The sequence below is a fragment of the Bacillus sp. YKCMOAS1 genome, assembly GCF_030268125.1.
Classification (GTDB): Bacteria; Bacillota; Bacilli; order Bacillales; family Bacillaceae; genus Bacillus; species Bacillus safensis.
Genome location: NZ_BSEI01000001.1, coordinates 54,486 through 169,828 on the forward strand (window position 1 = coordinate 54,486; position 115,343 = coordinate 169,828).

Sequence of the window (115,343 nt, forward strand, 5' to 3'; positions counted from 1 at the left end):
TTCTCCAACAACAACATGTAAGAACGTAATGATCACAAATGCGATGATAAACGAAAGGATGTCAGTTAATGCGGAATGAAGCCCGATTCTTTCAAAAAGCGGATGCAGAAAATGCTCCACCGTCGGCTCACCCAGCCACCCTAAGCCTAAAGCTGTGATGGTAATTCCAAGTTGACAGGCGGACAAATATTCGTCCAGATTTGATATCAGCTTTTGAACATGGATGGCCCTCTTATCACCGCTTTCAATCAGCTGGTTGATTTTAGAGCCTCTAATTTTCACAATCGCAAATTCAGTGACAACAAAAAATGCTGTCGCAGCAATGAGTAATATGACTAAAAATACGTTTAAAATGTACAAAAAAACCCTTACCTAACACTGGTAAGGGCTCACCTCCTCTGGCATCAATTAATCATTACGGCCATTTAGGAAGATCATTACAAAACGGAGCAATTCAAACAGGGAGACAAGGGCCGCTGCTACATACGTAAGAGCTGCAGCATTTAACACCTTGTTCACGCCTCTTTCTTCACTGCTTCTAATGATTCCTTCTGAAACAATGATATCTTTTGCACGAGAACTTGCATTAAACTCGACAGGCAATGTCACAAGCTGAAAGAATACAGCTGCTGAGAACAAAATGATCCCAAGCCCGATTAAGTTAAGGCTGCTGAGCAAAATTCCACCAAGGAAAAGAAGCGGAGCAACACCAGATGCAAAGTTCACGACAGGAAAGATCTTATGTCTCAAAACAAGCGCACCATAGGATTCCTGATGCTGCAAGGCATGTCCAACCTCGTGTGATGCGACTGAAATGGCCGAAATGGAGTGGCCATAGTACACAGGTTCAGATAAACGAACCACACGCTGCGTCGGGTCGTAATGATCAGTCAAAGTTCCTCTTACCGGTTCAACGGGCACATCGTATAACCCGTTTCGATCTAAAATATATCGAGCGGTTTCAGCACCTGTTTTCATACTAGATGCTTCCACCTTTGAATACTTTTCAAAATTATTCTTCACTTTAAATTGTGCCCAAAATGATAATCCCAATGCGGCAAATGTTAAAAAATAAAAAAACAGCATGCTCATCAGCTTCCTTTTTATTTTATATATTTATTTACAATTTTAATGACTTTTATGTACCATGTACAGCAAAAAGCACTAGGTCTTTTTCAGGGGAATGACCGCACCAATGAAAAAGAAGAACACACCTAAGCAAGCTGTATAAAAGGTCACTGTACCATAGAGCTCTTGAAAAAAGTGCAACCATGAAAAATCACTCATAAAATGATTCACAGCATTTAAATCAAACACGAGTAAGATGACAGCTGATGATAAAAAGTGCGCGCCAATAAAAAGAAGTGCGGTTTTTTGAACGAACGACATTCGAATTCCCTCCTTCTTCTCCCTTATTTTAAGATATGGGTTCTATTTCAATACATGACGAAGATGAAAAAATGTTTCCTCAATCGGGCATACTGACATTAGCATTCTCCTGAAAGGAAGAGTCCGATGAAATCAAACCGTATCTTTATCGCTTGGCTAAGGTGGCCGCTTTATCTTCGAATTGCCATCATCATCTGTTTCTTGCTTCTTTTTTTTGGACAATTAATCGTTTTACTTGAACCGAAGCAGTATCATACGATCTTTGATGGGATCTGGTGGGCGCTCATTACAGTCTCTACGGTTGGCTACGGTGATTTTGTGCCGCAAACCATGCCAGGGCAGGTGGCGGGTATGGCACTCATTTTTATCGGAGCCAGCTTTGTCACCGCTTATTTCGCCACACTTGCCGCAGCTGTGTTCAGCAAGCAGCACCATTATGTTGAGGGCAAGGTAGCCTTTAAGGGGAAAGGACACTTGATTATCGTCGGCTGGAACGAGAAGACGAACAAACTTCTTCAGTCGTTTCAAACGATTGATCCAGCCATGCCGATTGTGCTGATTGATGACTCCTTGAAAGAGGGGCCTCTTTTAGAGAATGTTCATTTTATTAAAGGACATGGGACCGAAGACAGCACACTCCGTAAAGCCAATATTACCGGTGCAGATGCACTGATGATTACCGCAGATCAGCATGAAAATGAAGTGACAGCCGATATGCAGAGTGTTTTAACCTTACTTGCAGCAAAAGGATTAAACCCTTCGCTATATTGTTTAATCGAAATCTTAACAGATCGTTACGTGAAAAATGCCGAACGTGCTGGTGCCAACCAAGTTATTCATACCTCTGATGCTGTCAATCATTTAATGGTTGAACATTTTCTGATAAAGGAACAGCTTACGGCGTTAACAAAAAAACGACAAATGACCTTGCATAAAAACGTCACCATCATACCTGTACCGGCTTCATTGGCTGGAGAAACCTTCTTAACAGCGCTCCATCACTTTTTAGAGCATCATGTGATCATCGTTGGCGTACAAAAAAAAGAAGGACCCATGATGAATCCTCCCTTTGGCTATGAGCTTCATCCAGAGGATGAACTGATCAGCCTTTAAAGCAGTGCGTCTTCTAATTCCTTGACGAGCGAAAAGCCAATCTCAGCATAAGCCTTTGATACATCTCCATCTTTCTCTTTTGGTTCTTGGAATTGGTTAAAGGATGCGCCCACATTTCCAACCATCGCATGATCATCTAACTTGTCTTGATATACATGTTTTAAGAGAAATGGATGTCCCATTTTCACCACAACACCTGGCTGATCCAGCTGGCCTTTCTCGGCTGTAAATGGAACTCTGAGAAAGGTATAGCCATCACGGTTATCAATTTTATAATCAAAATATCCGTGATCATAATCCCAGTTGCCATTAATGACATAACCGAGCGGCTTCATCGTTTCTTCTAAATGGTAAAGTGAAAAGCTTTCACCAGGCAGCCTGGATGGTACATGAATCATACGAAACCCTCCTTTTTGTATAGGGTTCGTTAAAGAGAGGAATTCATACATTTGCCCTTTGTGATTTGTACATTGTTTGTAAACGCGGCATCAAATAGGCTTTGATTAGATGATTGATTCGTCTCGTTATCGCTGCCGGAACCTGCTGTTTCCTTCGTAGCACTCATAGAACAAATGCGTCCGACATTGCCAAAGTTCACGATCGCCTGGCCAGAAATATCATGAATGTAAATATGATTGGTCCTCATTTTTCACCCTCCTCCATTTATTATTCTATGTACAGAACATAGGAAAGCTTGCACAGGAACCTGAAGAAAACAAAAAAGGCACACCTTTATGTAAAGGTGTGCTTTTTCGTCTTATGATTGTTTTAAACGGCTTTCAAGCTCTGCTTTTTTCTCTTCGAAGCCCGGTTTGCCTAGTAAAGCAAACATATTCACTTTATAAGCTTCTACTCCAGGCTGATCGAATGGATTGACGCCTAGTAAATATCCAGACATCGCACATGCTTTCTCAAAGAAGTACACAAGGTATCCGAATGTATAAGCATCCATCTCAGGAATTGTCACGATAAGGTTCGGTACTTTTCCATCTGTATGGGCAAGCATTGTTCCTTCAAATGCTTTTTTATTGACGAAATCAACCGTTTTTCCTGCCAGATAGTTCAAGCCATCAAGGTCTTGTTCTTCTGCTTCAATCACAAGCTCATGTCGAGGCTTGTCTACATTGACGATTGTTTCGAACAAGTCTCTTCTTCCTTCTTGAACATATTGGCCAAGTGAATGAAGATCTGTTGAGAAGTTAGCAGATGAAGGATAGATTCCTTTTTCATCTTTACCTTCACTTTCACCGAATAATTGCTTCCACCATTCTGCGAAATATTGCAAGCCTGGCTCATAGTTAATCAGCATTTCAATCGTTCTGCCTTTATTGTAAAGGACATTGCGGACGACAGCATATTGGTAAGCTGCATTTTCAGAAAGCTCAGATGAAGCGAAGTCTTCACTTGCTTTTGCCGCACCTTCCATCATCTGATCAATGTCCGCTCCGCTCACAGCGATTGGCAAAAGACCGACTGCTGTTAATACTGAATAGCGTCCACCTACATCATCAGGGATGATAAATGATTCATAGCCTTCTTCAGTTGCTAATGTTTTCAGTGCACCGCGTGCCTTGTCAGTTGTCGCATAAATACGTTTTTTCGCCTCTTCAGCACCGTATTTTTCAATAAGGAGCTTTTTAAAGATGCGGAACGCAATGGCTGGCTCTGTTGTTGTACCAGATTTTGAAATCACGTTAATGGAGAAATCTGCATCTTCCAATAGATCCATCACATCTGTTAAATAAGAAGAACTGATGTTGTTTCCAATAAAAATGATTTGTGGTGTCTTGCGCTTGCCTTTTGGCAATGTGTTATAGAAAGAATGGTTCAAAAACTCAATTGCCGCACGTGCACCTAGATATGACCCGCCGATTCCAACAACAAGCAGGACATCAGAGTCAGACTTAATTTTATCTGCACTTTTTTTAATGCGGGCAAATTCTTCGCGGTCATATTGCTTCGGCAAGTCCACCCAGCCTAAATAGTCACTGCCTGCACCCGTTTGTTCATGAATATTATGATGGGCCACCTTCACAAAATCTTTTAAATATGTAAGCTCATGTTCTTGAAAGAAAGGTAACGCTTTCGAGTAGTCAAATTGAATATGTGTCATCGCTTGTAAGCCCTCCATTACGTTAGTTCTGTCCCTTTCACTTTAGCGGAACTAGCTTTTGAAATCAAGTGATCGTCACTGGCAGAACAAAAAGCCGCTTCTTCGAATAAGAAGCGGCAATCTGGATTATAAAGAAGCTTTCAAAATCGATAGAATGTCATCACGGTTAAGTTTCATAAAGTTTCCAAAACCACCATATTCCATTTCTTTTGCTGCAATGTCGGCAATTTTGTCCAGTTGATCCTCACCAATGTCATAATCAGCTAAACGGCTTGGTGCACCAAGGCTTGTCCAGAACGCTGACAGTTTGTCGATTCCTTCTAATGCGATGTCACGATCTGACTTTCCTTCTGTTTCGATGTCAAACATGTTCAGCATAAGGTTTTTAAAGCGTTCGACATTATGATCGAGTGTGTGGCGCATCCAATTTGGGAAGAGGATAGCAAGCCCGCCTGCATGCGGAATGTCATAGACAGCCGATACAGCATGCTCAATCGTATGGGACGCCCAGTCGCCAAAGTAACCCATTTGCAGCGTGCCATTTAAAGCAATCGTTCCTGCATAAAGGATGGTTTCACGGTGTTCATAGTTTTGCAAGTCTTCAAGAAGCTTTGGTGCTGTCTCGATGACTGTTTGAAGAACAGCAAAACACATCCGATCTTGTAGAGGCGTGTTTTTGACATTATGGAAGTATTGTTCAAATACATGGCTCATCATATCGACCATACCATACACTGTCTGGTTTTCTGGCACAGAATACGTATGCTCAGGGTCTAGAATCGAAAAAGCAGGGTGAGTGACAGAGCTGCCCCACACATATTTTTCATTCGTTTCCCAGTTTGTGATGACAGAGTCCGGGTTCATTTCTGAACCAGTTGCTGCAAGTGTCAGTACTGTGCCAAACGGCAGTGCTTTTTGAGCGGTTGTTTTCTTTGAAATAATATCCCACACATCACCGTCATACTCTGCTCCGGCTGCAATCGCTTTTGTACAGTCGATCACACTCCCGCCGCCAACGGCTAATAAGAAATCAATGTTCTCCTTTTGGCAGATATCGATTCCCTTTTTCACTGTTGTGAGGCGCGGGTTTGGTTCAACACCAGACAGCTCAAACACTTCAGCATCTGCTTCATTTAACGCACGGATGACATTGTCATAAAGACCATTTTTCTTAATGCTGCCGCCGCCATATACAAGTAACACTCGTTTTCCATAACGAGCGAGTTCGCTTTTGAGTCCTTCTAGCTGTCCTTTTCCAAACATCAATTTTGTTGGATTGTAGTAAATAAAATTCTCCATCTGTTGAAACATCTCCTTACAACGAATATATCCAAAAACATGAAAGACTACTGTAACATATGTACACGATGAACTCAAAAAAAGATAACTGCCCGCAAGCAGCTATCTTTTGTTGTTCAATTATAAAGAAGCGTTCAGAATAGCTAAAACATCTTCTTTGTTGAGCTTTTTAAATTGACCAAATTCACCACGTGCCATTGCACGGTCTGCAATTAAATCAATTTTCTCATCGTTGATGTCATAATCCGCTAAACGGCTTGGTGCACCAAGACTTGTCCAGAAAGCAGACAGCTTGTCGATTCCTTCTAAGCCGACTTCTTCGTCTGTTTTGCCCGCAGGGTCTACATCGAATACACGCACCGCTAATTGTTTAAAACGGCCTGGGTTTTCTTGAATCACATGTTTCATCCAGTTCGGGAATAAGATCGCAAGTCCGCCTGCATGAGGAATATCATAGACAGCAGATACTGCATGCTCAATGTTATGAGATGCCCAGTCACCACGTGCCCCCATTGAAAGCATTCCATTGAGCGCAATTGTACCAGTGAATAAAATCGTTTCACGCAACTCATAGTTCTCTAGATCGTTGATCAACTTCGGTGCCGTTTCAATGACAGTGCGAAGAAGTCCTTCACACATACGATCTTGATAAGGCGTATTTTCCGTGTGATGGAAATATTGTTCGAACACATGTGACATCATGTCAACCATGCCATAAATCGTATGGTTTTTAGGCACAGTGAATGTGTTGACTGGATCCAGAATAGAGAATTTCGGGAAAACTGCTGGACTTCCCCAGCCATACTTCTCATTTGTTTCCCAGTTTGTGATAACTGATCCAGAGTTCATTTCAGAGCCTGTTGCGGCAAGTGTCAACACAGTACCGAACGGAATAGCTTCCATTGGGACGTGCTTACGTGTCACGATATCCCAAGCATCTCCATCGTACTTCGCACCAGCAGCGATTGCTTTTGTCGCATCAATGACACTGCCGCCGCCAACTGCCAAAATAAAATCAATATCGTTCTCTTTGCAAAGCTCGACCCCTTTTCTTACTGTTGTTAAGCGCGGGTTTGGCTCTACGCCAGAAAGTTCAGTGATGGCAGCTCCTGATTCTTTTAGGATGCTGACAACTTGGTCATAAAGGCCGTTTCGTTTAATACTGCCTCCACCATATACAAGTAATACGTTTTTTCCGTAGTGTTTGAGTTCATCTGAAAGGGCTGATACTTCTCCCTTTCCAAAAATTAATTTTGTTGGGTTCCAATAAGTAAATCGATCCATGTGATCTCCTCCTCGCGCTACATTATGCGCCTCATTCATTCCAAAAGTAAAGTAATTTGCTTTCATCCATTTTCTTACGCATAGTTTGGCTAAAAATCTGCAAAATATAAATGTATTGATGCTGTAGCGAAAGGAGGAATCACGATGAGTGCTATTCAGCGTATTGCCCTCGTGCTCACGATTATCGGTGCTATTAACTGGGGACTAATCGGCTTTTTTCAATTTGACTTAGTAGCAGCGATCTTTGGCGGACAAGGTTCTGCATTATCACGTATTATTTATGGTCTTGTTGGAATTGCAGGTCTTGTCAACCTTGGTCTGTTGTTCAAGCCAAGCGAAGAAGCTGTTCGCCGTGACGAGCCAAATCCAGAGGTTCGTTAAATAAAAGGACATAAAAAAGGCTGCCTACGTGAGGCAGCCTCAGCGTGTAGACAAACCCTCGCATTCGGTGTCAGGTCTGCACGCTGGTGCTCACGAATTCTAAATTCGCTCCGCTCCAGCAGTGCTCGCCCTTCCTAGACTTCAAAGGTTTTCTATCACGCTGAAAAAAAAGACAAAGGGCTAAAATAAAGATCATTTTAGCCCTTTGTCAACAATCTAAGGCACCGTTTGAAGCGGTGCTTTTTTATTATTTCTTGATAAGGTCTTTACGGTTTGATTGCTCAATCCACTCTTCAAGTTTATCTTTAAGTGTATTGAAACCTTGTGGTGCAGCAGCTTCTTCTTTCACTTGCTGTGGTCTTTGTTTCTTTGGTTTGCTTTCTTTTCTTTCAGGTGCTTCTTGTGTCGCACGGATAGAAAGGCTGATTTTACCTGCATTTTCATCAACAGAAAGAACTTTTACTTGTACTTCGTCACCAATTGAAAGGTGCTCGTTGATGTCTTTTACAAAGCCATGTGTTACTTCAGAAATATGCACAAGTCCTTGAGTTTCTTCATCTAATGCAACAAACGCACCATACGCTTGTAATCCTGTTACTTTACCAGTGTAAACACTGCCTACTTCAAACTTTGTCGCCATGATAACAACTCCTAAATAAATGTTTTAATATTCGTTTATACGCAATTAAAAACTATATCACAGAACGGGCAGTTACGCAAAATATTTTTTAAATGGGTTTAGATTAGATCAAAAGGGGGAATACCTGAAAACAAGAATGCTTTCTAGTATTCCCCCCTAATTTGTGAGGCATGAGTCCATTTGGATTGATGCCTTTTTTTATTTTAAGATGGCTGATGCTTCTTCCTTCACTTGTCGAGCCTGCAAAAAGCGCTGAATTCTTGAAAGTGATTCCTGAAGATGATCAAGTGACGAAGCATATGAACAGCGTATATGACCCTCACCGCTCGGTCCGAATACATTCCCAGGAACAACAGCGACTTTTTCACTTAGGAGCAGCTCCTCAGCAAATTGTTCTGATGTCATGCCTGTGCTTTTAATCGATGGGAACGCGTAAAATGCTCCGTTTGGCTGGTGGCATGTGAGTCCTAGTTCATTCAGGGAGCCGACAAACAAATTACGGCGTCTTCTATAGCTTTTCTTCATTTTCTCTACATCTTCAAGCCCATTTTTTAATGCTTCTTCTGCCGCATATTGTGCCATCGCCGGCGCGCACATCATAGAATATTGATGTATTTTCAGCATGGCATCGCGCAGTACAGGTGGTGCTGCCACATATCCTAAGCGCCAGCCCGTCATGGCAAATCCTTTAGAAAAGCCTGAAATCAAGATCGTTCTTTCTTTCATATCCTGAATAGCCGCCACGCTTGTAAAAGCTTCATCGTATGTCAGCTCAGCATAAATCTCATCCGTAATAATGAGCAGGTCATGCTCTTTCGCAAATTGAGCAATATCTTCAAGCTCTTCCTTTGAATAAACAGATCCCGTTGGATTTGATGGCGAGCAAAGCAAAATGGCTTTTGTCTTCGGCGTCAGCTTTGTGCGAAGATCAGCAGAATCCGCTTTGAAATCTTTTTCAGCGGATGTACTTAAATAGACAGGCACTCCGCCTGCAAGTGTCGTAAGCGCCCCGTATGCTACGAAACAAGGCTCTGGAATGATCACTTCATCTCCGCTGTTTAAAATCGCACGAAAGGCCAAATCAAGTGCCTGGCTTCCGCCAACTGTGATAATGAGTTCTTCTTCTGGACTGTAGTCAATGTGAAACCGCTTATATAAATAGTGGCTCAGTTCTTTTCGCAAAGAGATTAAACCTGCATTCGCCGTATAGGAGGTCAGTCCTTGTTCTAATGACATAATACTTGCTTCTCTGACATTCCAAGCTGTCACGAAATCCGGCTCACCGACACCAAGGGAGATAACCCCTTCCATTGTGGCAGCCAAATCAAAGAATTTCCGAATACCTGACGGCTGAATGCTTTGTACCGTTTCAGATAAATAAGACTTTTTCATTTAAGGAGACACCACGATTCTTTTGTCATCGTCTCCTGTTTCAAACACTTTCCCATCATGTTTATATCTTTTCAAAATAAAGTGGGTAGTTGTTGAAACAACGGAATCAAGTGTCGATAATTTTTCAGATACGAAGCGGGCAATATCAGACATAGATCTTCCGCGGATCACAACGGAAAGATCATAAACACCTGACATGAGATAGACAGACTCCACTTCCTGAAACCGATAAATCCGTTCAGCAATTTCATCAAATCCAACGCCTCTTTTTGGTGTCACTTTTACATCAATCATTGCTGTAACGCCTTCATGGCCATCCACTTTTCGCCAGTCAATCATAGTTGAATAATCAATAATGACTTTTTGATCTTCAAGTTTTTGAATGATGGCTTCGGCTTCTTCTGTTGTCACGCCTGCCATTTTTGCAATTGTATTTAAATCGGCACGGCTGTTTTCATCTAAAATCTCTAATATTTCAGTTTCTTTTTCTGTTAGTTTCATTTGATTTCACACCTCAGATTATAAAAGCTAGTTTTAAAAAATCTTCTGAACATTATAGCACGTTTTTCCCATTATGCTAAGCAGGGAAAAGATTCTAATGATAGCTTAAAATCCACTTTTTAGGGTACAATACAGTCACCTAACAGAGAGAGTATCAAGTATCGGAGTGAAGATTGTGGACATTGTTCAGCCAGCTTATATGAAAAGTACATTCGGTTTAGATATCTATTACGAGCACTATCCAAATGAGGGCAAGAAGACATTGATTTTAATTCACGGTCTCTTCTCTTCTACCTTCAGCTATCGAAAACTCATCCCGCTTCTGAAACAGGACTTCAATTTAATTGCAATAGATCTGCCGCCATTTGGACAGTCCGAGAAGTCGAATACGTTTATTTACAGCTATCGCAACATGGGAAAAATTATTATTGAGCTAGCTGGTTATTTACAGATTCAGCATGCGATTCTAGTAGGCCATTCAATGGGCGGACAGATTGCCTTATACGCTGCCACTGAGCGGCCGGACCTATTTGAAAAGGCGGTTCTTTTGTGCAGCTCTGGATATTTGAATAAGTCAAAAAGATCACTTGTTTACAGCACATATATTCCTTATTTTTATCTGTATCTAAAAAGAAAGCTTTTAAAACAGGGCATTATGAAAAATTTAACTGCCGTTGTGCATGATCACTCCATCATTGATCAAGAGATGGTCGACGGATATTTAAAACCGTTTTCAGATGATCAAATCTTTCGGGGGATCTTTCGTTTGATTCGGCACCGGGAAGGAGATTTAACCTCGGACGTTTTAAAGAAAATGGAAACACCCGTGCTGCTCATTTGGGGCGAGGAAGATCGAATCGTTCCCATTCAAATAGGCGAAAGACTGCACAAAGATCTGCCGAATTCGACCTTACATGCATTAAAAAAAACCGGGCACCTCATTCCTGAGGAAAATCCGGTCTTTGTGTCTGATCAAATCGGACATTTCAGCCTGTCTTAGCGTGAACAGGAGCTGCTGTCTCGCAAGACAAAAAGCTGATTTGCTATATGCTGACAGCTCTCTATCGGAAGAAGCTGTTCAAATGAGTGATGGTAGATGGCTTGAATCTCTTTTGCTAAAGATAACGGGTCTTCTGCGTCGTATAATGCACTGATGACGTCAGCAGGCTCCGTTTCATAAAAATCCTCTCCATAATGAAAAGGGTCCCATGCCTTAATGAATTGAATCATCTCTTCTACAGCTTGACTATCTTTCATCGGTATCACCGCTTATAATAAATTTTGTGATGTTTATTTTAGCACAACCAAGAATGGTTGAAAAACAGCTAGAGGTGGGTTTCATGAATTTCGACGAACAGATCATACGTAAAGGTTCAAAATCAGTGAAATGGGATCAAGCAGAGTCTTTGTTCCTGACAACAGATGCCCTCCCGATGTGGGTGGCCGATATGGATTTTAAAGCGCCGCAGGTCGTCCTTGATGCATTGAAAGAGCGATTAGACCATGGTGTATTTGGCTATGCATTTCAAGATCAGGATACGCAGCAGGCAGTAGCTGGATGGCTCAAAAGAAGACACGGATGGACCATTCAGACAGAAGCGGTCACTTTTACACCAGGCATCGTAACGGCACTTAGTTTTGCTGTTCAAGCCTTTACAGCACCGCATGACGAAGTAGTTATACAGTCACCAGTGTATACACCTTTTTATCAAATGATTGAGCGAAATGGACGTACAGTCTCAACCAATCCTTTAAAAATAGAAAACAACCGTTATATGATGGATTTTGATGATTTAGAGAAAAAACTGAGCAGGCCACAAGCAAAGCTGATGTTCCTATGTCATCCGCATAATCCGTCTGGAAGAGCGTGGTCAAAAGAGGAATTAAAGCAAGTCGGAGACCTCTGTGTGAAGCATGGTGTCACGGTCATATCAGATGAGATTCATTCAGATTTAATGCTTTACGGGAAGCAGCATGTGCCCTTCGCCAGCCTTTCTGACGACATTGCACATATCACGGTAACGTGTATTGCGCCGAGTAAAACCTTTAATCTAGCGGGTCTGCAGGCATCTGCTATTATCATTTCAGATGAAGAAAAAAGAACCCTTTTCACCAATGAATTGCAAAGAAACGGACTGTCCAAACTGAATGCATTTGCGATTCCAGCGATGGAAGCAGCATACCGTCACGGGGATGAGTGGCTTGATGCCCTTGTTCTTTATCTCGAAGGCAACATGAAGATGGCGATGGACTATATTGACGAATATCTTCCAAATATGCGTTATATGAAACCAGATGCTTCTTATTTATTGTGGCTGGACATTCAGGATTATCAATTCAGTCGAGCGGAATTAAAGCGGAATCTGCTAAAAAAAGGGAAAGTGATCCTAGAGCTTGGCCACGTGTACGGACACGAAGGAGACGGCTTTATTCGGATGAATCTCGGCTGTCCTGCTTCAACAGTCAAAGAAGGACTGAAACGTCTTCATCAAGCGTTCACGCCATCAGCTGAATAAGATCTATACGGTAGAAAGAACATCCTAACGGGTGTTCTTTTTAAAGAAAAAAACCCTCCTTTTATCATATCTACTTTGTACATGAAATGATATAATGAGAGGAATTACTATTATTTACGAGGAGAGCATTTAAATGGAAATGTTCAAGGATTTTCTGCTCCATGTATCTTTTATTCTATTACCAATCTTTTTATATCATGCGCTATGGTTAAGCCGGACCCCTGCTCATTTCCCAAAAACGAATAAACTGCTCATCACAGTATTCGCATCCATCTCTTCAGCACTATGTATTATGTATCCAGTTGGTTCGATTTTAGATTTGCAGACTGGGCTTCAATCTATTCCCCTTGTACTTGCTATTTTATACGGAGGATACATGGCGGGGAGCGTTGCCATCTTGATAAGCATCATTGTCAAATTCGTGATGTATGGCTCTTTCTTATGGATTGGACTCATTGTTGTCCCAATTTACTTTTTCATCCCATTCCTGTTCTACCGAAAATGGCATCAATATTCAAAGCCAAATAAGCTTTTTTACGGAGTGCTTATAGGTTTATCCAAAGGATTCTTTATTTACATTGGACTGCTTGCGGTCAGCTTACTTGAATACAGCCCAGCTTTTATTATGCAGCAAAAGCTCCTTGAGTTATTTTTCTCAACTCTTTACTACATATTCTTTCTTGTGCTCAGTATCTATTCCATTGAATTTGTTAAAGAAAATGCGGAAATGAGAACACAGCTTGTCCAGTCAGAAAAACTGACCATTGTAAGTGAACTTGCTGCAAGTGTCGCCCATGAAGTACGCAATCCGCTGACAGTTGTGAGAGGGTTTATTCAATTGCTCTTTTCGAGTGATCATACAAAAGAGCCGCCTGCCAATAAAGATTATAAAAATCTCGTTCTGTCCGAATTAGACCGGGCTCAGGACATTATTACGAGTTATCTTGACATTGCAAAACAAAACTATTATCAAATTGAATCACTCAATCTATCTAAATTACTTGAGGAATGTGCATCACTGATGACATCCTATGCAAATTTTAAATCGGTCACGATTCATCAATCCATTGAACCTGACTTATACATTCAAGGTGACGTAACGAAGATCAAGCAAGTCATGATTAATTTAATCAAAAATGCGATAGAAGCAGCTCCCGAACATGAAGGAAAGGTTGAACTTTTTGCTTCGAAAGAAAATCATAAAATCTGCCTTTATTTCGTTGATAACGGTGTAGGTATGACCGAAAGCCAAATGAAAAAGCTTGGCGAACCGTATTACACCTTGAAAAACAAAGGAACTGGACTTGGGCTGACAGTGACTTTTTCAATTATTGAAAATCACCATGGAACCATACGTTTCAAAAGCTCGCTGCAGTCTGGAACAACCGTCACCGTAAAATTTCCTGAAGATACAAGAAGAAAATGATTAATCCATTTTTTTTGTTCTTTTTTCATCTATCCGCTCCTGCTTCTTAGACGCACGCACGATGAGACGAAAACAAATAAACGCAGCAATAAAGAAAATCACCGTGGTGATCGCCGCCGGGATGTACTCCCTTTTATCTTCAGGAAAATATAGTAGAAAAAGTACGATGAATGACATCTCGCCATTCCCCCTTTTGCTCGTTTACTTCACTATATTGGCTAAAAGAAATGAAATACCTTCCTACGAGAAGGAAATGGAGGAATTTCACATGACAGACATTCAAATTGGACAAGTTGTGAAAGGTTTTTATAAAACAGGTGTATACGTTGGGGAAGTGACAGCAGTAAAACCATCGACCTATCTCGTTCAAGTAAAAGCCGTTCTGACACACCCCACTCAAGGCGACCTGCATCATCCGAAAGAAGCAGACGTGCCTTTTTTCCAGGAGAGGCGGGCTTTGGCCTATAGAGAACAGACAAATATCCCTCATCATATGGTGAAGCCTTATGATGGCGATATACCTGATTATGAAGAGTCACTGAAAGAAGCTGTAGATAAATTGAAACAAGCACTCCGTGCGGATGATTCCAAATGGGCTGAAAAATCAAGAGCGTGCCTATCCTCTCTTGAGAAAGATTATTTTCCAGAAGACGTCCGCTAATCAGCCGAATCAAAAAAATGTGAGAAATCGATCAGCTCACCAATTTTGGTTGTTTGCGGATTTTCCACATAGGCTCTGTCTTTTTCAAAAAGGGTTAACAGCTGATAAGTCGTCATGGCATCATCGAGTGCTTTATGATGCTTACCAGCTCCTTCACTGCCATATTCCTTTGCCGCTTTTCGAAGCCCTGTCAGTGTGCGGTCACCAAAAAAGGTTTTATATTCAAAGGCAAGATCCCTCAGCTTCCCCTTAAAAGGAAAGCTAATATGATTAAGCATACAATTTTGCTTCAATACCTTCATGTCCATGTTGCCCCACGTAATAATCTCACAATTCTCTCCCCCATCAAGTGACACGAGCTTCTCGATAAACAACTCAAATGAAATCCCGCTCTCTACATCCTCCTGCGTAATTCCGAGGAATGATTTACAGCGCTTCGTCAGCTTTGGGAACTTTTTCGGTTTGACGTAGCTGGAGAATGTGTCTATGATCGTTTCATCTGCTGCTTTCACTACTCCAGCTTCAATAATTTCAGGAAAAAAATTTTGTGGATGATATTTTCCATCAGGCATCGTAAATTCAAAATCGACCACAAGCACCGTCTTCTGTTCCACCAGTTTCACCTCACTTTTTCGTCAGTTTTCATTCTCATACCATTATATTAAGACGGACCTTGAAATCACTTCATTTTCGTGAAAATAATGCAGATTCACTACGCCCAACCTATTCATCTGATGAAAGATCGTTTATTTTCCTTTATAATTATTAAGGAACACGAAATAAATAAAGAAGGTGGTCTCTATCACAAACAGGAAGAAAAACTTGTACATCATGTGGTTTGTGAACTTTTTTGTATCTGCGAGCATTACAATGATCGTCCCTTTTTTATCACTTTACATAGAATCTCTTGATAGTAGCTATTCAAATGAATTTGTTCAAAGATGGAGCGGCTATGTCTTTGGGGTCACTTTTTTAACGGCCTTCCTGATCTCTCCGATTTGGGGGCGGATTGGCGACCGGCATGGCTATAAAAAGATATTATTAATTAACGGTATTGGCATCGCCACAAGTATTCTATTAATGGGGCTTGTTCACACCGTGTATCAGCTATTCGCATTAAGGCTCTTCATGGGGCTTGTCACAGGCTTTATCTCGACTTCAATGGCACTGATTTCTGCACAGACCGAAAAGGCAACTGCCGGTAAAACCCTTGGAACGATGCAGATGAGTAATGTCGCCGGAGGATTGTTTGGTCCATTAATGGGCGGATTCATGGCAGACAGCGTCGGATTTATTTATACGTTTTTCCTCACAGCGGCTGTCATTTATGTGTCAGCTATTGTGATTATCTTCGGAGTGAAGGAACAGCCGATCCGGTCAAAAGAAGCAAAGCGTGTTTCTTATTCACGGAAGGATGTACTCTTTCACATTTTCAAACAGCCTTTACTTATAGTCACGATGCTTTTAACGTTTATTACACAAGTAGGGAACTTTAGCATTCAGCCGCTTTTGGCTTTATACATTCATGATTTACATGGTCCTGTCAATCTCGCTTTTTATGCGGGGCTTGCATTTTCTGCAACTGGACTTGGCAATTTGCTGTTTACGCGAAAATGGGGAGATCTCGGAGATCGAATTGGTCATGATAAGGTGCTGCTTGCCCTTCTCATCCTCTCCTCTATTTTATTCATCCCGCAAGCGATGGCGGATTCATACGTGATGTTAGTCATTTTCCGTTTCCTATACGGCATGGCACTTGGCGGCATTATTCCGTGTACGACGGCGTATATTCGGATCAAAGCACCTGCTTCTATGCAAGGGGAAGTGCTCGGATACAATGTCAGCTTCCGCTTTCTTGGGAATGTCGTCGGTCCGGTAATCGGCGGCATTGTGGCGAGTCATTACGGGATTCCAGCTGTCTTTTATGTCACTGCCGGCATTTTTCTGTTTGGCGCTTTATTTTTATGGGCGGTCCGCTCGCATGCGAAGACAAAGGAAAGGAGTGTCTGATCATCTTCAGACACTCTTTTTTTCTTGCAGAAAAGCCTTATTCACTAGACTTCACGCCCATTCTTTTCTAAAAATAACCTTCTCGTATTCGCAAAAGAATGGTACGATATGGCTAGAAAATTGAAGAAAGTGAGTGACCTCATGTTTCGTGCAATCATTGGTTGGTTATTACTTGCTGCCCTCATCCCATTATTTGCTCTGACTTTTTATCTATCAAAGGAAGAAGCTGCAAGTGTAAAGCCTGTTAACGAAGTGCTTGATCAAAAAATCAAGCTGGAAAAGATAGATTTTTCCCAAAACAGTTATATGTATGACCGGGATGGTTCTCTTATCTCCGAGATCGTCTCAAACGATGAGAACCGAGTGTTTGTGAAATACGATAAAATTCCTGAACCTGTGAAGGAGCTGTTCCTTCGTTCAGAGGACCGCAACTTTTATGACCATAAAGGAATTGACTTTATGGGGGTGGTTCGTGCACTTGCTGCAAACGTCAAAAACCATGGCATCAGCCAAGGAGCGAGTACGATCACACAGCAGCTGTCCCGCAACTTATATTTAAGCCATGAACGTTCGTTCAGCCGAAAGTTTACAGAGCTGCTCTATTCCTATGAACTTGAGCGGAAATTCTCTAAAGATGAAATTCTCGAAAGCTATTTAAATACGATTTATTTCAGTAATGGTGTTTACGGTGTCGGTTCTGCGGCTAATTACTATTTTGATAAGCCGCTTAGTTCTTTAACACTTGCACAAATGGCATTTATCTCTGCTATTCCAAACAACCCAACACTGTATGACCCATTAAAACAGTTCAAGCACACAAAGAAACGCCAAGAACGGCTGCTTGGTATTTTGAAGAAAGATGGCGTCATCACCAAAAAGCAATACAAAAAAGCCGTCAAAGAAAAAATCAGCCTATCCTTAAGTGAAAAGAAAAACCTTTATCCTGATTATGTGACATATGCCAATGAAGAGTTTACCGATCTTGTGTCTGATCAGGAGGGCTTTACAAAACGATTGAAGAAGGCCAAAACGGCTGAAGCAAAAAAGGCCATTCAAAAAGAATTATCTGAAAAGGTCAGTGCTCTGCTCCAGGATGGCGTGAAGATTTATACGGCGCTTGACCCTTCCTTACAGCAAAGAGCTGTCTATCAGCTCAATGCTCAATTGCCTTACCAAGGGGTCGAAGGCGGATCAGCCGTCATTAATCATGAAACGCATCAAATTGTTGCACTTGCTGGCGGGAAAAACTATAAGAAATTTGATTTCAACTACGCTTATCAAGCGCAAAGACAGCCTGGTTCTGCGATTAAGCCGCTTTTAGACTATGCGCCTTATATTGATCAAACCGGCGCAACAGCTTCAAGCACCATCAGTGCCGGCAAGTTTTGCAGCAGCGGATACTGCCCGCAGAACTATAATCATAAAACGTATGGAACAGTCACACTTGAAACAGCCTTTAAAAATTCTTACAATACCCCTGCGATCCGAATGCTGGATACAGTAGGTGTCAAAAAAGGCTTCAGCTATTTAGAGAAGTTCTCATTCGAGCATATCGTAGCAGATGATTACCGCCTTCCTTCTGCACTTGGCGGATTTACAAAAGGCTTCTCACCGCTAGAAATAACAGATGCGTACACCGTTTTTGGCAACCAAGGAGCCTACACACAAAGCCATTCGATCACAAAAGTGACAGACTTAAACGGCAAGACCCTTTACAAGTGGAAAGAGTCGCCAAAGCAAGTATATTCTCAGCGGACAAATGAAACGATGCGTAAGCTTCTTTCCTCCGTTGTGAAAAGTGGAACAGGGAAAAAAGCGAATTTCAATGCCCCTTACATCGGTGGTAAAACAGGAACATCCAATGACTACAAAGATATTTGGTTTGTGGGACTGACAGATCAGTACACAATGGGTGTCTGGGTCGGAAGAGATAGAGGAACGGTTGAATCGATTTATCGTTCAAGCCCGCACTTACGTATTTGGAAAAATACGATGCAATACGCCAGATAAACAGGAGGTTTGATTGCGATGCATTCAACACATCCATCCCATTTAATTTTATTTGACGGTGTCTGCAACGTGTGCAGCGGAGCTGTTCAATTTGTGATTAAGCGCGATCCGAAAGAACAGATGATGTTCGCTTCATTACAATCAGATACAGGACAGCGTATTTTAAAGGAAAACGGTTTGCCTTTAGAAGAGTTCAATTCATTCATTTATATTGAAAAAGGAACACTTTATACGAAGTCAACAGGCATCTTAAAAGCCGCGCGGCATTTAAAAGGGATCTACAGATGGAGCTTTTTACTCCTTGCCATACCTCGCCCAATCCGTGATTGGTTTTATGAGCTGATTGCAAAAAATCGCTACAAATGGTTTGGTCAAAAAACATCTTGTATGATGCCTACACCCGATATTCAAAAGCGGTTTCTTTCATAAAAAAAGCATCCTCCAATGATAGGAGGATGCTTTCTTTGTCTGCTTACGAAGGCAGACTTGCCATCACACTGTTATAAAGCTTAATAAATAAGTACAAAATACCGATCAAAAACGTCGCCCAAAACAGCAGAATAAACATCATAAATCCAATCAAATTCAGCATATTAAGCGATTGATAAATGCGAACCACAACCCAGATAAAATAGACAAGACTTGCTAATGCAAAAAGTCCGACTAGCAGAATGAGCTGCTGCGTCAACAGAAATGCAAGCAAGCTGGCAAATAAATAAACAACGGATGCAATCCGAATTTTCTTTAAGTTCTCCCCTTCAGGGTCCTTAGCGAAAAAAAGTAACGCCAGCTCTAATACCGTATCTGCAATCAGTTTTAAGGCAGATAAGATCATAAAATAAACAAGTGCAAAAGCGGCAAAGAGAGCAAGACGGATGCCCTGTTCTGAGAAAAATTCCAGCATTCCTTTTAAAATACCTGCTTGAGTCAAGAAATCAGTTGTGATACCTACTGTAAAAATCGAAAAAGCAGAGCTGAATAGTAAGATTGAAATCAGCGGAAAATATCCAGTCAAATATGTATTTTTCATAAATAGTTCCTTTCTCATAAGCTCACATTTATTATGGCTCACTTAAAACGGATTGACAAGATGCTTTCAAAGTAAACTGACAGCAAAATCAAATTTATGATTTTGCACGTACATTCCTTCACAAACTTACATTTTCCCGTTAAAGTATTACTGTTACGAAAAAATCGTGCGTTAGGGGTATACTCGTGAAAAAAACTTTAAGACTGCAAACACGGCTGACGATCTTTGTGTGTATCGTTGTCCTGATCTCCCTTTGTATCACATTCTTTACGATATGGTCGGAAACAGCCAAGAACATTCATCAGCAGGAGCGTGACATTGCTCTCTCTACTGCCAAAATGGTCGCAGAGGCTCCGATCACAGCACAATCATTAGAAGATCATTCATATTCAGCATTACGAAAATATACAACAAATGTTCAGCAAATCACCAAAACCGAATTCGTTGTCGTCATGGATATGAAAGGTATTCGCAAAACACACCCGAATCCGCAGAAGATTGGGAAACGGTTTGCCGGCGGTGATGAAAAAGCAGCTTTACAGGGGAAAGAACATATTAGTACGGCTTCTGGAACACTCGGCAGATCCATGCGTGCTTTTGTTCCTGTTTATGATCAAAATGGTAAGCAGCTCGGGGCTGTGGCCGTAGGGATTACGTTAAAGGAAATTGACTTGATTATTCATCAAAGCTTACTTCCACTCTACTTCGTCACATCACTCAGCCTCCTATCTGGCATCATCGGGGCACTCATTGTGGCAAGAAAAGTGAAGAAGATTATGTTTGGACTTGAGCCGGATGAGATTGCCACATTGCTAAAAGAACGAAGTGCCATGCTAGAATCAACAAAAGAAGGGATTCTTGCCGTCGATCAGCACGGTCAAATCAAGCTGGCCAATGCAGAGGCAAAACGACTCTTTCATAATATGGGCATTATGGTTGATCCTAGAGAACAAGATGTTCAAACTCTCCTCCCTTCAAGCGGCTTAAAACAGGTCATTGAAACACGCAAGCCACTGCTTGATCGTGACGTGAGAATGAATGGACTGGAGCTCGTTTTTAATGAAGTACCAATTACAGTAAATGATGAGATTGTCGGGGCCATCGCCACCTTCCGTGACAAAACAGAAGTCAAACACCTGGCTGAGCAGCTTAGCGGGGTCAAAATGTATGCGAATGCCCTCCGTGCCCAGTCACATGAATTTATGAACAAGCTTCATGTCATTTTAGGTTTGGTCCAGCTCAAAAACTACGATGACCTTGGTACCTACATCAAAGATATTGCCATTTATCAGCAAACGGAAACAAATGAAATCATCAACCATGTGAAAAACTCTGTTTTAGCAGGATTTTTACTAGGAAAACAAAGCTATATCAGGGAACAAGGCGCTTCCTTGGAGGTTATTTGCAGCACACAAGTGCCAAATACGGAGGACCCGGCAGTGACGCATGACCTCATTACCGTGATCGGCAACCTGTTAAATAATGCACTCGATGCGGTTTCACATACTGAGACGAAAAACATCTCGATCTCCTTCAGATACGTTCAAGAGCAGCTACACATTGAAATCACGGACACAGGTGTTGGTCTCACAAAAGAAGAACAAGACATCATGTTTGATCAAGGCTTTTCAACTAAAGGAGAAGACCGAGGTTTCGGACTCTACTTCGTTGACCAAAGCATCAAGAAATTGAATGGACATATGATTGTCACGAGTGAAAAAGGAGAAGGAACGACCTTTAGTCTCCGCATTCCGTATAAACAAAAGGAGGATTCACATGATTAATGTGTTAATAGTAGAAGATGATCCAATGGTTGGGGAGCTGAACAAACGCTACCTTACCCAAATCGATGGCTTTGAGTTAAAGGGAATTGCCACCTCTTTTCAGCAGGCGCTTGAAGTGTTAAAAACAGAAGTCATTCACCTCGTACTGCTCGATATTTATATGCCAGGTCAAAATGGGCTGGCATTACTAACAGAAATTCGCCAGCAAAATCATGCCGTTGATGTCATTGTCATTTCGGCTGCAAATGAAGTGGACGTTGTTCAGCAAACGATGCGAAACGGAGCGGTTGATTATTTAATCAAACCTTTTGAGTTCGAACGATTCCAATCGGCACTGGCAGAGTATAAACGGAAACACGCCCTGTATCAATCCATGAACAGCATTTCGCAAAATGATTTAGATGCGAAGCTTTTTCATAAAAAAGCAGAGGCGGAAAAAGTCCTCCTGCCAAAAGGCCTGACCAAAAGCACACTCAAACTCATCTGGACAAGCATTCAATCATTTGGACAGCAGGCTTTCACGACCGAAGACCTAGCCAATCATACAGAAATCTCTCAAGTCTCCATTAGAAAATACTTGAAATTCCTTGAGGACATCGAAGTGGTGGATGTTGAAATGGCTTATGGGACAATTGGACGTCCTGTTTTCCAATATAAACTGAACACGAGCAATATGAATTTGATTCAGCAATATCTTTAAACTGTTACATCTGACCTTCACGAAAGGCCAGATGTTTTTTTATGGCATACGATGTAACAAACCCCTTGATATCAGTGGTTCTACTGTAGTAGAGCACATCACAAAAGCGGCATTATATCATATTTCAACAGATAAAAAGACATCAAATAAAGCCAATTAACATTTTTTTAAAAATAAAACAAATTTCTATTTATTTATTCGATCGGAAATGATAAATTATGATTGATTAGTTCAACGAGATATAAGTCTGATGTCTTACATCTTCTCTCCTGCCCTCCATAAGTTTCATGAGAAAGCAGGATAAAATACCCTCTTTAGGGTGAGAAGAGATAGATCGGTCTTTTTTCGCGAGACTTTTCTGAAACTTTTAAATTTTATAGGGGGTTATGTTTTGAAGAAGCGCAAAATTGGACTAGCATTGTCCTTAGTCGTAGCAGCAGGAACCATCCTTGGAGCATGCGGCAACTCTGGCTCAAACAGCGGTGAAAGCAAAAAAGATAAAGATCAATTCACTGTTGCAATGGTAACTGATGTCGGTGGTGTCGATGACAAATCGTTTAACCAATCAGCTTGGGAAGGTTTACAAGCATTTGGGAAAGACAACAATCTAAAAAAAGGTAAAAACGGCTTTGATTACTTACAATCTAAATCAGATGCTGACTATACAACAAACTTAAACACACTTGCTCGTGAGAAATTCGACCTGATTTACGGAATTGGTTTCTTAATGGAAGATGCTATATCTGAAATTGCGGATCAACGTAAGAAAAACCACTTTGCTATCGTTGATGCAGTCGTGAAAAAAGACAACGTGGCTAGCATTGTGTTTAACGAAAACGAAGGATCATTCCTTGTGGGTGTTGCGGCTGCTCTTACAACAAAATCAAACAAGATTGGTTTTGTCGGCGGCGTTGATTCTGAATTAGTCAGAAAATTCGAAGTCGGTTTCCGCGCTGGTGTTGAAGCAGCGAACCCAAAAGCAAAAGTTGAAGTGAAATATGCTGGTGCATTCGATAAGGCTGACATCGGTAAAGCAACAGCTGAAAGCATGTACAAATCTGGCGTCGACATCATCTATCATGCTGCTGGCGGCACTGGAACTGGTGTCTTCACAGAAGCGAAAAACCTGAAAAAAGCGGATCCTAATCGTAAAGTTTGGGTCATCGGTGTAGATAAAGACCAGTATGACGAAGGAAAAGTACCTGGAACAAAACAAAGTGTCACTCTTACTTCTATGGTTAAGAAAGTAGACACAGCGGTACAAGACTTAACAACGAAAGCAAAAGAAGGTAAGTTCCCTGGCGGCGAAGTGATCACATACGGTCTGAAAGAAGGCGCTCTTGACATCTCTCCATCTAAGGAAAACCTTGATAAGGATGTATTAAAGAAAGTGGAAGAATGGAAACAAAAAATCATCAAGGGCGAAATCAAAATCCCTGCAACACGTGATGAATTAAAAGATTTTAAAGCTTAATTTGAGCATCGGGATAAGCGCGCCTTATCCCCTTGCCTCTCCTTTACCTCCTCTTTATTCGTAAAAGGTGGTAAAAGAAAAGCTGCAGCCTTGTTTTGCAGCTTTTCTTTTGCTAGTTTTTATCTTCATCAGCACCCTAAAAAAGGAGCGGTTAAACCTGTGGATTATGTCATTGAAATGTTGAATATACGCAAAGAATTCCCTGGCATTGTAGCAAACGACAACATTACGCTGCAGCTAAAAAAGGGCGAAATTCATGCGCTGCTTGGTGAAAACGGCGCTGGAAAATCAACGCTCATGAACGTGCTTTTCGGACTGTACCAGCCTGAAAAAGGTGAAATTAAGGTGCACGGAAAACCCGTGACCATCTCTAGTCCAAATGATGCTAGTGATTTAGGCATCGGAATGGTGCATCAGCACTTTATGCTTGTCGATACCTTTACTGTCGCTGAAAACATCATTTTAGGTAAAGAGCCAAAGAAGTTTGGAAAGATTGACAAAGAACAAGCCATACAGCAAGTACAAGAGCTTTCTGACCGCTATGGTTTGAAAATAGATCCTGCCGCAAAAGTATCTGACATCTCTGTCGGTATGCAGCAGCGTGCAGAAATCTTAAAAACACTTTACCGCGGCGCTGATATTTTGATCTTCGACGAACCAACGGCCGTTTTAACACCTCAAGAAATCAAAGAACTCATACAAATTATGAAAAACTTAATTAATGAAGGCAAATCCATTATTTTAATCACCCATAAGCTGAAAGAAATTATGGATGCCTGTCATCGCGTGACCATTATCCGAAAAGGTCAAGGCATTCGTACACTTGATGTGGAAAGCACAAATAAAGACGAACTTGCAAGCCTCATGGTTGGTCGTGAAGTGTCATTTAAAACAGACAAAAAAGCTGCTTCTCCTGCTGAGGAAGTTCTTGAAATTCAAGACCTCACAGTAAAAGACGCCAGAGGAATTGAAGCGGTCAAACAGTTGAACCTGTCAGTGAAGGCTGGCGAAATTGTTGGAATTGCTGGGGTAGACGGCAATGGCCAGTCTGAATTAATTGAAGCCATTACCGGTCTAAAAAAATCAGAATCTGGCACGATCATGCTAAACGGGAAAGCCATTCAAAATCTCCCGCCTCGTAAAGTGACCGAATCTGGGATTGGACATATTCCTCAGGACCGTCATAAACACGGACTTGTACTCGATTTTTCAATTGGAGAAAACATTTCCTTACAAACGTATTATCAGCGTCCTTATTCAAAATTCGGCTTATTGAATATGAAGAATATTTATCAAAAGGCAAAACGAATCATTGCGGAATATGACGTCAGAACACCGAGTGAATATACAGAAGCGCGCGCCCTGTCAGGCGGTAACCAGCAAAAAGCCATTATCGGCCGTGAAGTGGACCGCAATCCTGATTTATTAATTGCCGCTCAGCCGACACGAGGACTTGATGTTGGTGCGATTGAATTTGTTCATAAACGTCTCATTGAGCAAAGAGACTCTGGCAAAGCCGTTTTGCTCATCTCCTTTGAGCTTGATGAAATTATCAATGTTAGTGATAAGATCGCTGTCATTTTCGAAGGCAGCATTGTGGCCATTGTTGATCCAAAAGAAACAACAGAGCAAGAGCTTGGCCTATTAATGGCTGGAAGTACGCAACAGGAAGTGGGGAAAGAAGCAAATGTCTAATCGCTTAACAAATCTGCTGATTCCGCTTATAGCCATTGTACTTGGTCTTTTGGTTGGGGCCATTATTATGCTGGCAAGCGGTTATAGTGTCATCGAAGGCTATGGCGCCCTTTGGAATGGCGTTTTCGGTGAAACCTATTATATGGGAGAAACCATCAGGCAAGTGACACCTTATATTTTATCAGGTCTTGCTGTTGCCTTTGCATTTCGGACAGGCCTGTTTAATATCGGTGTCGAAGGTCAAATGCTTGTTGGCTGGGTAGCTGCTGTATGGATTGGAACAACTGTCCATGCACCTATGTATATTCATCTGCCGCTTGCACTCATCACCGCAGCTGCTGCAGGTGCATTATGGGGCTTTATTCCCGGGTTTTTAAAAGCTCGTTTTTATGTGCATGAGGTCATCGTCACCATCATGATGAACTACATTGCCCTTCATGTCACAAACTATTTAATCTCAAATGTCTTAACAGATAATAAAGATAAAACAGATAAAATCGATGCCACTGCCTCTCTTCGCTCTGGATTTTTTGAGCAGATCACTGATTTCTCCCGGATGCATAACGGTATTTTTGTTGCCATTATTGCGGCGGTCGTGATGTGGGTCATTATTCAAAAAACTTCTAAAGGGTTTGAGTTACGAGCTGTTGGAATGAATCAGCAGGCATCACAGTATGCTGGCATGAACGTTCGCCGCAATATCATTTATGCGATGCTCATTTCAGGTGCTTTTGCAGGTCTTGCAGGAGCTATGGAAGGCCTTGGTACATTTGAATATGCCTCTATTAAAGGCTCGTTTACAGGCGTAGGTTTTGATGGAATTGCCGTCGCTTTATTAGGTGGAAATACGGCTGTTGGTGTTGTCCTTGCTGCATTATTGCTTGGTGGATTGAAGGTCGGTGCATTAAATATGCCGCTTGAATCAGGCGTACCGACTGAGGTTGTTGATATTGTCATTGCGATCATCATTCTTTTCGTCGCCTCAAGCTATGTCATCCGTCTTGTGATTCAACAAATGAAGAAAAAGGGGGGAAAATAAGTGGGATTTCTGCAAATTCTTGAAATCATCATCCCAGCTACACTTGTTTATGCTGCACCACTTATTTTAACCGCTCTTGGAGGCGTCTTTTCAGAAAGATCAGGTGTTGTCAATATCGGTCTTGAAGGTTTGATGGTCGTCGGAGCATTTTCCAGTATTATCTTTAACTTATTTTTTGCTGATACGTTTGGAGCCTTGACCCCGTGGCTTGGGCTTCTCGTCGGAATGGCCGTTGGCGGATTGTTCTCACTGATTCATGCAGTTGCGACCATTACCTTCCGAGCTGATCAAACGGTCAGTGGTGTGGCCATTAACATGCTGGCACTTGGCGCTACACTGTTTGTCGTAAAACTAATTTACGGAAAAGCACAAACTGATAAAATTACAGAGCCTTTCTATAAAGGAGATATTCCCCTTTTAAGTAACATTCCGATCATTGGTGATATTTTCTTTAAAGATGTTTATTATACGTCCATACTTGCTTTAGCCCTTGCGGTGGTTGCATGGTTTGTTTTATTTAAAATGCCGTTTGGTCTTCGTCTTCGTGCAGTTGGAGAGCATCCAATGGCAGCTGATACAATGGGAATCAAAGTGTACCGGATGCGTTATATCGCTGTCTTCATTAGTGGACTGTTTGGCGGTCTGGGCGGGGCTGTTTATGCGTCAACCATTTCGCTTGATTTCTCCCATGCCACCATTACTGGACAAGGCTTTATCGCACTAGCTGCGCTTGTATTCGGTAAATGGCATCCATTTGGCGCAATGGGAGCTGCTTTATTCTTTGGATTTGCTCAAAGTTTAAGCATCATTGGTTCTCTCCTGCCGCTGTTCCAAGATATACCGAATGTGTATATGCTCATAGCACCATATGTGCTCACCATCTTAGCACTTACTGGCTTCATCGGACGTGCCGATGCACCAAAAGCACTTGGTACACCTTATTTAAAAGGAAAACGATAAATACGATGTATGATCAATCCCCTGAAGGACAAACTATCTTCAGGGGATTTTTGTATGATAAAAAACTCAAAAACTCCTGTTTATTTTACTTTTATTACACTTATTTTAGTTTAATAAATAGATGAGTGTCACAGAATCTTCTACAATTGAGACAAATAGCATTTGGGGGTGTTTATGTGGCTAATGCACAACAATTGAAATCGATTACAGACGATTCTGACAATAATAAAAGCGTTTTCCGTAAGATCATGTCTTGGAAAATTGGTGTTATTGATCTACCTGTGTATTTAGTACTTGCAGCGATTATTTTAACTGCCGCTTATTTTAATAAAATTCCAGCAAATATGCTTGGTGGTTTCGCTGTTATTATGATTTTGGGGATTTTCCTTGGAGATGTAGGACAACGTATTCCAATCTTAAAAGATATTGGTGGACCGGCGATTCTTTCTTTATTCGTACCATCGTTCCTGGTCTTTTTTAATGTTCTAAATCCGAACTCATTGGAAGCGGTTACGTCTCTTATGAAAACGTCGAACTTCCTTTACTTCTATATTTCTGCTCTTGTAGTAGGTAGTATTCTTGGGATGCAGCGAACTGTTTTAGTACAAGGCCTTATTCGTATGTTTGTCCCTCTGGTTGCAGGTACAATTGCAGCTGTGAGTGCTGGTATCCTTGTTGGCCTTTTAGTTGGTTACACACCGCATCATTCATTCTTCTTTATTATTGTACCGATTATTGCCGGTGGTGTTGGAGAAGGAATTTTGCCATTATCTATCGCTTATTCACAAATTCTAGGTGTATCAGCAGAGTCATTAATTTCTCAATTAATTCCTGCGGCTGTCATTGGGAACGTCATTGCCATTATCTGCGCTGGCGCAATGAAGAAGCTTGGTGAGAAACGTCCTGAACTGAACGGGAATGGCCGTCTTGTGAAATCTAAAGAAGCAAACGAAATTTTCGAGCAGCCAGATATGGATGCAAAAGTTGATTTCGGTTTAATGGGTGCTGGTGTACTCGTTGCTTGTACAACCTTCATCTTTGGTGGTTTGTTAGAAAGCTTTGTTCATATTCCAGGTCCAATCTTAATGATTGTTCTTGCTGCTTTAATCAAATACTTAAACGTGATGCCTCAGCATCTTCAAAATGGCTCACAGCAGTTCTACAAGTTTGTATCAAGAAGTTTTACATGGCCGCTAATGGTTGGTCTTGGTATTCTATACATTCCACTTGATGATGTAGCAACTGTCATCTCAATTCCATTCGTATGCGTATGTATCGCTGTTGTACTCGCAATGGTTGGTTCTGGTTACTTCGTTGGAAAACTAATGAACATGTATCCAGTAGAATCTGCTATTGTCACTGGCTGTCACAGCGGACTTGGCGGTACTGGTGATGTTGCCATTCTTTCAGCTTCTGGAAGAATGGGCCTTATGCCTTTCGCACAAGTATCTACAAGACTTGGCGGAGCAGCAACTGTTATCTGTGCAACGATCTTACTCAGAATGTTTAGTTAAACTACCACACATAAAAAGCATGAGCTCTCACATGAGCCCATGCTTTTTTTATATTTCTTTTCTCCTATAAGTTCTTATTCATCAGCTAATACAATTCGTAAATACTCCCTGGGCTGAAAAGGATACAGCTTGGTTTCTTGATAGCTCATGTGAAGAAGATGCTCAGAAAACAGCGGCCATTCACTCCCGGCCTGCCACCTTTTTTGATCATTTCGATCAATCAAGAATGCTCCTCCTAAAATCGTGCAGAATAGGCTTAAGCTGATGGCGATCTTTCGTTTCATTTGATCAGCTCCTTTAAGAAAAGCATGTACGAAAAACAAAACAATATACAATGAGTGTCATTTTTGATAAAATTATTTTTGTGGTCAAAAGAACCTAAAACAAGTACAGTTTGCTTGAAATCGTTTCAAACCAATGCACTATGGCTGTATTTACGCTATAATTTTAATTACCAGTTCTTTAGAACGTGAATTTATATTGATCAAAGGAGGTTCATTTTCTTGCAACTTATTCACTTCGCCATCCTATCACCTTTTTTACTCGCTTTTGTTGTACCTTTCCTTTACAAATATGTGAAGCGTATACATACAGGATGGTTTGTTCTCATCTTGCCGATTCTTTTATTTACCTATTTCATCCAAATGTTACATATCACTTCGAATGGACGAAAGCTTTTCTCACAGGCTGAATGGATTCCATCTTTAGGGATGAATTTCACTGTGTATGTCGATGGTCTCAGCCTGTTATTTGCTTTATTAATTACAGGTATCGGCGCACTTGTGGTGCTGTACAGTATTTTCTACTTATCAAAGGAAAAAGAACAGCTTGGCTCTTTCTATACGTATTTACTCATGTTTATGACCGCGATGCTGGGTGTCGTTCTTTCTGACAACATGGTGGTTCTATACTTGTTTTGGGAGTTAACGAGTATCTCTTCCTTCCTCTTAATTGGGTATTGGTATAAGCGGGAGCGCTCTAGGTATGGAGCAACGAAATCACTGCTTATTACTGTTTTTGGCGGATTAGCTATGCTTGGTGGCTTCATCCTCATTTACCTGATTACTGATTCATTCAGTATTCGTGAAGCAGTCAATCAGCTTCAGCTCATTATGGCATCACCTTACTTTATCCCTGCTATGATCCTAATCTTACTAGGTGCCTTTACGAAATCAGCGCAGTTCCCATTCTATATCTGGCTGCCTGATGCAATGGAAGCACCGACCCCTGTGAGCAGTTATCTGCATTCTGCTACGATGGTGAAAGCCGGTATTTATCTTGTTGCCCGCTTCAGTCCAATCTTTGCTATATCAGAGGTATGGTTCTGGACCATTTCCATCGTTGGACTTGTCACATTATTCTGGGGATCATTCCACGCCGTCCGGCAAAACGATTTGAAAGCCATTCTGGCCTATTCGACAGTGAGTCAGCTCGGCATGATTATGCTCATGCTTGGCGTCGGCGCAGCTGCGATTCATGAAAACAATCCTGCCTTTTTTGGCGCAGCCATTCTTGCAGCTATTTTTCACCTCATTAACCATGCTACGTTTAAAGGAAGTCTCTTTATGGCAGCAGGTATTATCGATCATGAAACAGGGACTCGTGACATTCGGAAATTAGGCGGATTAATGACGATCATGCCGATTACCTTCACTATTACGTTAATCGGTACATTTTCAATGGCCGGATTACCGCCATTTAACGGTTTCTTAAGTAAAGAGCTATTTTTCACAAGTATGATACGAATTTCTGACATCAGTTTTACGGACGTTTCAACATGGGGTGCTATCTTCCCAGCACTTGCTTGGCTCGCTAGTGTATTTACGTTCATTTATAGTATGATGCTCCTCTTTAAAACTTTTAGAGGCCGTCTGAATATAGACCAATTGGAGAAAAAACCGCATGAAGCACCGATCGGCATGCTCATTCCGCCAATCATTCTAGCTGCACTTGTGGTCACCTTCTTCTTTTTCCCTAATATTCTTGCCTATTCTGTCATCGAACCCGCAATGGCGGCGATCATTCCTGAAGCGATTGAAACAGGAAGCCGTTTTTCTGTGAAAATTGAAGCATGGCATGGCTTCCAGCCAGAGCTCTATATGACAATAGGTGTTGTTGTACTCGGCACAATCGGCTACTTGACGCTTTCAAAATGGCGTCCAATGTACAACATCTTTAAGGAAAAATGGTCATTTAACGCTTTATACGACCGCTCTCTTATCGGTTTGGAAAAAGGGTCATACCGCCTGACAAACAGTTATATGACTGGTTTTCTTCGTGACTATCTTGTCTATGTGTTTGGGTTCATGATTATCGTCATTGGCGGCGTCATGTTTTATCAGCAGGCCTTTTCATTTCAAACAGATCAGGCTGCCTCAATTGGCACGTATGAGGTGATTCTTTCACTTGTGATGGTGGCGGCGACGATTGCAACAGTATTCGCAAGCTCACGATTAACAGCTATTATTGCTCTAGGTGTCATGGGATACACGCTGTCATTATTCTTCGTGATTTTCAGAGCACCTGACCTTGCGCTGACGCAGCTGATTATTGAAACGATTTCTGTCGCACTGTTTTTGCTTTGCTTCTATCATTTACCGAAGCTGAGCTTAAAGCAAAAAACGAGAAGATTCAAAATGACCAATTTCATCATTTCATTAGGTGTTGGGGTTGTTGTCACTTGTCTAGCTTTCGCTTCCACAAGTCAGCAGTCACTTGATACCATTTCAACTTACTTTATTGAAAACAGCTACAAACTTGCTGGCGGTGACAATATTGTCAATGTCATTCTTGTCGATTTCAGGGGCTTTGATACCCTTTTTGAAATTACTGTGCTCGCCATTGCGGCACTTGGTATTTATGGGTTATTAAAAACACAAGCAAAACGGAAGAGAGGTGTGCGGCGATGAGAAAGATTGATACGAATGATATGCTTTTGCAAGTCACAACAAAAATCACAGCATTCATCATCTTGCTCTTCTCCCTTCACCTATTTCTTGCGGGGCATAACAATCCTGGCGGCGGATTCATCGGCGGCCTGATGAGTTCTGCGGCTGTCGTTCTTCTGCTTTTAGCCTATGATCTGAAAACAGTAAGACGCATTTTGCCTTTTGACTTTATTTATGTAGCTGGAGCCGGTTTGCTCGTTGCGATCCTGACAGGTATGGGATCCTTTCTATTCGGTGCACCTTTTCTATCACATGCATTTGATTATTTCCAATTACCGTTTTTAGGAAAAACAGAACTAGCGACAGCCGTCCTGTTTGATATCGGTGTGTATTTGGTCGTTGTCGGTGTCACCATGACCATTATTCAAATGATTGGAGAGAAGGAATAATGGAATTTCTAATGTCTATTATCGTCGGAATTATTTTTATGGCAGCGACCTATTTGATGCTGTCAAAAAGCCTTCTGCGGGTCATCGTCGGTACTGCTGTTTTGAGTCACGGCGTCCACTTGCTTCTTTTAACAATGGGCGGCTTAAAAAAGGGAGCGCCTCCGGTTCTAAAAGAGGGGCTCACATCCTATGTAGATCCATTGCCACAAGCACTAATTTTAACAGCCATTGTCATTGCTTTTGGTGTGACATCCTTATTACTTGTCATGGCCTTCCGAGCCTTCCAAGAGCTGCGAACAGATGACATGGATCAAATGAGAGGAAATGATCAGCATGAATAATCTCGTGATCCTGCCTATATTAATTCCATTACTAGCTGCTACACTATTGATTTTTATGAATAAAAATATCATGCTGTCAAGAGTTTTTAGTGTCTTGGCATCTCTTTCAGCCATTATATGTAATGCATATTTGGTTCAAACGATTTTCACAAATGGGATACAAACCCTTTATTTAGGCGGCTGGAAAGCACCATTTGGGATTGCCCTTGTCGCCGATCAATTTGCTGCACTCCTTGTGCTGACTGCTTCCGTTGTCGGGCTTGTGACAGTCCTCTTCTCCTTTCAAACGATTGGGAAAGAAAGAGAGCGGCTCTTCTATTATTCTGGCGTGCAGTTTTTGTTAGCTGGCGTGAGCGGAGCCTTTTTAACGGGAGATATATTCAACCTGTTTGTCTTCTTTGAATTACTGCTGATGGCATCTTATATGCTCATTGTATTAGGCGGATCAAAGCCTCAGCTTCGTGAATCACTCAAATATATTGTGTTTAATATCATCTCGTCGGCATTATTTATTGTCGGAGTTGCCTGCTTATATGCAGTGACGGGTACGCTCAATATGGCTGATTTAAGTGTGAAAATAGCTGAATCAGGGCAAACAGGGTTAATCACTGTTATTTCCATCCTGTTCCTCATTGTATTCGGCTTAAAAGCTGGGATCTTCCCGCTTTATTTCTGGCTGCCAGGATCGTATCATGCACCGCCAGCAGCGATTTCAGCTCTTTTTGGGGCTTTGCTCACAAAGGTTGGCTTATATGCGATTGCCAGAGTCTTTACATTAATTTTTATACACGATACAGGCTTCACCCATACACTCATGGCGTGGCTTGCCGCACTGACGGTGATATTCGGTGTGATAGGTTCGATCGCCTATTCTGATGTGCAGAAGATTGTGATTTATAATATTGTCACAGCTGTTGGTGTCATTTTGTTTGGATTTGCAGCCAACACACCTGCATCACTCCAAGGAGCTATTTATTATCTCATTCACGACATGGTGATCAAAGGGGCTTTATTTATGCTGGCAGGTGCCCTCTTTGTGTACGCTGGTACAAACCAACTGAAAAAAATGGGCGGACTGATTCAATCTCAGCCTCTATTAGGATGGATGTTTTTCATTTCGGCTTTATCGCTGGCAGGAATTCCGCCGCTGAGTGGCTTTGTTGGAAAACTAAAAATTGTGGAAGGTGGATTTTCTGCTGGATACATGACGTTTTCTATCTTGGTCTTACTGTCCAGCCTCCTTGTCCTCTACTCTATTATGAAGATTTTCATGTCCGCATTTTGGGGCGAGGAACAGGATAAACGCAGAAGAAAGCCGTCAATTAAAGGAATGGTGTATCCTGGCGTACTGCTTGTCGTCTTATCGCTTGCTATTGGGTTAGGGACAGAGTTCATTGCCCCTTATATCAATCAAGCAGCGGAAATGCTCTCTACACCAGAAAAATATATTCAAGCTGTGCTGAAGGAGTAGATGAACATGGCCTTTCAAATATTACTAAACGCTCTCCTCGCCTTTACATGGATGTTTATGAATGATACATACAGAGCCGCAGACTTTGTATCAGGTTTTGCATTAGGGATGATCGCCATTTTTATGCTGCGGCGATTTTTCCCGCAGCGTTTTTACGGCTATGCCCTTTATGCGATTTTCAAGCTTATCATCATTTTTATTCGCGAGCTGCTTCTTGCCAATTTAAGTGTATTAAAGACCGTATTATCTCCAAAGCTCACGATTAAACCCGGAATTTTCGCCTTTCGTACGGATTTGAAAACAGATTGGGAAATCACCATACTGGCTAATATGATTACATTGACACCAGGAACACTAGTGATTGATATTTCCGACGATCGTTCCATTTTATACATTCATGCGATGGATATTGAGGATGCTGAAAAAGCCATTCACGATATCCGGGTTTCATTTGAGAAAGCGATTCAGGAGGTGAGCGGTAAGTAATGGAACTCATTTTGCAAATTTCACTTGGCATTCTTGCGCTGTCTACCTTGCTTTTTGTGATACGAGTGATCAAAGGGCCCTCTATTCCTGATCGTGTGAGTGCGCTTGATGCGATAGGAATCAATTTAATTGGGATGACAGCCATCGTTTCAATTTTACTGAAAACCACTGCATTCTTTGAGATTATTTTACTGCTCGGTATCCTTGCCTTTATCGGTACTGTTGCTTTTTCCAAATTTCTTGAGAAAGGGGAAGTGATTGAAAATGATCGTCATCGCTAAAGCCATCGTCATTTTCTTTATCCTGCTAGGCGCTATCCTCTGTTTGATTTCAGCTATTGGTGTCCTTCGACTGCCGGATGTTTACACACGTATGCATGCTGCATCAAAAGCATCGACACTTGGCGTTGTTCTGATTTTAGTAGGTGTGTTTTTTCATGAATGGTTTCTTGCAGGCGTTATTTCTGCAAAAATCCTTCTCGGCATCGTATTCATCTTCCTGACAGCACCAGTCGGCGCACACTTAATCGGAAGAGCCGCCTACAATACTGGTGTTAAGCTCGACAAACGCAGTGTACAAGATGATTATGGCGGTTTCCGTAACTTTGTAATTAAACGAAAAGAAGATTCTTATTTATAAAAAGCGAAAAAAGAATGGCCTGATATGTTGGGCCATTCTTTTTTTATCGCTCAACGTGCATATAAAAAAAGCTTCCGCTGCACCGGGAGCTTTTTTATATGCGATCAATGACAGCAAGTGTGCATCTGGACGTACAGATGTGCCGGTCTCGATCATCTTTTATATCGATTTGAAATACCATTGTACGCCGTCCTATATGCACAGGAACAGCTGTCGCTGTCACAACTCCATCGCGTACAGATTTTAAATGATTGGCATTGATTTCAATACCTGAGCAAACTTGCTGTGTTAAGTCTAAATGAGCCGCAGCCCCCATGCTCGCCACTGTTTCTGCTAGAGCAGCAGATGCTCCTCCATGCAGTAGTCCAAATGGCTGTTTTGTTCTGTGATCGACTGGCATTGTTGCAACGCATCGTGATTCATTGCACTCTACAATCTCAATGCCTAGTGCCTCAAGCAGTGTATTTGATCCGCTCACATTCATTAAGGCCCTCTCCCTTCACACGTTTACAGCACACTTTCAGACTTGGCAATTAACACCGCTTCTGTACGAGATCCAACATTCAGCTTATTAAAGATGGATGTCAAACTGTACTCAATTGACCGTTTGCTCAAATGAAGCACATCGGCAATCTCCTGGTTCGTGTATCCTTTTTCCACTTCTCTAAGGATCAAACACTCCCGTTCCGTTAAGAGATCGTGGTCAGTCTGCTGCGCTTGTTCTGGCTTTTCTTGCTGCTGTGAAATCAATTTCTTTAAATAGGACAGCTGAATGACAACTTCTCCTTGCAATGTCCGGTGTATGTATTCAATAATTTTGTCTTTCGTCTCTGTTTTACTAATTGCACCGTGTAATCCAGCCCGAATAGCCTCTTCAAAATAATCATCTACTTCATACCCTGTATAAATGATAATTTTCACTTGATGGTTGGTTTCTAAAATTTGTTTCGCTATGTCCATTCCATTGATATCCCCGAGATTTAAATCCATTAAAATCACATCATAGATGGAAAAGTCATGCGTCTTTAAAAAGGCGGCTTCTGCATCAGGACTTAAACAATCGACTGATAGCTGCTGGTCTGATTCTAATATGCTTTTTGTCCCTTCCATGACAGCCGGATGATCATCAATGACCAATATCTTCTTCATGTCTTCCTCCCTTTAAATCACTCACTTCCATTTTATATAAAAGACTTGGCTGATGCCAAGTCTTAATCCTTAATAAATGGTTACAATTCCATTTCAATTTTCACCTTAAGCCCTTTCCCCGGGGCTGTGTGAATTTGAAGCTTTCCATTTAATGCTTTGACTCGTTCTCTAATTCCCGAAAGCCCCATGCTCATTGTGTGCTGATCAAGATGACTTGCATCAAAACCGACTCCATCATCCTCATAGTGAAGAACAACCTGATCTTTAATACAAATCAGCATCACTAACACTTGAGTGGCTTTAGAGTGCTTCAGGGCGTTGGATAACAACTCCTGAACAATTCGGTAAATATTCAGCTGTGAATCAATATCAATGTCCAATTCTTTATCAAAGCGTGTCGTATTCAGCCTAATATGAAACGGTGCTTCCTCCTGAATTTGAGAAGTCAGCTTCGATATCGCCTTTACTAAACCTAAATCATACAGCAGCTGAGGCCGAAGCTCATGACACGTTTCTCTCGTCGTTTGAATCACTTTGGACATTTGATCATTCCATGAGATAAGCGAATTTTCAATAGATGTCGGGCATTGGTTATTTTGGAAATTCGTTAAAAACATTTCCGACTGCCTTTTTAGTGATATCAAGTCCTGCAGCACGGAATCATGAAGATCTCTCGCTAAATCTGAACGCTGCTTTTCTTCCATAGCAAACATGATTTTCTTCAGCCAGGCAGGATTGGCCTCGCGCTGTTTCAAATCGTCAAGATGCTCCATCAACTCTTCGATCTTGACGACATTTTCTAAACTGACACTGGTGTAAAATGCCAATGTTTTCAACCAAGAAATCTCATCACGCGACAATTTCGGTGTCCGTAAATTAGATAAACAGCAAATCACAAAAGAGTGACCGCCCCGCTCACCAATTTTCATCATGAATCCTTTATCAAGCGCAATGATTTTTCCAACTTCACCTAAAATATCTTGAAATTGATCCACATACTCTTTCCATAGCTGGCTTTCTTCTATTGATTCATCAATTTCAACAATTTGTCCATCTGCCTTCACTTCAAGCACAAAGGCTTTGTTCACAACAAGTACTTCTAAGATGGTGTATTTTAAATGATACAATACTTGATGGAGTGATGACGCCTCACGAATGAGCTGTGTAAATTTAAATACACTATCCTGATAATTATGCTTCTCTGAAAAACGCTTCAATCGAAAACGGAAATCTAGAATTTCTTTGAAATAAAAAACAGCCAGCATGAGAGTATAAGTGATTAATGCGAGCTTCAGTGTGTACTTCAAATCTTCTGGTTTTTGCAGAATGTAAAACGTGACTACAACGAAAATGGTTGGTGTAATGGCTAGAAAGCCATAGTATCTCAGTCTACTAATTAGAAAATCCATATTGTAAAGTTTGTTCGTCATAAATTGGTACACGAGTGAAAAAGGAATTAACAAAACGATAGACGTCAGGATAAAAGGATCAATCAAATACTTATCAAAAAATACATAGGGAATAACGAAAAATAAAATAAATGGACTGAACGACAAAACATTTATAATAGCAAAAAACTTTAAAACTGAACCATGTGCTGTTTTTTTATATCTCTTCATGCCTCTGACTATTAAATAAAGTGCTACTAAAACTGTTCCGAAAAAAAACAGCAAACTGATGCTTGGAACATATTTTCTCAATTCAGATGACACCGAAACTCCACTATGTACTGCAAGATTAAAAATAGGTATTAAGTATAAGCACCTGATTAGTTTTGAGTTCGTTAAGTGCACATCAAATTCTTTGAAGTATTGATAGATAAAATGAATATATAAGATGGATACACTCGATAAACACAATAAGAGAACATAATGGCTAAATCTATCACCAATTCCTGAAGTACCTGCACTCAGATATCCAACACAAATTGACAATAAGAATAAAATTAATAAAAATGCAGATTTTCGTTGCGGCTCTTTGTTGATTTTAATAATAAAAAAGATACAGAATAAGCATATTGAATATAGAAGAAGAGGGATTAAATAGATAAATAAGCTTTCTCGACCAATCAATGTTTTATTTTTAAGTGATATAATTTGGTTTCCTCTTTGAATATCAATTCTTTGTACATTTCTAAGCTTACCATTAATCATATGATCTTGAATTAAATTAGATTGTCCGTTTATTTTTAAAATAATATCTCCTTCTTTTAACCCTGACGAATAAGCTAAAGAAAGATATTCAACGTCAACAACTTCCGTTTGACCATTTTCATTCTTTTCTACACGTGCACCATTAAAAATATCAAATACATAGATATATGAAATATAGATCACAAATAAAAAAGACAAAAACACAAGAAATGTGGACAATTTTGTATAGGTAAGCTTCATGTTTAAAACATCCTTAAGAAAAGATCATTAAATAATCATACAGGTTGGATCTTAAAATTAATACTCCCAGATGTATTTCGCACTCATGTATCCTTTTTCTACACCTTTTATAATGGCTGCGGTTGTTTGTGCATCTGCATGAATTAAACTTGCATTTCCAGATTTCAATTCATTGATCACAACTGGGTTCTTCATTAGATGTGCAATGATATTTTGAATGTTCAATCATTGCCCTCCTTTGTCATAAATGCATATAATTGTTCCTTCTTCGTTTTAGGTAAATCAAGTTGTTCAATTCCTCGCTTCATTTTTAACAGCATAATCTCTCTCATCGATACCATGTACTGAGTCAAACCAGCTTCAAGTAATTTCTGCTTCAGTTGAAACGGCTTTTGCTCTGACTCATCCAGCCGGTTAGAAAAGAAGGAAAGAAGCTCTTGACTGGCATCGTTAAAACGTCTTTGTAAATAACTGAATGCCAGCGTTTGTTTTTTTTGAAAATCTCCGTTTGATTTTGAAAATAACGCAAAAAAATCGTTACTGATCTGTTCAGCAACACCATAATATATCGAATAAGATTCCACAGTGGCGTTTATTTTTCCTGTCGCTAAATAAACACCCAGTACGCTAGAAAGAGCTGTTAAAGATCCTGATTTTCTCCTTAAAACCTCTACACACTCTTCTTCTGTTCCATGCAAATGACGCAAATCCTCGTGCTGCCCTTCCATTGACATTTTGATGAAATGGAACAATTTCTCTATTAGTTGAGAATTATTTTCACATATTGATGTGATGAATTGGATACTCACCGTATACAAATACGTAGATGCATTGATGGCCACTCCTTGGTCGACGTTCATCCAAGGATACGAATCATTGTCCTGATCTTCAATATCATCTAATATATCGGCAGATAAAATGAGAAGTTCAATCCCTGCTGCCAGTTTTGAAATCGCTTGCTTGTCTTGTCCGCCAAATGCCTCATAATGCTGGTAAGCCAATTGACCAAGAGGAAATTCTTTTTTTCTATCTGTAAATTTCAGAAGCAGCTTTTGTAAATCATTCTGCCTGACTGCATGTTGAATAAAATCAGACATATTCTGCTTGATTTTTGTATTCTCTAGATAGTTTAGCATACTCGATCTTGTACCTCACCCTTTCGTCTTTTATTTTACTAAAAAGACATGAGCAAATGTCCACTGACATCGCTATTTAACAATTATATAATAATATATCCTTTTTTTGTATGTATTTGGATAAAAAAAAGACTTGATGATTATCAAGTCTTTAAGAAATTTTCACATATTCATATTTGTCGTATTGATCAATGCTTTTGTTAATGTTATGAAGAGAAGCCGTTGTTTCTCTGATTTCGTTTTCAAGTTTCCATAATAATTGTTTAAGCTCTTCGATTTCATACTTTTCCATCGATTCCACTCTCCTTTTTTGGAAGATCAATGTATTTGTGTATGGTGATTGGGTCATAAGTATTTGATCTGTTACTAACAGTGTAAATGTAATTGAGTATTTTTTCACCGAAAAGTATGCACAAAACGTGTGCGCGATACCGCAAAATTCAATAGGTCTTTTTTCATCATTTTCTGACTTTTCAAATCATACTTTTATCTCAATTTCAAAGGAATTGCGTCATTTTTGCGACAGGAATAGGCATCATTCGTCACACTTCCCTCCCAACAGAACGTACGATCCCCTCTATATCTTCGGTTTTGCGTGTCATAGGTCAGACGACAGACGCTATTGTGGACACCGCAATTTTTTGGCGACATTCACCGAAATTGACCGCAAAAGTACCTATTTTTATGCTGGAATTACAAAGATAGAAAGATCATTTTGATTCTTTATTCTGATTTTCTACATACATTTAGAACAGATATCCGTCCAATTTCACGCCAATGAGAGAAGAGGTGACCATGTGTTTTACTATGTACCTTATCCTGCTTTGCAGGTTCCCGCAATGAGCAACGCATACCCGCCGCGCACGCCAATGACTTTTCCTCCAGTTGATGCCCACTCATTTCAACGAGCCGCAAAGGAATCAGCCCGTCTCGTTGCTGATGCTTCACTCATCACGCAGCAAATTTCCAGCTCTCTTCCGTTTGCGCAGCGCATCATGGAGGCTGCTGAGCGATCTGATTCGACAAGTGTCATCCGAATGCTGAAGCAAATCGGGGTGAAAAGCGGTATTGATATCCGCTTTAGTCCAGAAGGCATTCGAATCTACTTGTCTCTTGCCTCCAGCAGACTTTTCCTTCTTTTACAGTGGGCATGACAAAGAAAAAGCCGCTCTCACACGAGCGGCTTTTCTTAAGATTCAAACATTTTATGGCACCATTCAATGGCTTCTATATAACAGCCATAGGCTTCCTGTTTCGGGAGATTTCCATCAAACATTTCATCATCCCATTCATTTCGTTCAATACGTTTGGCCACACCTAGCACAAAAGAATAATCATTTTCATAGCCAAGCAGTGCCTCGCCAACTTCATCAGAAAGCGGCAGCTCCTTCACAAGTTCTGTGATATCTGCCCTGACAAGTGTATCAATGAGAGAAAACATGCCTGTCAGCATATAAGAGGCAGGGTGCTCTCGTTCAGTCCGATAAGCAATCAGTTCACACGTTTTGGCACGAATGAATGACATTTTGATAATTTCTTTTTGGCTTGAGTTAGCTTGGACATTCAGTTCTTTAAATGAAAGGATAAAGATCCAGCGCCGAATTTCATTAAATCCAAGCAGGATAATCGCCTGCCGGATACTCTTAATTTGATATAGACGTCTCATGCCGCCTGAATTCAGCATTTTTAATAATTGATATGATAGCGAAAGGTCACTTTCAATAAAATGGGTCACGGTCTGGATATTCGGCTGGTCCTTGCTTAACTCATTTAAAAGCTGATGGTACGCATGGAAGCTGGTCGATAATGCTCGTCCTGATATCACATGCGGCTCACTAAAGAAATACCCTTGAAACAGGTGGAAACCCGCTTCTAGCGCTTCTTCATATTCTCTTCTCGTTTCTACTTTTTCTGCTAGAAATCGAAGGCGATACTTTTTATACGTATTCAGAATAGCTCTTCGTTCTTGCGTTGTTGTTTTCAGAAAGTCAATTTTTAAAATATCAATGCAATAGAGGAGTTCCTCAAGCAGCTTGTCACTATAATGTGTTCCGTTTAGGAAGAAATCATCGAGTGCAATCGTATATCCCCATTTTTTTAACTGCTTACATCTCATAATAAGTGCCGGGGTAATCGGTACATTTTCTAATATCTCGATCACAAGCTGATGCGGATCAAAATAGGTGAGCAGATCAGATGAAAGCAAGCTTTCGGTGAAATTAATGTAGCATCGTTTTCCTTCTGTCAGTGTTTCGATGCCGATATTTAGAAAACTGTTGATAATGAGGTCCGTTGTCGCTTGATCACCGTCTTCAGCGCTATATGTATTGGTTTCACTATCTCTATAAAGCAGCTCATATGATACGACTTGTTCTTTTCTGTTAAAAATAGGCTGTCTCGCAACAAACACCCTCAACTGCTCCAATCCTCCTTTATGCCATGACAAACAAGATGTGCTTTCAGTATACCAAATGATTGCGCTTTTAGTTCATTTTCAATCGGTCAAAATTAAAAAAAGAGACCATCTGGCTTGATGATCTCCCTTTCTTCTAATCATTCGCTTTCATAAAGCTCTTTTTTGATTTTATTTTTCACATCATGGATAAACTGCATTTTATTATCCCAGCATTTTTGACTCAAATCGACTGGATATTCTTCTGGTTTGCTGATTCGTTTGTATTCCTCCCAGAAGAGTCCAAGACTGTCCTGCACGTAGGCTTGAATCGTTTGAATATCTGGATTGTCATAGACAAGTTTACCTTGTTCAAAAATCGGTACGTGAAGATCTTTCGCCACAAAGTTTGTCACGAATTTACTAATAAATGTATGCACGGGATGGAACATTTTTAGTTTATCCTCACTATGAACATCTTCCTCTTCAAGCGCAATGTAGTCACCTTCAGAATGATGATTCAATTGATTGATAATGCGGTACACCCGTTTACGGCCAGGTGTTGTCACTTTCTCTGGGTTGGATGAAATTTTGATGGTATCATTCATTTTACCGTTTTCTTCAATGGACACCAGCTTATACACTGCACCGAGAGCTGGCTGATCGAATGCTGTGATCAGTTTTGTCCCAACACCCCACACATCAATTTTGGCGCCCTGTGCCTTTAAATTCATAATGGTGTGTTCATCAAGATCGCTTGATGCAATGACTTTTGCATCATGGAATCCTGCTTCATCCAGCATTGTTCTAGCTTTTTTAGACAAGTATGCAAGGTCCCCGCTATCAAGTCTGACACCGATGAAGTTGATTTTGTCTCCAAATTCTTTCGCTACCTTAATCGCATTCGGAATACCTGATCTGACAGTATCATACGTATCGACTAAAAAGACACAGTCTGTATGTGTTTCAGCATATTTTTTAAATGCTGTATATTCATCGCGGTATGCTTGTACAAGTGCGTGAGCATGTGTTCCTGATACAGGGATGTTAAAGCGTTTCCCAGCACGAACATTACTTGTTGCCTGGAAGCCACCGATGAGTGCCGCTCTTGCTCCCCACATCGCCGCATCCATTTCATGTGCCCGTCTTGTTCCGAATTCTAATGCTGTCTCATCTTCAATGATTCCTTTAATCCGAGCCGCTTTTGTTGCAATCAGCGTCTGGAAATTCACGATATTAAGCAATGCTGTTTCGATTAACTGGGCTTCAACAAGCGTTGCCTCGATGCGCATAATCGGTTCATTCGCAAAGACAATTTCCCCTTCTCGCATTGAATGAAGTGTACCTGTAAAGGACAATCCGCTTAAATAGTCAATGAAATCGCTTTTATAACCAAGTTCATCTTTTAAATACGCGAGATCGCTTTCAGTGAAGGAAAAGTCCGATAAATATTCAATCGCTTTCTCTAAGCCAGCAAATACAGCGAAGCCATTGTCAAATGGAAGCTTTCTAAAGAAGAGTTCAAAGACTGCCTTCTTCTCATGTATGCCGTCTCTCCAATACGTTTCTGCCATGTTAATTTGATAAAGATCTGTATGTAGTGATAAACTGTCGTCATTAAACCGATGCTCCAACTTCCATTCTCCTTCCCTTACTTAACCACTTTCGCACCAAGCGACTGCTCAAAGTGAGAAAGTGCCCACTCGTGCCCCGCTTCATTAAAACTCGCCACAGCATTTTGGTGAATCACAAGTTCAAAGCCTTTATTGTACGCATCAACAGCTGTATGAAGTACACAAATATCGGTACATACGCCGGCTAAGTGAAGTTCCGTGATGCCGCGCTCGCGCAGTTTCATTTCTAATTGAGTGCCTGCAAAAGCAGAGTATCTTGTTTTTTCCATATAGTAGACATGTTTTAAATGTTTTGACGTGTGAAATAGTGAACTTAGTTGTCCATAAAGTTCAATACCCTCTGTTCCGCGAATATTATGGGGCGGAAATAACTTTGTCTCTGGATGATAAGGGTCCTCTTCTTCATGATGATCGACAGCAAAGACGACAAAGTGGCCTTCATCAATAAATGAAGAAGTGATCTCTGTGATCTTAGACTCAATCGCCTGTCCAGGCTTTCCGCATGTCAGTTTTCCATCGTCTGCAACAAAATCAACTGTATAATCAATACAAATCAACGCTTTGCCCATCCGCATCTCTCCCATATGCTCTTTTGAATCATTATAGCTTATTCATTTCACTAGGGAAACCTATTCAACAGATTCGTGAGAAAAAGCTTTTTGAAACAGCTCATCTTTTAGATAGATGTGCTCTTGATTGACCGCACTTGGCATCTCTATGACAAGACCAAATGGAGAGTGCGCTTCATGATGATTCACCACTTTAAACGAACATCCAGCGGCATTTGCCATTTTGACATATTGAGAATAGGAAGCATAGGACAATTCACCATTTAAAAGAACTGTGGCCTGGCGATTGGTCTTCAATATTTGTTCGACCTCATGATACGGTTTATTTCTTGATACCTGTCCCTTTGTCAGGGCGAGAAGCGCTCGTTCCCTTAATGAACCGAGAAACATTCTTCGTTCATCTGGTTTTGTTTCAGCATGTCCAAATATCCCTTGCTGCAAATAAAAGTCTACGGATTCTTCTTTCATCGCTGTGTTCACTCCTGGTTTCTAAATTTACATTTCTGTGACCCAGTGCACAACCTTGAGTGCGAGGTCACGTGCTTCATCTGTTTCTACTCTTTCCATTAAGGATTGTTCAAGCGTATGGATGAGCTGCTCTTTTTCGTCCTCATACGCAATGGAAATACTCCATTCAATGTCAGGTACGGCAACAAGCGTTTTATATTCTTTTTTATTTTCATGTAAATATACATTGTAGGTCTTTGGTTGTCCGCTTGCGATGTGTGCTTTTCTAATTTTCATTTGACTCTATTCACACCTCTTTTTTCTTCTTACATCCATATCCATTGTACCATAAAAAAAGACAGCTTCTGAAAAGGAATTCCCTTTCAAAGCTGGCTACGCATTAAAGCTCTTTTGCTGGCTAATCAGGTCTATATCCCACACAAACGTAACGTTTGGACTGTTAAAAAATTGGACAAAGTCCCCTGCATTATAGGTACCTGAACCACCGGCGGAGTGATCGACACTTTTTGGCGAAATGGCAAAAACATCACCGAAATGTGCAGAACCATTTCCAATCACACGGTCAATATGAATAGGTCCAACAATCGCTGGCATCTTTCCACCACCTTTTCTCCCCACATCATATGCCCAGCTCAAAAATACGTGTATGAAAAATAAAAAAGACAGCTGATCTGTGATCATCAGCTGTCTTTCTATGCGTTAAATGATTGAGGCTGGCCAAACAATGTAAAGTCCCAAAGCATCGTCGCATTCGGATCACTTGTAAGTGACATATAATCGCCTGAATTAAAGGCTCCCGCACCGCCAGTAGAGTGGTCTACAGCCAAAGGGGCAATGGCCAGGACATCACCGAAAGTAGCTGCACCGTTTCCTCCTAACGACTCGATATGAATAGGTCCAACGATTGCAGGCATCAGAATCTCCCCCTATCTGCTTATCTCAATCATCTTATGCATAAAGGGAAAAGGTGTGCATCTGTCCTAGACGTTTAAATGCTGTTCCTTACGAGATCGCTGACGCAGCTGCACCAATCTGACAATATTCAAGGTGATGGCTTTAAGCAGTGCATAGACAGGGACCGCAAAGATCATACCAAGAATTCCGCCAAAGCTCCCTGCCCCAATTAATAGCAGGATAATGGTCAAAGGATGTGTGTTGAGGCGTTTCCCAATAATCAATGGAGAAATGACATTTCCATCAACTTGCTGAACGACAAGAATCACAATCACTGTCACCACAGCTTTTCCAGGCGAATCAAGAAACGCAATAAGCACAGCTGGTGCCGCGCCAAGATATGGCCCAAGGTAAGGAATCACATTCGTGACCGCAATGATAATACCGAGAATGAGCGCATATTTCACACCAATTAATAAGTACCCGATAAAACAAGCCACTCCAACAAATAAACAGACGACAATCTGCCCTTGTATGTAAGCCGCAAGCGTATCGTTTAATTCTTTAAAGATTTTTAATCCTTCTTTACGGTAAGGCATTGGCAAAAATTGAACGAGCTTGTCCGGAAACTTATGTCCGTCTTTCAACATATAAAACAAAATGAACGGAACTGTGATCACAGCTAAAGCAATATTGGCAATCACGCCAAACACAGCAGACATACTTGAAGCAATATTTTCCGGCAAATCTTTTAATGTCGAAACAATTGTCTGTTCAAACTTCGAGACGGAGACATAATCTTGGTTCATCATCCAAGTAAATGTTTTAGAATGCGAGAAGTCATTCATAAATTTCTGCATATCCGTCACATAACCAGGGAAGCTTTTGACAAGTCCACCGACCTGCGTGACAATAATCGGTCCCGCAGCATTCACAATGAACGTGATGAGTCCGATGAACAAAAGATAAATGATCAGGATAGCCAGTGTCCTAGGAATTTTCTTGGACAAAAATCGAACAATTGGATTAAAGATGAAAAAGAGAATTCCAGCCAGCAAGATGGGAACAAACAAGGTTGAAGCAAATAAAATAATCGGCTGAAATAAAAACGAAACCTTTGTTGATACATAAACAATGAGTAAAACAAGTAATATTTGGAATGTCCAGAAATGAACTTTAGATTTTAACAAAGATGCTCCTCCTGTTACGTATTGATCTTATTAAAAAACTACTATTCAACCCACCTTCTGTCAACTGCTTCTTGTTTTAGAACCTTATTTTTTGTAAAAAAAAGAACAATTGGTATATCATGCACTTTTTCCAGATATACATTCTGTAAGCATGAAAAAAGCAGACACCTTTGCGTCTGCTTGTTACACTCTTTCACTGTGATCAGGCATCACCGATACAATTTGCTGGATCCGCACATAAAAAACTGATTTCGCCCCCGCCTCAATGACAATATGATCCGGCATGACTTCCTTCAATTTTCCACGCACCGTATCTTTTACTGTTTGAACAATTAATCTCATACCGATTACTTTCTGCAATGTTTGATAAACATATGGATCAACTAATGAAACAAGCTGTGGACTTCCTTGTTGTGCCATCCTACCTGCCCCTTTACTTGTGTATTTACCCACAGCGTATGCAATCACCCATGTGAATGTCACTCAGGGCAAACCTACAACATAAATGCCATATTTTGACATTTTATATAATTTTACATCTTTTGGAAGTATAATAGATTGGTGTTGCCAACAACTTAAATCATTTGAAGAGGTGAATGATCTTGAAAAAACTCATCTGTCTCGCTGCTGTCATGCTCTTTTTTTCCTTTGCAAGTTATGCGTATGCAGGATCAATTGGAGATGAACCTGGGACACCGGGGAAGTGGTTTAAAGGGGAAGCGCCAGTTCAAAAAGACGAGTCAAAACCGCCACTTGTTTTTGTTCACGGTATTAACAGCTCCTCATCCACATGGTTCGACCGAAACGACATGGCAAAGCAAGCTGTTCTGAACGGATACGAATGCGCATTCATAGATTTGTATCCAGATCAGGATACGAAAAAGAATGGCAAACTATTAGCAGAAAAGCTAAAAGAAATCTATGATGTGTTCGGTCGAAAACTCATTGTGATTGGTCATAGTAAAGGCGGGGTGGATACACAATCCGCACTCGTGTATCACAATGCCCATCCATATGTAGAGAAGGTCATCACACTTGGCTCCCCTCATTACGGGACGCCGCTGGCAGATTTAGCGTATAGCAAGGGCGGAAGCTGGCTCGCGGAAATTCTTGGACAAAAAAGCGATGCGCTCTATTCTTTGCAAACGGGGCTCATGGCGGCTTTTCGAAGTGAAACCGACAAGCTGGAGAAGTTTCCTCAAAAATACATCACTTATTCGGGATCGGAATGGGGAACATTTGGCGGGGTGCTGTATTTAGGCGGCATGTATTTAAAGAGCTTTGGTGCAAATGATGGCGCCGTCACGGTAAGCAGCACAAGACTATCATATGCAAACAATATTTTAACAGGGAAATGGGATCACAACTCCATTAAAAACGGCACAAGCATGTTCCCTGTGTTCCAGCATCAGCTGCTGGCAAATGCCACAAGCACTGGAGAAAATATAGAGAGCCCGAACTCTACTGAGCTGAATACAGATGTTTATGTGAAAGGCGGAGAAAGTGAAAAGGATAAAACAGAAGCGTTCTATGTAGAGGAAGGAACGAATGGCTTATCGATTCAGTGGTTAAATGAAAGGCATGAGGCGCAGCCGGAAATCATCGCCCCAAATGGAGACGTCTTAACAAATCTGAAGACATCGGAAGCATCTTTCCCATATGAAGGCGCATTTTCGCACCATGTGCAAATCAATAAACCCGTTCCTGGAAAATGGACAATTCGATCAAATTCAGAAAAAATGGCTCCTTATTTGCTGCTCGTATCCTTTGATTCACCATTAAATGAAGAAATCAAAGCAGAGGCAGCGAAATCAGGGGATGATGCATCAACCCATTCAAGCAGTCTGATTAAACGATTAAGCAAGAAAGTAGAAACCTATTACTTTAAGGATGCCCAAAAAGATCATCCTCTCAAAACAACTGCTTCATCAGCTGTTCAATTGAAAAAAGAGGGTGCTTATTCTGTCACGGTTCATTACACTGGACTCACTGCATCAGGTACATCAGCATTTAACCGTACCGTTATTCGCACATTGTATGTCGATCAGCATGGAAATATTCATGGAGACATTCCATACTAAACAGAGCGTTTCATGGGCTGAAGTGCCTGCTGCACTTTCTGATCCAATTCCGTGATTTTTTTCATTGCAAGTGATTCGTCTATTTGTCTGTAATGGTGATGCCCGCCAGGCTCTTCATCCATTTCATCTGCTTTCTTAACGATTTGCTGGAGTGTGTCCTTATGAAGGTCGCCCTCTGGCAAATATGAATCAGTATGAAGCAGAATCGCAAGCGCAATATCTTTGGCTGCCTTTGGTTCCTCACCGAGGCGTATGAGCAGTTTGTGAGCACGCTCTGCGCCTTTTATGGCATGAATATCATTCCGTCTATATGTCTCGTAATCCCATTCTCCGCCAGCTGTATACCATTCATAGTGGCCGATATCATGCAAGAGGGCTGCTTTCACAGCGAGATCTGGATTAATCCCAGCCTGCACTGCCAGTTTGAATGCGTGATAAGCACAAGCAATCGCATGGGCTTTACCTGAACGATTTAAATATTTTTGAGCGACTGGATGGGTGTAAACATCCATTAATGTAACCTTTCTCATGGAAACCCCTCCTTATCTATATTTTTAGCATCCTAACATATTCTGAAAAGAAACTCAAATATTCTGTTATATTTTCTATGAGTCTCCAAAATAGCTTATGTCAAATAAGCTGTTTTTGCTTGTACAATACGAAAAAAGCAGTCGTTATGACTGCTTTTTTTCTTCTTTTCAGCGTGATATGAAAACCCTTGAAGTCTAGGAAGGCCGAGTACTGGCGCGGAGCGAATTTGACATTCGTGAGCACCAGCACGCAGGCCTGACACCGAATGCAAGGGTTTGTCTTTACGCTGCAGCAGTCGTTATGACTGCTTTTTCACATACTCACGTGCATCGTAGACACATCCGCCAGCTGGATCATCTCCTAAAAGATCGAGCAAAATACCTGCGACTTCATCTGGACTCTTCAGTGTGCCTGTTTCATATAATTGCTGAAAACGGTCTATTTGTTCAAAGTCTTGTTTTGATGACTTCCGAATTTCCCCCTGCATATCTGTATCGATCGTGCCAGGTGAAAAGGAAAACGTGTTGATCGGATGCGCCTCGTCCTGCTGTTCCTCATGAAAAGTCCTCATAAACATATCGAGTCCTGCCTTTGAACTGCAATACGCACTCCAGCCTTTGTATGGGTTTTTCGCCGCTCCAGAAGAGAGATGAACGATCGTTTTCTTCCCGTTAAAAGATTGAGTCTGTTTGGCAAACACATGGCTCAGCAAAACAGGAATGACAAGATTCAACTTGTAATGCTGATGAAGCGTATCATGTCCGCCTTGTCCAACGCGTTTGATAGGTGTGACCATTCCTGCGTTGTTGACGAATAAGATGTCATCAGCATCTTCCAGAGTTTGCGGCGTGAGACTATGTTGAAGCCATTTGGCCGCTGCTTCTTCATCTGTCAGATCGATCTGAGTATGTGTGAGCTTTGGATCGGATATCGGCGATGCACTTCTTGCTGCTGTGTACACATGATCTCCGCGTGAAAGCAGCCTGTTCACAAGTGCTAGGCCAAAACCTTTTGATCCGCCTGTAACGATTGAAATTCGAATGACAATCTCCTCCCTTGATATCACTATTTTACGTAGTGAAACGGTATGACATCAAGCAATCTGCATAAAGAAAAGCCTGCCTCTTTTAAAAGAGACAGACTATTTCTTTTCAGCCTTCGCATTCACCTTTGGAATCAGGATAATCATCACGACAAGACCAAGGGCTATCAAGAACCCAAAGATAATCGGAAGCAGTGCCGATGTCTGCTTCTCATGTTCATCCTCAGAAGGTGCTGATACAGCCGAATCACTAAAAGAGATATTCATCTCTTTCATCATGTGAGCTGGTGTTTTGGGCGGGTTCTCTTTTAGATCACTGAAAAGCTGCGGAGAAAGAGATCCACCCGGGGCTTTAGGCGGTTCAGCAAAATGAATGTCTGTTTTGACCTTTGACGTTGTTTTACTTTGTTCATATTTCGTTTGATCCCTCAATATACTCGAGTTAATATTGAGCTCCTTTTCCTGATATTCATTCGGCTTGACATTCGTATCCGTATCTTCACCAGCAGCAAAAGCGGCAGGGATGAGGAGAAAAAGGGAAACGGCAGCGAGTGCCGCCCCTTTCACGAATAGATTAAGCTTCATGAGTCACATCACGTTCCTCTGTTTTATCTTTCCATAGCCTTTTCACAAGCGGTACGACCATGAAAAGGACAGTTAAAATCACTAACCCTGTGACGCCCATTCCAAAGGTGTCTCCATTTCCATATTGGATCGACAGGTACACGTCTGTCACTGGATTGGTAAAGTGGAAATTCGGCATCACCAAATCAATTAACGGTGCGACAAAGAAGAAAATAAGCGCCGTTGCTGCCATCCATCCGGCAATGGAACCGAAAAGGAAGGCCGTGCGTATAAAGGCAGAGCACGCCACTAATAACAAAATGGTGAAGATCGACCATTGAATGGCTTGATCATCTGCAAGCTTGTAAATGTTCAGTCCAAACAAGCTGATCATGAGTCCGACTAATAGATTTAAGATGCCAAACAGTGCACCTTTGACCAGCATCGGAGCTGACGCATAATACGAGCTGAAAAAGCCAATTAACAAACTGCTGATCATCACAATGACCAAAATGACCACCGGCGGTACAGTCTGCGTTTTTTCTTCCGGCACATCGCCGCTGATTTTCAGTGGATTGGCTAAATGGTTATACACATAGTTGCTGTTGCCTTGATCACTTAATGTATTTCCTAAAATACCCTTTAAATCTTGCTGAACAAGTTTTGTAGAGTCGACATTCTTGCTCCAGTTTTCATTCAGCGTATCTGCTTTTTCTTGTACTGTTGTGACACTCTCTTCAATGTTATTCGTATAATCCGCCACCCCTTTTTGGCGGTCGGTTAACGAACTCATATTTTCAGAAAGACGAAGCACTTCCTGACCAATTGAATCCTGTGCACTGACAACAATTGAACTGCCTGCAAGGTCTGCTGTATATACCGCATCTCCTTGATCAGCCATTTGCTCAGCTACATTGTCCGCACTTTCAGAAATTGTCTGTAATTCCTGTTCCATGCTTGCCTGCTGAGTCGTGATGTACTCAGCATAACCATCTGAAAACTTCTGCATCTCATCAATAAAAGTAGACACATCATCGTTTGATGTCAGCATCTGGTTTTTGAGCTTATCCCAGTTTTCTGTTTCTTCTTTTTTGATGGAGAGGATGGATTGGATTTCTTCTCCTTTTGTGTCATAAAGAGAAGAGTTATTAGATGGTTGATAGACATTTGCGATCATCAGCTCTAGCTGAGAGAGTTGATTTGAATAGTCCATTAATTTTTTAGTTCTTGTTGATTTCGTTTCGAATTTTTTCTCAAAAAGATTATCGCTAAAGACATTACTAATCGGTGAATTTCTGCGCTTCAGCTCTTTTACTTTGCTGACAATGGATGATTCCTGATTTTTGATTTCATTTGGAATGACATTATATCGATCTTGTAACGATAGAATCATCTTTTCAAGTTTATCTACTTTTTTCGTCAGACTCTCAAGCTCTTTACTCATTTGACTCACTTTGTCTTTCAATTCGTCATTATGAGCAGCAGCTTTTTCTTGAATTTTCTTTTTCACTTCATCTAAGCGAGTTGAGAGTGCTTTTAGGTCATCCTGCGATGAATTCTTACTGCTGGTATCTGGCTGAGCAGGATTTTCACCGCTTTCACCTTGTTCCCCATCTTCAGTCGAAGGCGGTGTTTCCGGTTCTCCTAATTGATCCGCAAGTTCGTTCATCTCTATTGAAATTTGTGAGAGTTCATTTGTTTCTTCATCTAAGTTAATCCCAATCTCTTCTGGATTTTCATTATCTTGGTCTGATGGCCCGTCATCATCAGAATCAACTGGCGGTTCCGGCTCGTCCATTAACTCTTGCCTTTTTGCTAATAGCTTTGTCTGCAGGGCTGATATTTTATTTCGATAATCTTCTAAGTAACGCTCTTCATACTTTTTAATCAGTTCTTCCTGAGACGCTTTCACAAGTTCCGTTAATCCCGTTGATTGCTTAGGAATAGCCTCTTCTCTCGACCTTTGAACAGATTGGATGGCGCTGTCAGTTGTTTTCAACTGGCTTTGTACCCCGTTGATGTCTGTTTTAAGTCCGCCCATTTGATCACTAAAGCTGCGGGCATTTTGATTTTGAATGTCAGCGAGCTGTTTAAGCCCTTGCTGGATTTGCTTTTGGTTTGTTGATTGCGCTTTGATCAAGAGATCCTTTTGTTTGTCTTGATACTGCTGGTATTGATCGACTACTTTCACAAAGTCCTTTAACTGGTTCTTTGCTTCTTCTGTTGTACTCAAGCCGTCTTTATATTGTTTCTGTGAATCAGCCATTGCATTTTTTAATTCTTCTATTTGTTTCTTCTGCTGCTGTACGGCATCTGATAATTTGTTCGAGTTCGGTTTATAGAAGTTGTACATCGTATTTTGGAATTCGACTTCTTTGCCGACAATATGCTCAAACTCTTCTCTCACATTGCCAATTTCCTGTGATACAAAACTCCAGTATAGCGTTGACATCTGTTCATTCATTTTCTTTTGCGCATTTTCCAGCTCTCTTTGCACTTTCTCTTTATTGACTGCATTGAGCTGATCTTGAATAGAAAATTGAATGGATGCCTTTTCCGGATGGTCTTTATCATAGCTCAGCACATTTTTAGAGAAGTCAGACGGAATATAGAGGACAGCGTCATACTTTCTGTTTTTCAGTCCATTTTCCGCCGCGCTGCGATTCACTACAGTCCATGTATAATCAGGACGCTCTGACAATGCTGCCACAACATCCTGTCCGAAACGAGCCGTGTTTTCACTTTCACTCGCCCCCATATCCTCATTGACCACCGCAATATTTCGTGTGGCATTCTTCTTCTGTTTTGCCGGATCATCTCCAATCAGGTGGAAAAATAAAACCGGCAGCACAAGAATTAATATCATGGTGGATATGATTTTGATGGAGCTTTTTTGCTGCTCTGTCATTGAACACTCTTCCTTTCTACCGCACATAAAGGAACCTGGATTTTCTTCTCTTTCCCGTTTTCAACCAAATAGCCGAAGCCTGGCTGAATGTCTGGTTCTTGTCTTGCATACGGAAGCGGTATGATGTTTTGCTCTGATTTTTTCATGAGTAACATGGCATGACGAACTTGTTTGATTTCGTTTGTGAGTGCATCATAGCCCTTACTGAACTCGGTATGATTCCCTGATGCAATCAGGCTGAAGCCTAAGTGCGCATATGACTTCATGAAATCAGCCAATTGATCTTGAAGACGCGGATCGATCGTCTGCTGAAAACGCGTAATGCCATCAATTACAAGCACAATTTGAGGAAATGACAGCTGATCGGTCTCCCCTCGGCGTACAGCTTCGACATACATCTCTTCCCGCACCTTGAATAAGCGGTCCATTTCTTCTGCCCATTCCGTGATATCATCCTTTGTTTCAAGGTAATCAATGTTCTCTTCTTTTGCATAATGGGATAGACCTCGATCAATCGAATCAAAGACAGCCAGTTTTTCAGGCTTTGCCACTAAAAGCTGATCAAGCATTAGCTTTGTCACATTTGTTTTCCCGCGCTGCGTTTGACCGATGATGAGGCAATGTTTATTCTTTTTCAAGTCAAAATAAACAGGTGCCACAGATTCCTCATCTAATCCGACTGGAATGTCATAAGGCGGTTTTTGTTCATCTAAACGACTCTCAAGCTCCCAAACTGTCAGCTTATCAGGAAGCATCGGCACAGGCTTTGGTTTTTCGGCTGCTTCAAAGCGGTCATGAAGAAGCTGTATCTCTTGTTTCAGATGCTCAAACAATTCGAGATCATTCTCTCCTTCAACTGGCAGAAACATTTGCGCAAAATAAAGCTCTTCTTTGTTGATAATCACTCGTCCTGGGATCGGCTCTAAACTGAATTTCGGTCTGCCAATAATCGAGTACGCCTCTCCTTGATCCATTAAGTAATGGACAATCTTAGTTTTCAGATTGTTCATCAGCGATTGACGCACTGCATTTACCCGGGTCGCCGTAATCAAGAAGTATATACCTAGTGATTGTCCGTCACGGCTCAGCTGAATAAATTCAGATTCGAGATCATGCATTTCGTCTTTGACAATGTCAAAGTTATCAATCACGATAAAAATGAACGGAAGCTTTTTCTCATTTAAGGCATTGTACATTTTGATATGACTCATTTCTTGCTGTCTGAATAACCGCTTGCGATATTCAACCTCTTCCCGCAGACGCTTCATTGATTTTTGAATCTTTCTCATCTGATCCATTAAGAAATAATCCGCCGTATGCGGCAGTTTGGCTAACGGAAGCAATGTTCCGTTCCCGAAATCATAAATATATGCGTGCCATTCTTCAGGTGAATACCTCTCCGCAAAGCTCATCAATAGTGTTGTAGCAGCAAGTGATTTGCCGTAGCCGGAGGAACCAAAGATGCCAATGTTCCCATCTTCCATCATTTGATAAGAAAGTGGATGCTGGCTTTGCTGATCTGGTTCATCGACAAGCGCAAAATGGAAGACATGCTCTTCACTCGACGCGTAACGTGTTTTTGGAATCCGCTCTTCAAGCGGCGGAAGCCATGGACTTGGCAGCTTCTCAATTCCAAGCTCTTGCTGCATACGTTCAATTTCATCCACAACAGCAGAAATTTCCGTCACTGTCTCTTTTTTCACTGCTGGCTCTGTGCTTACTCCTGATAACGGAATAAGACCAGTATCTGTCACAATGGCAATATCATCTTCTGAGCCGTAGCCATCTTCCATATATGGTGCACCGCTCCAAGCTGATTGGAACAATTCATAAATTTCATTGTTGCCCACTTGTAAATAACCGCGGCCTGTAACGGTAATGGACGCTGCATCACTATTTTTCAAAATTTCCTTACTGTCTGACGCATCTTGCACTTTGAGTGCGACCTTAAAGCGGGAGTTACTCCAAATCTGGTCATCAATAACTCCGCCTGGCTTTTGGGTAGCTAAGATAAGATGGACCCCGAGGCTTCGGCCGATACGTGCAGCACTAACAAGCTCCCTAATAAAGTCTGGCTCTTCACTTTTTAATTCAGCAAACTCATCAGAGATTAAGAACAGGTGAGGCATTGCCTGCTCAGCCTTTTTCTCCTTATAGAGCTTCGTATAATCATTGATGTGATTCACATGATACTGATCAAACAGCCGCTGTCTTTTCTTTAATTCACTTTTAATTGAGGCCAGCGCTCTTTCACTAAAGTTCTTGCTGCCTTCAATATTGGTGATCGTTCCAAGTAAATGAGGAATATTTCGGAACGGCTGCGCCATTCCGCCTCCTTTGTAGTCAATCAACAGGAAAGCAACTTCGTGCGGATGAAAATGTACAGCGAGCGATAAAATATACGTCTGTAAAAATTCACTTTTCCCTGATCCCGTAGTTCCCGCCAATAGTCCGTGCGGGCCGTGTGCTTTTTCATGCAAGTTCAGATCGACAATGTCGTTTTTCCCTTTATAACCGATTGGCACTGATAATGATTTGGCCGTTTCTGAAGTCAGCCATTTTTCACGAATGCCAATATCATCTACCTGTTTGGCATGGAAAAGATCAAGGAATGAGACCGTCTCAGGAATCGAATTGGTCATACCGACTTGATGATCTAATGTTCTCAGGGTTCTGGCAAACAGTTCATTGTCCCCGCGCTGATGTGTATCAAGCTGAAACGGAATTCGTACTGCCTTCTTGTGCTGAATGAGAATATCTCCTTCTTCTTCGTTAATATAACGGACAAGCGTCGAAATATTTTCAGCTAAACTTTCCTTTGTTTCTGCTGCAAAGATGATGGAAATACCAAGATCTGTCCGGCTGCCTTCTAAGTATTCTAAAATCACATGCTCGGCAATGAGCTCATGATTTGTCACGATGAACACAAAATGAGGCGTAAAGATTTTCTTCTCTTTTTCTTCTTCTAAATCACGCTCACGTAAAATTTCATAGATTGAGGACAACAGCTGATCGCGTGTTTGTTCGTTGTAAATAAACCCTTTGCCATATGTATGAGGCAGCTGGAAGTGCGGAAGCCATTTCATCCATTCCCAATTCTCATACTCCTGCTCATGAAAGATAAAGACAAATCTCAAATCGTGATAGCTGTGCGAGAAAGCAAGCTGTCCGACAAGCTGATGAAGCTCATTTTTCACAATCGCAGGCTTCCCAATTAATCCTGTTGGACCATCCGCAAGGCCGAATGTAATCGGGACATTCTTCACTTCACGATATACTTTTTGCATGTGCTGCGTTTGTTCCATTAAGTCATCAATATCCCGGTTGGCCATATCCCCGCCGCTCATCGATAATTCATAGCTTGATGGGACTGCGCCCGTTCCAAGACGCAGATGCAAGAAGTCGTCACTTACAAGCGTCTTTTCCCAAATGCGGCCGCTGATTTCTGATGTTAAATACTTCATTTGTTCAAATGACGGATAATGATACGTCAAAATATATTGCTGGCGGTCATACAGCTCCTGCAGCTCTTTCCGCTTATTTTCTAAATAAAGAGAATAGACTCGCTGCCGCTTCTCTTCTCGTCTTTTGCGCTGTGATTTTTCTTTAAAGTATTGAACGGACGATGTAATTAACGTCATGATAAACATCGCCATCGACACGACAATAAAGATTCCGCGCGGCTGGATAAGGGCGACAATCCCCATCACAAGGAGCATAACAAGCGGCGGAAGGACAACAAGCCAAAGCCCTCTGCTGTTATTTTCACTCTCCTGCGAAGGAAAGCTAAAGGATACCCGGTCATCTGGTAAATCATAAATCAAACGCGGTGTACGTCTGTATGAAGGGTATTTTTGTTTTGTTTCTGTGCTTGGAGGTCTTGTTTTTTCCAAACGCGTTTGAAAAGGTTCGTAAGCTGTCACCTGTAATAAATCATCATCTATAAATGTCACCGTCAGAAAGTTCCAAAACAGCTCATCTCCGGCATAAACCTTCTCTGGACCGTGGATTTTTTTTCCGTTCACGTAAATCGTCTCGTCCTGAGGCATGACATACCATGTTCCTTCGATTTTCTCTAAAGTGAACTGGCTGGCATCTTGAAACATGGAATGAGCTTGTTCTTTCCACACATCAATCTCATCTTTCTCTTCACGTGAAAAAGACAGCTCAACTCTATTTCCTAGGTAATAAATATGCTGATCATGATGTGCATCCATTAAAATAAATGTGAGTGAACCAAGCTGATATGGTTCATGTGGAAGTAATTTTCCTTTCTTCTCATTCCCCTGATAAATAGTAAAACCATCATTCGGTTCATCAGGAGATAAACGAATTGTCCCTTCATCAAATGAAAGTGAAGGGATTGTCACCGTATGCTCTATTTCAGGTCCAATCAGAGCTTCTCGATTGAACTGCTCATCTAAACGGACGGTTTGATAATCCTCCTCATAAAAAACCCAAAGAAGACTCAAACGCTCCACCTCCTCATCGGACAGCACCAACTGTCAGTTGTATCGAAAGAATTATTTTTTCTCATCTTTTTTTGTCTGAGAGGTTTTCTTTTTCGCTTCAGATTCTTTCTCTTTTTTCTCTTGATCGGCTTTTGACTGCTCTTTTTGTTCAGCTGTTTCATCTGTTTGGCTTGCGCCCGAGGAGTCACTTGTGCTTGTCTCGGTTGTTTCTTTTTCTTCATATTTCGCCATTTCTTTAATGATTGGATCTAGCTGTTTTTGTTTTTCTTCAGCAGAAAGGCTGTCATCGTTTTGAATTTCATTGCGGTAGGCGACGAGTGCCGTGAATATGTACCTGTCGTCTCCAAGCACCCGTGCAATATCAAGTGCTTCCTTGCTATTGCCTTGTCCAATATGAATCCAGAATAGGAAGTATTGCGGATCTGTCTGTAATGTGTACGTTTCTGTGATTTCTTTTTTATGTTGATCAAGTAAGAGGCTGCCTTGATTCGTTTGTACATACGAAATGGCCAGTTCATATTGAAGAGAGACTGGCATTTTATTGGCTGGATATTTCTCTAACGTATCCACCACTTGACTGTACTGCTTGTTGAGATAATATTTGTTTGCCTCGACGTATGCTTCTTGTTTTGGCATGGCAAAAAAGAAGGTGTAAATGGTGTACACCAATGCAGGGATTAATAGGACAAGCAGACCTAGTCCGATGTATCGCTCAATCTTCCATTTCTTTTTAGGGATGGTTAATAGCGTTTTTTCTTTCGTATCGATTGCTTTGATCTTTTGCTCAATCAAAGCTGACAATTCTTCCAGCGACTTCGTTTCACTAATTTCTTTTGCCAGCTCAGATAATTTCAACGTTTCATTGTAAGCCACATATTCTTGAAATTGATATTCATGGTCAACCACTCGAAGAACGACGGCCTTGACCTCTTTTAACAGGCGATGTTCATCAGTTTCATATGGCGGGATGCTTTCTTTGACTCCATAATGCAAAAATGCAGGAGCTAAGCCTTGATGAAAAACAATGTTTTCAGGAGAAACAATAGGATGCAGCCGTTTCACGTCGTGTTTAAGAACTGCATCGACAAGCTGGTACGAAAAAATCCATTTGCTTTTTTCATCCTTTGCATGGATGAAACGAAATTCCTGATAGGCAGGAGGCGGTTGAATAGAAATGATGACCTCATCTTCAGTTAATTGAATCTCTTTCTGAAATGAAGGGTTGATGTCTTTGATCGGTGCCGCTTCTAAACCGTCTAAGAGTTTAATTGTCTCTTTTTGAAAAATAAAGGTATAGGTGCCTCCCTCTTTTTTCATGACTGCTTCTAATTGTTCTTCTAAATAGGAACTCTTTTTATCTGCCATTTACAAAAGTCCTTTCATAGTATTTCCAGCCTGTCTCCTGTGGTAATTCCACAGTCTGACAGCTTATATTCGCCTGAAAACACAGCTTTCTTATTGACTACTCGCACCCATCCGCCTTCCCGCTTTGGAAGCGAGATTTGTTTTGCCTGCCAGGCGATATGGATGACTTGTTTAATATGTAAATAATTTGATAGTCTCAAATCAAACACACTGCCATCATAATTTTTTAAGTCGATGGTAATATCGATATACACAAATTTCCACCTCACAAAATAGAAAGAGCGCCGGCATCCATTGACAGACTCGGCGCTGTTTCTGCTTTTCACACTTAGAAAGGAAATCCCCTTGATTAGCCGCGGATTTGGCTTGCGATGTCTTGGTCAGTGCTTTCAAGTGTATTTGCCGTTTGATCAAGCTGATTGCTGACATCTGTTAATAGATCAGACATTTTGATAAATGAAGGCTTAAGCTGTTCGTATTGATCAGCAAATGCTTCACTAGAAGCACCTTCCCACATTCCTTTTAAATCAGAGATCATTCTATTTAGACGATCAACTTGGTTTAACACTTCTTGACTTTCAACACCATATTGCTTAGCGGTCGCTCTTAGTTCTTCTGGGGTTACGCGAATAATTCCTGACATATTCCTCATTACCTCCCGTGCATAGCCGCCATATAATGGGCTAATCCACTTATTTTTTGACGTTATTATTATAAAAACAGAAATGATACACAGTCAAACAAATCTGTTTTTATTTTACAAAATGAGTCTATAGAATTACTGGTTTTTCGCTTTTTATCTAGTATTTAACAGTTTTTTGGTCATATATTCTTAATAAGTATCCACCGACTTTGGTGGACCTTTCCGCCTATTGATTTTTTACTACGTTATTATTGTACTATTTCTTTTTCATCGTGCTTCAACATCCACTTGCTTGCTTCTCACACTTTTTGTTTTTTTAAGTTTATGGCAGTTTTTTGTTGATTTACGTACCTCATTCTCTTCATAATGTAAGTACGTGAAATATTCGAAAAAGCAGGGGTTTTTTATGACAAAAAAGACAGATCCGTTTAAGTATAGTCTTGATCGTTTAGAGGATGTGGCAGACCAAATAAGTGATGTGCTCAATTGCCCTATTACTATAGAAGATACTCATCATCGATTATTGGCATATAGCACACACAATGATTTTACTGATCCCGCCAGAACTTCAACCATTATCTCCCGCCGGGTACCGGAAAAAGTCATCAATCGGCTTTGGAAGGACGGCATCATTCCTACACTCCTTAAAACAGACGAACCGCTTCGTGTCCCTCAAATTGCAGAGGTCGGTTTATCTAGCAGGGTCGCCATTTCCATCTGGAAGGACAAAGAAGTGCTCGGATTTATTTGGGCGATTGAATCCGCACAGCCATTTTCAGAAGAAGAAATGGACCTTCTCAAAATGGCAGCACATGCCGTGAAAAACAAATTACTCAATTTACAAATTCGAAAAACGAAAACAGAGGAACGCAATCAGGAGCTTTTCTGGAAGATGCTCACGGGTCATATTCATGAAAAGGATGAGATGCTTGACCTATTTTTAAGACTTGGCATCAGATGTCCAGACACATATGCCATCATCATCTTCCGTCTTCGTGACGAACTCACAGAGGAGACAGAAAAAAAGCTGTCCTATCTGCTTGAAACAACACAGCAAGTACAGGTACTGTTAACGACTGTTGATTTTCACGAATTCATTATTCTTGTCTCACCAAAAACAGAACATCCGCTTCAAGATATTAAACAATTCACAAGCGGCATGCTGCAGCAGCTTGCGGACCGGTATCATATTCAGCATGTTCAGGCAGCAATTGGAGGAATTTACGATAACATCTCTCAAATTCAGCCTTCCTATAAAGAAGCACTGGCTGTATTAAAAACGAAAGAACGCTTTCCAGTTGAAACAGAACGTTTAAACAGCTTTTCTGAACTAGGCATTTATCAATACCTTGATGTGCTTGCTGAGAAGCGAAAGGGCTCTTCTTACTCCAGTTACTCTTTATCGAAGCTCGAGGATTACGACCTGAGGCATCATTCCAACCTCGTCGAAACACTTGAACGGTTTATTGACTGTGACAGCAATGCCAATATTGCCGCAAAGCAATTAAATATCCACATCAATACCTTAAATTATCGATTAAAACGGATTACAGACATCGCAGAAATTGATTTAAAAAACATGAATGAGAAAATGACCATATACCTTGATATGAAGCTAAAAAACGTCCATTTGTGAAATTTCACAAAGAGGCGTTTTTTTATTTTTTATTTCAACCGAAGAATTTTCTAAACTTTCAGGATACACTAGACATACAATATGAATAGATAAGCATAGGAGGAATAAACATGATCATCGGCATTCCGAAAGAAATTAAGAACAATGAAAACCGAGTGGCATTAACACCAGGAGCAGCTTCTCAATTGCTTTCAGCTGGACATCAGATTTTAATTGAAACAAACGCTGGTTTTGGAAGCGGATTCACTGATGACGATTATGTATCTGTTGGTGCAGAGATTCTTGATCAGGCGAAAGATGTATGGGCATCTTCTGATATGATCATGAAAGTAAAAGAACCATTACCTGAGGAATATCCTTATTTCAGAGAAGGACTCATCTTATTTACGTACCTGCATCTAGCCGCAGAGCCCTCCTTGGCTGAAGCATTAAAACAAAAAGGCGTTACAGCCATTGCTTATGAAACCGTAACGGACGGAAAATCACTCCCTCTTCTCACACCTATGTCTGAAGTAGCAGGCAGAATGGCCGCTCAAATTGGTGCACAATTTTTAGAAAAGCCAAAAGGCGGAAAGGGTATTTTACTTGCAGGTGTACCAGGGGTATCAAGAGGAAAGGTCACCATTATTGGCGGCGGGGTTGTTGGAACAAACGCAGCGAAAATGGCAATTGGACTTGGCGCAGATGTCACCCTGATTGATGTAAACGCAGAACGCCTGCGTCAACTGGACGACCAATTTGGCCATCAAATGAAAACGTTAATGTCCAATCCTGTCAACATTGCAGATTCAGTCAGTGAAGCAGATCTTCTCATCTGTGCTGTGCTGATTCCTGGTGCCAAAGCACCGACGCTTGTGACAGAAGAAATGGTGAAACAAATGAAGCCTGGTTCTGTCATCGTAGATGTAGCGATTGATCAAGGCGGCATTGTCGAAACCATTGATCATATCACAACCCATGACCAGCCTACTTATGAAAAACACGGCATATTGCATTATGCTGTCGCCAACATGCCAGGTGCGGTTCCGCGGACATCAACTGTTGCGTTAACGAATGTCACTGTTCCATATGCACTGCAAATTGCGAATAAAGGCGCTGCAAAAGCTATTAGAGAAAACAATGCCATCGCAGAAGGTGTCAATGTCATGAACGGACATATCACGTACGAAGCGGTCGCTCGTGATCTCGGCTATGATTACGTACCTGTCAGCAGAGCCATCGATGCCACTTTTATGACTGAAGCTTAATCAACTACCCGCCCTCTTGATGGGCGGGTTTTTATTGTTAACTTAAAATAAAAACAAGTTGACAAAATTTCTTCTTCCCCTTAATCTATTTGTACAGATAAGACAGGGGGAAACATCATGCAAAAGAAGACACGAACTGCTGACTTTGTGCTAGTCGGAATGTTTGCTGCACTCATGGCTATCGGGGCCAATATTACATCCATTGTGCCGTTTTTACAGGTTGGCGGAATTCCACTTACGATGCAGCCGTTTTTTTGTGTGCTTGCCGGTCTCTTACTCGGCAGACGGCTTGGGGCATTAGCTATGATTGTCTATGCCTTGGTTGGAATTGCTGGTGCACCTGTATTCGCCCAGTTCTCTGCGGGCTTTGGGGTCATTTTAGGCAAAAGCGGTGGCTTTGTATTATCGTACATCCCTGCTGCCTGGCTTGCCGGATTCATTCTAGAAAAGAGAAAAAACCCTGGCTTTGGCCGCTTTTTGCTTGCAGCCATTGCTGGTACGACCGTGATGTATGTGATTGGAACGACCTATACATACCTCGCATTAAATGTATGGCTCAATGCACCGATTTCCTATCAAACCACATGGTTCTTTATGATCTGGTTTATGGTAAAAGACTACGCATTGACTATATTACTTGCGATGCTGGCACCTAAAATTTATCGCTCTGTATCCAAAGCCACATCCTTTCGAAAACAAGAAGCTATATCATAGAAAAAAGAGCCTGTCTTCATTCAGGCTCTTTTTTCATCATTACTCAGCGTATTGATCTATGATTTGTTCTAGCATTCCTTCAAGCACTTCTACATTTTCAAGATCTGATGGACTGAAGCGGTAGCGCGCAAGCTGTTCTCCTTCATTATACATCTCTTCGAGCCATCCTCTCAGGCCTCTTGCTCTTCGGTCGACTTCAAAAACAATCTCTAAGCAGCCTTCATCTATCAGAAAAATCAGCTCTAGCTCATCAAGCATATAACGATAGTAGTCTGATGTCGGAATGAACTCGAATTCTTGGACGAATGGCAGGCGCCGCTGAAAGTAAGGTGCTTGCTCACAGTCTGCTTCGTTCAGGTGGAAGCCAAGATTTCTAGTGGCCTCCAGTACATTTCTCACCCAAGGGTGTGCTTCAACGAAAATGCGGTCATAGTCAGATTTATCGATTCCGCCTTGGATATCAAGGTCTGTCATTACTGCAATTTCTACTTTTCCGATCGTCATTGGGGTATCGATAGGAAGAATAAATGAAAACGGAAATTCATGCTTTTCTCCAGGCTGGATGGTAAAAGAATCCGTCACCCGTAAAGTAAAGATATTCACATATTTTCTATGCTCTTCATCATCTTTCACAATCACATACTGTGTTTGAATCTTGACATTGATATAGCGGATGTCCTGAGCAATTTTTCCGCCCTTTACATGGACAGTTCCCTTTACTTCTTGTCCTGGAAAATAAGCGTTTTTCTCTAAAATGGTATCTACTTTTGCTGCACCAATCCCAGCACTTGCCGCTAGCTTTTTAAAAAATGACATATCCCATCTTCCCCTTTTCATTTTTATCAGCATATATACGTAAGATAGAGGAAGAAAGATTCATTTAATTCGTACTTTTGTCCTAATTATTTTTTCATCTACGAACAACAAAAAAGCTTATAGAAAAAACATCATCGTTTTCTCTACAAGCTTTTCATTTTACAGAATAATCGCCGCCAGCCAGCCAAACAGAACAAGCGGAATATTATAATAGATAAAAGTCGGGACACAAGTTCCCCAAATGTGGTGATGCTGTCCATCCATATTCAATCCAGATGTTGGTCCAAGCGTACTGTCACTTGCAGGTGAACCTGCATCTCCAACAGCCGCAGCAGAGCCAATAATGGCAATGGTGGCCATTGGACTAAATCCTAAGTGTAAGCAAAGTGGAACAAAGATGGTTGTAATAATCGGAATCGTTGCAAATGATGATCCGATCCCCATTGTCACAAGCAGGCCGACAAGCAGCATTAAAATCGCTGCAAGGCTCTGGCTGTTGCCGATAAATTGGGAAGATGCTTTGACAAGAGATTCTATGTCTCCTGTTTTTGTTAAAACGTTGGCAAACCCAGCGGCAACAAGCATGACAAAACCGATAAATGCCATCATATTCATTCCAGATGTAATGAGTTCATCTGCTTCATCGCGTTTCATCATTCCAGTCACAAACAAGACAAGCAGTCCTGCGAGTGCACCGAAGATCATTCCTTCCACACCAAGACTTTGCGATAGATAAAGCTGGACAATCAACGAAACGAGAATAGCAAGACCGGCAAAGAATAAGCTTTTTTTCGTATAAGCCGATTTCTCTACATCTGTAATTTCACGATTCTCATATACCTTCGGCTTTCGATATACAAAAATGGAAACGATCAAGCCAAGAACCATTCCTGCTACAGGAATCAGCATCGCATACGGAATATCTGCAAGGTTTACGGTCAGACCCGCTTCCTTCATATTGTCACGAAGCATTCCGTGGAAAATCTGTCCAAAACCGACTGGAAGTAATATATATGGTGCAGTGAGTCCGAAGGTAATGACACACGCTAGCAGTCTGCGGTCAATCTGAAGCTCGTTAAACACCTTTAATAACGGCGGAATTAAGACTGGGATAAAGGCAATGTGAACAGGAACGACGTTCTGTGAAAAACAGGACACGATCAAAATGACAAGAACGATGAGCACTTTTGATAGTGTTTTCCGTCTCGAATCGCCTTCTTTTCCTAGAAGCTTCACTGCTCCTTCAACCATGGCATCTGGAAGACCTGTTTTCGTCAGCGCCGCAGCAAATGCCCCTAATAACGCATAACTAATCGCCACGGTTGCATTTCCTCCGAGTCCGTCCGTAAAGGCGTCCACTGTTCCTCCCAAGCCTAATCCACCTGCAAGTCCGCCAGCTAAAGCGCCTATTGCTAGCGCAATCACGACATTGACCCGCAGCAAGCTTAATATCAACATTAAAACAACCGCTAAAACAACTGCATTCATGGTGAAACCCCCGAAATCCTTTAGTTTACTAATGTAGTAGATAATTAAAGTACCAACGTATGTTACCATAGAAAAAAAACTTCGTCAAATGGCTTATGTCCTACATAAAAAAGCTCTGCCATCCGGCAGAGCCTTATCCCTTATTTTGTTCCTTCAAATCGTTCCACAAATGTAGCAAGTGATCTTACCATCACACCTGTTGCCCCTGTTGGCCCAAAGCATGAAGGTTTTTCTGTTGTTGCAGTTCCTGCAATATCTAAGTGAACCCAAGGCGTATCCTCTGCGAATTCACCAATGAAAGCACCTGCCATGATCGCATGACCATCACGGCCTGGTGAGTTATTGAGATCAGCCATTTTGCTGTTTCGTACTCGTTTCTTATCTTTTTCCGTGATTGGCAGCTGCCAGATCATTTCACCGCATTCTTCTGATGCTTCTTTAAACTGAGCATACAGCTCATCGTTATTGGTCATTACGCCTGTTGTCTCATTTCCAAGCGCCACAATGACACCGCCTGTTAATGTGGCCACATCTACAAGGACAGAGGCACCGTGCTGCTTCGCATATGTCACCCCATCTGCTAAAACAAGACGGCCTTCTGCATCTGTATTGAGCACTTCGATTGTTTTCCCGCTTAGTGACACAATGACGTCGTCTGGCTTCATAGCGTCTGCGGAAATCATATTATCCGTTGAGGCGATGACCGCAATGACATTTTGCTCTGGGCGAAGTTCCCCGATGATTTCCATTGCGCCTAAAACAGAGGCTGAGCCGCCCATATCTGTTTTCATACCAACCATACTCGCTCTTGGCTTTAAAGAGTAGCCGCCGGTATCATACGTGATGCCTTTACCGACAAGACCGATGACGTCTGTCCATTCTTCCTTGCCTTGATATTTCAGCACGATGAGTTTTGGCGGTTCTGTTGAGCCTCTATTGACGGCTAAAATACCGCCCATTCCGAGCTCTTCCATTTGTTCTTTATCTAAAATTTCAATTTCAAATTCATATTTATATGCAAGCTCTGCCGCATACGAAGCCAGATCAGAGGATGTGAGCATGTTCGGAGGCATATTCACAAGGGTACGGGCCGAATTGACTGACTGTCCGTACACTTCGCCGACTTTCAGACTCGCCTGAATTTCAGCTTGATCATGCTCCGTCGTTGCATAAACAAACTCGATGAAACGATCCGGTTCATTTGTTTTATGTTTAAAATCCTGCAATTCATATGTAGCTAAAAGGCAGCTTTCAGACAGGGCATGGGCTGCATCTTGGGCAGGCAGATCCTTTCCAATAAACGTATCCAGCAAGACAGAAACCGCTTGCTTTTTATCTTGATGAAGCTTTTTAAATAAATGGGCAAACACTTCTTTTGCCTCTTCAAACGTGTAATCTGATTCCTTCCCAAGCCCGACAAAATAAATGCGTTTGATGCCTGTTTCAGGGGATGGGAAAAACTTCGAAAGCTGATTTCGTTTGGATGAAATGTCGCCTTCTTTTAATAATTCAGTGATTCTTCCTTCAAGTAATTCATCCATTTCTTTTGCTTTTCCTGATAATTGGCTCTTTTGAAAAAGTCCGATCGCCAGTGTATCTTTATGCTGCAATTCATTTGTCGAGAAAAACATATTTATCACACGCTCCTTAATGAACTCCATTTTTCACATTGGAACTTCTATTATATCAAAATTTGCGTGCCTATACGATCATTGCCAGTCTGTCTTTACTTGATGAACATTTATATTTTCACACGTGGAAGGGCATCATGAAAAAGCAGCGAAAACCTAAGCAGCCTGTCCGTGTTCTCCTCGTTCCACATCTAGTTTCTTTAATGTTATAATGAACATGGACTTGGCAGCATTTTTTACTGCTATCATTTTTTCATCATACTAGGATTTTTAGTTCATCATTTCGCACGATATTTTTTCTTAAAGAGAGGATGTTTCTTGTTCATGAGCGTACTGACGAATTTTCCGCTGCTTGCCAGCCTAGCAGCCATCTTTTTTGCACAATTTGTAAAAGTACCGATTCAATTTATTATTTCTAGACGACTAGATTGGTCGCTCATTACAAGCACAGGCGGAATGCCAAGTTCACACTCCGCAGCAGTAACAGCACTCTCCACAGCAGTGGCTTTAGAGCACGGGCTAGATACATCTATCTTTGCCATTTCCGCCATCTTTGCCATTATTACTATGTTTGATGCGACAGGCGTTCGCAGACAGGCAGGAGAACAGGCGACTGTTCTCAACAAGCTCGTAACAGATTTTAACCGATTTGTTTCCGAAGCAAAGAATTTCCAAAATGCGGAAGAAAAAGAAAAGCAAAAGAAATTAAAAGAGCTTCTTGGTCATAAGCCGATTGAAGTCTTCTTCGGCGGTTTAACAGGGATCTTGCTGACACTCATCTTAGATTATTACTTCATGTAGAAGCGAAAAAGCTTTGGACCTTAAATGGCCCAAAGCTTTTTTATTCTTTATTGGCTTGAAACTGCTGACGGAATACTTGCATCGATTCTGCTTCATTGAGCTGATTTAAGTCTTTTTCCGTTAACGTCCCTTCACCCTTTTTGATGATATACACATCGAGCACTTTTTTACCCCACTCTCTATACACATCATCAACGGTTTCATAGTATAAATCAAGCTTATGACCTTTAATCGCTTTCCCGGTATCTGCAACGACACCGTAGCCATAGTTTGGGATAAACAGCACCGTTCCAATCGGAAAAACGGATGGGTCGGCTGCCACTGTTGAATATAAATCACGTTTCACTTTGACGCCTGAATATGTAATGCCATATGCATGATGTTCCTTCGTTTTGCCTGTTGATTCCACACCTGCTGTATAGCCGGTTGCCACAACCTTCTGCTTCGGATAATCGTTCCAATTAAACGCTTCTTCGAGAGAAACAGATCGCATGTCTTCACTTTTGAGTGCCATCGTTTCCCTTTTTGGCTGCTGAAAAAAAGAAGATACTTGCTTGCCCGCATCGGTCTCTTTCACCCATGCAGCTAAATCACTTGGTTCGACTCCAGATATGCCCGTAAAGCTTGTCAAAAGTGCAATCATGAATAGCGCTGTCATGAACAATCGTTTCATCCATGTTTTCATCTCTATTTGTCACTCCTCTACCCATCTATTTGTTTCCAAACAAAATGGAAACTATGCAAAGGAGAAACAAAAAAACCCACTTGCGTGTCCACAAGTGAGTTAAAACATTTGATACCCTCTTTTTCGAAGTGCATTAATGACAAAACCTGATGCGATCGCACCGATCAGGCCGCTTAATAAGATGATGATATCTGCCGCAGCGAGTGAGACGATTCGGTCTCCTATTCCTGAAAAAGCAGTACCAGGCTCTCTTACATAAGCGATCATCTTTTGATTGTTAATAATGAAAAGGCATACAATTGGATATAAAATAGCCATAATCCATGACATTCTCAGCAGCATATTGAGCAAAAAACCAATGCCAAAGAATAACACGAAAAATAAAATAACTGATATGATAACGACTGGTAAACTGATCACTTCATCTCCACCCCCAAATATCCCATCATTAGTTTAACTTGGAAATAGAGATGAAGTCAATCAATGGAAAAAGCAGATCGATTAACGCTTCTTTCCTGTCCCTTTACATTCCTCACACGTTTCAGATCCGCCGAGCAATAGCTGAAAATACCCTTTTCCTGAACAATATTGACAGGCTGATGTTTTTTCCTTTGTTTGTGCATTCATATTGCTCACTCCTTAATCTAAATTTTCTGATAATTCATCATAACATATTTTACTGCCGATGACCAAGTGAGAAAATATACCACAACTTATAAAAAAACGTGTATCACGAGGATACACGTTTTTGTCTATGATGGTTTAGAAGAACTTGAATTTTCCTTTTTTCAGAACAAGTCCTGGCCCGCCAACCATGAATAAAGAACGGTTGTCGATGATTTTCTTCATTGCAGAAGCTTTTGTTCCTTGTAGTTTTTTACCAAACGCAACACCTACAGCGTCGTGTTCACCAAGAGAAGCAACTGTTCCTTTGATGTCTGGCTTAAAGCTTTCCAGAGATCCACCTTTTACTAGTGCTGCAAGGTTTTTCGCTACTGTCTCACCTTGCTGCATAGCGATTTGTGCAGTTGGTGGGTATGGACGGTTGATTTCTTCATTGATAATCAATGAACAGTCACCAATGATGAAGACATCATCATTTTCTGGTACACGAAGATCTGGAGAAACTTTTACGCGGCCGCGCATGTTTTCAAAACCAGCTTCTTCAACGATTGGGTTACCGCGTACACCTGCAGCCCAAACAACAGTTGCAGCTTTGATTTCTTCTGTATCATCGTCTTTTCCAACAATGATACCTTCAGGCGTACATTCTTTGATCGCTGTACCGATTTTGAACTCAACACCTTTACCTTGAAGGTAGTTCATCGCATAGTCGATCAATTCTGGATCGAATCCAGGAAGAGCTGTTGGCGCAGCTTCTACACAGATGATACGCACGTCTTTTTGATCAATGTCATACTCTTTGCAAAGCTCAGGCACACGGTTTCCAAGCTCACCAAGGAACTCAATACCTGTGAATCCTGCGCCGCCGACAACGATCGTCAAACGCTCTGGACGTTTTTCAGCATCCGTATTATACGTTGCAAATTGAAGCTCGATGTGCTCACGAAGCTGACGAGCAGAGTTGATGTTAGAGATTGAGAATGCGTATTCTTTCAGTCCTGCAATACCAAATGTTTCAGGAACAGCACCAAGTGCAACAACAAGGTAGTCATAAGAAAGTTCGCCATCTGATGTCACAACTTTCTTCGCTTCCTTATCAATGCTTTCAACTGTTGCTTGTACAAAGTTGACACGGGAACTGTTAATTACATCTTTGATTTGATAACGACAGCGGTCATGATGAAGTGTACCTGCACTTGCTTCATGTAACCATGTTGTTTCGTAATGATAATTATGCTTGTTCACAAGAGTAATTTCCGCATCATTTGTGCCAAGCTGTTTTGTTAATCTTGTTACAGTCATTAATCCGCCATAACCTGCACCTAATACAACGATTTTCGGTTTATTCACTGGAATCACATCCACCTTTTTTAAATTTGCTGTAAAACGGATAAAGAATTACATATCGTTATTCTCAACCGCTTTGCGGCATTTTATGAAATTTAAACAAAAAATAAGTTTGTGAAAATCTGAACTTTCACCTACATAAAACGAAAGCATTTGACCGTATCCGACAAAAATTCATAAAAAATTAATATTTAGTTCCCTTAACAATAATAGCGAGTTCTGCTCCAATTTTCAAGGCTTTAAACTGAAAATCCTTATGATAAACGGTCTTTCTCACTTTTTCTTCCTTTTCAAAGCTTCAGCATCAAAAAACGACAAGTTTTTCAAAACAAGTCAAACGACGATATGTGGTATGATATGATATAGTGATAACAATTTTCATTTGGGAGGATTAAAGGAATGCAAGAAGATTCTAAGGTATATGACATTACCGTTATCGGGGGCGGCCCAGTTGGATTGTTTACTGCGTTTTACGGAGGCATGAGACAGGCAAGTGTGAAAATCATTGAAAGCCTTCCTCAGCTCGGCGGTCAACTATCCGCTCTTTACCCTGAAAAATATATTTATGATGTGGCTGGTTTCCCAAAAATCCGCGCACAAGAATTAGTTGATAACTTAAAGGAACAAATGGATAAATTTGATCAAACCATTTGCTTAGAGCAGGCAGTTGAAACAGTTGAAAAGCAGGCAGATGGGATCTTTAAACTTGTCACAAATCAAGAGGTTCATTATTCTAAAACAATTATCATCACAGCTGGTAACGGTGCATTCCAACCGAGAAAGCTTGAATTGGATACAGCAGAATCATTTGAAGGAAGCAATCTGCACTACTTCATTAATGACCTGAACCAATTTGCCGGCAGACGTGTGGCCGTTCTTGGCGGCGGAGACTCTGCAGTGGATTGGGCACTCATGCTTGAACCAATCGCAAAAGAAGTATCCATCATTCACCGCCGCGATAAATTCCGCGCACATGAGCACAGTGTAGAAAACTTGCACAACTCGAAGGTCAATGTGCTGACTCCATTTGTGCCAACTGAGCTCATTGGTGAAGACCGCATTGAACAGATCGTGCTAGAAGAAGTCAAAGGCGACAAAAAACAAGTGCTTGATGTGGACGATGTGATCGTCAACTTCGGTTTCGTTTCCTCCCTTGGACCAATCAAACAATGGGGCCTTGAAATCGAAAAGAACTCCATCGTAGTGAAATCTACAATGGAAACAAACATCGAAGGCTTCTATGCGGCAGGAGATATCTGCACGTATGAAGGAAAAGTCAAATTGATTGCAAGCGGATTTGGTGAAGCACCAACTGCTGTCAACAATGCGAAAGCCTACATGGACCCGAAAGCCCGTGTACAGCCCCTCCATTCCACAAGCTTATTTGAAAACAAATAAGAACGGATTAAAAAAGGAGTTCCCACTCGCGGAACTCCTTTTTCGTTTATTTAAAAACCCCAATATAGGCATTTGCCATTCCAAGTACCATTGCAGCAAGCAGCACCACAACAATCCCTGCCACAACCAAAATCACCCGATCCTTTACACGTTCCTTTTTCGGAAGCGGCTTCTCAATCCCGCAAGATGGACACGTTTTGGAACGATAAGGAATCAGTTCATGACAGTTCCTGCAATTGATTTGTTCACTCAAACCTCAGCAACCTCTTTTCTCACTACAGTTTATGTTTGGTTTTCATGATACTCTTTTCGAGTGGAAATAGCCAGTTGTTCGGGCAAGCTGTAACAAAATTGAGCGATTTGCGAGAAAAACATAACTCCTTGAATTTACTGCTTCAAATAAGATCAACAATGATATAAATCTTTTAAAAAATGATTGACCCTAACGCAACGTCATATTTTATAGTGGATATCAAGAGAGGTGAATTGAAATGAAAGTAAAAGAAGTAGCTGAATTATTTGGTATTAGCATTCGTACACTTCATCATTACGACAAGATTGGTTTATTGACTCCAAGTGAAGTCACAGATAATCGTTATCGGCTCTATTCAGAAGAAAACCTTGAAACATTACAGCAAATATTATTTTTCAGGGAACTTGGCTTTCCATTGAAGGAAATCCAAAAAATGATGCACAATCCTTCATTTAATAAGATAGAAGCATTTATGCTACAAAGAAAAATGTTAATAGAGAAACGAAATAATCTCGATAAAATGATCGGAAATATTGATAAGACGCTACAGCATTTAACGGGAGAAACTCAATACACCTATAAAGAAAGGTTTGAAAATATAAATATAAAATTTAGTCAATATGAAAAAGAAGCTCGTCATCGTTGGGGAAATCAAGCTGTTGATGAAGTCAGCTCCAAACTAAATCATTTGTCTAAGGATGAACAAATCGAATTATCTGACAGCTGGGATAGCATATTTAACAAACTAGCCTCTCTTCGCAACCATTCCCCTAAATCCAAAGAGGTGCAAATCGTCATCAAACAATGGTACGACTTTTTAAACAAAAATTTTAGTTATTACTCTCTTGATGCTTTTTACGGCTTAGGTCAACTCTATATTCAAGATGAACGTTTCAAAAAGAATATAGATCGATATGGTGAGGGCTTGGCATCATTTATGAGCGAAGCGATGAACGTCTTTACTACTCTTCATAAAAGAGGGAACAGCTATGAAAATTTTGATTGAGAATACAATCGATCAATATGAAAAGTTATTCTCAACGAAACACAATAAAGAACATTTTTTCCGACACTCTATGATGAAACCTTTTGAAAAGATGTGGAATATGATTAACGTTCCGCTAAAAGCTAAACAGCAAAATGGCTATGATGTAATCATGGCAACCAAGATGCTTGGCTATCTTGATATAACAGATACACAAACTGGACAACAGGCATTAAAAAGACTACAAGAAATTCAAGCTCTTCAAACAGCAGATATCACTTTAAACCATTGCATGGATTTCATAAAAAAGCATAACCTTCAAATAAATGCTGATGAGTTGAGATTTGGTCTATATATAGCTGATCCAAAAAAGCTTGAACTGCAAAAAGGATATTGTGGGTTCGGAGGAATTCCTGGATTTATTCAAGTATCACTATATCCAAATTCATATAATATCCCAAGAATTCCTGCTCTCATTGCACATGAATTCCATCATAATATCCGTTTTTCATATTTTGAATGGGATTACGGAAACGTAACAGTTGGAGATTATTTAGTTATAGAGGGGTTAGCTGAATCATTTGCAAAAGAGCTTTATGGTGAACATGTATTAGGACCTTGGGTCACTTCTTTTGATAAAGAGGAATTAGACTATTCAAAAGAAGTGATGAAAGAGGCTTTATATATGAAAGGGTTTGGTGAGGTCAGTAGTTATATGTTTGGTGATATCATTGCCAAAGAACAAGGCTTTCAACCTGTAGGATTATCACCCTTTGCTGGTTATGCAGTAGGTTATCAAGCTGTACAATCTTTCATGAGAGTTAATAAGATAGGGATTGAAGAAGCGACCTTACTTGGTACAGAGGAAATACTAAAAAATTGCGGACTTTTTTATACTTAAAACCTTTATAAAAGAGGACGTACTGTGTAATTTAAGTCAAATTCTTTTTACGCGTCTTTAAACAACACAAAAGACCTCCTCAAAAAATATCAATTTGAGGAGGTCTTAATTATACAAATGGGTTTACAGAATGAATTGTTTTGTCCTTAACACTCTTCCGGCGTACCGGTATTCGTTGCTGTTCTGAAAGAAGAACCGCACCCGCATGATGCGATGGCGTTTGGATTGTCAATCGTGAAACCGCCGCCCATTAGTGATTGTTTGAAATCAATGATGGTTCCATTCATGATATCAAGGCTTTCGGAGTCGACAAGGACATTTATGCCGTGCTGCTTGAACTGCGTGTCTTTCTCTGAGACTTCATGGTCAAAGCCCATGCCGTACGAAAGACCGCTGCAGCCTCCGCCTTTTACGCCCACTCGCAGGAACGCATTTTCTTCTTCATGTTCTTTCATCATATCTTTAATCTGCAGTGCAGCAGCTTCTGTAATGGTTACTGGTGTACTCATGATCATCCCTCCTTTTGACTGGATGTTTCTTTTTCAATTATAAACGTGATGATGCCTTTTCTCAAATAAATGGTTTAGAGATAAAATGTCCCGTCACAAATGGTCTCCGCAGGACCTGTCATAAGCACGTGGTCATTGTCTTTCCAGCGAATGATGAGGTCCCCGCCTGCTAAATGAACTGTCATGTCTGTTTCCTTTTTAGCCTGACCATTCACAATCGTGGATACAGCCGCAGCGCAAGCCCCTGTTCCACAAGCCTGTGTAATGCCTGAGCCTCTTTCCCACACACGAAAATGCAGTTCGGTTTCACTGACAACTTCAACAAATTCTACATTAACGCCTTCTGGAAACATATCGTGTTTTTCAATGATCGGCCCAAGTGTATGAAGAGGTGCTTTTTCAATGTCCTCTAAATAAAAAACGATGTGTGGGTTTCCCATTGAAACGGCTGTTCCATTTAAATTCGCAGTGCCAAAATCAAGCGGCTCATTTATTGTTGTGCTGGCCGGTTCACCAAGCATCGGCATCGCTTCTTTTTCAAAACGTGGTTTTCCCATATCTACTGTGACTAGCTGAACATGACCATCTTGAGCGTGAACGGTAGCTTCAACGAGTCCTGACAATGTCTCAATCTGGAACGTTGTGTCCGTCACAATTTGATGCTCATACACATACTTTGCGACGCAGCGCAGCCCGTTACCGCAGTTTTTGCCCTCTGATCCATCATTGTTGAAAATGCGCATCTTCACAGGTGCAACATCTGATGGGCAAATAAGGATCATCCCGTCAGAACCGATTCCTGTATAAACAGAAGAAACGCGAATCGCTATTTCTGATAGCTGCTCTTCTGGAAGCTGTTCCTTCATCTGATTAACGTAAATATAATTATTTCCTAATCCGTGCATTTTCGTGAATTGAAATGATGTCATGAGCTTCCTCCAAAAATGTTGTTTCTTTATAGTATAAAAGGAGTCGATTCAGGAGACAATCTTATCATCCCCCGTTTTTCATACATAGAAGCTCTTTGCTGCCATGGCAAAGGGCTTTTATTATGCATATGCCTCTTTTTCTCTCGTGTGATGTTTCATATTGATGATATTTTATTAGCATAACATATTGAATACGCTTTCCATTTATTCTCCTTAAAAATGGAAGGTGGAAGAGTGAAAAAAATGCACCTCATGACCCATGTGGTGCATTTAAAACATGTCGTTTTCCTCTATAAAAGCATAAATACGCTCGACTAGCTGCTCTGCATTTTCTCCTGAAACAAATTCTCCATTCACAAGTGCAAATGGGGAGTCCATACATTTGCCGCAATAGCTTAAACAGCCGTATTCCATTACGTCTAGGTTTGGGTCTTTTTCAAGCTTCTCTTTTGCTTCTTGAGACCCTTGTGCAAGATTACTTACACAAAATTCGATCAGTGGAAACACTGTGCTTCACCTCACATTGCCTTACCATCCTACCGAAATTCCTTGTATTAGTCAAAATATGAGCTTCATCTGTATCGTTACGCCTATTCCTCGTAAAATGTTTTACTATTTAGGACTAACTGATGAATATGTAGGTTATTTTGAAACAATTATTGTGGTTTCACAGTAAATTCGATATAATTTTATTTGGTATTTTAACTTAAAGTTTTTTAGTATAAGTGTTTTTCAATGTCTACGGGGAAAAGGAGAATCGTCATGAAAAATTTAGTCTTGATCGGCGGAGGTTACGGGAATATGCGGGTTCTCCACCGCTTATTGCCAAATCAATTACCTGATGATGTCACTATCACATTAATTGATCGAAATCCTTACCACTGTTTAAAAACAGAATATTATGCACTTGCTGCTGGAACGATCTCTGATCATCACATTCGAGTATCTTTTCCAGAGCATCCGAAGCTGGATATTCAATACGGGGAAGTAGAAAAAATTGATATTGAAAACAAACAGATCTTATTCAGCGACCGTGAACCGATTCCGTATGATGATACGGTGATTGGACTCGGCTGTGAGGACAAATATCATAATGTCCCTGGTGCGAAAGAACATACATACAGCATTCAAACCATTGATCAGTCAAGACATGCGTATAACAAATTAAACAATTTGAGCGCAGGTGCAACGGTTGGCATCGTCGGTGCTGGACTTAGCGGGGTAGAGCTGGCCAGTGAACTAAGAGAAAGCCGTGCTGATTTAAACATTATTCTTTTTGACCGCGGAGAGTTGATACTATCAAGCTTCCCAAAAAGATTAAGTTTGTATGTGCAAAAGTGGTTTGAAGAAAATGACGTAAAGATCATTAACTGTGCCAATATTACAAAGGTTGAAGAAGGTGTCGTTTACAACCATGATGACGCAATTGAAGCAGATGTCATCGTATGGACAGCAGGAATACAGCCAAGCAAAGTGGTACGAGAGATGGATGTTGAAAAAGACGCACAAGGCCGCGTCGTATTAACTCCTCATCATAATCTTCCAGGGGATGAGCATGTATATGTCGTAGGTGACTGCGCAAGTCTGCCTCATGCCCCAAGTGCACAGCTTGCTGAGGCACAGGCAGAACAAATCGTCCAATCTCTGCAAAAACGCTGGAAAAATGAGCCGCTTCCTGAAGCTTATCCACAGTTTAAGCTAAAAGGTGTTTTAGGTTCTTTAGGAAAAAAAGCCGGCTTTGGCTTAGTGGCTGATCGTCCACTTGTTGGCCGGGTGCCAAGACTCCTGAAATCTGGACTCCTTTGGATGTACAAGCATCACAACGGCTAAAATCTTGTGAATTTTTTCTCAAAGCTCCTTCGTGACGAGGGAGCTTTTTTCTATGAAACGGCATGTGCCGATGAGTTGGTCCATTTGATCGGAGCAAGGGCAAGAATGCAGTCTTTACGAAAGGTTCTCATCGTCTTCTTCGATAAACAATACGCTTGGATAAGCTGATCTGTTTGACGGTGTACAATGATTTTTCTCTTCGTGCACTCTCCATTTTTCTTCATATAAATCATCTCAATCGGTACTTGCTGATGAAGAGATTGTTTCAGTAAATAATTCATGATGCTCACGCTCCTTTCATTTCATTATAAAAGAACAAGTGTTCTTTTTCAACACAAAAAGGAACGTTTGTTCGTTTTATTTCGCAAAAAAAAGAACAGCTTATTCACTGTTCTCCTTGTACCCGTATTTCTCCATTTCTTGATAAATGTCTTTCAATTTCGGATTGCCCTCTCCAACGATTTGATCCTCTACTAAGACAAGTGGATAAAAAAATTCATCATCAAGAATTCGTTCAGACAATTCCTTTTGTTTTTCGTTTTCTGGCGGGTGCTCAATATCAATATATGTGATGCGAAATGGCTGATTCGGATATTTTCGTTTTAATGCTGCATCTAACCATTCAAATGTATCTTTTGAAGAAGGCAGATTCACGCAGCTAGCGCACAGTACATCTCTTCCATATACATAAAGATCGACAGTTTTGTTCATTTGACAAGCCCCCTATTCTTTCTTCATTTTAGCTGAATTTTCTGGATGAAAAAAGTCAAAATCACTTTTTGTTTCAAGATGAGATTGTGCTATAATGAGAAGGAAACTTTGAAACCAATCAATAGATTTTTATCGTCCAGATGAATATAATGGTGATATGTTGTGAAAGGAGCGATTATATCTAATGACTGAAGTCGAAATGAAAGACCAAGTACAGGAAGTACTGGACAAACTTCGTCCATTTCTATTACGTGATGGTGGAGACTGTGAGCTTGTAGACATTGAAGATGGCATTGTGAAATTACGTCTTCTTGGTGCATGCGGCAGCTGCCCAAGTTCAACCATTACATTGAAAGCCGGTATTGAGCGCGCATTATTAGAAGAAGTGCCTGGCGTTGTAGAAGTTGAACAGGTTTTCTAATTCATATATGACATGAAAACGACCCAATTAGGGTCGTTTTTTTCATGATTGACAAAGGCTTTAGCCCTTTGTCTTCTTTTCAGCGTGATAAGAAAAGGACGAGTACTGGCGCGGAGCGAATTTTCTATTCGTGAGCACCAGCACGCAGGACTGACACCGAATGCGAGGGTTTGTCAGCACGCTGAAGGGTCGTTTTTGATTACGCTAGCTTTTCTCTAAACCATTCCTTTATAAAGGTCAGTCTTTGAATACGCTGCCCCGGGTGTCCGCTTCTGGACAAATCATGAGATGCCTTCGGGAATTTGACCAATCTTGTGTCTTTCCCAAGCTCCTTCAATGCCACAAAAAGCTGTTCTGCTTGATCAACTGGGCAGCGATAATCTTCATCGCTGTGCAGGATGAGAAGCGGCGTATTCATCTGCTTCACATATTTTAGGGGAGAACGATCCCATAGCTTATCGACAGAATCATAAATATCCCCATCAATCTGCCACCTTGTAAAGAAATAACCGATATCACTGATGCCATAAAAGCTAATCCAGTTTGAAATGGAGCGCTGTGTGACAGCTGCACGGAAGCGGTCGGTCTGACCAACAATCCAGTTGGTCATAAAACCACCATAGCTCCCGCCAGTCACGCCGAGTCTTGTTTCATCAAGGAAATCATAGGCTTTGAGCACATGATCAACAGCCTGCATGACATCATCATAATCAACGTCACCATAACTTCCTCTCACACGGTCGGTAAACATCTGTCCGTATCCATGACTTCCGTGCGGATTGATATACACGATGGCATAGCCCTCAGAAGCAAGCATTTGAAATTCATGAAAATACGTATAACCATACATCGCATGCGGTCCGCCATGAACCTCTAGAATAAGCGGATATTTCTCCCCCTCTTCTATCTTGGAAGGCTTCATAAACCAGCCATGCACCTCGTCGCCATCTTTTGACTGAAAAGAAAATGGTTCAGGTTCGGATACGACATACTCCTTTAGAAAATCATGATGCTCAAACGTGATTTGCTTCAGTTCTGTCTCTCCTAATGTCAGCTCATACAGCTCACTTGGTGAAACAGGTGAAAGCCGGCTGAGCAGCAGTTTGGATTCATCTGGATGAAGGCTGAAATTGGTGATATGTTCCGCCTCTAGTCGAACTGGATAGGCTAAACCTTCAATAGAGAAATAATAAATCCCTGTACTGCCTTGATCAGAAACAAGCGTATAAAATCCTTGGCTGTCTTTTGTCCACTGTGGAACTTGATAGGCCTCTCCCATCACGCTATCTCCTGCCATACAGTTTCCAACATACATATCGAGCATTTCTGATAGCTGAACCGCCTTGTCTTCTTTCAGATCATACAGCCATAATGATGGGAAGGTGGCATTTTGGAATTCACGCTCATGTCCAATATACAAAAGACTCTCTCCATTTGGAGAAAAAGATACGGTGGAATAAGCGCCGTTTGCTTGTGTGATCTTTTTTGTCTGACCATCTTCTAATGACAGAAGACACACGTCACTTATGTAAGGTATCTGTGGATTTAATTGAATAAAGGCAAGCCATTTTCCACACGGGGAAACGGTATGATTCATATGATGAACCTGCTCGCTCGTGATAGGCTCTACCTCTCCTGAACGGATATCCACTTTCACGATCTGTGTGACACGCCCATCTAAAAAGCCTCTTCCATCTGCTTTATAGGTCAAATCATCATATACCGCTGGAGCAAATTCATCTTGCTCTTTCTTTTTTTCATCATGAACAGATTCTGGTTGTTTCAATGACACAGCCGCATAAATGAATGCTCCGTCGGGAGAAAAGACAGGGTGAGATACTCCATATGGAATCTTCGTTAAAGTACGCACGCCGCCTCCTTCGCTCTTTATGAGTGCGAGCTGAGGGACTTCCTTTGGCTTTTGCAAAATAAAAGCAAGCTGCCTGCCGTCCTTTGACCAAACTGGTTGATGATGCTTTCCATCCTCAAATGTCCATTGTGCCAGCTCCTCTGTCTCTTCATCTCGAACCCATAAATGGATATTGTAATCGTCCTTTTCCTCATTCACAGTGACTTTTGTAAAGACTGCCTTTTTTCCATCTGGTGAATAAACCGGATGAGAAACAGAAACAATCTTCGTTAAATCTTCTGCCGTCATCAATTTCTTCATGAATGTATCTCCCCCTTATATGCATAAAAAATAGTTCGATCCTCTAAATAATAATCCCTGCTTCTTCCCATAAAAACAAGCATAAAAAAGAACGTGCAGATTCACAGCACGTTCTTTACTTGATTAACAGGATGATGCTGCACGACAACACCTTCTACAGGTACCATCAGCAAATCGACTTCGCAATGCGGGAAGTTTTGGGCAAGCTGTTCTTTCAGTGCTTCTCCCTTCCCTTTTTCCACTAAGGTGAGGATCGTCGGCCCAGCACCGCTCAAAGCTGTTCCATACGCTCCTTTGAGCGAAGCGACATGCTCTACCTTCGACAGCTCAGGAACGAGCATTGTGCGGTAAGGCTGATGAAATAAATCCTTATTCATCATTTCTCCAACAAGCGGCCAGTTTTGTGTCATTAAGGCGGCAACAAGGACGTTGCTTACAGCACTCGCACTAACAGCATGCTTATAGGAAAAATCCTCTGGCAGAACATCACGGGCATCCTTTGTGAGCACTTCATAAAAAGGAATCACCACGACGACATCTACATCCACATGCTGCACTTTAACGGCATGGGTTTTGTCTTCTTCATGAAGACCAATCAGTAAACCACCGAATAAAGAGGCACCCGCATTATCTGGATGACCTTCTACCTCACTTGCATAAAAGAGCTTCTGATCATCTGTCATGTTTAATTCAAGAAGCTGATTGGCGAGTTCAATGGCGGCCACGATGGCAGCAGCACTGCTGCCAAGCCCCCGTGCCAATGGAATATCACTCCACACTTTGACATGAACAGGCGGGAGTGTTTTTCCAAAGTCATCTGCGACCTTTTTGGCTGTTTGATAAATCAGGTTGTCGGTGCCTGATGGAATCCCAGACACGACATCTGTTTCTGCTTCAAACAGCCAGCTATCATGGTCATAGACCGATAGCTTTAAATAGCGGCTGAGTGCCATTCCAACTGAATCAAAGCCTGGTCCTAAATTGGCAGTGCTTCCCGGTACTGTGATTGAAAAAAGCATGGAGGCTTCACTCATACGCGTGCAGCCTTTTCTAAGTGTTCAAGAATTTGATCTTCATCTGCATCGAGTGTGACCGGCTTGATTTGTGAAATATCGATAGCGGTATTTGGATCTTTCAGTCCGTTACCTGTTAGTACTGCAACAACTTTACTGCCTGGCTTGATTTCACCAGATTTCACCTGCTTTAACACGCCCGCAATCGATGCACATGAGCCCGGTTCTGCAAACACACCTTCTTCACGTGCAATCAATTGATACGCATGAAGAATTTCCTCATCAGTCACTTCATCAATCTTTCCGTTTGATTCATCTGCGGCTGCCACAGCTTGTTTCCAGCTCGCTGGATTTCCGATACGGATAGCTGTTGCCACTGTTTCTGGCTGCTCAATCACTTCATTTCGAACGATTGCCGCTGCACCTTCTGCTTCAAAACCACGCATGACAGGCAGTCCAGTTCCTTTTTTCTCATGATATTCCTTGAAGCCTTTCCAGTAGGCTGTGATGTTCCCGGCATTTCCAACAGGAATCGCTAGTACGTCCGGGGCTGAGCCTAGCTGCTCACAGATTTCAAATGCTGCTGTCTTTTGTCCTTCAATTCGATAAGGATTGACCGAGTTAACAAGAGCAATCGGCGCTTTTTCACAGATGCTGCGGACGATTTTCAGTGCATCATCAAAGTTGCCATCAATGGCAATGATCTCTGCTCCGTACATAACAGCCTGTGCAAGCTTACCGAAGGCAATTTTCCCGTCTGGAATGATGACAATACATTTCATATCAGCACGGGCTGCATATGCCGCTGCTGCTGCAGAGGTATTCCCTGTTGAAGCGCACATGATTGTATCATTACCTTCTTCTTTAGCCTTTGCAACGGCCATGACCATTCCTCGATCCTTGAAAGAACCTGTTGGATTCACGCCTTCTGTTTTCACATGAAGCTCAATTCCCAGCTTTTCTGAAAGCTTGGCGAGATGGATCAGCGGTGTATTCCCTTCATTTAATGTTAGTTTAGGTGTAGATTCGTTTACTGGTAAGAATTCTTGAAATTCTTCAATGAGTCCATTCCATTTCATTAGCTTAAACCGTTCCCTTCTACTCGGTACGTGCTCTTCACTTGAACCACCACGTCGAGGTCGTTTAATTTTTGCAGGATATTTGAGAAATCTTCTTCTGAGGTCTGATGTGTAATAATCACAATTTCAGCCAGCTCATCGTGTCCTTTCACAGGAAGCTGAAGGATCTTTTCAAAGCTGATGCCTCTTTCAGAAAAAATAGATGTAATGCGGGAGAATGCCCCGACTTGATCTCTAACATGAATTCTTAAGAATTGCTGAGCAAATACTTCTGATGATGATTTGATCTTCTTTTCAAACTGCGGTGCGATAAATCCGCTTCCGTTCACGCCAAGGCGCATGTTTTTCATTACTGCGACTAAGTCTGATACAACAGCTGTTGCCGTTGGCAGACTTCCTGCTCCAGGTCCGTAAAACATCGTTTCTCCTACAGCACTTCCGTAGACATACACCGCATTAAATTCATTGTTAACGGATGATAATGGATGATGATCAGGAAGTAAGGTTGGCTGAACGCTGACCTCTACTTTCTCTCCGTCCCGCTGAGCAATTCCAATCAGCTTCATTGTATAGCCAAACCGCTTACTGAAATTAATATCCTCATCAGAGATATCAGAAATACCTTTCACCTTGACGTCCTCTAAATCTACATTCATGGAAAAGCCGAGTCTTGCAAGAATCGCCATTTTCCTTGCTGCATCCAGTCCTTCTACATCAGCTGTTGGATCTGCTTCTGCAAAGCCAAGATCCTGTGCTTCTTTTAAGACATCCTCATATGCACTTTTATCGACATTCATTTTCGTTAAAATAAAATTCGTTGTACCGTTCACAATCCCCATCATCTTGGTGATTCGGTCAGAGGCGAGCCCTTCCTCCAGCGTACGTAAAATCGGAATTCCTCCGGCAACACTTGCTTCATAATAAAGATCACAGCCATTTTCTTTCGCTACATGTAAAAGCTCCGTACCGTAAAGTGCCATTAAATCTTTATTCGCTGTAATGACATGCTTCTTCTCATTCAACGCATCTATTAAATATTGTTTTGTCTCTTCAATGCCGCCCATCACTTCAATGATGACGTCGACCTCTGGATCTCTAATCACATCGTATACTTCAGTTGTGAAGACCTCTCTTGCGACATCCACATCTCTTTTTTTATCGGGATTGCTCACAAGCACTTTTTGTATTAATACCGGACAGCCGATTTGGTGCATTAATTTATCCTGATGGTCTTGGATAATTTTTACGACACCGCTCCCCACTGTTCCTAATCCTAATAGCCCAACTCGAATTGCCTTCACCTGAAATTCCACCTTTCTCCGTAAATGTCCTCTCTAAAAAGACATTTGTTAACCTTACACAGACATTCAATGTAAACACATTATAAAGGGGTATCCTCATTTTGACAAGGTAATAAAATAAGAGATTGTCAGAATGAAACCGCTTAACAGCTATTTATATCAAGATTCTATATTTTCAAAATATTTTTGTCAGAAAAGCTCCCGAACACCGGGAAGCTTTATATTATGAACGAACCGGCGTTTTGGCTGGCTCGTCTTGTAAGACAAGCGCAATATTCTCTGCACATAAACGCATCATCGTTTTTCTCGTTTCGACACTAGCACTTCCAATATGAGGGAGGACCGTGACGTTAGGTAATGTCGTTAATGGATGAGATGGACTGACAGGCTCTTGTCTAAATACATCTAGACCTGCGCCGGCAATTTTTCCTGTCGTGACAGCCTCGTATAAAGCATCCTCATCCACTGTCTGTCCTCTTGATACGTTAATGAAATAAGCAGAGTTCTTCATCAGATCAAATGCTTGTTCATTAAACATGTCTTTCGTTTCCGGGGTTAACGGCGTCAGACAGACGATGAAATCAGACTGTTTGAGCAGTTCCTCAAAATCCGCATATGTCACACCAAGCTGCGCTTCTGCCACGGGTTTTCTGGAACGATTATGATAAAGGACATTCATATTAAAGCCTTTGGCCCGCTTGGCAAGTGCTGTTCCAATGCTGCCCATTCCGACAATCCCGAGCGTTTTGTGATGAACATCAGCACCAGCAAGAAGAAGCGGCCCCCAGCCTGTCCAATTTCCATCCTTAATCCAATCACTCGCCTCGACAATGCGTCTAGCTGACGCCATCAGAAGGGCAAAGGCTAAATCAGCCGTCGATTCTGTTAAGACATCTGGTGTATGACATACAGTGATTCCGCGCTTTTTGGCTGCTTCAACATCAATATTGTCATAGCCAACAGCAAGGTTTGCGACCACCTTGATATTCGGAGCCTTTGATAAGAGGGGCTCATCTATTTGATCTGACAGCATGGTGAGAAGCGCATCCGCTTTAGCTGCTTGTGTTTCTAGCTCTTCTCTTGGACACGGCTCATCCTCGCTCGGCCACATCTCAACATGAGCGACTTCTTTTAATGGTGTAAGTGATGCTTCATCAAGCTTTCTTGTGATATAGACATAAGGTTTCGTCAAGAAGAACACTCCTTTAATCGATTTCTTTAAGCATAACGAAAAACGCCTCAAGAGAAAAGAGACGTTTCGTCTGTTCACTGAAACTTCAAATCAGCTGCAGGCTGAATCCAGCCAATAGCCGGAATGGGGCTCCCACCGCTTCGCATGGCGCTCATTTCTTGAAAAACCTTTAGAAAGTATTCATAGCGATTGGCATCATTTAAAACGTAATCTAACCGCTCTTCATAATATGCTTTTTCATTTTCTCCCGACATGTAGTAGCCTTCCACAATTTCAAAATAATGAAGCGGGAACAGCAGACGGCTGTATAACAAACGCTTTGAAAAGGAGGAAAGAGGTGTCACCTGTTCATATTGCTGAAGAAAGGAAAAGCCTTCTTCCACTAAATCTTCCTTATGCTGGACAAAGGTTTCTCTTAAATATTCTGCAATATCACGGGTTGGATGATCAAAGACCCAATCCACAGGTATACGAATCGGCTGCTCATGCGGCCATGTCATACGTGAAAAGCGCTGGTGACAGACAGTGCCTGAGTCACTTTCTTTCGGTTCATCATCAAGCTCAGTATCGACTAAATATTGAATGGCATTCTCCGTTAATCCAAGATAATACGGAAACGATTCAATGAATTTTTGTTCAAACCGTTCCAGCGGTTTTTGATGCATTTGCTGCATCCAAAAGCCTTCAAGCTGATCTAATCGTTTTGCCCACAATTCCTTCCAGGCACCGACACGTTTTGTTTCGGATACTTCATATGGAAAGCCTCTTCCCCTGACATGAAAGGCCGCCAGCTCTGACGCTTGCTGAAACGAGCGGCTTGAGATCGGAGGCGCTGCTTTTAATAAAGCGTACTGCTCCTTCCCATGAGTAAAGGTGGGCTTCTCTTCATTTGTTAATTCAAACACAGCAACGTATGGGTCTCCAGCATTCAGTAAATACTGACTGATATGATACATCTCTGCGAGTTCTTCTTCTCGCAAATGAGACACAGGAACAATAAGAAAGAGAGCCTCCGCCGTTTGAAAGCTCTGATAACTGCCGTATGGCATAAACTGACGAACATCAATACCAAATGTGTGATAAATGGTTTCTTTCATGTTTTCACCTGCGTTCCTATGATCAATCTCTTATCATATCGTAGTCGCAGGTTACGGGATTTATGAATACTATTTACTATCCGAAGCTTTTTACACGTTGTGGACAAATTAAGAGGATTGGGTGAGGAATACATGCCGCATCATCATGAGATGAACGAAGTAGAAAAAACAGCAAGACGCCGTTTACAAGAACGAGGCGTAACCATTCAAGATATAGCAGACCTTGTCTACTTTTTACAGGAAAAATATCATCCTGGCTTAGACATGACAGAGTGCATCCACAATGTGGAGCGTGTCATCGCAAAACGTGAAGTCCAAAATGCGATTTTAACGGGCGTCGAACTAGACGTACTCGCCGAGCAAAAGAAGCTGACTGAGCCGCTTCAATCAATACTTGAAACGGACGAAAGCCTGTATGGCGTTGATGAAATTTTATCCTTTGCTATCGTCAATATTTATGGTTCGATCGGCTTTACGAATTACGGATATATCGATAAAGAAAAACCGGGAATTCTCGGAAAACTCAACGATAAATCCACAGGCGAATGCCACACCTTTTTAGATGACATCGTCGGCGCTATTGCTGCTGCCGCATCAAGCAGGCTGGCACATAGTGCGAAAAATGCGGAATAAAGAAAAAGAGGACGCGCGCGTAACGCTTGTCCTCTTTTTTTATGATAATCGCACAATCCACTCGGATAATGAATCAATGACATAGGTTGGCTGCTTTTCATACTGCTGAAGCAGCTCTTTTGTTGTCACACCTGTATGGACGAGTAATGTGTCCATGCCTGCATTCATTCCTGCCATAATATCCGTATCATAGTTATCACCCACCATGAGCGTCTCAGACACATCTGTTCCAAGCACACGCATCGCTTGTTCCATAATAATGGATTCTGGCTTTCCGATAAATGTCGGCTGAACTGTTGTCGTCACAGTCAGTACAGATGTTAACGAGCCATTCCCTGGCAAAAGCCCTCTTTCTGTTGGGATGGCAATATCTCCATTTGTTGAAACAAATTGTGCGCCTTGACGGATGGCAATCGCACCTACTGCTAATTTTTCATATGTAATGCCACGGTCAATTCCAACAACAACAAAATCTGCGTCTTCCTGACCAAACGTCAGCCCTTTTTCTTCAATGGCCTGCTTGATTCCTTCTTCACCGATCACGTAAACTGACGCATCTTTCTTTTGCTCAGCAATATAATTGGCCGTCGCCATACTTGTTGTGAAAACTTGTTCTTCTGTGGCTGGAATATCGAAGGAAACGAGTTTTTCCGCTACCTGCTTTGGCGTGCGTGATGAGTTATTCGTGACAAACAAGTAAGGGATGTTCAACTCATTTAACTTCTGAACAAATTGACCTGCTTCTTCGATCTTTTCTGTTCCTTTATACATTGTCCCGTCTAAATCAATTAAATAGCCTTTGTATTTCATGATGCTCACAACTCCAATGGTTTATTTAAACGCTGATACTGGGCCAAGCTCCTGCTCCAAGTAGGTACGGATGCGGCTTGGAAAGACCTCTAGCGCTTGCTCTACTTCACTGATGACCTGCAATAAGTCATGATGATCCACTTCCTGATATTGCTGCACAAGTGTTTTGCGGGATGAGACAAGCTTTTTCAGCTGACTGCCTTCACCTTCTGGTACGACCTTTTCATCAACAAGGATATCCATGATGTCATCATAGCTTCCTGGGTCACGCATAATAAAGCCATCAATCATGTCATTTCCAGTATCAAGAATACATTCGACGAGCAAATGAACAATTCGTTCCAGCGCTTTTTTTTCTAAAGGGCTTGTCCATGTTTGATGACTTTGCATCAACTCATATTGCTCCTCGAAAAAACGTAATGTCTCTTCAATCTTTTTTCTGTCTACGAAATACATTATGACGCTCCCCTTTGCGTTATTTTCTGATTCGTTTTAAGACAAAATAGGCACAGCCAAAATTACAGTATTCATAAATGTATTCATCGAGTGTGCTGATTTTAGTATCAAATGTGGCCTTTTGGTTTTGGTCATCAAAGAACCCTTTCAGCCTGAGCTGATTATAGCCCCAGTCCCCCACAATATAATCATACTTATTTAAAATATCTGAGTACCTTGCTTTAAACGCTTCTTCATTAAAGCCGTCTTTGATATCTCTTACAAGATCAAAGGTAGCATTCTGAATGACGATCATCTTCTCACCTCTTTTTAAACGATCCATCTTTAATGATAATTCATTGGAAGAACTCCATCAATTGCTAAAGCATGTTTTTTCCGATTTAGCCGAAGCTAAAGGAAAAAGGAGGTCACATTTATGAAGAAACAACTGACAGCCGCGATTCTCCTCAGCATGCTTTTAGGCGGGTGCGGCTTTCAATCAGGTATGAACCGGCAAGTGGATGAAGATTCTTCAAGTAAAACCATCCGTCTGTCGGATCGTCATGAAGGAAATAATTCCAACATGCCAGAAGCAGACACAAACAGAGCAGGATATGTTCGTTATCAGCGCCAGCAAGTAACGGATCAGAAAGAAAGAACCCCTGCTTTAAATCGTGAGCATCTTGCCCACGTGATTACAAGTTTAACGGTGCAGCTGCCAAACATCAAAGATGCTGCGACACTTGTGACAGATGAGGATGCACTCATCGTGTATCGAACAGGAAACAAAAACCGTGATGAATCTGCCGATCAAGTAAAGAAAACGGCGGTTTCTGTTCTCCCTCGTTATTATCATGTATACGTCTCTGATAATCCAGAGCACTTTCAATCCATTGCCAATTTTTCACGTCTTCAAACCAATTCACGTGATTTTGACCAGATTTTAACCAAAACAATTCAGCAAATGAAGTACTCCCCTCAAGGTGGAGATATTTCAACGAAAGAAGATGCAAATGGGATGACGAATTCCGACCGTACGATGAGAAGAAACGCCCCTTATGGCCAAAATTAATATGAGAAAAAACGCCAGAGAGCTCTGGCGTTTTCTTTGTTATGCTTGCGCCTGACGCTTTTTAGACGCTTCGTTTACTTGTTCATCTGCATGGTAGGAAGAGCGCACAAGCGGCCCAGCTTCACAGTGGCTAAAGCCTTTTGACATCGCAATTTCCTTCAGCTCTGCAAACTCATCCGGATGATAGTATTTTTGAACTTTCAAATGCTTTTTCGAAGGTTGTAAGTACTGCCCAATCGCCATAATGTCCACGTTATTGGCAAGAAGATCATCCATGACTTCAATGATTTCTTCCTTCGTTTCACCGAGTCCAATCATAATGCTTGATTTTGTTGGAATGTCGGGCTGCATTTCTTTTGCACGACGCAAGAATTCTAATGAACGATCATATGTAGCACGCGCACGAACTCTTGGCGTTAATCTGCGAACTGTTTCAATGTTGTGATTTAAAATGTCAGGACGAGTGTCCATTAACGTCTTCAAGTTATCATAATTACCGCCCATGTCTGAAGGGAGAACTTCAATTGTCGTGAATGGGCTTTTTCTTCTAATCGCACGAACGGTTTCAGCGAACACACCTGCTCCGCCATCCTTTTGATCATCCCTTGCAACCGCTGTTATGACAGCATGCTTTAAGTTCATTAAGGCTACTGAATCTGCCACGCGTTCTGGCTCTTGCAGGTCAAGCTCAGTTGGAAGTCCAGTTTTCACCGCACAGAAACGGCATGCGCGCGTACAAACAGACCCAAGGATCATAAATGTAGCGGTTCTTCTCACTGCCCAGCATTCATGAATATTCGGACATTTTGCTTCCTCACAAACGGTATGCAGGTTGTTTTCCCGCATCATTTTCTTCAAACCGGTATAGTTTTCATTCGTATTCAGCTTAATTTTAAGCCAGTCCGGTTTTCTTACGTGCTCTTCCTTCTTTGCCAATTCCATCATCTCCATATGAATTCGTTAAAGGTGCATCTACAAAAATCTTCCTGCTATATACGATGGATGCAGCCAAGAAGCTGCAAAAAATTGAATCTTCGGCCTAAAGCCTTTTCTTTAGACACTTTAACATAGTACAGATTGAACAACAAGGGAATGAGCTGCAAAAATACCCAAAAGCCTCCTAAAAAAACAGAAGAAAATTACTAACATTTTCTTCTTATGAAATAGAGTGATCTAACCACACTAAACGGTAGAAGACGATGCTCGATGAAAGGAGATGGACGTTTGTGAAAGTGGTTTTAGCCATTATGATTGCTCTTTCAATGCTCCCTTTACCTGTTCATGCAGAAAGGACCGGCAAACAGTCAAATGAATTGAAGCAAAGAATGGCCCTATATGAAAAAGTCTCCATCACAACACAGGTTCCATGGTATGTACTTGCTGCAGTTGATCAGTATGAACACAATATTCGAAAAAGCAGAAGAGATTTACCGAAACAAAAAGGCGTCATTGGCATCTACATTCCCCGGGAAATGTGGATTGGACCAGAAAACCCGAATAAACAGGATACCTCTCCTTTAAGCATTAAAGTGTTTGACGGAATTGGGCTTGATGGGAATGGGGATGGCAAAGCGGACAGTGATGACGATGAGGATGTATTATTCACGTTTGCTCAATACTTGCTTCACTACGGCAGCAGCATTGATCAATTAAAAATTGGCTTATGGGACTATTATGGACGTGATCAAACCGTTGGAATCATTTCATCTTTTATGAAGCTATATAAGCACTACGGCCATCTTGATCTTGGAAAGCATGCTTTTCCTCTACCAGTTGGAGCTGACTACAGCTACCGAAGTACATGGGGAGATGCGAGAGGATTTGGAGGAAGAAGAATTCATGAGGGAACCGATTTATTTGCCCATTATGGACTTCCCGTTCGTGCGACATCGTATGGCGTGATTGAAATGAAAGGATGGAACCGCTTTGGCGGCTGGCGGATAGGCATTCGAGATATTCATAATCATTATCATTACTTCGCTCACTTAAATGGCTTTACGAAAGGACTTAAGACAGGTCAAATAGTTGAACCAGGTCAGGTGATTGGATCTGTCGGAAGCTCCGGTTACGGCCCTCCAGGCACCGCAGGAAAATTTCCGCCGCATCTTCACTATGGCATGTACAAAGACAACGGTAGAACGGAATGGTCATTTGACCCATACCCTCATTTGAGGGCGTGGGAAAGAGCTGAACGGAAACGAAAATCGTAAAAAAACAGCCCAATCATTGTTGGGCTGTTATTCCTTTTTCTCCTTTTTCTCTGGGAGAACAATTGGTGGAGCACCTGAATTTGTTCCGCTGCCATTATAATAATCTGGTACGTCTCCTTGAACGGCTTTTATGGAGACAGGAACAGAGTTTTTAACTACGATTGTTTCAGAAGCAAATGGGATAATGACTCTTACCTTAACCTCGATCAGAACACTAATATCAATCAAGGCATTGTTGATGCCATAAGGCTTAATGTTTTTCTCAACGTCCGTATGCGGATCACCAATCACACTAAACCGTACAGGCACTTTGGGGCCAAGGTTGGCGATGAGTGCATTTCCGGATGCTTGCCCGAGCGGAATGTTATATATAATGCCGTCATGTCCATCTGTTTGATCCTTTAACGCTTCTTTTGCCTCTTTTTGAAAGTTCCCCTTTTCAATGTCCTCTAAATTTTTCTGAAGATGACGTGATAGGTCAGCCATGGCTTTCGATGTTGCTTGCGCATTAAAATCGATGGTCGTCACTTTTCCGTTCTCACTTGTATTCATGACCACCATATCCTTCATATTCTCCTGATCGTCTGCAAAGTCTTGTACTGAATATTGTATGAGGTGATTGGCGATGCGCTCTGTTTCTAGTTCAGCAATGTGAATAAGGGTTGGTTTAATTGATCGGTTGATAAAAAATAAACTAATCACGGTTGAGAGCACAAAGAACACGATGGCAAGCAGCATGACGTAACGAAATGGCAAAGGGCCCTTTTTGTAGGGGCGATAACGGCGGTTCATTCTCAATAAAAAATCCCCCCTTCTCCATTACATGTGTATGCAGACAGGCGGGGGGATAGGAATCATCTCTCTATTTTATTTCACCATTTTTAATAATGCATCTCTTCCAATTGTTCCAGCAGAGATACCCAGTGCTTCTGCGGCGTATGTCACAGATTCTAAAGGAGCATCGAGCAATTGCTCAATGGTTCTTACCCCAACTGCTCTTCCTGCAATAATTCCTCTATCTGCAAGCTTTTCATTCAAGAGCCCGACATCAAGTGCACCGCACATGATATACCCGTGTTCATTTGTTACTGCCATGAAATTTGTCTTCGGCAGTTTGACGGTGACCGCTGTAAAGGAATGGCCATCAATTGTAATAGGTGTTAAATTCACCAAATCCCTTCACTCCTCTCATCACAATCTATGTGAAAAGAGGGCGCATGTTGTTAGGCTGAAGCGGATTTCATGTTGCTTCCTTCAAGCGCCATGTCAGAACATCACGTAAAAATTCAGGCATAAAATATTCAATGTGTTCGTGATCACGGATATGAGGAAAAAGAGACCCTAATGTATACATATCGACTGTGCCAACTGAATAGGAGGCGTCGTTTTTGATCAATTGACCATGTACAAAGACATCCTTCACCCGTTTGGCCTCGCCTTCTTCTAATGTATAGCTGAGGCCGCTATATAGCATTTTCCCCATCAGCTCACCTCTAAAGCCGAAGCCTTTAATGCGCAGCTGTTCCATTTTTTCTTCACAGCCCCGCTGAACCGTTTCGATGAGCTGTTGACCGGTAAGCGTCACCCGAATGGGATTAATGGGATGCGGACATATCCGGTGGATTTCTTCTCTTGTGACAATTCCTGCCTCTAATGACTCAAGCACCATACCTGCATTCATCATGCCAATATCCGCTCCGCACCAATCTTTAATAGCATCTGTTAAGAGCTGCGGAAGCGGAGATTCATCGAACCACTTCGTTTCTAGCTTCGATTCAATCGTTGTGACTTTTTCCTGCATGAGTGCTTTGGCTCTTCTTTCTGCCTGCTGTAAGGTGGTGATAGCTTCGTTTGATTCACTGCTGAGCTGATCCACCGACTGCACTGTCGCCTTTTTCTCTATCAGCTCTTTGCGCGCTGTATCGATTGTCAGCTCGACGCAGCCAATATAATGCCCATACTTTTCAGCGCATGCAAGAAGCACCCCATTGTCCATTTCGCCCTGTTCTAACAGATGATGCGTGTGTGATCCTAGGATGACGTCGATTTCAGGGAAATCACGAGCGACCTCTCGATCATGGATAATACCGAGATGGGATAAGAGCACAATGACATCTGCCTGCCCCTTCACTTCCTGCAGCATGTCCCGTATGCTGTCAAATGGATCAGTAATGTTCCAGCCCAGCTTTTCATAAACAGGTGTATACGCAATAGTCACGCCTAAGAGACATATTCTCAGTCCGTTTTCCATTGTAATCATATGATAGGGCTTTGCCCATGATGGCCTTTTGCCTTTCTCAAATAGATTAGACAGGACCACAGGAAATTGTGCATTCTCATATAGGTGATCCAGCTGATCATGAGGCAGCGTAATGCCTTCATTATTCCCGATCGTGACTCCATCATAGCCAAGCTGATTGAGGAGCTTGACATTTACCTTTCCATAATCAGCTTCGGATACGAGGTTCACTCGATCCATATGGTCGCCAATATCAAACAAGAGCATCTGATCGTGAACTTGACGCTTTTCTTCAATATAAGCTGCAATTTTTGGCCAGTTCTCAAAATGGCTGTGCAAGTCGTTTGTATGATATAACCATAGCTTCTGCAGCATGTTGATCTCTCCCTCAAGTTGTCACTGACCGTCTCATTCAGGTTGAAAGCTTCAGTCAGCTCTCGGTTAACTAAATAAATCTAACTGCTTCGGAGACAGGCTTGAATACGTGATATCCAGCAAATCAATCATCTGCTGGCCATTTGCCGCTGCATCTCCACCGGAGTTATTATTAAACACGACATAGACATCTTTCGATTGCTGATGCAAGATGTCGAGATTCTTTTTCCACTCTTTTAATTCAGCTTCATTATATAAATATAAGTATCTCACTTCACGCCAATTCTCATGGTCTGCCGGGTGAAGCCAGCCCTGTTTATTCCTCCCGTGAAATCGGACCAATGTTTTATCACGGTGTGTAGCTTGTATGACTGGCGGAATGGAGCCTTCTCCGACTTGCGGTTCATCACAGACAGAATGAATCCATCCTTCCTTTTCCATAAAGGACAAAGTCTGCTCATAAAATTCCTCTGAAAACCATGTACAGTTTCGGAATTCGAGAGCACAAGGAATATCACCCATCTTCTCCTTACACCATCTTAAATAGTGAACGTGCTCTTTTTTGCAATCAAACCAAGGTGGAAATTGAAAGAGCACCATGGCGAGTTTCCCTTCACGAATGAGCGGAGTCAGCGAAAGAATAAATGCATCAAACATGTCCTCCTTCGAAGCAAACGGAATCTCGCCCCTTTGATGTCCAGTCATTCCTTGGTATGCTTTCACAACAAATTGAAAGTCATCCGGAGTATCCTTTATCCACTTTTCATGATTACGCTCAGGCTGAACCGCATAAAAGCTGGCATCTAGTTCCACAATGGGAAACGTTGATGCGTAGTGAAACAGCTTTTGCGTGCTGCCAATTTTCGGCGGATAAAGACTGTCATGATCTCCCCAGCCAGTTAATCCGATATAAATCATGTTTCTCACCTCTTGCCACTCTCATGTATAAACGGCTTCCTCACATCAAAGCCTTTGTTCCTTGTGATCCCCATATTTCTGAAAGAAATTCTTCTGTCTACAACATATCATATTTGCTCGTAATTCTGAATGAAGATGACTGGCGACACGTGATTTTGTCCTGACGCTCTGTTTGTTTGTCATATTAATTAACAACTTTCTATCTAAAATGATTTTAGCTGATAACATAAAATGCATATCAGAGATGTTGACAGCAATTGTCCATTTTTTTATTCATCTTCACCAATAAAGGAGATTGAGTGGATATGAACATAGACGATAACCAGTTTGACATATTACAAAAAATCGCCAGAAATATTCACAAGCCTGTCTATTTGTTTAACCAGTATGGACGTATACTGTATACCTCGCACTCCATGATGACGAGCCCAGAATGGATGCACATTCTCCCCTTTTTTCGAAGCAGGACAACTCATTCTTTTTCGATGATACATGCTAAACAAACCTTTTCCATCTTTCCGATTGATTTAAACGAACAAACATGTGATTACCTGGTTATCCTTTCTTTCATTCACCCGCAGAATAAAGCATTGCATGGGATGATTGTAAAAGCAGTGAACGAAATATCGATTGCTCGTATGAGACAATATGCCGCCCTGCAAATGGCCAAGCGAGCTAGAAATGAGGGTTTTCGCAGATGGATAGAGAGGGCATCGTTTTCCCAGCAAGATCATTTACATTTCGCTCAATCGTTTGGATTAAGCGCCGAATGTCGCTATCTATGTATGATCTGTCAGCTTGACCAGCGCAGTGATACCACATGTTTTATGAAGCAGCAAATGGTTTTAGATCAAGTGATTGATCTGCTCGAAAGTGCACTTCCAAGTTGCCCATTTCCTGCCTTTCTGTTTGTCAAAGGTGATATGGGTGTTGTATTGATGGAGGAGAATGGCAGTTTGCCTGAGGTTAGCGGCAGTCTCAGCTCTTTTTTAAAACAATTGCAGAAGCTTGTTAAACTGCAAGTGAATCACACCATCTCATTTGGGGTGAGTTTGACCGCCTGCCTAATCCCCCATCTGTCTGAGGGCTACAATGAAGCATTAGAGGCTCTTCAAACCGGACATCTCTCATCGCGGACTGAATATATTCAATTTTATCAGGCGAAGGATGTACCAGATTTACTAAAGCTCATTCCAATAAAGGATATGATCACTTTTCACCAGCTGCACCTACACCCGTTATCTGAACCATCACAAGCAGACCAAAGCCTTCTTCACACCTTATCTGTCTATTTAGAAACCCATTGCCACATTTCAGAAACAGCCAAACGATTGTCGATTCATCGCAACACAGTCATTTATCGCCTTGAGAAGTGTGAAGAATTGCTTCGAATCAGCTTAAAAGATCCTGACGCAACATTGCGGCTGCGCTTAGCCTTCCGTATTCAAAGGTTTCTCACATCCCATCCTGATTGAATTTTTTCTTCCGAAGCTTCATATAGTTTGGAAGAGAAAAATGAGTCTCGAGGAGGGATGACAAATGGATGATGAGCTCCGTCACATCCCGCAGCCCATTCGAAAGGATGGCGCGGGTGCCACCGACTTAGGCCCGCGTGATGTCCTTCGAGATATAGAGAACCCAGATATGCTCGTTCCCCCTAAAACCGATGCCGGAACAATTCCTAATTTAAAATTTTCATTTTCTGATACACACATGCATTTGAATCACGGCGGCTGGTCGAGGGAAATTACGAAGCGGGAGCTGCCTGTTTCAACAACGATTGCAGGTGTCAACATGCGGCTCACACGCGGAGGTATTCGTGAGCTTCATTGGCATAAACAGGCGGAATGGGCGTATATGATTTTAGGCAAAGCCCGCATCACATCTGTAGATGCAGAAGGGCGAAATATGATCGCTGATATAGAAGAAGGCGATTTGTGGTATTTTCCACCTGGTATCCCGCACTCCATCCAAGGACTTGAGGATGGATGTGAGTTCCTTCTTGTATTTGATGATGGCGATTTTTCTGAATTTGATACATTCACGATCACAGACTGGTTTGCCCATACACCAAAAGAGATTCTATCCGCCAATTTTGGTGTTCCTAAGAAATTGTTTGACCGTATTCCGAATAAGCAGCGCTATATGTTTCAAGGCTCACCGCCGGCATCTTTAGAAAGCCAAATGGTATCTGATCCATACGGGAGCATTAAGCCGCCATTTACGCACCAGCTTCTTCGTCAAAAGCCGCTAACGACCTCAGGCGGAACCGTCCGAATTGTCGACTCACAGAATTTCCCGATTTCAAAAACGATTGCGGCTGCACTTGTCGAAGTAAAACCTGGCGGCATGAGAGAAATGCACTGGCACCCTAATAATGATGAGTGGCAATACTATTTAACCGGCACGGCCAAAATGACGGTCTTTGGAGCAGGAGGTACTGCCCGCACCTTTAATTACAGAGCAGGTGATGTTGGATATGTTCCTTTTGGTATGGGGCATTACATCCAAAATATCGGCCAAACGAGCCTTTGGTTTTTAGAAATTTTTAAAAGTGACCGGTTTGCAGATATTTCGTTGAATCAGTGGATGGCCTTAACCCCGCCTCAATTAGTGAAAGAGCATTTACACGTAGATGATGCGATGATTCGTGCGCTTCATAAAGAAAAATCACCTGTCGTGAAATATGAGAGATGATGCGATTTTATTGATAAAAAAACCGATCATTTTTTAGATGATCGGTTTTTTATCATGGTTAACTCTTAACGATACCAAGCTTTTGCTAAATTGTTTTTAAAGTTACTGTCCTTGAATGGTACGTTGGCACTACCAAAGTCTGTTGTATTCAATGCATGTCTTGCTGCCGGCGTTAGATCATCCCAGCCAATTAAAGGCTGCATCCCTTTACCGCTCACATTGCCGCTTACATCCAGCTCGTGGTTCAATGGCCAGTTGCTATCATAACCAACCAAAGGATTTGTTCCTAAAATACTTGCGGCACTCGGTGCTGCTTTCTTATATTGCCCATGACCTGAGTAAGCAATCGATTGAACACGCGGGCTGGCTACAGCTGGGTTGTCAATCCAAACGACAATGGATTCCCAGTCATGACGATGACCAAAGCCCGGTGAAGGATTATCTTTTGGGAAATACCAAGCATACATAATTGCCCAGCTGCCATTGTACCAATCTGAACGTGAATATACTTGACCGATATTACTGCTGCATCCACCATTATGTGAACCGCTCGTTTTTAACCCTCTGCTTGTGTTTCCAGCAGCATCTACAGCTGGGAATGGTACACATCCATGCCATACTTTCAAATAAGGCTGAAATTTTTTCGCCGCTTTTTGTGTAACAGTTGTTGGATTGACTTCTCTAAAACCAACTACCTTGTCATGATCAATTTCTGCCGCATGAACTGCTGATGGCACTGCTGTACTAAACATGGTGACGATAAAAAATATAATGGCAAACATAAACTTCTTCATTTTCTATCCCCTTTTCTCTTGATTATCTCAGTTACCTCATGCTGTCGAGATTGATGTTACCATTGCGGAAAAAACCAATCAATCACTTTTTACACAAAATGTATATTTTAGTATTTTATTAACAAGTTTTTATTGATCTCAAAGACCTAAATCTATGGATTTCATCTCAGTAAAAGGTGTAAATATTGATAAACTATACTATTCATTTAGATAAAATATAAAACATATACTATTTCTAATTAGAATTTTTCTAAATGTATTTCATTCAATAAAAAAAGATTGTAGATCAACTACAATCTTCCTTGCGCTACATGAGTATGCTGCACTTTTTTCCCCCACACGATGGATGCAGCGAAACTGACGCAAAGCACCAGTGTTCCAAACATAAAAGGAAACTCAATATTCACATCAAATAATATACCCGCAAGACTTGGTCCGACGATATTGGCAAGGCTCATAAAGGATGTATTGAGACCGCCTGCCACCCCTTGCTGATTGCCTGCCATCTTGGACAGCAATGTATTGAGGGCTGGACGGACAAATGACGTAGCCGATAAAAATAAAATCGAACCTGTAAAGATCAACCAAAAGGACGGCGCAAAACGGCAGGCGATCAGCATGAAAGCCGCACCTAACAGCGCATAACGCACGACTCTCATCTCTCCAAATCGTTTCACACAGGCATTCACTAACGCACCTTGGACAAGCACTCCAGCGAGACCCGCAACCGTAATCACAAAGGCAATATCTTTCGGTGAAAATCCGTGTTTTTGGTCTACATATAAGCCGAAAATCGATTCAAAGTGAATGATCCCGAAATTGAGGACAAAGGCCAATATAAACAAAAAGCCGTACGATGTCTTTAGAGCTTGGGTCATTTGTACAAAAGGATTGAAATGAATGTCCTTGTTGAGCCGCGCCTCTTCCTGCTTTTCCTTTGTTAAAGTTTCAGGTAAGAATAGGATGGATAACAAAGTAGAAAGGGCGGCAAAGGAACCGGCAATGAGAAATGGAAAAGCGATCCCGTACTCAACCAAATAGCCGCCTACGCCCGGCCCAATGACAAAACCTAGTGTCATCGCTGCACTGAATAGACCCATTCCTTTCCCTCGGTCCTTTTCACTTGTGATATCAGCGATGTATGCAAACATGGCCGGCATGAGCAAAGCCCCGGCAGCACCGCCTAAAAAGCGAGACACAAACAGCATCCAAAGCTGATCAGCAAAAGCAAAAATAAACTGAGCAATCGTAAAGCCGGCAATCCCGGCAATGATCAATTTCCTTCGTCCAAACCGATCGGTCAGTGCGCCGGCGATCGGCGATAACGCGAATTGTGTGAGGCCTGTTGCAGCGACAAGAAAACCGAGTGTTTTTCCTGTTGCGCCAAAGGCTTCGATGTAACTCGGCATAACAGGTACAATGAGGCCAAAGCCAAGCATGGCAATAAAAATATTGAGCATCAAAATGTATAATCTGCCCATCTTCTTCATACAAAAAACCTCTTTCTGCAAAATAAATGAAAATGATGACAAAAAGGATGAGAACTTCTCCAGTATAGCGATAACCTTATCTATAAGTCTAGTTTTTCAAAAATTAGCGTTCTTTTCCAAATAAAAAAATACCCGCCAGTGGCGAGTATGATGTATCTATTCAGCTTGTTCATAGATAGAAAGAGCCGCCTGAAGCCCTGCTCCGCAATGGATAGACGCACCGTGTTTGATGAGGATCGCTTCCAGACCCGCTAACACAAACAACACATTTTCCTTTCGGCAGCTGTAGCCCATTGTCCCAATTCTCCATATACGGCCGGCAAGCGGTCCAAAGGAGCTTGCAATCTCAATTCCAAAATGATGGAGCAGGTCGGCACGGACCGCTTCTCCGTCAATACCGCTTGGAATGACAACACAGGTCACAACCGGCATTTTACAATCTGGATCACCAAACAATTCAAGCCCCATCGCTTCAAGACCTTTCATCAAGGCTTTTTCATGACACGCGTGTCTTTGAAAACGTTCAGACAGCCCTTCTTCCAGCACAAGACGAACCCCTTCTCGCAGTGCATAGAGCATCGTTGTCGCTTCTGTATGATGATTTAATCTTCTTGGGCTCCAATAATCCTGAAGCTGGCTTAAATCAAAATAATTGCTTTTGATTGGAGAAATATCGATCTGTTTTTGTAATTCATCCTGTGTCGCAATCCCTTTTTCTACTTTCTTCCTCGATTCAATGACAGCTGCGACTCGGTCATTATATGTAATAGGTGACATGCCTGATGGAACAGATAAACATTTCTGCGTGCCGCCAATCGCCGCATCAATTTTCCATTCGTCCACTTTTACCTCGACACCGCCAATGGTCGCCACAGCGTCTACAATGAACAGCGCATCAAGAGCCCGGCATGCTTCACCAATTTGCTTGAGCGGCTGCAATCGTCCGGTGGATGTTTCACCATGAACCATGGCAACGATTTTAGGCTTGACCTGCTTTATTTCTTGGATGATGTCGGCAGGATCAAAAACCGTCCCCCATTCACATTCCATTGTATGTACCTCAGCACCGTAGCGCTGTCCTATTTCAATGAGCAGGTGACCGAAGCGGCCAAAGACAGGCACAAGCATTGAATCTCCCGGCTCAATCACACTGGCGAGCACAGCTTCAAGCCCTGAACGGGACGTACCGTCAATTGGATAAGCCCATTTGTTTTCTGTTTGAAAAAGTGATCGCAATAAGGTCATTGTTTCGTTCATTATGTGTGTAAATGCTGGATCAAATTGACCGAGAATAGGGGTGCTCATCACACGGAGCACTCTCGGGTCTACTTCTACGGGCCCCGGTGTCATTATCGTTCTCGAAGGTGTTTGCAGTTCTTTCACGTTATCCATCCTCTCCCTTGCTGTCCATCCTTATAAGCCCACTTATACAGGAATGCTCCTAAAATAGCAATCTCTTTTCCTACGAACTCATTACATAAAATTTACGAGAAATCCATTTATTTCTTCATGACAATATGATAGAAATAAAGAGAATACATTCCCTATCAAGGAGGAAATCGGATGAAAAAAACTTTATTTGGAGCTGTGGCCGCCGGAATCATGATATTCGGCACATTCGCCGCCCCTCTGCCTTCAGCTGCAAACGCTCAAGGTTTCAATCTGAATGAACCTAGTCAAACGATCACCTTTTCCCCGTTACAGCTTCAAAACGAAACATCTGCACAACAAACGCAAACTGCCGCCACAAGTCAAATCGATTCCTATTACCAATCTGCTGCTGGCAAATCAGGACCCGCTCTTAAAAAAGCTTTACACGATATCATTGATGATCATACGCAGCTATCCTACAGCCAGGTTTGGGATGCATTAAAGAAAACAGATGAAGACCCCAATAACCCAAACAATGTGCTGCTGCTTTATAGTGGTGCCTCTCGCTCAAAGCAAGCGAATGGCGGGAATGTCGGCCAGTGGAACAGAGAGCATGTCTGGGCCAAGTCTCATGGCAATTTTGGGACAAGCCAGGGGCCTGGGACAGATCTCCACCACCTTCGTGCGACAGATGTGCAAACGAACAGCACACGTGGAAATTTAGATTTTGATACAGGCGGTTATGAATACAAAGGGGCGCCGGGCAATTTCTACGACAGCGACTCCTTCGAACCTCACAGCCGGGTCAAAGGAGATGTTGCGAGAATGCTCTTTTATATGGCGGTTCGCTACGAAGGTGATGACCGCTTTCCAGATTTAGAATTAAACGACAAAGTGAATAATGGAAGCTCGCCTCTTCACGGCAAAATGTCTGTGCTTCTCAAATGGCACAAGCAGGACCCAGTCGATCAAATCGAACGGAACCGCAATAAGATCATATATCAAACGTATCAGCACAACCGCAATCCTTTTATTGATCATCCTGAATGGGCAAGTGGGATTTGGGAATAAAAAGAGGCACTGCTTGCTCATAGCAGTGCCTTTCTTAATAAAATGACTATTTACAGTGAAAACGGCTTCTTTATCAATTAACAATCCCTTTCCACAGTTTGGGTTTAATCCTATATAATTTAAAAAAACATAAAGACACTATATTTAAAATCCCTCAAACTTGCTAATAATTATTCTCTCTAAATTGCTTTCTAAGTAGAAAAACTCTAATTTGATATCATGCTTAGAATCCTTATAACCTATAATTTTATAACCCTGATCATCCACTCTATGATAGGCATTTTCACCAAAATAATCATAAATATTTTTTTCAGTTGAATTAATATTTATTGTACTGTTTATATAACTTTGATTATTTTCTAAGGAGATTGCCACTATTTCTTTTCTATTATTCACTTTAAAATAATTTGAATTTGAAGTTTTAATCCACTCATTTTCACTATAGTTTCTCTTTTTTAAACCCAACTCCAATTGTCCTACCTTTAATTCAGTAAGATTTGTGTTTTTTACTGTAAGAAAAGAAATTTGGTTTTTAAGTGGTTGAATAAAGAACAACAAGCCAATGATTATTGTAATAATAAAAATGATAAATATTATAATTTTTTTCATATTAGTTCCTTCCATATAAACTAATAAAAAAACACCTTTAGCATAAGGTGTTTTTTTTTATCGGACAAACAAGACAATAATCAAGACTCTCTGATTTTTTCTCAAGCTTATAATACATACAGCAGGTTTTCCGGTTGGATGTTTCAAGTAAGCTGTCGTCTAGGTTTAAACTGTGCTGAAATGGATTTTGCTGAGCTCCAAATACTTCACCAGCCACCTGCTTCAGGTACAGATAATCCTCCCGCACGCGCTGCTTCACCGCAGGTTCTTCCGCTTCCCGCATCATGCTTCGATAAAGAGAGTTGATTCGAACGGCTACATTTTCCCATAAAATACGAGAAGAGAGTTTTGATGAGCGGTTCAGTACGTCTAAAAGAGGCGTGACACACTCCGTAAACAGCGCACGTACGACCTTCTCTCTCCACTCATGCCGATCTCCTTCTAGTGGAACAAACGAACACGCCGCCTCATCCACTTCAATTTTCCGATCCTCTCTAAATGCACATGCTGCTGGTGGAAACTGATAGATACCGTCATACAGCGTCATCAAATATAGAGAGGAACTGACGGCTAAATAGGCATACCGCTTTGAAAACATAGAAGCTGCTACCGCAAGATTGGGTGCATGCATCGCTTCCTTTTCAGCTTCTAATAAACGTATGACGGCTGCTTCTGAAAAAAGCGCAGCAAGTGTGCGATCAGATGTCATTGGTCCATTTGTGATGTGTACCCCGAAATCAAGTAATTCTCTCTCAACCCACTCTGGCCTCATATCAAAACCCCCATCTTCTGTTTATCGATTGCGCTGTTGATATAACAAATAAATAAAGAACGGTGCACCAATAGCTGCCGTAAATACACCTGCTGGGACGTCTAACGGTAGAAATGCGGTTCTAGCCACAAGATCAGCCAGCATCACGAGAATACTTCCAACAAGCGCAGATGCTGGGACAAGCGCTATGAATGAACGTCCAATGATCATCCGTGCAACGTGCGGCGCCATGAGTCCAACAAATTCAATGCCGCCTGCAAATGCGACTGCAACACCAGCCAATGTCACACTCATCAGGAGAAAGAATAATCGTTTCGCCTGCACTTTTACCCCGAGACCTGTTGCAAGATCATCGCCAAGTTCTTTTACATTCATCGTTCTTGCTAACACCATGACAATCGGTAAAATAATCATCACCCAAGGAAGCATCGCAGTAACGTCTTTCATCGTAGAACCATACAAGCTCCCCGTCAGCCAGATGTAAGACTTTGTCGTTGTCATCGTATCACTAAGAACAAGCGTAAACGTCACACATGCCTTCATAATGGCAGAAATTCCTATTCCCATTAGGACAAGTGTGATCGGTTTGACCCCTTTTTTCCATGACAGCAAATAGATCAGGCACGATACCGCAAAAGCACCTGCAATCGCCCATAAGGATTGATAAGCAATAGGCACAGTACCCATCCAAAAGACGATGAACATAATCGCACCAAACGAAGCACCACTCGTAATCCCAATAATGTCAGGTGAGGCCAGCGGGTTGCGAATCAATCCTTGCAAAATAAGCCCTGATACCGCAAGCGAGGCTCCGACTAAGACAGCCAGCAGCGTTCGTGGAATCCTCAGCGTATTTAACACAAAGGAATTTCCCTCTCCCTGACCGATTAAATGAAGCAGAACATCCACCGGCTGAATGAACCGGCTTCCCATACTGAGACTGAGAATAAATAAACCAAAGGCAATGGCCGTCAATAAAAGTAAAATCAAAAACGTCCGCTTTGAAAATTGAAATGAAATGCGCCCGCCTTTAGAACGCACTGTATATGTTTTAGCCACCTGTCTTCAACCCCTTGCGCACGAGATAAACAAATAGAGGCGCTCCTGCTACCGCCGTCATGACACCAATCGGCACTTCCTGCGGCATGATCAGAAAACGAGCCGCCAGATCCGCGGCAAGTAAAAGCGACGCTCCCACAACGGCACAATACGGCAGTACCCAGCGGTGGTCAGGTCCGACAAGCTTTTTCACAATATGCGGCACAAGAAAACCAACAAAACCAATTGAACCGGCAACAGCGACCGAACCACCTGCTAAAAAGACGACGAGTACACCCATCGTGATTTTCAGCAGCAGTGTACGCTGGCCAAGTCCTTTGGCAATATCATCTCCTGACAAAAGAACATTAATAGAACGTCCTAGAAGCAGCGCCACAATCGTCGCACCGAGAATATAAGGTAACACAGGGATTAACATATCAATGCTTCTTCCAGACACTGAACCAGCCATCCAAAACAAAATACTTTGAATCGACTGTTCATTCACGATTAAAAGACCTTGTGTAAAAGACGCAAACAGTGCAGATATCGCCGCTCCTGCAAGGACAATTTTGACTGGCGTCAATCCATCTCTACCAATGGAACCCAATAGAAAAACAAGCATCCCTGCAATCGCTGCGCCTAGAAAGGCTGTCCACATATAGCCTGTTAACGACTCTGTTGAAAAGAAAACAATCGAAATCACGATAAAAAAGAGTCCACCTGCATTAATTCCTAATAAATCAGGCGCCGCAAGCGGATTTCTCGTCAATGCCTGCATGAGTGCACCTGAAATCGCCAGGCTAGATCCAACGACCGTTGCGATTAAAGCTCTTGATAATCTGGATGTCATGACAATGACACTGTTTGGATCCGATTCATCAAATTGAAGAAAAGCATGGATGGTGGCTTTGAGGGAAATTGAGGTTTGCCCAAGGGAAATACTGAGCAAAAAAAAGACCAACATCAACACAATGAATCCAGCAAAAAGCAGTGCCTTGCTTGAATCCTTTTTTAATAAACTTCTCATCTGATTCCCGCTTTCAATCTGTTATGGAAAAAAGGAGAAAATGGTATGTTCACATTTTCTCCTCTGTTATGACTTATTTATCAATTCCTAGACGATCGTAAATATCATCAAGCATCATGTTTGCAGCGATAATACCGCCGCCCATGTTCCAAGTGATTTCATCTACTTTATGCACTTGTTTCGCTTTCACTGCGTCAAGCTGCTTCCATAAAGGATGACTCGTCCACTCTTTATATGCTTTCTCAACCGCCTTATCTTGATCATCCATGAAGTAATAGATCACATCTGCATCCATTTGCGGAATGCTCTCTTTGTCTGTCAGTGTAATAATGTCTTGCTTTTTATCTTTGACATTCTTAGGTCCTTTAAAGCCTAACTCTGTTAAAATCGACCCTGCGAAACCAGTTTGATAGATTCTAGCATGGTCTGCACGGAAGTTCACCACAGACACACTCATTGGCCAGTTTTTGATGTCTTTTTTCGCTTTTTCTTTGAAGTCAGCGACGCGGTCATCCCACTTCGTCAGCAATTCTTTTGATTTGTCTTCCTGATTTAACGCTTCACCCATCAACTTCACTGTATCTTTAAAGGTGAACACTGTTTCTGTTGCAACAGTTGGAGCGATCTCTTGCAGCTGATCAAAAATTTGCTCATGGCGGATTTTCGATGCAATGATCAAATCAGGCTTGAGCTTTTCAATTTCCTCTAAGTTTGGCTGTGTTTCCTGCCCAACAATTTTAACATCCTTTAAGTCATCTCTTAAATATTTATACGTAGGTGCTTCAAGCCAAGATTCTACAACACCCACTGGTTTAATGCCCATAGCGACTGCTGCATCGGTTGCTCCTTGGTACAGTGTCACAATACGCTTTGGTTTATCCTTAATATTGTCAGTTGAACCGATAGCGCTTTCAACGGTCCTTGTTTTCTCTTTACTATCTGACTTGCCGTTACTGCTATTGCTGCCGCAAGCTGCAAGTAAAACGATGGAGAGCACAACTAATAGCGACCAAAAAGATTTCTTGAACATGTACCTCACCTATCCATTCTATATGTAGTCATATCATTTGATAACGATTCTCATTATCACATTATGATTTTATCATAGAAAAGGATGGTGTCAATGTAAATTTTTAAGAAAATGGGAGAGTATTGACTAGTTGTTCTTATAAAATAGGATGATTCCACATTTGAATCGTCCTGCCAATCTGTTTTCCCGCTTCTAATAAAATCGACAAATGGGTATGTCCTTCCAGCACTTGATAGACTGATTGTTTTTTGATTGGTTGTTTCGGCAGCTCATGATAGGTAAGAAATGTCTCGACGTCATACAGCTCATCCTTGCTGCCTACAAACATGCCATACGGCCGATCCATCTTCGCAAATTGTTTTTTAGGTGCAGATGGGGTTAAGGCAAGAGATAGATTGACGGTGATAGCCGTCAACAGAAGCGGATCCTGCTCAACTGCCCATGCAGGATAATGAAAACGTACGGCTTCAGAATGACTCATTAGACTCCCTTTTGTCATCGCAGACAGAATGAATTTCCATACTTGAACGGTGGCAAAAGGAATTTGATCAGCCCTTGCAGTACCTGACTTATAGCCAAATTCAGGTGCGATGAAAAAGTAACCGTCCACTTCTCTTTTTTTGGGCCAAGACAAGTAGTTAAGCAGCAGGCCTGCTCCCGAAGAATGGCCACAAAGGTAGATGGCACCTTTATGATCCTGTTTAATGGCATCCACAACCTGCGACATATCTTGCCATACATCCGTGACACTAGGTGTATCCCCTTTTTTTCCTTGTGAATGGCCATGGCCTCTTAGATCAAGTAAAAATACATTTACGTGAAAATCATGTTGCAGTGTGTAAGCGATATGCTCATAACCAGCCAAACTATGAGCACCACCGCCATGAATCAAGATCACATTGGCCTGCGTCTTCTTTTCTGATAAAAATGGATAATACGCAAGGCTTGTACCATCATGTGATGAAATGAATTGTCTTTCTGGAATATGTACAGAGGCTGCTTGTTGCATACTTGTAAACGAGAATGGTTCTGTCTTGGTGTGTGTCAATTGATTTCGCTCCTTTAGCCAGAAATGAGAATGACTAAGCCGAATTAGTCATCCTCCTTCCTGCATCCTATTCATTCATATCCTGCAGAGGGAAGGTCTTACTTTTTCTAAATCATACCATAAGAACATGTCAATAAAGTCGGTGCTTTGTAAAACGCCTTTCATCATACTGTACATCTCTTTATGAATGCACAAAAGACGAACGTCCATCGTTCGTCTTCTTTCCTTACTTCACTTCCTCATGCTCTTGAGCAGCATCTCTTTTGCTCGCGATAAAGAGTGCACAGGTCATAGCAAGAATGGCCAGCGCCCACCAGAAGGTCGATACCGCCTCTTCATGATCAATGATAATTAAACGGATGACAGCTGTGATCCCAATATAAATAAAATAACGAAGCGGGAAATGAAAGTTAGATTTAAAGTATTTAATAATTAAGGCAATAAACTCAAAGTACATAAAGAAGATCAGCAGTTCCCCAAGCATTCCATAATAGCTTTCTCCTTTGTTGAACAGTGTTTTATAAACAAATTGGACAATGTACCATGTTTCACTGATCAAGAGAACACTTAAAGCGATGGCCAAAAAGAACAGACAGATATTGAGAAGGCCTTGTAAGAGATCAGGTATCTTTTGGAAGTTGTTGAATCGTTTCATTGAGTTGTCTCTCCATTCCAGTATATTCATTGGTTTTCTACATTTTGATGTTCCAAAATCGCAGCACGATGTAGTAAACATCGTTCCTTTCTATACTTTCAAACTGCCCGTGCATGCGGGTTATCATTCGTTTGATGCTTCGTTCACCAAGTCCATTGCTTTCCGGCGTGACCTTTGTCTCTTTTATCGCATTGCTGACATGAATCTCAAAAATTTCTTGATCCGATAAAAACGTGAGATTGATATCCTTTTTGGGATCTGCGTATTTCCGTAAATTGGACATCACATTATCAAATACTCGGCCAAGCAGCTCGACATTCACATTGATATAGCTGTCAGGCAGTTCTCCTAAAAGATGAACCTTAAAGTTCTCTTGATGCAGGATGGCCACCTGATCTGACAGGAGATCGTAAATCACCTCTTTGACTGCAACGGTCTCAAGCTCAAATTCATGTTCTTTATCCAGCAGAAAATAGGCAAACAGATTGTCAGACAGATTTTTTAATTGCAGTGCTTTCCCGTAGGCACTCGCTATATATTGATCTTTACGGGTATCCGCTCCAGTCTCCTCTTTTTTCGCAAACTCCAGATTCATCATCAACGACGTCAGCGGTGTCCTCATATCATGGGACATTTCGGTGACCAAGCTGCGGCTCTCTTCTTGCAACTCATCAATGGCTTGAAGCTTGTCCAAAAAGGCTTTTCGCAGATCCTCAATACTTTTGGCAATCATCGCTAATTCATCATGCCCTTTTACCGTCATCTCATAGTCCAGCTCTCCCCCTTCAAGAATATGAATCTCTTGATGAATCATTTGCAGGTAGCGCAGACTTTTGCGAATGCCGAGAAGAACAATGAGGAGAAATATAAGCGTTGCCCCGAGCAGCTCCAGTGTAAAGGCAAGATCGTGGTAACGAGATGAATAGAAACCATCCACCATGACGCGGCCTTTACCGTCGCTAAACTGAACCGGATACGAATGATGCTTAGCGTACTGGGTCATCTTTTCTTTTCCGTACGCCGATTCATCGGCAGCGGAATAAATAGAGTCATATTGCAGCACTTGATCATTGAAGATGGTCAAATTAATGTAATTCTCTTTTTTCACCCACTCGCCAAACGCTTTTCGATCCGTTGAAGACAGCTCATTCTCAGACACGTAGCGGCTGAATTTTTGAATATACTTGGCTGACTCCTGCTCGTAATACTCGTCTGAACTCAAATATCCATCGATTAAATCATTGGTGATCTTTTGCAGCGTCAAAAAGACAATACCACTTACGATTGCAGCCGCCAAAATCAACAGTGCCAGCTTTTTGGCCAGTGTATATTTACGATGTGGATGTGCCAAATCGATATCCTCTTCCCCATTCAGTTTTGATATATACAGGACGCGCAGGATCATCTTCAATTTTGGCACGAAGCTTTCGAATATGTACCATCACCGTATTGTTGGAACAATAGAAATAGGGCTGTCCCCACACGCTTTCATAAATATTTTGAGCAGAAAATATTTTGTTTCGCCTGCTCATGAGCAGCTTTAACATCCGATATTCTAGATCAGACAGCTTAATTTGCTGGTTTTCTTTCCATACTTCATTAAATTCTTCACTTACCTTCAGCTTACCCCCAACAAGAAAAGTCTCTTCCTGCTCCTTCTTTTCCTGATAGACGGTATACCTGCGTAATTGTGCAATGACTCTAGCATGAAGCTCCTCTTCTGAGAAGGGCTTTGTCATATAATCATCCCCACCGGCAAGTAATCCTTCAGTTTTATCGAATGTGCTCGACTTGGCTGTCAGAAATAGAATCGGAACGTTAGATGAGGATCTTATGTGCTGGCATGTTTCGATGCCTGAGAGCCCAGGCATCATCACATCTAAAATCACCAAATCGAGCAAATCATCCACAAGCTTCAATGCTTGCTCGCCATTCATCGCTCTTAGCACCTCATATCCTGCACGTGAAAGGGATTCCTGAAGAAGGTCACCAATATCCTGATCATCTTCTACGACTAATATTCGATGGGTCATGTCTCTCACCTCATGTAATGTGTTGCTCTTTCTTTTATGTCTTTACTATATATCATCTAGCTATGTGAAAAGATACAGCATAAACCTTAACAGTTTATGAATTTAAGAATCTGCCATCAAATGGACACATTCATTTCCAAAAATTCACTTCTTCATAATTTGTTAAGAATTGATCTATATATTGATTCATTGTAAGGATCAATGGTTCGATCCAAATCACATTTATCATAACAGGAAAAGGGGCACGGATATGAATGCAAACAAAGTAGCACACGGACAACCGATGAGTCTGCGAGAAAGGGTTCATTTCTTGGACATCGTACGAGGATTCGCCTTAATGGGGATTATTCTAGTCAATTACTTTTTGATCGTGGATTCGGCCAAGGGATTTGACATGGAGTCAAATGATGTCTTTCACAATGTGGTGAATTGGTTTGCCTCGGGGAAATTCATTACACTGTTTTCCTTTCTATTCGGGGTTGGTTTTATGATTTTTATGGACCGAGCTGCTCAGAAGGTGGACAGCCCAACCAAACTGTTTGCACGCAGGTTAACCATTCTCTTAGGATTTGGCCTTCTGCATTTGACCTTTGTTTGGATTGGTGACATTTTGGCCTATTATGCAGTCGCTGGCTTTTTATTGCTTTTCTTTTACAAACGAACAGCCAAAACCATCCTATACTGGCTGATCACACTCTTTGTGATTCAATTGCTCACACCTATTTTCACGATGCTGTTCAATACCATGAACACAGCATCAGGCAAGCCGGATTTTGCTGATTTCGAGCTGACCAGCCACAACAGTCTGACTTATTTAGCATCTATTGGTGATCGGTGGACAGATATGGTCACAATGGCTTCCAGTTCTTTTTCTACCATCTATTCTATGTTCTTCATGTTTTTACTTGGTGTTTATTTTGTGAAAATGGAGTTTTTCAAAAACATGGAGGCGAAAAAAGCGATTTGGAAACGCATTTGGATCATTTGTACAATCGCGTTTCTCATCACACAAGGCAGTACGATCATTACAGCGGTCAATCCTTTTGAAAATACACTCTGGGTGAACATTGCCACTGCTCTGGAACAAAACGGGGGATTCACTGGCAGTATGTTTTATATGAGTACACTTGCGATGCTGTTTCTGCACGTTCCTCAGCTGCGAGGTGCTTTGATGTTCTTTACCAAAGTTGGACGCATGTCACTGACCTGTTATTTGCTTCACTCCATCATTGGCACAATGCTATTTCTGAGATACGGAGCCGGACTTGCCAATCATCTTCAGCCTGCTGGTACGTTTTTCATGGCTATTGGTGTGTATGTCTTCCTAGTGCTCTTCAGTACGCTATGGTTAAAGCGGTTTAAATATGGCCCGATGGAGTTTATTTGGCGTCAGCTGACGTATGGGAAGGTCGATGATAAATCGAAAACAAGCACAATGCATGTGGCGAAGTAACTGACATAATAGTAGTTAAAAGGCGAACTTTAGTGGTTCGCCTTTGCTGTAGTATATTAGTTTTTTGTGATTCAATACTGGTCAATCACTTCTCGCAATTGATTCAAATAACTTTCTTTCAATTCATCTGGGTATTCAATTTTGACATGTTTCCCGAATGACATCAAATAGTGTGTCATATACGATAATTCTTCTTGATTGTACCCACCCACAATATAAGGAATATGATCAATGATCTCCAATCTCATATTTGGGTAATGATTCTTCAAAAACTTTTCTTTTCCTTGTTCCGTTAATCGACATTTAAATGAGATATCATGATAAGTTTTTTCGTACGCGAGTTGCAGTTCTTTTAATTCTTCCTTCGTAAATGTATCTCTGATTTCTTCTTCAATCATCATGTCCTTCATAAAGTCACATCTATAGATGCCCCACTTTTTATTTTGAACATCATATGCTTGAGAAAACCAAATGCCATTTCGATAAAACAACTCAAGAAATTGCAGCCTCATCCATTTATTTTCATATTGAGTGTAAGTCATCTTCACTATTTGATCTTCCATTATCGCCTGTAAAATCAATTCCAAATGATTTTGTTCACTAACTGGTGCGACATTATAGTAATGAATCACATCCAAAGTCTCCGTAATCATTTGCTTTCTCTCATCAGACATTGTGGCAAACAACTTTTGCCGAATTTGTGAGTAGGATTTTTTAAATGGTGTTGCTGACACCAGGTTTAGCGCTTTAAGAGCGAAAAAAATAGCTTGGACTTCTTCTATATTGAAATAAATAGGAACCAATGGAGATTGATTCACCAGTCGATATCCTCCATGTCTGCCATTTTCAACGTAAAAAGCTAAGCCCATTGACTCTAGCTCTTCCATATCTCTTAAAGCCGTCCTTTTAGAAATGCCAAATTCGCATTGTAAATCCTTTAACTGAAAAGAGTGTTTATCGCTTAAAAAAATAAGTTCTTGGTTTAATCGTTCTGATTTTTTCATTTGCCTTCCCTCTTAAAAAGGTGACTTCTTTTGTCACCTTTATCATTTATACTCAGCTTATCAAAAGAAAAGGAGCATGTACATGCAAACATTAATCATTAACGCGCACCCAGATTTCACTCATCGAGAAAGTTATTCAAACAAACTGCAAACACTATTTTTAGAACAGTTTAAAGAAAGGTTTCCTCATGAAGAACCAACCATTTTGCATTTATATGGAACTGAAATTCCTCGTATTGAAAAAGAACAGCTGCTAGGTGTTTGGGATAAGCAAGCATCCGAACAAACATTAACGGCTACCGAAGAAAAAATCGCCGCTGCGTCATCTGCTTTATTGGCTCAATTCAAAGCACATCATCGAATTGTGATCGTGTCACCTGTTCATAATTTCAATGTGACTTCACGAATGAAAGATTATATAGATAATATCTTTATTGCGAGAGAAACGTTCAAATATACAGAAAATGGTTCTGTTGGTCTGATGACTGAAGATTATCGTGTACTTTTACTTCAAGCAAGCGGCTCAATTTTCACAAATAACGACCGATATACACCCCTGGAATTTTCGCATCATTACCTAAAAGAAATATTCCAAAACTTGATGGGCTTTCAACAATTTTTTATTGTCCGAGCACAAGGAACAGCGATTTTAGAGCAAGATGTGATCTTACAATCGGCATCTGATGATATGACGAAAACCTTAGATCAGTTTTATGCACCTAATTAATTTCTATTTTTCAAAAACAAAAAGACCTAAAACGTATGTCGTCAACGTTTTGGGTCTTTTTTACAATTATCCATTTTGACAAAATTGTTTGTTATTCACGTTCATACTTTTATTCTTGATTCACACAGTGATAACATTGTCCTTCCCACAATGCCATATTCATAACACCCTAAGCTATTGCATTGCCAACCAGTCATTTAAACATTCTCTCAAAAATAGTTTGTTTTCTATCATATCAAGAGCCAATTTTCTAAACTGACGATCATCAATTCCTTGTCGTGCCTAATACCACAGGTGCTTTTAGCAATATTACATAAAACACACCAATTGATGGATGTTTTAAGGTATAATCAAAAAGAGCCTAGGCTATTACCTAGCCCAAGCTCATTCCTCCTCAAAGGAGGTGAATAAAATG

120 protein-coding genes and 1 pseudogene (1 of these 121 only partly in view) are annotated in these 115,343 nt (G+C 41.5%); 42 read left to right on the forward strand and 79 right to left on the reverse strand.

Translation table 11 applies throughout. The features are described from left to right. From QSJ46_RS00335 to QSJ46_RS00345, 3 genes are all read right to left on the reverse strand, one after another. On the reverse strand, window positions 1-360 hold the start of the coding sequence (locus QSJ46_RS00335) for a hemolysin family protein (RefSeq protein ID WP_285604132.1). The gene continues 933 nt to the left of window position 1, outside the view; only the first 360 of its 1,293 coding nucleotides appear in the window; the start codon lies at window positions 358-360; the stop codon falls past the left edge of the window. A 48-nt stretch (window positions 361-408) separates the two neighbouring features. After that, window positions 409-1,083: a zinc metallopeptidase gene (locus tag QSJ46_RS00340; RefSeq protein WP_024423288.1), complete on the reverse strand. Its 675-nt coding sequence runs from the start codon at window positions 1,081-1,083 to the stop codon at window positions 409-411. A gap of 81 nt (window positions 1,084-1,164) precedes the next feature. Further along, complete coding sequence (locus QSJ46_RS00345) at window positions 1,165-1,389, reverse strand: YuzI family membrane protein (RefSeq protein ID WP_107163129.1); 225 nt, start codon at window positions 1,387-1,389, stop codon at window positions 1,165-1,167. 126 nt (window positions 1,390-1,515) lie between these two features. Here QSJ46_RS00345 and QSJ46_RS00350 point away from each other — a divergent pair, with 126 nt between their 5' ends. Continuing rightward, window positions 1,516-2,502, forward strand: coding sequence for a potassium channel family protein (locus QSJ46_RS00350; protein ID WP_047203927.1), 987 nt, complete (start codon window positions 1,516-1,518; stop codon window positions 2,500-2,502). Here QSJ46_RS00350 and QSJ46_RS00355 read toward each other — a convergent pair. From QSJ46_RS00355 to QSJ46_RS00375, 5 genes are all read right to left on the reverse strand, one after another. Beyond that, entirely contained in the window at window positions 2,499-2,900 is a 402-nt protein-coding gene (locus QSJ46_RS00355) for a YugN-like family protein (protein ID WP_024423291.1), read from the reverse strand. The two genes, QSJ46_RS00350 and QSJ46_RS00355, sit on opposite strands and share 4 nt — an antisense overlap. A gap of 29 nt (window positions 2,901-2,929) precedes the next feature. Next, window positions 2,930-3,148: a hypothetical protein gene (locus QSJ46_RS00360; RefSeq protein ID WP_047203926.1), complete on the reverse strand. Its 219-nt coding sequence runs from the start codon at window positions 3,146-3,148 to the stop codon at window positions 2,930-2,932. Window positions 3,149-3,259: 111 nt separating this feature from the next. Beyond that, entirely contained in the window at window positions 3,260-4,615 is a 1,356-nt protein-coding gene (locus QSJ46_RS00365) for a glucose-6-phosphate isomerase (RefSeq protein ID WP_024423293.1), read from the reverse strand. 126 nt (window positions 4,616-4,741) lie between these two features. Continuing rightward, window positions 4,742-5,914 (reverse strand): iron-containing alcohol dehydrogenase, encoded by a 1,173-nt coding sequence (locus QSJ46_RS00370; RefSeq protein WP_047203925.1) that lies wholly within the window; start codon window positions 5,912-5,914, stop codon window positions 4,742-4,744. 120 nt (window positions 5,915-6,034) lie between these two features. Next, entirely contained in the window at window positions 6,035-7,198 is a 1,164-nt protein-coding gene (locus tag QSJ46_RS00375) for an iron-containing alcohol dehydrogenase (protein WP_047203924.1), read from the reverse strand. Window positions 7,199-7,342: 144 nt separating this feature from the next. Here QSJ46_RS00375 and QSJ46_RS00380 point away from each other — a divergent pair, with 144 nt between their 5' ends. Then, window positions 7,343-7,579: a DUF378 domain-containing protein gene (locus QSJ46_RS00380; protein WP_003212952.1), complete on the forward strand. Its 237-nt coding sequence runs from the start codon at window positions 7,343-7,345 to the stop codon at window positions 7,577-7,579. Window positions 7,580-7,826: 247 nt separating this feature from the next. Here QSJ46_RS00380 and yugI read toward each other — a convergent pair whose 3' ends face one another. The 3 genes from yugI to QSJ46_RS00395 all read right to left on the reverse strand — a co-directional run bounded on the left by yugI (window position 7,827) and on the right by QSJ46_RS00395 (window position 10,112). Further along, entirely contained in the window at window positions 7,827-8,219 is a 393-nt protein-coding gene (gene yugI / locus QSJ46_RS00385) for a S1 domain-containing post-transcriptional regulator GSP13 (RefSeq protein ID WP_008345795.1), read from the reverse strand. Window positions 8,220-8,417: 198 nt separating this feature from the next. After that, entirely contained in the window at window positions 8,418-9,611 is a 1,194-nt protein-coding gene (locus QSJ46_RS00390) for an aminotransferase (RefSeq protein WP_039181074.1), read from the reverse strand. Continuing rightward, the gene (locus tag QSJ46_RS00395; protein WP_003213765.1) at window positions 9,612-10,112 is read right to left on the reverse strand and encodes an Lrp/AsnC family transcriptional regulator; all 501 of its coding nucleotides are present in this window, start codon (window positions 10,110-10,112) and stop codon (window positions 9,612-9,614) included. A 175-nt stretch (window positions 10,113-10,287) separates the two neighbouring features. Here QSJ46_RS00395 and QSJ46_RS00400 point away from each other — a divergent pair, with 175 nt between their 5' ends. After that, window positions 10,288-11,112 (forward strand): alpha/beta fold hydrolase, encoded by an 825-nt coding sequence (locus QSJ46_RS00400; protein WP_024425926.1) that lies wholly within the window; start codon window positions 10,288-10,290, stop codon window positions 11,110-11,112. Here QSJ46_RS00400 and QSJ46_RS00405 read toward each other — a convergent pair. Further along, window positions 11,109-11,369 carry a YugE family protein gene (locus QSJ46_RS00405; protein WP_039181076.1) on the reverse strand — a complete coding sequence of 87 codons (261 nt, stop codon included), beginning with the start codon at window positions 11,367-11,369 and terminating at the stop codon, window positions 11,109-11,111. The genes QSJ46_RS00400 and QSJ46_RS00405 overlap by 4 nt on opposite strands. An 83-nt stretch (window positions 11,370-11,452) precedes the next feature. On the opposite strand from QSJ46_RS00405, the gene QSJ46_RS00410 reads away from it, so the two are divergent. Both QSJ46_RS00410 and QSJ46_RS00415 read left to right on the forward strand, forming a co-directional pair. Continuing rightward, on the forward strand, window positions 11,453-12,628 hold the full coding sequence (locus QSJ46_RS00410) for a MalY/PatB family protein (RefSeq protein ID WP_251181222.1): 1,176 nt from the start codon (window positions 11,453-11,455) through the stop codon (window positions 12,626-12,628). Between the two features lie 133 nt (window positions 12,629-12,761). Further along, window positions 12,762-14,054 carry a sensor histidine kinase gene (locus QSJ46_RS00415; RefSeq protein WP_285604133.1) on the forward strand — a complete coding sequence of 431 codons (1,293 nt, stop codon included), beginning with the start codon at window positions 12,762-12,764 and terminating at the stop codon, window positions 14,052-14,054. Here the strand turns inward: QSJ46_RS00415 and QSJ46_RS00420 are convergent, their stop codons facing one another. Then, a complete protein-coding gene (locus tag QSJ46_RS00420; protein WP_162860193.1) occupies window positions 14,055-14,231 on the reverse strand; it encodes a hypothetical protein in 177 nt (58 codons plus the stop codon). A 91-nt stretch (window positions 14,232-14,322) separates the two neighbouring features. Here QSJ46_RS00420 and kapB point away from each other — a divergent pair, with 91 nt between their 5' ends. After that, a complete protein-coding gene (gene kapB, locus QSJ46_RS00425) occupies window positions 14,323-14,715 on the forward strand; it encodes a kinase-associated lipoprotein KapB (protein ID WP_025094193.1) in 393 nt (130 codons plus the stop codon). Here the strand turns inward: kapB and kapD are convergent. Beyond that, on the reverse strand, window positions 14,712-15,329 hold the full coding sequence (kapD, locus tag QSJ46_RS00430) for a 3'-5' exonuclease KapD (protein WP_039181084.1): 618 nt from the start codon (window positions 15,327-15,329) through the stop codon (window positions 14,712-14,714). The two genes, kapB and kapD, sit on opposite strands and share 4 nt — an antisense overlap. A gap of 217 nt (window positions 15,330-15,546) precedes the next feature. Between kapD and QSJ46_RS00435 the strand changes: the two genes are divergently transcribed. From QSJ46_RS00435 to QSJ46_RS00445, 3 genes are all read left to right on the forward strand, one after another. Next, window positions 15,547-16,725 carry an MFS transporter gene (locus tag QSJ46_RS00435; RefSeq protein ID WP_221885112.1) on the forward strand — a complete coding sequence of 393 codons (1,179 nt, stop codon included), beginning with the start codon at window positions 15,547-15,549 and terminating at the stop codon, window positions 16,723-16,725. A gap of 108 nt (window positions 16,726-16,833) precedes the next feature. Then, window positions 16,834-18,735 (forward strand): transglycosylase domain-containing protein, encoded by a 1,902-nt coding sequence (locus QSJ46_RS00440; protein WP_047203301.1) that lies wholly within the window; start codon window positions 16,834-16,836, stop codon window positions 18,733-18,735. Between the two features lie 18 nt (window positions 18,736-18,753). Next, complete coding sequence (locus QSJ46_RS00445; protein WP_047203302.1) at window positions 18,754-19,164, forward strand: thiol-disulfide oxidoreductase DCC family protein; 411 nt, start codon at window positions 18,754-18,756, stop codon at window positions 19,162-19,164. 43 nt (window positions 19,165-19,207) lie between these two features. On the opposite strand, the gene QSJ46_RS00450 is transcribed toward QSJ46_RS00445, so the two are convergent. Continuing rightward, the gene (locus tag QSJ46_RS00450) at window positions 19,208-19,765 is read right to left on the reverse strand and encodes a YufK family protein (protein ID WP_039181089.1); all 558 of its coding nucleotides are present in this window, start codon (window positions 19,763-19,765) and stop codon (window positions 19,208-19,210) included. A 185-nt stretch (window positions 19,766-19,950) separates the two neighbouring features. Here QSJ46_RS00450 and malK point away from each other — a divergent pair, with 185 nt between their 5' ends. From malK to QSJ46_RS00485, 7 genes are all read left to right on the forward strand, one after another. Further along, complete coding sequence (gene malK / locus QSJ46_RS00455) at window positions 19,951-21,549, forward strand: malate sensor histidine kinase MalK (RefSeq protein WP_047203303.1); 1,599 nt, start codon at window positions 19,951-19,953, stop codon at window positions 21,547-21,549. After that, window positions 21,542-22,249 (forward strand): response regulator, encoded by a 708-nt coding sequence (locus QSJ46_RS00460; protein WP_024423307.1) that lies wholly within the window; start codon window positions 21,542-21,544, stop codon window positions 22,247-22,249. The genes malK and QSJ46_RS00460 overlap by 8 nt, the downstream gene beginning before the upstream one ends. A gap of 391 nt (window positions 22,250-22,640) precedes the next feature. After that, window positions 22,641-23,723 (forward strand): BMP family lipoprotein, encoded by a 1,083-nt coding sequence (locus QSJ46_RS00465; RefSeq protein WP_048237317.1) that lies wholly within the window; start codon window positions 22,641-22,643, stop codon window positions 23,721-23,723. A gap of 159 nt (window positions 23,724-23,882) precedes the next feature. Then, a complete protein-coding gene (locus QSJ46_RS00470; protein WP_047203304.1) occupies window positions 23,883-25,418 on the forward strand; it encodes an ABC transporter ATP-binding protein in 1,536 nt (511 codons plus the stop codon). Continuing rightward, window positions 25,411-26,457, forward strand: coding sequence for an ABC transporter permease (locus tag QSJ46_RS00475; protein WP_047203305.1), 1,047 nt, complete (start codon window positions 25,411-25,413; stop codon window positions 26,455-26,457). The genes QSJ46_RS00470 and QSJ46_RS00475 overlap by 8 nt, the downstream gene beginning before the upstream one ends. Then, window positions 26,458-27,417 (forward strand): ABC transporter permease, encoded by a 960-nt coding sequence (locus QSJ46_RS00480; RefSeq protein WP_047203306.1) that lies wholly within the window; start codon window positions 26,458-26,460, stop codon window positions 27,415-27,417. It begins immediately after the preceding gene. Between the two features lie 176 nt (window positions 27,418-27,593). Further along, on the forward strand, window positions 27,594-28,931 hold the full coding sequence (locus tag QSJ46_RS00485) for a 2-hydroxycarboxylate transporter family protein (protein ID WP_047203307.1): 1,338 nt from the start codon (window positions 27,594-27,596) through the stop codon (window positions 28,929-28,931). A 74-nt stretch (window positions 28,932-29,005) separates the two neighbouring features. Here the strand turns inward: QSJ46_RS00485 and QSJ46_RS00490 are convergent, their stop codons facing one another. Next, window positions 29,006-29,215: a hypothetical protein gene (locus tag QSJ46_RS00490; RefSeq protein ID WP_024423313.1), complete on the reverse strand. Its 210-nt coding sequence runs from the start codon at window positions 29,213-29,215 to the stop codon at window positions 29,006-29,008. A gap of 219 nt (window positions 29,216-29,434) precedes the next feature. On the opposite strand from QSJ46_RS00490, the gene QSJ46_RS00495 reads away from it, so the two are divergent. Genes QSJ46_RS00495 through mnhG form a run of 7 tightly spaced genes read left to right on the forward strand, consistent with a single transcriptional unit; the run spans window position 29,435 to window position 35,205 of the window. Beyond that, on the forward strand, window positions 29,435-31,840 hold the full coding sequence (locus tag QSJ46_RS00495) for a Na+/H+ antiporter subunit A (RefSeq protein WP_285604134.1): 2,406 nt from the start codon (window positions 29,435-29,437) through the stop codon (window positions 31,838-31,840). Then, complete coding sequence (locus tag QSJ46_RS00500; protein ID WP_039181111.1) at window positions 31,837-32,268, forward strand: Na(+)/H(+) antiporter subunit B; 432 nt, start codon at window positions 31,837-31,839, stop codon at window positions 32,266-32,268. Before QSJ46_RS00495 ends, QSJ46_RS00500 begins: the two co-directional genes overlap by 4 nt. After that, the gene (locus tag QSJ46_RS00505) at window positions 32,268-32,609 is read left to right on the forward strand and encodes a Na(+)/H(+) antiporter subunit C (protein ID WP_024423316.1); all 342 of its coding nucleotides are present in this window, start codon (window positions 32,268-32,270) and stop codon (window positions 32,607-32,609) included. Before QSJ46_RS00500 ends, QSJ46_RS00505 begins: the two co-directional genes overlap by 1 nt. Then, the gene (locus QSJ46_RS00510; RefSeq protein WP_047203309.1) at window positions 32,602-34,080 is read left to right on the forward strand and encodes a Na+/H+ antiporter subunit D; all 1,479 of its coding nucleotides are present in this window, start codon (window positions 32,602-32,604) and stop codon (window positions 34,078-34,080) included. The genes QSJ46_RS00505 and QSJ46_RS00510 overlap by 8 nt, the downstream gene beginning before the upstream one ends. A gap of 6 nt (window positions 34,081-34,086) precedes the next feature. Next, window positions 34,087-34,566, forward strand: a complete 480-nt coding sequence (locus QSJ46_RS00515; RefSeq protein ID WP_024425941.1) for a Na+/H+ antiporter subunit E — start codon at window positions 34,087-34,089, stop codon at window positions 34,564-34,566. Continuing rightward, window positions 34,566-34,847 (forward strand): Na(+)/H(+) antiporter subunit F1, encoded by a 282-nt coding sequence (locus QSJ46_RS00520; protein WP_039181117.1) that lies wholly within the window; start codon window positions 34,566-34,568, stop codon window positions 34,845-34,847. Before QSJ46_RS00515 ends, QSJ46_RS00520 begins: the two co-directional genes overlap by 1 nt. After that, window positions 34,831-35,205 carry a monovalent cation/H(+) antiporter subunit G gene (gene mnhG, locus QSJ46_RS00525; protein ID WP_024423320.1) on the forward strand — a complete coding sequence of 125 codons (375 nt, stop codon included), beginning with the start codon at window positions 34,831-34,833 and terminating at the stop codon, window positions 35,203-35,205. The genes QSJ46_RS00520 and mnhG overlap by 17 nt, the downstream gene beginning before the upstream one ends. 94 nt (window positions 35,206-35,299) lie before the next feature. Here the strand turns inward: mnhG and QSJ46_RS00530 are convergent, their stop codons facing one another. From QSJ46_RS00530 to degQ, 6 genes are all read right to left on the reverse strand, one after another. Further along, the gene (locus tag QSJ46_RS00530; protein ID WP_047203310.1) at window positions 35,300-35,689 is read right to left on the reverse strand and encodes a hotdog fold thioesterase; all 390 of its coding nucleotides are present in this window, start codon (window positions 35,687-35,689) and stop codon (window positions 35,300-35,302) included. Window positions 35,690-35,712: 23 nt separating this feature from the next. Continuing rightward, on the reverse strand, window positions 35,713-36,354 hold the full coding sequence (gene comA, locus QSJ46_RS00535) for a two-component system response regulator ComA (protein ID WP_024423322.1): 642 nt from the start codon (window positions 36,352-36,354) through the stop codon (window positions 35,713-35,715). An 80-nt stretch (window positions 36,355-36,434) separates the two neighbouring features. After that, window positions 36,435-38,747, reverse strand: coding sequence for an ATP-binding protein (locus tag QSJ46_RS00540; protein WP_126682267.1), 2,313 nt, complete (start codon window positions 38,745-38,747; stop codon window positions 36,435-36,437). Window positions 38,748-38,804: 57 nt separating this feature from the next. Beyond that, entirely contained in the window at window positions 38,805-38,972 is a 168-nt protein-coding gene (locus QSJ46_RS00545) for a competence pheromone ComX (protein ID WP_285604135.1), read from the reverse strand. Beyond that, window positions 38,969-39,883 carry a polyprenyl synthetase family protein gene (locus QSJ46_RS00550; RefSeq protein WP_126682268.1) on the reverse strand — a complete coding sequence of 305 codons (915 nt, stop codon included), beginning with the start codon at window positions 39,881-39,883 and terminating at the stop codon, window positions 38,969-38,971. Before QSJ46_RS00550 ends, QSJ46_RS00545 begins: the two co-directional genes overlap by 4 nt. A gap of 151 nt (window positions 39,884-40,034) precedes the next feature. Beyond that, a complete protein-coding gene (gene degQ, locus QSJ46_RS00555) occupies window positions 40,035-40,175 on the reverse strand; it encodes a degradation enzyme regulation protein DegQ (protein WP_003213123.1) in 141 nt (46 codons plus the stop codon). A 505-nt stretch (window positions 40,176-40,680) separates the two neighbouring features. Here degQ and QSJ46_RS00560 point away from each other — a divergent pair. Then, the gene (locus QSJ46_RS00560) at window positions 40,681-41,037 is read left to right on the forward strand and encodes a YuzC family spore coat inner layer protein (protein ID WP_052773115.1); all 357 of its coding nucleotides are present in this window, start codon (window positions 40,681-40,683) and stop codon (window positions 41,035-41,037) included. 35 nt (window positions 41,038-41,072) lie between these two features. Here the strand turns inward: QSJ46_RS00560 and QSJ46_RS00565 are convergent, their stop codons facing one another. The 9 genes from QSJ46_RS00565 to QSJ46_RS00605 form a co-directional block, all read right to left on the reverse strand. Next, window positions 41,073-42,299 (reverse strand): EAL and HDOD domain-containing protein, encoded by a 1,227-nt coding sequence (locus QSJ46_RS00565; RefSeq protein WP_047203313.1) that lies wholly within the window; start codon window positions 42,297-42,299, stop codon window positions 41,073-41,075. A 137-nt stretch (window positions 42,300-42,436) separates the two neighbouring features. After that, window positions 42,437-43,909, reverse strand: coding sequence for a nicotinate phosphoribosyltransferase (locus QSJ46_RS00570; RefSeq protein WP_024423327.1), 1,473 nt, complete (start codon window positions 43,907-43,909; stop codon window positions 42,437-42,439). A gap of 17 nt (window positions 43,910-43,926) precedes the next feature. Then, window positions 43,927-44,478, reverse strand: coding sequence for a cysteine hydrolase family protein (locus QSJ46_RS00575; protein WP_024425949.1), 552 nt, complete (start codon window positions 44,476-44,478; stop codon window positions 43,927-43,929). Window positions 44,479-44,538: 60 nt separating this feature from the next. Further along, window positions 44,539-44,946, reverse strand: a complete 408-nt coding sequence (locus QSJ46_RS00580; RefSeq protein ID WP_047203314.1) for a YueI family protein — start codon at window positions 44,944-44,946, stop codon at window positions 44,539-44,541. Window positions 44,947-44,973: 27 nt separating this feature from the next. Continuing rightward, a complete protein-coding gene (locus QSJ46_RS00585; RefSeq protein WP_047203315.1) occupies window positions 44,974-45,222 on the reverse strand; it encodes a YueH family protein in 249 nt (82 codons plus the stop codon). Between the two features lie 96 nt (window positions 45,223-45,318). Continuing rightward, window positions 45,319-45,540 (reverse strand): spore germination protein, encoded by a 222-nt coding sequence (locus tag QSJ46_RS00590; RefSeq protein WP_047203373.1) that lies wholly within the window; start codon window positions 45,538-45,540, stop codon window positions 45,319-45,321. A 98-nt stretch (window positions 45,541-45,638) separates the two neighbouring features. Next, entirely contained in the window at window positions 45,639-45,860 is a 222-nt protein-coding gene (locus tag QSJ46_RS00595; RefSeq protein WP_003213446.1) for a spore germination protein, read from the reverse strand. A gap of 66 nt (window positions 45,861-45,926) precedes the next feature. Next, on the reverse strand, window positions 45,927-47,030 hold the full coding sequence (locus tag QSJ46_RS00600; RefSeq protein WP_039181146.1) for an AI-2E family transporter: 1,104 nt from the start codon (window positions 47,028-47,030) through the stop codon (window positions 45,927-45,929). 183 nt (window positions 47,031-47,213) lie between these two features. Then, window positions 47,214-47,450: a YuzF family protein gene (locus QSJ46_RS00605; protein ID WP_024423334.1), complete on the reverse strand. Its 237-nt coding sequence runs from the start codon at window positions 47,448-47,450 to the stop codon at window positions 47,214-47,216. A gap of 176 nt (window positions 47,451-47,626) precedes the next feature. On the opposite strand from QSJ46_RS00605, the gene QSJ46_RS00610 reads away from it, so the two are divergent. Next, complete coding sequence (locus QSJ46_RS00610; RefSeq protein WP_285604136.1) at window positions 47,627-49,111, forward strand: esterase/lipase family protein; 1,485 nt, start codon at window positions 47,627-47,629, stop codon at window positions 49,109-49,111. Here QSJ46_RS00610 and QSJ46_RS00615 read toward each other — a convergent pair. The 8 genes from QSJ46_RS00615 to QSJ46_RS00650 form a co-directional block, all read right to left on the reverse strand. Then, window positions 49,108-49,641, reverse strand: coding sequence for an HD domain-containing protein (locus tag QSJ46_RS00615; RefSeq protein ID WP_024423336.1), 534 nt, complete (start codon window positions 49,639-49,641; stop codon window positions 49,108-49,110). The two genes, QSJ46_RS00610 and QSJ46_RS00615, sit on opposite strands and share 4 nt — an antisense overlap. A 299-nt stretch (window positions 49,642-49,940) precedes the next feature. Next, window positions 49,941-50,684: a (S)-benzoin forming benzil reductase gene (locus QSJ46_RS00620; protein WP_047203374.1), complete on the reverse strand. Its 744-nt coding sequence runs from the start codon at window positions 50,682-50,684 to the stop codon at window positions 49,941-49,943. Window positions 50,685-50,783: 99 nt separating this feature from the next. Continuing rightward, on the reverse strand, window positions 50,784-51,269 hold the full coding sequence (essA, locus tag QSJ46_RS00625) for a type VII secretion protein EssA (RefSeq protein WP_039181152.1): 486 nt from the start codon (window positions 51,267-51,269) through the stop codon (window positions 50,784-50,786). Further along, complete coding sequence (gene esaA / locus QSJ46_RS00630; RefSeq protein ID WP_285604137.1) at window positions 51,259-54,156, reverse strand: type VII secretion protein EsaA; 2,898 nt, start codon at window positions 54,154-54,156, stop codon at window positions 51,259-51,261. Before esaA ends, essA begins: the two co-directional genes overlap by 11 nt. After that, window positions 54,153-58,628 carry a type VII secretion protein EssC gene (gene essC, locus QSJ46_RS00635; RefSeq protein WP_024425958.1) on the reverse strand — a complete coding sequence of 1,492 codons (4,476 nt, stop codon included), beginning with the start codon at window positions 58,626-58,628 and terminating at the stop codon, window positions 54,153-54,155. Before essC ends, esaA begins: the two co-directional genes overlap by 4 nt. Before the next feature lie 51 nt (window positions 58,629-58,679). After that, window positions 58,680-59,993 carry a type VII secretion protein EssB gene (gene essB / locus QSJ46_RS00640; RefSeq protein WP_024425959.1) on the reverse strand — a complete coding sequence of 438 codons (1,314 nt, stop codon included), beginning with the start codon at window positions 59,991-59,993 and terminating at the stop codon, window positions 58,680-58,682. Window positions 59,994-60,007: 14 nt separating this feature from the next. Next, window positions 60,008-60,247 carry an ESX secretion system protein YukD gene (yukD, locus tag QSJ46_RS00645; protein WP_003213579.1) on the reverse strand — a complete coding sequence of 80 codons (240 nt, stop codon included), beginning with the start codon at window positions 60,245-60,247 and terminating at the stop codon, window positions 60,008-60,010. 95 nt (window positions 60,248-60,342) lie between these two features. Continuing rightward, on the reverse strand, window positions 60,343-60,636 hold the full coding sequence (locus QSJ46_RS00650) for a WXG100 family type VII secretion target (protein ID WP_003213769.1): 294 nt from the start codon (window positions 60,634-60,636) through the stop codon (window positions 60,343-60,345). Window positions 60,637-61,042: 406 nt separating this feature from the next. Here QSJ46_RS00650 and QSJ46_RS00655 point away from each other — a divergent pair, with 406 nt between their 5' ends. From QSJ46_RS00655 to QSJ46_RS00665, 3 genes are all read left to right on the forward strand, one after another. Beyond that, complete coding sequence (locus QSJ46_RS00655; RefSeq protein ID WP_024423341.1) at window positions 61,043-62,272, forward strand: sporulation transcriptional activator AdeR; 1,230 nt, start codon at window positions 61,043-61,045, stop codon at window positions 62,270-62,272. Window positions 62,273-62,382: 110 nt separating this feature from the next. Next, window positions 62,383-63,519 (forward strand): alanine dehydrogenase, encoded by a 1,137-nt coding sequence (gene ald, locus QSJ46_RS00660; RefSeq protein ID WP_285604138.1) that lies wholly within the window; start codon window positions 62,383-62,385, stop codon window positions 63,517-63,519. A 117-nt stretch (window positions 63,520-63,636) separates the two neighbouring features. Further along, entirely contained in the window at window positions 63,637-64,233 is a 597-nt protein-coding gene (locus QSJ46_RS00665) for a biotin transporter BioY (RefSeq protein WP_285604139.1), read from the forward strand. Window positions 64,234-64,272: 39 nt separating this feature from the next. On the opposite strand, the gene QSJ46_RS00670 is transcribed toward QSJ46_RS00665, so the two are convergent. From QSJ46_RS00670 to QSJ46_RS00680, 3 genes are all read right to left on the reverse strand, one after another. After that, window positions 64,273-65,049 carry a sporulation protein gene (locus tag QSJ46_RS00670; protein ID WP_285604140.1) on the reverse strand — a complete coding sequence of 259 codons (777 nt, stop codon included), beginning with the start codon at window positions 65,047-65,049 and terminating at the stop codon, window positions 64,273-64,275. A 159-nt stretch (window positions 65,050-65,208) separates the two neighbouring features. Beyond that, window positions 65,209-66,537 (reverse strand): Na+/H+ antiporter family protein, encoded by a 1,329-nt coding sequence (locus QSJ46_RS00675; RefSeq protein WP_024425962.1) that lies wholly within the window; start codon window positions 66,535-66,537, stop codon window positions 65,209-65,211. Between the two features lie 140 nt (window positions 66,538-66,677). After that, entirely contained in the window at window positions 66,678-68,168 is a 1,491-nt protein-coding gene (locus QSJ46_RS00680; RefSeq protein ID WP_047203324.1) for a leucyl aminopeptidase, read from the reverse strand. A gap of 324 nt (window positions 68,169-68,492) precedes the next feature. On the opposite strand from QSJ46_RS00680, the gene QSJ46_RS00685 reads away from it, so the two are divergent. After that, window positions 68,493-68,969, forward strand: a complete 477-nt coding sequence (locus QSJ46_RS00685; protein WP_047203325.1) for a divergent PAP2 family protein — start codon at window positions 68,493-68,495, stop codon at window positions 68,967-68,969. Window positions 68,970-69,009: 40 nt separating this feature from the next. Here the strand turns inward: QSJ46_RS00685 and QSJ46_RS00690 are convergent, their stop codons facing one another. The 4 genes from QSJ46_RS00690 to QSJ46_RS00705 form a co-directional block, all read right to left on the reverse strand. Then, window positions 69,010-69,654: a 3D domain-containing protein gene (locus QSJ46_RS00690; RefSeq protein ID WP_039181168.1), complete on the reverse strand. Its 645-nt coding sequence runs from the start codon at window positions 69,652-69,654 to the stop codon at window positions 69,010-69,012. Between the two features lie 99 nt (window positions 69,655-69,753). Next, the gene (locus tag QSJ46_RS00695; RefSeq protein ID WP_039181171.1) at window positions 69,754-70,074 is read right to left on the reverse strand and encodes a YuiB family protein; all 321 of its coding nucleotides are present in this window, start codon (window positions 70,072-70,074) and stop codon (window positions 69,754-69,756) included. Window positions 70,075-70,155: 81 nt separating this feature from the next. Continuing rightward, on the reverse strand, window positions 70,156-70,281 hold the full coding sequence (locus tag QSJ46_RS00700) for a YuiA family protein (protein WP_158333015.1): 126 nt from the start codon (window positions 70,279-70,281) through the stop codon (window positions 70,156-70,158). A 135-nt stretch (window positions 70,282-70,416) separates the two neighbouring features. Continuing rightward, on the reverse strand, window positions 70,417-71,634 hold the full coding sequence (locus tag QSJ46_RS00705) for an NAD(P)/FAD-dependent oxidoreductase (protein WP_285604374.1): 1,218 nt from the start codon (window positions 71,632-71,634) through the stop codon (window positions 70,417-70,419). Window positions 71,635-72,024: 390 nt separating this feature from the next. Here QSJ46_RS00705 and yumC point away from each other — a divergent pair, with 390 nt between their 5' ends. Further along, window positions 72,025-73,023: a ferredoxin--NADP reductase 2 gene (gene yumC / locus QSJ46_RS00710; RefSeq protein ID WP_039181175.1), complete on the forward strand. Its 999-nt coding sequence runs from the start codon at window positions 72,025-72,027 to the stop codon at window positions 73,021-73,023. Window positions 73,024-73,069: 46 nt separating this feature from the next. On the opposite strand, the gene QSJ46_RS00715 is transcribed toward yumC, so the two are convergent. Beyond that, window positions 73,070-73,276, reverse strand: a complete 207-nt coding sequence (locus QSJ46_RS00715; RefSeq protein ID WP_024423352.1) for a hypothetical protein — start codon at window positions 73,274-73,276, stop codon at window positions 73,070-73,072. Window positions 73,277-73,514: 238 nt separating this feature from the next. Here QSJ46_RS00715 and QSJ46_RS00720 point away from each other — a divergent pair, with 238 nt between their 5' ends. Beyond that, window positions 73,515-74,282, forward strand: coding sequence for a MerR family transcriptional regulator (locus QSJ46_RS00720; protein ID WP_251181234.1), 768 nt, complete (start codon window positions 73,515-73,517; stop codon window positions 74,280-74,282). Further along, entirely contained in the window at window positions 74,266-75,162 is an 897-nt protein-coding gene (locus QSJ46_RS00725) for a DUF2268 domain-containing putative Zn-dependent protease (protein WP_212039730.1), read from the forward strand. Before QSJ46_RS00720 ends, QSJ46_RS00725 begins: the two co-directional genes overlap by 17 nt. 146 nt (window positions 75,163-75,308) lie before the next feature. Here QSJ46_RS00725 and QSJ46_RS00730 read toward each other — a convergent pair whose 3' ends face one another. The 3 genes from QSJ46_RS00730 to QSJ46_RS00740 form a co-directional block, all read right to left on the reverse strand. Continuing rightward, the gene (locus tag QSJ46_RS00730; protein WP_024425967.1) at window positions 75,309-75,671 is read right to left on the reverse strand and encodes a HesB/IscA family protein; all 363 of its coding nucleotides are present in this window, start codon (window positions 75,669-75,671) and stop codon (window positions 75,309-75,311) included. 74 nt (window positions 75,672-75,745) lie between these two features. Further along, a complete protein-coding gene (gene dapF, locus QSJ46_RS00735) occupies window positions 75,746-76,600 on the reverse strand; it encodes a diaminopimelate epimerase (RefSeq protein WP_041088425.1) in 855 nt (284 codons plus the stop codon). A gap of 270 nt (window positions 76,601-76,870) precedes the next feature. Further along, complete coding sequence (locus tag QSJ46_RS00740) at window positions 76,871-77,107, reverse strand: YuzB family protein (RefSeq protein ID WP_008346813.1); 237 nt, start codon at window positions 77,105-77,107, stop codon at window positions 76,871-76,873. Window positions 77,108-77,362: 255 nt separating this feature from the next. Between QSJ46_RS00740 and QSJ46_RS00745 the strand changes: the two genes are divergently transcribed. Next, the gene (locus QSJ46_RS00745) at window positions 77,363-78,430 is read left to right on the forward strand and encodes an NAD(P)/FAD-dependent oxidoreductase (RefSeq protein ID WP_034282611.1); all 1,068 of its coding nucleotides are present in this window, start codon (window positions 77,363-77,365) and stop codon (window positions 78,428-78,430) included. A gap of 50 nt (window positions 78,431-78,480) precedes the next feature. On the opposite strand, the gene QSJ46_RS00750 is transcribed toward QSJ46_RS00745, so the two are convergent. Then, window positions 78,481-78,711 (reverse strand): hypothetical protein, encoded by a 231-nt coding sequence (locus QSJ46_RS00750; protein ID WP_039181181.1) that lies wholly within the window; start codon window positions 78,709-78,711, stop codon window positions 78,481-78,483. A gap of 100 nt (window positions 78,712-78,811) precedes the next feature. Beyond that, complete coding sequence (locus QSJ46_RS00755) at window positions 78,812-79,141, reverse strand: YuzD family protein (RefSeq protein ID WP_212039729.1); 330 nt, start codon at window positions 79,139-79,141, stop codon at window positions 78,812-78,814. Between the two features lie 121 nt (window positions 79,142-79,262). Here QSJ46_RS00755 and QSJ46_RS00760 point away from each other — a divergent pair. Beyond that, a pseudogene (locus QSJ46_RS00760) lies at window positions 79,263-79,562 on the forward strand (NifU family protein). A gap of 199 nt (window positions 79,563-79,761) precedes the next feature. Here QSJ46_RS00760 and QSJ46_RS00765 read toward each other — a convergent pair. The 6 genes from QSJ46_RS00765 to yutH form a co-directional block, all read right to left on the reverse strand. After that, window positions 79,762-81,732, reverse strand: a complete 1,971-nt coding sequence (locus QSJ46_RS00765; RefSeq protein WP_285604141.1) for a S9 family peptidase — start codon at window positions 81,730-81,732, stop codon at window positions 79,762-79,764. A 101-nt stretch (window positions 81,733-81,833) separates the two neighbouring features. Continuing rightward, complete coding sequence (thrB, locus tag QSJ46_RS00770) at window positions 81,834-82,766, reverse strand: homoserine kinase (protein ID WP_285604142.1); 933 nt, start codon at window positions 82,764-82,766, stop codon at window positions 81,834-81,836. Then, window positions 82,763-83,824 carry a threonine synthase gene (thrC, locus tag QSJ46_RS00775; protein ID WP_024423361.1) on the reverse strand — a complete coding sequence of 354 codons (1,062 nt, stop codon included), beginning with the start codon at window positions 83,822-83,824 and terminating at the stop codon, window positions 82,763-82,765. Before thrC ends, thrB begins: the two co-directional genes overlap by 4 nt. Further along, window positions 83,824-85,125: a homoserine dehydrogenase gene (locus tag QSJ46_RS00780; RefSeq protein ID WP_047202460.1), complete on the reverse strand. Its 1,302-nt coding sequence runs from the start codon at window positions 85,123-85,125 to the stop codon at window positions 83,824-83,826. The genes thrC and QSJ46_RS00780 overlap by 1 nt, the downstream gene beginning before the upstream one ends. A gap of 223 nt (window positions 85,126-85,348) precedes the next feature. Then, on the reverse strand, window positions 85,349-86,317 hold the full coding sequence (locus QSJ46_RS00785) for a 2-hydroxyacid dehydrogenase (RefSeq protein ID WP_285604143.1): 969 nt from the start codon (window positions 86,315-86,317) through the stop codon (window positions 85,349-85,351). A gap of 74 nt (window positions 86,318-86,391) precedes the next feature. Further along, window positions 86,392-87,414, reverse strand: a complete 1,023-nt coding sequence (gene yutH / locus QSJ46_RS00790; RefSeq protein WP_212039727.1) for a spore coat putative kinase YutH — start codon at window positions 87,412-87,414, stop codon at window positions 86,392-86,394. 132 nt (window positions 87,415-87,546) lie between these two features. On the opposite strand from yutH, the gene QSJ46_RS00795 reads away from it, so the two are divergent. Next, window positions 87,547-88,047, forward strand: a complete 501-nt coding sequence (locus tag QSJ46_RS00795; RefSeq protein ID WP_047202457.1) for a phosphatidylglycerophosphatase A family protein — start codon at window positions 87,547-87,549, stop codon at window positions 88,045-88,047. 39 nt (window positions 88,048-88,086) lie between these two features. Here the strand turns inward: QSJ46_RS00795 and QSJ46_RS00800 are convergent, their stop codons facing one another. Genes QSJ46_RS00800 through QSJ46_RS00810 form a run of 3 tightly spaced genes read right to left on the reverse strand, consistent with a single transcriptional unit; the run spans window position 88,087 to window position 89,608 of the window. Continuing rightward, window positions 88,087-88,860 carry a TIGR01457 family HAD-type hydrolase gene (locus QSJ46_RS00800; protein WP_107163175.1) on the reverse strand — a complete coding sequence of 258 codons (774 nt, stop codon included), beginning with the start codon at window positions 88,858-88,860 and terminating at the stop codon, window positions 88,087-88,089. Between the two features lie 18 nt (window positions 88,861-88,878). After that, window positions 88,879-89,313 carry a DUF86 domain-containing protein gene (locus QSJ46_RS00805; RefSeq protein WP_039181197.1) on the reverse strand — a complete coding sequence of 145 codons (435 nt, stop codon included), beginning with the start codon at window positions 89,311-89,313 and terminating at the stop codon, window positions 88,879-88,881. Window positions 89,314-89,332: 19 nt separating this feature from the next. After that, a complete protein-coding gene (locus tag QSJ46_RS00810; RefSeq protein WP_039181199.1) occupies window positions 89,333-89,608 on the reverse strand; it encodes a YutD family protein in 276 nt (91 codons plus the stop codon). 120 nt (window positions 89,609-89,728) lie between these two features. Between QSJ46_RS00810 and QSJ46_RS00815 the strand changes: the two genes are divergently transcribed. Further along, window positions 89,729-90,364 carry a YhcN/YlaJ family sporulation lipoprotein gene (locus QSJ46_RS00815; RefSeq protein ID WP_034659879.1) on the forward strand — a complete coding sequence of 212 codons (636 nt, stop codon included), beginning with the start codon at window positions 89,729-89,731 and terminating at the stop codon, window positions 90,362-90,364. A 39-nt stretch (window positions 90,365-90,403) separates the two neighbouring features. Here QSJ46_RS00815 and lipA read toward each other — a convergent pair whose 3' ends face one another. Continuing rightward, entirely contained in the window at window positions 90,404-91,300 is an 897-nt protein-coding gene (gene lipA, locus QSJ46_RS00820; protein WP_008360456.1) for a lipoyl synthase, read from the reverse strand. Window positions 91,301-91,626: 326 nt separating this feature from the next. On the opposite strand from lipA, the gene QSJ46_RS00825 reads away from it, so the two are divergent. Continuing rightward, the gene (locus tag QSJ46_RS00825) at window positions 91,627-92,574 is read left to right on the forward strand and encodes a M23 family metallopeptidase (RefSeq protein WP_483298724.1); all 948 of its coding nucleotides are present in this window, start codon (window positions 91,627-91,629) and stop codon (window positions 92,572-92,574) included. A 27-nt stretch (window positions 92,575-92,601) separates the two neighbouring features. Here the strand turns inward: QSJ46_RS00825 and yunB are convergent, their stop codons facing one another. The 4 genes from yunB to QSJ46_RS00845 all read right to left on the reverse strand — a co-directional run bounded on the left by yunB (window position 92,602) and on the right by QSJ46_RS00845 (window position 96,106). After that, window positions 92,602-93,372, reverse strand: coding sequence for a sporulation protein YunB (gene yunB / locus QSJ46_RS00830; RefSeq protein ID WP_285604145.1), 771 nt, complete (start codon window positions 93,370-93,372; stop codon window positions 92,602-92,604). A gap of 69 nt (window positions 93,373-93,441) precedes the next feature. After that, window positions 93,442-93,747, reverse strand: a complete 306-nt coding sequence (locus tag QSJ46_RS00835) for a YunC family protein (RefSeq protein ID WP_024425980.1) — start codon at window positions 93,745-93,747, stop codon at window positions 93,442-93,444. A gap of 67 nt (window positions 93,748-93,814) precedes the next feature. After that, complete coding sequence (locus QSJ46_RS00840) at window positions 93,815-95,188, reverse strand: bifunctional metallophosphatase/5'-nucleotidase (RefSeq protein WP_047202453.1); 1,374 nt, start codon at window positions 95,186-95,188, stop codon at window positions 93,815-93,817. A 66-nt stretch (window positions 95,189-95,254) separates the two neighbouring features. Then, window positions 95,255-96,106, reverse strand: coding sequence for a DUF72 domain-containing protein (locus QSJ46_RS00845; protein ID WP_285604146.1), 852 nt, complete (start codon window positions 96,104-96,106; stop codon window positions 95,255-95,257). 305 nt (window positions 96,107-96,411) lie between these two features. On the opposite strand from QSJ46_RS00845, the gene QSJ46_RS00850 reads away from it, so the two are divergent. Next, window positions 96,412-97,581, forward strand: a complete 1,170-nt coding sequence (locus tag QSJ46_RS00850) for a PucR family transcriptional regulator (protein WP_224929434.1) — start codon at window positions 96,412-96,414, stop codon at window positions 97,579-97,581. A 64-nt stretch (window positions 97,582-97,645) separates the two neighbouring features. Beyond that, entirely contained in the window at window positions 97,646-98,803 is a 1,158-nt protein-coding gene (locus QSJ46_RS00855; protein WP_047202450.1) for an oxalate decarboxylase family bicupin, read from the forward strand. Between the two features lie 65 nt (window positions 98,804-98,868). Here the strand turns inward: QSJ46_RS00855 and QSJ46_RS00860 are convergent, their stop codons facing one another. From QSJ46_RS00860 to QSJ46_RS00870, 3 genes are all read right to left on the reverse strand, one after another. Next, complete coding sequence (locus tag QSJ46_RS00860; RefSeq protein WP_039181218.1) at window positions 98,869-99,597, reverse strand: NPP1 family protein; 729 nt, start codon at window positions 99,595-99,597, stop codon at window positions 98,869-98,871. A 290-nt stretch (window positions 99,598-99,887) separates the two neighbouring features. Further along, window positions 99,888-101,087: an MFS transporter gene (locus QSJ46_RS00865; protein ID WP_107163099.1), complete on the reverse strand. Its 1,200-nt coding sequence runs from the start codon at window positions 101,085-101,087 to the stop codon at window positions 99,888-99,890. 156 nt (window positions 101,088-101,243) lie between these two features. Next, window positions 101,244-102,479 carry a pyridoxal-phosphate-dependent aminotransferase family protein gene (locus tag QSJ46_RS00870; protein ID WP_107163098.1) on the reverse strand — a complete coding sequence of 412 codons (1,236 nt, stop codon included), beginning with the start codon at window positions 102,477-102,479 and terminating at the stop codon, window positions 101,244-101,246. Window positions 102,480-102,650: 171 nt separating this feature from the next. Here QSJ46_RS00870 and QSJ46_RS00875 point away from each other — a divergent pair, with 171 nt between their 5' ends. Continuing rightward, window positions 102,651-103,529 carry an endonuclease I family protein gene (locus QSJ46_RS00875; protein ID WP_285604147.1) on the forward strand — a complete coding sequence of 293 codons (879 nt, stop codon included), beginning with the start codon at window positions 102,651-102,653 and terminating at the stop codon, window positions 103,527-103,529. A gap of 144 nt (window positions 103,530-103,673) precedes the next feature. Here QSJ46_RS00875 and QSJ46_RS00880 read toward each other — a convergent pair whose 3' ends face one another. The 9 genes from QSJ46_RS00880 to QSJ46_RS00920 form a co-directional block, all read right to left on the reverse strand. Further along, on the reverse strand, window positions 103,674-104,138 hold the full coding sequence (locus QSJ46_RS00880; RefSeq protein WP_047202446.1) for a hypothetical protein: 465 nt from the start codon (window positions 104,136-104,138) through the stop codon (window positions 103,674-103,676). Between the two features lie 37 nt (window positions 104,139-104,175). Then, entirely contained in the window at window positions 104,176-104,910 is a 735-nt protein-coding gene (locus QSJ46_RS00885; RefSeq protein WP_285604148.1) for an IucA/IucC family C-terminal-domain containing protein, read from the reverse strand. Window positions 104,911-104,931: 21 nt separating this feature from the next. Next, window positions 104,932-105,969 (reverse strand): FecCD family ABC transporter permease, encoded by a 1,038-nt coding sequence (locus QSJ46_RS00890; protein WP_039181233.1) that lies wholly within the window; start codon window positions 105,967-105,969, stop codon window positions 104,932-104,934. After that, on the reverse strand, window positions 105,962-106,978 hold the full coding sequence (locus tag QSJ46_RS00895; RefSeq protein ID WP_047202444.1) for a FecCD family ABC transporter permease: 1,017 nt from the start codon (window positions 106,976-106,978) through the stop codon (window positions 105,962-105,964). Before QSJ46_RS00895 ends, QSJ46_RS00890 begins: the two co-directional genes overlap by 8 nt. A gap of 73 nt (window positions 106,979-107,051) precedes the next feature. Further along, window positions 107,052-108,008, reverse strand: coding sequence for an ABC transporter substrate-binding protein (locus tag QSJ46_RS00900; RefSeq protein ID WP_047202443.1), 957 nt, complete (start codon window positions 108,006-108,008; stop codon window positions 107,052-107,054). 136 nt (window positions 108,009-108,144) lie between these two features. Next, on the reverse strand, window positions 108,145-109,056 hold the full coding sequence (locus tag QSJ46_RS00905; protein ID WP_224929440.1) for an alpha/beta fold hydrolase: 912 nt from the start codon (window positions 109,054-109,056) through the stop codon (window positions 108,145-108,147). A 226-nt stretch (window positions 109,057-109,282) separates the two neighbouring features. Then, window positions 109,283-109,711 (reverse strand): phosphate-starvation-inducible protein PsiE, encoded by a 429-nt coding sequence (gene psiE / locus QSJ46_RS00910; protein WP_039181241.1) that lies wholly within the window; start codon window positions 109,709-109,711, stop codon window positions 109,283-109,285. 37 nt (window positions 109,712-109,748) lie between these two features. Next, complete coding sequence (locus QSJ46_RS00915; protein WP_285604149.1) at window positions 109,749-111,062, reverse strand: HAMP domain-containing sensor histidine kinase; 1,314 nt, start codon at window positions 111,060-111,062, stop codon at window positions 109,749-109,751. Next, window positions 111,043-111,744 (reverse strand): response regulator transcription factor, encoded by a 702-nt coding sequence (locus QSJ46_RS00920; protein ID WP_144467909.1) that lies wholly within the window; start codon window positions 111,742-111,744, stop codon window positions 111,043-111,045. Before QSJ46_RS00920 ends, QSJ46_RS00915 begins: the two co-directional genes overlap by 20 nt. Before the next feature lie 250 nt (window positions 111,745-111,994). Between QSJ46_RS00920 and QSJ46_RS00925 the strand changes: the two genes are divergently transcribed. Continuing rightward, on the forward strand, window positions 111,995-113,197 hold the full coding sequence (locus QSJ46_RS00925) for a DUF418 domain-containing protein (RefSeq protein WP_285604150.1): 1,203 nt from the start codon (window positions 111,995-111,997) through the stop codon (window positions 113,195-113,197). Between the two features lie 71 nt (window positions 113,198-113,268). Here QSJ46_RS00925 and QSJ46_RS00930 read toward each other — a convergent pair whose 3' ends face one another. Next, window positions 113,269-114,201 (reverse strand): helix-turn-helix transcriptional regulator, encoded by a 933-nt coding sequence (locus QSJ46_RS00930; RefSeq protein ID WP_285604151.1) that lies wholly within the window; start codon window positions 114,199-114,201, stop codon window positions 113,269-113,271. An 82-nt stretch (window positions 114,202-114,283) separates the two neighbouring features. Here QSJ46_RS00930 and QSJ46_RS00935 point away from each other — a divergent pair, with 82 nt between their 5' ends. Continuing rightward, a complete protein-coding gene (locus QSJ46_RS00935) occupies window positions 114,284-114,928 on the forward strand; it encodes an FMN-dependent NADH-azoreductase (protein WP_285604152.1) in 645 nt (214 codons plus the stop codon). The last annotated feature ends 415 nt before the right edge of the window (window positions 114,929-115,343 follow it).

What these genes read in the sequence shown, in the direction of transcription:
- QSJ46_RS00345 (WP_107163129.1), bottom strand. Translation starts at nt 1,389, where the DNA reads ATGTCGTTCGTTCAAAAAACCGCACTTCTTTTTATTGGCGCGCACTTT.
- QSJ46_RS00350 (WP_047203927.1), top strand. Translation starts at nt 1,516, where the DNA reads ATGAAATCAAACCGTATCTTTATCGCTTGGCTAAGGTGGCCGCTTTAT.
- QSJ46_RS00355 (WP_024423291.1), bottom strand. Translation starts at nt 2,900, where the DNA reads ATGATTCATGTACCATCCAGGCTGCCTGGTGAAAGCTTTTCACTTTAC.
- QSJ46_RS00360 (WP_047203926.1), bottom strand. Translation starts at nt 3,148, where the DNA reads ATGAGGACCAATCATATTTACATTCATGATATTTCTGGCCAGGCGATC.
- QSJ46_RS00365 (WP_024423293.1), bottom strand. Translation starts at nt 4,615, where the DNA reads ATGACACATATTCAATTTGACTACTCGAAAGCGTTACCTTTCTTTCAA.
- QSJ46_RS00370 (WP_047203925.1), bottom strand. Translation starts at nt 5,914, where the DNA reads ATGGAGAATTTTATTTACTACAATCCAACAAAATTGATGTTTGGAAAA.
- QSJ46_RS00375 (WP_047203924.1), bottom strand. Translation starts at nt 7,198, where the DNA reads ATGGATCGATTTACTTATTGGAACCCAACAAAATTAATTTTTGGAAAG.
- QSJ46_RS00380 (WP_003212952.1), top strand. Translation starts at nt 7,343, where the DNA reads ATGAGTGCTATTCAGCGTATTGCCCTCGTGCTCACGATTATCGGTGCT.
- yugI (WP_008345795.1), bottom strand. Translation starts at nt 8,219, where the DNA reads ATGGCGACAAAGTTTGAAGTAGGCAGTGTTTACACTGGTAAAGTAACA.
- QSJ46_RS00390 (WP_039181074.1), bottom strand. Translation starts at nt 9,611, where the DNA reads ATGAAAAAGTCTTATTTATCTGAAACGGTACAAAGCATTCAGCCGTCA.
- QSJ46_RS00395 (WP_003213765.1), bottom strand. Translation starts at nt 10,112, where the DNA reads ATGAAACTAACAGAAAAAGAAACTGAAATATTAGAGATTTTAGATGAA.
- QSJ46_RS00405 (WP_039181076.1), bottom strand. Translation starts at nt 11,369, where the DNA reads ATGAAAGATAGTCAAGCTGTAGAAGAGATGATTCAATTCATTAAGGCA.
- QSJ46_RS00410 (WP_251181222.1), top strand. Translation starts at nt 11,453, where the DNA reads ATGAATTTCGACGAACAGATCATACGTAAAGGTTCAAAATCAGTGAAA.
- QSJ46_RS00415 (WP_285604133.1), top strand. Translation starts at nt 12,762, where the DNA reads ATGGAAATGTTCAAGGATTTTCTGCTCCATGTATCTTTTATTCTATTA.
- QSJ46_RS00420 (WP_162860193.1), bottom strand. Translation starts at nt 14,231, where the DNA reads ATGTCATTCATCGTACTTTTTCTACTATATTTTCCTGAAGATAAAAGG.
- kapB (WP_025094193.1), top strand. Translation starts at nt 14,323, where the DNA reads ATGACAGACATTCAAATTGGACAAGTTGTGAAAGGTTTTTATAAAACA.
- QSJ46_RS00435 (WP_221885112.1), top strand. Translation starts at nt 15,547, where the DNA reads ATGTGGTTTGTGAACTTTTTTGTATCTGCGAGCATTACAATGATCGTC.
- QSJ46_RS00440 (WP_047203301.1), top strand. Translation starts at nt 16,834, where the DNA reads ATGGCTAGAAAATTGAAGAAAGTGAGTGACCTCATGTTTCGTGCAATC.
- QSJ46_RS00445 (WP_047203302.1), top strand. Translation starts at nt 18,754, where the DNA reads ATGCATTCAACACATCCATCCCATTTAATTTTATTTGACGGTGTCTGC.
- QSJ46_RS00450 (WP_039181089.1), bottom strand. Translation starts at nt 19,765, where the DNA reads ATGAAAAATACATATTTGACTGGATATTTTCCGCTGATTTCAATCTTA.
- QSJ46_RS00460 (WP_024423307.1), top strand. Translation starts at nt 21,542, where the DNA reads ATGATTAATGTGTTAATAGTAGAAGATGATCCAATGGTTGGGGAGCTG.
- QSJ46_RS00475 (WP_047203305.1), top strand. Translation starts at nt 25,411, where the DNA reads ATGTCTAATCGCTTAACAAATCTGCTGATTCCGCTTATAGCCATTGTA.
- QSJ46_RS00490 (WP_024423313.1), bottom strand. Translation starts at nt 29,215, where the DNA reads ATGAAACGAAAGATCGCCATCAGCTTAAGCCTATTCTGCACGATTTTA.
- QSJ46_RS00500 (WP_039181111.1), top strand. Translation starts at nt 31,837, where the DNA reads ATGAGAAAGATTGATACGAATGATATGCTTTTGCAAGTCACAACAAAA.
- QSJ46_RS00505 (WP_024423316.1), top strand. Translation starts at nt 32,268, where the DNA reads ATGGAATTTCTAATGTCTATTATCGTCGGAATTATTTTTATGGCAGCG.
- QSJ46_RS00510 (WP_047203309.1), top strand. Translation starts at nt 32,602, where the DNA reads ATGAATAATCTCGTGATCCTGCCTATATTAATTCCATTACTAGCTGCT.
- QSJ46_RS00515 (WP_024425941.1), top strand. Translation starts at nt 34,087, where the DNA reads ATGGCCTTTCAAATATTACTAAACGCTCTCCTCGCCTTTACATGGATG.
- QSJ46_RS00520 (WP_039181117.1), top strand. Translation starts at nt 34,566, where the DNA reads ATGGAACTCATTTTGCAAATTTCACTTGGCATTCTTGCGCTGTCTACC.
- mnhG (WP_024423320.1), top strand. Translation starts at nt 34,831, where the DNA reads ATGATCGTCATCGCTAAAGCCATCGTCATTTTCTTTATCCTGCTAGGC.
- QSJ46_RS00530 (WP_047203310.1), bottom strand. Translation starts at nt 35,689, where the DNA reads ATGAATGTGAGCGGATCAAATACACTGCTTGAGGCACTAGGCATTGAG.
- comA (WP_024423322.1), bottom strand. Translation starts at nt 36,354, where the DNA reads ATGAAGAAGATATTGGTCATTGATGATCATCCGGCTGTCATGGAAGGG.
- QSJ46_RS00540 (WP_126682267.1), bottom strand. Translation starts at nt 38,747, where the DNA reads ATGAAGCTTACCTATACAAAATTGTCCACATTTCTTGTGTTTTTGTCT.
- QSJ46_RS00550 (WP_126682268.1), bottom strand. Translation starts at nt 39,883, where the DNA reads ATGCTAAACTATCTAGAGAATACAAAAATCAAGCAGAATATGTCTGAT.
- degQ (WP_003213123.1), bottom strand. Translation starts at nt 40,175, where the DNA reads ATGGAAAAGTATGAAATCGAAGAGCTTAAACAATTATTATGGAAACTT.
- QSJ46_RS00575 (WP_024425949.1), bottom strand. Translation starts at nt 44,478, where the DNA reads ATGGGCAAAGCGTTGATTTGTATTGATTATACAGTTGATTTTGTTGCA.
- QSJ46_RS00580 (WP_047203314.1), bottom strand. Translation starts at nt 44,946, where the DNA reads ATGAAAGAAGAATCCGTAGACTTTTATTTGCAGCAAGGGATATTTGGA.
- QSJ46_RS00585 (WP_047203315.1), bottom strand. Translation starts at nt 45,222, where the DNA reads ATGAAAATTAGAAAAGCACACATCGCAAGCGGACAACCAAAGACCTAC.
- QSJ46_RS00590 (WP_047203373.1), bottom strand. Translation starts at nt 45,540, where the DNA reads ATGCCAGCGATTGTTGGACCTATTCATATTGACCGTGTGATTGGAAAT.
- QSJ46_RS00595 (WP_003213446.1), bottom strand. Translation starts at nt 45,860, where the DNA reads ATGCCTGCAATCGTTGGACCTATTCATATCGAGTCGTTAGGAGGAAAC.
- QSJ46_RS00605 (WP_024423334.1), bottom strand. Translation starts at nt 47,450, where the DNA reads ATGGCACAACAAGGAAGTCCACAGCTTGTTTCATTAGTTGATCCATAT.
- QSJ46_RS00610 (WP_285604136.1), top strand. Translation starts at nt 47,627, where the DNA reads ATGATCTTGAAAAAACTCATCTGTCTCGCTGCTGTCATGCTCTTTTTT.
- QSJ46_RS00615 (WP_024423336.1), bottom strand. Translation starts at nt 49,641, where the DNA reads ATGAGAAAGGTTACATTAATGGATGTTTACACCCATCCAGTCGCTCAA.
- essA (WP_039181152.1), bottom strand. Translation starts at nt 51,269, where the DNA reads ATGAAGCTTAATCTATTCGTGAAAGGGGCGGCACTCGCTGCCGTTTCC.
- esaA (WP_285604137.1), bottom strand. Translation starts at nt 54,156, where the DNA reads ATGACAGAGCAGCAAAAAAGCTCCATCAAAATCATATCCACCATGATA.
- essB (WP_024425959.1), bottom strand. Translation starts at nt 59,993, where the DNA reads ATGGCAGATAAAAAGAGTTCCTATTTAGAAGAACAATTAGAAGCAGTC.
- QSJ46_RS00650 (WP_003213769.1), bottom strand. Translation starts at nt 60,636, where the DNA reads ATGTCAGGAATTATTCGCGTAACCCCAGAAGAACTAAGAGCGACCGCT.
- QSJ46_RS00655 (WP_024423341.1), top strand. Translation starts at nt 61,043, where the DNA reads ATGACAAAAAAGACAGATCCGTTTAAGTATAGTCTTGATCGTTTAGAG.
- ald (WP_285604138.1), top strand. Translation starts at nt 62,383, where the DNA reads ATGATCATCGGCATTCCGAAAGAAATTAAGAACAATGAAAACCGAGTG.
- QSJ46_RS00665 (WP_285604139.1), top strand. Translation starts at nt 63,637, where the DNA reads ATGCAAAAGAAGACACGAACTGCTGACTTTGTGCTAGTCGGAATGTTT.
- QSJ46_RS00670 (WP_285604140.1), bottom strand. Translation starts at nt 65,049, where the DNA reads ATGTCATTTTTTAAAAAGCTAGCGGCAAGTGCTGGGATTGGTGCAGCA.
- QSJ46_RS00675 (WP_024425962.1), bottom strand. Translation starts at nt 66,537, where the DNA reads ATGAATGCAGTTGTTTTAGCGGTTGTTTTAATGTTGATATTAAGCTTG.
- QSJ46_RS00680 (WP_047203324.1), bottom strand. Translation starts at nt 68,168, where the DNA reads ATGTTTTTCTCGACAAATGAATTGCAGCATAAAGATACACTGGCGATC.
- QSJ46_RS00685 (WP_047203325.1), top strand. Translation starts at nt 68,493, where the DNA reads ATGAGCGTACTGACGAATTTTCCGCTGCTTGCCAGCCTAGCAGCCATC.
- QSJ46_RS00690 (WP_039181168.1), bottom strand. Translation starts at nt 69,654, where the DNA reads ATGAAAACATGGATGAAACGATTGTTCATGACAGCGCTATTCATGATT.
- QSJ46_RS00700 (WP_158333015.1), bottom strand. Translation starts at nt 70,281, where the DNA reads ATGAATGCACAAACAAAGGAAAAAACATCAGCCTGTCAATATTGTTCA.
- yumC (WP_039181175.1), top strand. Translation starts at nt 72,025, where the DNA reads ATGCAAGAAGATTCTAAGGTATATGACATTACCGTTATCGGGGGCGGC.
- QSJ46_RS00720 (WP_251181234.1), top strand. Translation starts at nt 73,515, where the DNA reads ATGAAAGTAAAAGAAGTAGCTGAATTATTTGGTATTAGCATTCGTACA.
- QSJ46_RS00725 (WP_212039730.1), top strand. Translation starts at nt 74,266, where the DNA reads ATGAAAATTTTGATTGAGAATACAATCGATCAATATGAAAAGTTATTC.
- QSJ46_RS00730 (WP_024425967.1), bottom strand. Translation starts at nt 75,671, where the DNA reads ATGAGTACACCAGTAACCATTACAGAAGCTGCTGCACTGCAGATTAAA.
- dapF (WP_041088425.1), bottom strand. Translation starts at nt 76,600, where the DNA reads ATGACATCATTTCAATTCACGAAAATGCACGGATTAGGAAATAATTAT.
- QSJ46_RS00745 (WP_034282611.1), top strand. Translation starts at nt 77,363, where the DNA reads ATGAAAAATTTAGTCTTGATCGGCGGAGGTTACGGGAATATGCGGGTT.
- QSJ46_RS00750 (WP_039181181.1), bottom strand. Translation starts at nt 78,711, where the DNA reads ATGAATTATTTACTGAAACAATCTCTTCATCAGCAAGTACCGATTGAG.
- QSJ46_RS00755 (WP_212039729.1), bottom strand. Translation starts at nt 79,141, where the DNA reads ATGAACAAAACTGTCGATCTTTATGTATATGGAAGAGATGTACTGTGC.
- QSJ46_RS00765 (WP_285604141.1), bottom strand. Translation starts at nt 81,732, where the DNA reads ATGAAGAAATTGATGACGGCAGAAGATTTAACGAAGATTGTTTCTGTT.
- thrB (WP_285604142.1), bottom strand. Translation starts at nt 82,766, where the DNA reads ATGAGTGAAGCCTCCATGCTTTTTTCAATCACAGTACCGGGAAGCACT.
- thrC (WP_024423361.1), bottom strand. Translation starts at nt 83,824, where the DNA reads ATGAAATGGAATGGACTCATTGAAGAATTTCAAGAATTCTTACCAGTA.
- yutH (WP_212039727.1), bottom strand. Translation starts at nt 87,414, where the DNA reads ATGAAAGAAACCATTTATCACACATTTGGTATTGATGTTCGTCAGTTT.
- QSJ46_RS00795 (WP_047202457.1), top strand. Translation starts at nt 87,547, where the DNA reads ATGCCGCATCATCATGAGATGAACGAAGTAGAAAAAACAGCAAGACGC.
- QSJ46_RS00805 (WP_039181197.1), bottom strand. Translation starts at nt 89,313, where the DNA reads ATGTATTTCGTAGACAGAAAAAAGATTGAAGAGACATTACGTTTTTTC.
- QSJ46_RS00810 (WP_039181199.1), bottom strand. Translation starts at nt 89,608, where the DNA reads ATGATCGTCATTCAGAATGCTACCTTTGATCTTGTAAGAGATATCAAA.
- QSJ46_RS00815 (WP_034659879.1), top strand. Translation starts at nt 89,729, where the DNA reads ATGAAGAAACAACTGACAGCCGCGATTCTCCTCAGCATGCTTTTAGGC.
- QSJ46_RS00825 (WP_483298724.1), top strand. Translation starts at nt 91,627, where the DNA reads ATGCTCCCTTTACCTGTTCATGCAGAAAGGACCGGCAAACAGTCAAAT.
- QSJ46_RS00840 (WP_047202453.1), bottom strand. Translation starts at nt 95,188, where the DNA reads ATGCTGCAGAAGCTATGGTTATATCATACAAACGACTTGCACAGCCAT.
- QSJ46_RS00845 (WP_285604146.1), bottom strand. Translation starts at nt 96,106, where the DNA reads ATGATTTATATCGGATTAACTGGCTGGGGAGATCATGACAGTCTTTAT.
- QSJ46_RS00850 (WP_224929434.1), top strand. Translation starts at nt 96,412, where the DNA reads ATGAACATAGACGATAACCAGTTTGACATATTACAAAAAATCGCCAGA.
- QSJ46_RS00855 (WP_047202450.1), top strand. Translation starts at nt 97,646, where the DNA reads ATGGATGATGAGCTCCGTCACATCCCGCAGCCCATTCGAAAGGATGGC.
- QSJ46_RS00860 (WP_039181218.1), bottom strand. Translation starts at nt 99,597, where the DNA reads ATGAAGAAGTTTATGTTTGCCATTATATTTTTTATCGTCACCATGTTT.
- QSJ46_RS00865 (WP_107163099.1), bottom strand. Translation starts at nt 101,087, where the DNA reads ATGAAGAAGATGGGCAGATTATACATTTTGATGCTCAATATTTTTATT.
- QSJ46_RS00870 (WP_107163098.1), bottom strand. Translation starts at nt 102,479, where the DNA reads ATGGATAACGTGAAAGAACTGCAAACACCTTCGAGAACGATAATGACA.
- QSJ46_RS00875 (WP_285604147.1), top strand. Translation starts at nt 102,651, where the DNA reads ATGAAAAAAACTTTATTTGGAGCTGTGGCCGCCGGAATCATGATATTC.
- QSJ46_RS00880 (WP_047202446.1), bottom strand. Translation starts at nt 104,138, where the DNA reads ATGAAAAAAATTATAATATTTATCATTTTTATTATTACAATAATCATT.
- QSJ46_RS00885 (WP_285604148.1), bottom strand. Translation starts at nt 104,910, where the DNA reads ATGAGGCCAGAGTGGGTTGAGAGAGAATTACTTGATTTCGGGGTACAC.
- QSJ46_RS00895 (WP_047202444.1), bottom strand. Translation starts at nt 106,978, where the DNA reads ATGAGAAGTTTATTAAAAAAGGATTCAAGCAAGGCACTGCTTTTTGCT.
- QSJ46_RS00900 (WP_047202443.1), bottom strand. Translation starts at nt 108,008, where the DNA reads ATGTTCAAGAAATCTTTTTGGTCGCTATTAGTTGTGCTCTCCATCGTT.
- psiE (WP_039181241.1), bottom strand. Translation starts at nt 109,711, where the DNA reads ATGAAACGATTCAACAACTTCCAAAAGATACCTGATCTCTTACAAGGC.
- QSJ46_RS00920 (WP_144467909.1), bottom strand. Translation starts at nt 111,744, where the DNA reads ATGACCCATCGAATATTAGTCGTAGAAGATGATCAGGATATTGGTGAC.
- QSJ46_RS00925 (WP_285604150.1), top strand. Translation starts at nt 111,995, where the DNA reads ATGAATGCAAACAAAGTAGCACACGGACAACCGATGAGTCTGCGAGAA.
- QSJ46_RS00930 (WP_285604151.1), bottom strand. Translation starts at nt 114,201, where the DNA reads ATGAAAAAATCAGAACGATTAAACCAAGAACTTATTTTTTTAAGCGAT.
- QSJ46_RS00935 (WP_285604152.1), top strand. Translation starts at nt 114,284, where the DNA reads ATGCAAACATTAATCATTAACGCGCACCCAGATTTCACTCATCGAGAA.